Genomic DNA, 115,343 nt, shown 5'->3' with positions numbered 1-115,343 from the left:
AAATTGATTAAACAATTATGAGTTATTTAGAAACCACAAAAGACGTTTACAAAGAAGCTGCCTTAACACCCGATGTGGGCTTGTGCTGTACCACCAATCCTATTTGGGAATTGCCGGAATTGAAAATTCCTAAAATCATGCAAGAAATGAACTACGGCTGCGGGAGCACGGTACACCCAAGGGATTTAGCAAACAATCCTAAAATATTGTACGTAGGCGTTGGCGGAGGAATGGAATTATTGCAGTTCGCTTACTTTTCCAGACAAAAAGATGGTGTTATTGGCGTAGATGTGGTAGATGAAATGTTGGAGGCTTCCCGTAAAAATTTTCAGGAGGCCGAACTTCAAAATCCGTGGTTTAAAAGTGAGTTCGTAAACTTAAAAAAGGGGGATGCGTTGCACTTGCCTGTGGAAGATGAAAGCATAGACGTGGCCGCCCAAAATTGCCTGTTCAATATTTTTAAAACGGAAGAACTTAAAAAAGCGATTGCTGAAATGTACCGCGTACTAAAACCTCACGGTAGGTTGGTAATGAGCGACCCTACTTGCGAGCAGCACATGAATGATGAATTGCGAAATGATGAACAGCTTCGTGCGTTGTGCCTAAGTGGAAGTTTGCCCATAAAAGAGTACGTAAAAATGCTTACCGATGCGGGATTTGGCACTATTGAAATAAGAGCCCGAAAACCATACCGCATTCTAAGTCCAACCCATTATAATACCGATGAGTTAATTTATATAGAATCTATTGAAGTAGCGGCCATTAAAGATCCGATGCCCGAAGACGGACCTTGTGTTTTTACCGGGAAAACTGCCATTTATTATGGAACTGAAGATTATTTTGACGATAAAAAAGGGCACGTTTTATTGCAGAACCAACCTTTAGCAGTTTGCGACAAGACAGCCAACGCACTCAAAAATTTAAATAGAGAAGATATTTTTATTTCGGAATCCACTTGGCATTACGACGGTGACGGGTGCTGTTAAAAAATTACTGTCACTCCTGAGGATTCCAATGCTGAACTGGGCTTTAAAACCTTAATGTCACCCTGAGCCTGTCGAAGGGTATTTACGTTCACAAAAATGCTTCGACAGGCTCTGCACGACAACCGTTTTATTTTTGGCAAAATATATCGGTTAATTTGAATTGTTTACCAAAGTGTATGAACAAATATTTCAACATCATAAAAGAATCGTATTCGGGGTATTTTAATTACCTGCTGGACGAGATTACCCGATTTTATTGGGAGAATTATTTTTATGGGTTGCTTATTATTTCGTTTACGGTTTGGGGATTGGAAATCCTTTTTCCTTGGCGGAAAAATCAAAAGATTTTCAGAAAGGATTTTTGGCTCGATACGTTCTATTTGTTCTTTAATTTTTTTCTGCTGAATCTCATTGCGCTTATTGCACTTTCCAATACGGCGGAAGCAATTTTCAATGATTTTTTAGGCATTTTTAATTTGTCGGTAGCTGATTTTCAACTTTTTAATGCCTCGAAACTTCCTTGGTATTGGGGATTGTTAATATTCTTTTTTGTGGCTGATTTTATACAATGGGGTACGCATATTTTGTTGCACAGAGTTCCTTTTTTGTGGAATTTTCATAAAACACATCATTCCGTAAAGGAAATGGCTTTTGCCGCCCATTTTCGTTACCATTGGATGGAACCCATCGTGTATAAATCGATATTGTACATTCCTATTGCCATCATAGGTGGTTTTACAATTGAATCAGTGGCGATTGTTCATTTTTTCAACATTACTATTGGGCACTTAAACCATGCCAACATTGGCTGGGATTATGGTCCATTAAAATATATCTTCAATAATCCGAAAATGCATATTTGGCATCATAGCAAAAAAATGCCGAACAAATACGGAGTCAATTTCGGAATTACATTGAGCGTGTGGGATTATATTTTTAAAACGAATTACATTCCGCATGACGGAAGGGACATCGAATTAGGATTTGATGAGGATGAGAAATTTCCGAAGAAGTTTGTGAATCAGGAATTATATCCTTGGAACTCTAAAGCCGACTCAGAAAACTAAAAAAAATACACGAAACCGTTGGAGCATTCCAAATCTAACTTGGTGTATAAATCGAATTAAGTATATTTGAATAATAATTAAAAAAATTATGGCTAGTAATAAAATTCAAGATAAAATAGACAGTGCCTTATTGGAAGAACGTAAAGTTTTTCTTTGGGGGCAAGTAGATGATAAATCGGCAAAACACGTTATCGACCGACTTTTATATTTAGATTCTTTGAGTGATGAAGAAATTAAATTAATTATAAACAGTCCGGGTGGTTACGTTACTTCTGGTTTTGCCATTCACGATACCATGAAGTCGTTAAAAAGTCCGGTTTCTACCATTTGTACCGGTTTTGCGGCGTCTATGGGTTCTATCTTACTTTCTGCAGGAGAAAAAGGAAGACGTTTTGTGTATCCGTATGCAAGAGTGATGATTCATCAGCCGAGTGGAGGAGCTAGAGGACAAGCTTCCAACATAGAAATTCAAGCACGGGAAATTTTGAAAACCAAAGAAATCAGCGCTCAAATATTAGCTGATAACTGCGGACAGGATTTCGAGAAAATCATGAAAGATTTCAACCGTGATTATTGGATGGACGCCGAAGAATCTTTGGAATACGGAATCGTAGATGGGATTTTAAAATAACATCAAATATAAAATTGTATAGAAGCCAACTCCTTTGGGGTTGGCTTTTTTATGTAAATTCATCAATCATCTATTTTTTATATCTTTAGTTTTTTAAATTTAAACCAACCTAAAATACACTTCACTATGTTGAAAAAATGCTTTTTACTTTTTTGTCTGGCCAGCATCTTTAGTTGTTCAGAAAAGAAAGAAAATGAACAAACATCCGAAGAAAAAAAACGTCCCAACATTGTTTTTATCATGTCGGACGACCACGGATACCAAGCCATTAGCGCTTATTCCAACAAGCTAATTGAAACACCTAACATTGATAGGATTGCCAAAAAGGGAATGCTTTTTACCAATGCTTCCGTTACCAATTCCATTTGTGCTCCTTCGCGGGCTGTGATTCTTACCGGAAAACACAGTCACATTAATGGAAAGGTAGATAACCATTTTCCGTTTGATACTACCAATGTAACCTTTCCGCAGTTATTCCAAAACGCAGGCTACCAAACGGCCATGTTCGGGAAGCTTCACTTTGGAAATAACCCAAAAGGCGTTGATGAATTTGCCATTCTTCCAGGACAAGGACACTATATCAATCCGGATTTCATTACCAAAAAGGGTGACACTACCGTTACGGGCTATGCTACCGATATAATTACCGACTTTACACTGAATTGGCTGGAGAATAAAAGGGAGAAAGACAAGCCTTTTATGATGATGTATCTGCACAAGGCACCACACAGACCATGGTGGCCTAGTCCGGAAAAGTTTAAAGAATATTCGGAAAAGACATTTCCAGAGCCCGAAACGTTATTTGATGATTACAAGAACAGAGGTACGGCAGCCAAAACAGCAGAAATGAATCTGCTTTATCACATGCAATATGAGCACGATAGTAAAATTAGGCCCGAAACCCTTGCGGAAATGGGCGATGTCTCTCCGAAAGTAGAATCGTTTAAAAACGGATTTTACGGTCCGTACGGAAGAGCTAATGAAGCGCAAAAAGCATTGTACGATCCAATTTTAGATTCCATAAATGAAGACTTTAAGAAGAATTGGCCTAAAATGACGGATGAGGAAAAAATGAGGTGGAAGTATCAGCGTTACATGCAAGATTATTTGGGAAGTATTTCTTCGGTAGACGATAATGTAGGCAGGGTTTTAGATTATTTGGAGGAAAATGATTTAATGGAGAACACCATTATTATTTATACCTCCGATCAAGGTTTTTACCTTGGCGAACACGGTTGGTTTGATAAACGCTTTATTTATGAAGAATCCTTTAGAACGCCGCTGATGGTGAGTTGGCCAGCTGTTATAAAAGGCGGTACAGTAAACGATGATATGGTTCAGAATTTAGATTTTGCACCAACATTTTTGGATGCGGCGGGAATTTCCATCCCAAGCGATATGCAGGGGGAAAGTATGATGCCGTTGTTTGAAGGTAACAACAAGGATTGGGATCGCGAAGCTGCTTATTATCATTATTACGAATACCCATCAGTTCATATGGTGAAAAGGCATTACGGTATTGTGACCAAAGAGTATAAATTAATTCATTTTTATTACGATGTGGATGAGTGGGAACTTTACGATAGATTGAAAGATCCCAAAGAAATGAACAATGTTTACGATGATCCAGAATATGCCGATGTGGTAAAGAAACTTACTGAGGATCTTAAAGAATTACGTAAAAAATACAAAGATTCAACTGAATTAGACCAAAAGTATATTAAGACCTATTTGGAAGGTATGAATAGGAAATAATTTTCCAATGAGACTGAAACTACTGAACAAGGCTGCTTTTTTTAAGCGGCCTTTTCATTTTAAAAATCTCTCAGAAATAAGAAAAATCCCGCAATTTAAATTTAAAATCTTTCTAAACCAATAACTGCTGTTAAGTTTTTATCTTGCAGTACGACCTATTTTGCAAGCCCAAAGTAAACAATACAAAATTCAACAGATGAAACGAGCATTAAGAAATTTTAAAAATCGCTTTGCATAAAGTTAATATTTAAAATTTTTAATGCGAGAGCGTAGCGATTACATACGTTCTCAATTTTTGAAAATATTGTTTCAGATAGTTGGAAAAATTTAAACGTATGAAACACATCGCCATTATTGGAAATGGAATCGCGGGAATTACCGCTGCTAGGCATATACGAAAGCTTAGCGACTATAAAATCACGGTTATTTCGGCTGAGTCTGAATACTTTTTTTCTCGTACAGCGCTTATGTATGTGTATATGGGGCATATGAAGTTTGAGCACACGCAACCTTATGAAAATTGGTTTTGGGAGAAAAACAACATCCAACTGAAGCATGGGTTTGTAAAAGAGGTCAACACAGAAAACAAAAGACTTCTTTTTGAAGATGGGAGTGATTTAACTTACGACGACCTTATTATTGCCAGCGGGTCCAAACCCAATAAATTTGGGTGGCCCGGGGAGAATTTAAAAGGAGTCCAAGGCTTATATTCAAAACAAGATTTGGAGCTTTTGGAAGAAAATGCTCCAAATAACGAGGTTTGTAAGCGGGCTGTAATTGTGGGTGGTGGATTGATAGGAATTGAATTGGCAGAGATGTTGAGAACTCGAAATATTCCCGTGACCATGCTGGTGCGCGACCGTTATTTTTGGGGAAGTGTGCTTCCGGAAGGTGAAGCAAAACTAATAGGGAATCACATCAAAGACCATCATATTGAGCTAAAACTAAACACCCAATTGAAGGAAATTGTTTCCGATGAAAATGGAAGAGCGAGTGCCATTATTACTTCCGAAGGTGAAAAAATAGAATGTAATTTGGTAGGTCTTACTGCGGGAGTGCGTCCATCAATTGATTTTCTAAATGATAGCGGTATTGAACTTGGAAAAGGGGTGAAAGTAAATAAATACTTAGAAACCAATATTCCAAATGTTTATGCCATTGGTGATTGCGCCGAGCAACTGGAGCCAACCGGGTTTCGAAAGCCCGTGGAGGCAGTTTGGTATACTGGGCGCATGATGGGCGAGGCTGTTGCCCAAACTATTTGCGGTAATAAAATGGCTTACCGTCCCGGTGTTTGGTTTAATTCTGCTAAGTTTTTAGATATTGAATATCAAACCTACGGTTGGGTTTGGGCCAAACCGCAAGATTATGAGCAGCAGTTTTATTGGGAACATCCCGATGGCAAGAAATGCATCCGAATTTCCTTTCACAAAGAAAACCACGCTATTTTGGGGATAAACACTTTTGGAATTCGACTTTCGCATGAGAAATTCGACAAATGGATTTCCGAAGAGAAGAGTGTTGAATTTGTAATTGAAAACTTACACAAAGCACATTTCGACCCCGAGTTTTATAAAAAACACTATTCAGCAATAAAAAAATCATTTGATAACCAATTCCAATTGGCAAACTAGTTATGAATACTACAGTACAAAGAAATATGTCTTTATCGGGAGAACCGCCCGCGGCCTTAAGCGCTATTCAAAAATTTTCGGTTGTTTTAGGAATGTTTGGTTTAGGGGTGCTCCTTTTGGCGATGTTCAATATCGATTTCCCTAATAAAACAACTTGGCTGGCCATTTCCCTATCCGCGATTACTTTGGGAGTGGTTATATTTTCATACGGTGCATATGCCAACAAATCGGCTGGTATAAAAAATGATGGGGTTTATCAAAAATCAATTTCTTCCCGTGGCTTGCTAGGCTGGCTTTTGGGAATTGCGCTGACCGGTTTTTACGTTGTGCTCTATTTCTACCCACAATATTTGGGATTAAGAAACGAGGGTGACAACGTTGGGGTAATAGCACTTTTTGACCCACTAAGCAAATTTCTTAGCGGCAATCCCGCCAGTCAGTGGTTTGTGTATGGAACTTTATATACGATAGCCATTCTTGCCTTCGGAATTAAATTTCTTTGGAAATACCGCCATAATCGGTATGAAGTGTTACGTACGCTTAGTGTAATGTTTTTTCAAGCCTCATTTGCTTTTATTATTCCAGAGGTTATGGCTCGCTTGAATAATTCGGAAGCTTACAACATTCCGTATTACGACCTAAAAAATATATGGCCTCTCAATTATTATAATTTTGAACAATACCGCGTGGATGGTTTTATTAGTTCGGGAAATTTGGGCATATTTTTATTGCTCTTTGGCATTGTTTCCATTCTAGTTATAACCCCTATTCTAACTTATTTCTACGGAAAAAGATGGTATTGTTCGTGGGTTTGCGGCTGTGGCGGACTCGCAGAAACTTCTGGTGATGCGTTTAGGCAATTATCCGATAAAAGTTTGTTTGCATGGAGAGTAGAACGATGGGTGGTACACAGTGTATTGGTGTTTTCTGTTTTAATGACTACCGCCGTTATTCACAGTTACCTTAGCTATGATGCCGATAAATATTTGCTAAATAAAGACACTTTTTTAATTAGTGTAGCCGTTTTCCTTGGATTGTTGTTTGCCGTTATTTGGTATTTCAAAAAAGAAGAATTTAAAAAGGATGCACGTTATGGTGCTATTGGTTATTTGGCCATTACCTTAGGTTTAATTGGAATTCACTACATGAGTGGAAGCAGTGTTTTTATATTTAATCCGGAAACGTTGCGTTCTACGTATGCCTTTCTAATCGGTTCCATATTTTCCGGAGTGATTGGTACGGGCTTCTATCCCATTTTCGGTAATCGCGTTTGGTGCCGATTTGGTTGTCCAATGGCGGCTATTTTGGGATTGCAACAGCGTCTTTTTTCAAAATTCAGAATTACCACCAATGGTGGTCAGTGTATTTCCTGTGGAAATTGTTCCACATATTGCGAAATGGGAATCGATGTACGGGCCTATGCGCAAAAAGGTGAAAACATTATTCGTGCTTCCTGCGTTGGTTGTGGTATTTGCTCGGCTGTTTGTCCCCGGGGAGTGCTCAAACTGGAAAACGGTAGCACCAAAGGAAGGATTAATAGCGAGGCTGTTTTATTGGGAAATGATGTGGATTTACTGAATTTAATTCAAGAAAATAAGGCTTCTCATAAAGGATAAATTGGTTTTTACGACCAACTACATCCAAAGCTATATTATCATCAATAATCGAGCAAATGATAGTATCTTTGCGCAACTTTTTAAGGAAATAGGCAATGCCCAATATTAAAGTAATTATTCCCGCTTTTAACGAAGAAGCTTCCATCGGTTTGGTGATTAATGAAATACCAGAAATTGTAGATGAAGTAATTGTGGTAAGCAATAATTCAACCGATGCCACGGAAGAAGTTGCTAAAAAAGCAGGCGCAACTGTTTTAACTGAAAACCGAAAAGGATACGGTTATGCATGCTTAAAAGGGATGGAATATATTTCTGAAAGCGGAAACACTCCAGATATTATTGTTTTTCTAGACGGGGATTATTCTGATTATCCAGAAGAACTAACCAAAATTGTTTCCCCAATTTTAAATGATAATATGGATTTGGTTATTGGAGCAAGGAATAAATCCTTGCGGGAACCTAATTCCATGACACCCCAGCAAGTTTTTGGCAATTGGTTGGCAACATTTTTAATGAAACTGTTTTTTGGTGCCCGTTTTACGGATTTAGGTCCGTTTAGGGCTATAAAATACAACAAGCTTTTGACATTGGAAATGGAAGACAAAACCTACGGTTGGACGGTAGAAATGCAACTAAAGGCCATTAAAAAGAATTACAGCTATACAGAAATTCCCGTGCGTTACAAAAACAGGATTGGGGTTTCTAAAGTTTCTGGTACGGTGAAGGGCAGCATTATGGCAGGGATTAAAATTTTGGGTTGGATTTTTAAATATAGTTTTAAATGATTTCCGAGATTGTTACATACAGTATTCTAGCTATTTATATACTCTCGTTATTGCTTATTCTCTTTTATAGTTTAACGCAACTTAACTTGCTTGTAAATTACCTGAGACACAGAAAAAACCTCGCAAGCGGGCCCAAATTCAATTTTCTTGATGCGCGGGAAATACCAAAGGTTACTGTTCAACTTCCTATTTATAATGAAGAATATGTGGTAGATAGGTTGCTCGAGAACATCGTAAAATTGGAATACCCAAGCAACAAACTGGAAATTCAAGTGCTGGATGACTCTACCGATGGTTCTCTGGAACAGACTTCAGAAAAAATAAAAAAGTACCAGCAAAGTGGAATCAATATTTCACATATTACCCGGGAAAATAGGCAAGGTTTTAAAGCAGGAGCGTTAAAAGAAGGTTTGGAGAAAGCGACAGGGGAATTCATTGCCATTTTTGATGCGGACTTTCTTCCAGCTCCGGATTGGCTAAAAAAAACAGTTCCTTATTTTAAAGACCCAGAGATTGGTGTTGTGCAGACACGTTGGGGACACATCAATAGAGATTATTCCTTGCTTACCAAAATACAGGCTTTTGCGTTGGATGCGCATTTTACAATAGAACAAGTTGGGAGAAATGCAAAAGGTCATTTTATCAACTTTAACGGTACCGCGGGCGTTTGGAGAAAGGCTTGTATAATCGATGCTGGAAACTGGGAGGGCGACACCCTAACCGAGGATTTGGACTTATCCTACCGCGCCCAATTAAAAAATTGGAAATTTAAATACCTTGAAAACGTGGAAACCCCAGCGGAACTTCCGGTGGTGATTAGCGCCGCTAGAACACAGCAATTTCGATGGAACAAAGGAGGGGCGGAAAACTTCAGAAAAACAATAAAAAGTCTTTTAAATGCCAAAAATATTTCTTTAAAAACAAAATTTCATGGTTTTATTCATTTGTTAAATAGCTCCATGTTTTTGTGTGCATTTTTAATTGCTTTTTTGAGTGTCCCGATACTTTTTATTAAACAACAAAACATTATTCCAATTTGGGTTTTCGATTTAACCGGTATTTTTATCGCTAGTACGCTCATTTTATATTTTTGCTATTGGTTTACATATAAAAACATATTAGAAGAAGGTTGGCGGGGTTTTCTTTCCTACACGCAAATGTTTATTACTTTTTTTACGGTCATCCTCGGGTTTACACTTCACAACAGCTTTGCGGTAATAGAAGGGCACATGGGGAAGCGAAGTGAATTTGTTAGAACCCCAAAATTTAATATTAAAAATGTAACCGATAGCTGGAAAGGGAATAAATATCTAGTAAAATCGATTTCTGGAAATATTATTTTAGAAGCTCTGTTGATGCTTTATTTTTTCTTCGGAATGACGAGCGGTTTTGTGTTTAATGATTATTCCTTGTTTCCGTTTCATTTGATGCTTTTTATTGGTTTTGGTTTTGTATTTTTCCATTCCATAAAATCAAGAGGATAAAAAAGTTGAATGATAAGAATTTGGAAAACAAATAAGTACACGATACTTTTTTTAATTGCTTCACTTCTGTTTTACGGAAGTTTTGCTTACGATTTGGTCCGTACCGATTTTATAAAATTGCTATCTCTTTGCGTAGCGTTGTTTTTTTTTGCGTACAAGCTTATTCAATTTGAAAAGTCCAATCTTCGATTTTTATTGATATTCGGAATTTTAGCCAGACTTGTTTTCTTTGCAGCCACTCCAAATCTTTCGCAGGATTTTTACCGATTTATTTGGGATGGAAAACTACTTGTTGAAGGTGTAAATCCATATTTGCATACTCCAATGGAATTGATTGGAAGCGAAGGATTTTCAACTCAATTTTTGGAGACATTATTTGAGGGTATGGGCACATTAAGCGCTTCCAACCATAGCAATTACCCGCCTATTAATCAATTGTTCTTTTATCTTGGAAATGTAATTGGGGGTAAGAATATTTTAGTCAATATCATCGTCCTGCGCTTTTTTATAATCTTGGCAGACGTAGGAATCTTCTACTTCGGAAGTAAAATCCTTCAATTATTAAAACTTCCGAAGCAACAAATACATTGGTATTTTTTAAATCCGCTTATCATAATCGAGCTTACAGGAAACCTTCATTTTGAAGCAATAATGCTATTTTTCTTGGTAGCTGCATTGTATTTTATCCTTCAGAATAAATGGATTTTTGGAGCTGTTTTATTCTCATTTTCCATTTCAGTAAAGTTGTTGCCGCTTCTTTTATTACCCCTTTTTATAAGATGGTTTATTAAGGACACAGATAAAAGGAGCATGTTGAGGTTAGGCTCTTTCTACTTATTGGTCGGGTTGGTATTTTTGATTTCATTTTTACCATTTCTTTCCGCTGAAATGATAGAGCACTATTCAGAAACTGTTGGATTATGGTTTAAAAAGTTCGAATTCAATGCCAGTATTTACTATTTAGTTCGGGAAATTGGATTCTATCACAAAGGATTTAATATAATTTCCATAGCTGGAACGCGGCTCGCATTTTTAACGTTAGCGGCCATTTTGTTGCTTGCATTTTTCAGAAAAAACAATCAGCCAAAAACATTATTTGTTTCAATGTTAATGGCTGTATCTATTTATTTTTTCATGAGTACTACGGTTCATCCGTGGTATTTGGCAACGCCTGTTTTGCTGTGCGTGTTTACCCGTTATAAATTCCCGCTGATCTGGAGTTTGGCCGTTTTTTTAAGTTACTTCGCTTATTCCAATGAATTTTTTGTTGAAAATCCATGGATTATCACTACGGAATATTTAATTGTTTTTGGGTGCTTTTTAAAAGAAGTTTATTTAGAGAAACCTATTTTAAAAGGAATTTAGCCAATAAGCAACCTTCCTGAACAACCTGAAATAGGACTAAAGCATTTTTAAATTAATGACTTCTTGTTCTGTAAGATGGCGCCATGTTCCCCTAGGAATATCTTTTTTCGTGAGTCCATCGTAAGCAACACGGTCTATTTTGATAATTTCGTAGTCGAGTTCCTTAAAAATTTTGGTTACAATTTTATTTCGGTTGCTATAGATTTTTACGCCAACTTCATTTTTGTTTCCACCTTCAATAAAAGAAATTTCTTCCACTTTAACTTCTTTGTCATCAATTACTAAACCTTCGCGTACTTTATGAAGGTCTTCGTGTCTAAAGCTTTTGTCGAGGGTTACGTGGTAGATTTTTCTAAAGCCAGGTCCCTGTGTAAGTTTTTTAGAAAGTTCTAAGTCGTTCGTAAAAAGCATGAGTCCGGTAGAATTTCGTTCTAGAGAACCTACAGGTAGAATCCTTCCTTTGCTGGCATTTGCTACCAAATCCAATACGGTCTTCTTGCCCTTTTCTAATGATTTGGCGGTAACAAAGCCTTTGGGTTTATTAAGCAATACGTATGCTTTCTTTTCAGGATTAATAGTACGTCCATCAAATTTAACTTCATCCGAAAGTTGTACTTTGTATCCCATTTCTGTAACAACATTACCATTTACGGTAACATTTCCGGAGGCAATATAGATGTCGGCATCCCTTCTAGAGCACACACCGCTATTCGCAATGTATTTGTTTAGACGCATTTCATTGGGAGCCAATTGGCTTTTCTTGGAAGTATGTGTATTTTTTACAGGTGAATTTCCACGGGCAAAGCTCTTTCCTTTAGCGTTCCCTCCCTGTCTGCCAGAGAATTTTTTGCTACCTCCACCTTGTCTTCCATAACTTTTACCTTTCTTAGAATTATCTCCTCTGCTCATAAACAAATTTTTTACAAAGATAAATCATTTAAAAGGACAAAACCTAAGCTATTTATATAGTTAAAAATGTAACAATTAAGTGACATATTTCACCCCCTGTTTTAAATTTAAAATTTAACAATTTAATAACACTGAAAGTGATATTTGAGCATGAAAACCATAAGATTTTAACTTCTTTTTAACAAAACCAAGATTAAACAAACTTCGTATATACTATACTTTAGATGTAAGAATAAACCCAAAATCTTACATCTAATGAGCTAAAATAACAACTAAAAATTTTGAAAAAAAACCTCAAAAAAGGTTTTAATTTATTTTTCCCTCTCTACAACTACCCCTAAACACACACACGATTATTGGTATCCCCTAAATTTACGATTAACCAACGTAAACCACATATCAATGAAAAAATTTACTACTATCGCGAAGATGTGCTTTGGGATTATTTTCATGTTTCTGTTTAACAGTAGCGTCTTTTCCCAAACCAAAGTTTTCACCACTTCTATTGTAAGTGAAGACCACACCCAAAATGTTGACAATGCCAGGGATGGTGACCTAACCACTAAGGCAGATATTTTTGCCAGTGCCGGATTAGCACTCGGTATAGGAGCGTATTCTGGTCATATTGAACTACAATACCCGGCCATGGTTCCGGCAAATACCACTACCTATATTAAAATTGATACTGAAGCCAATCTTTTGCCAGCACTGTTGGGTGGTACCCTGGGCGGGCTTCTTTCTGATGTTTTAGGAATTGTTCTTATAGGAAATCAGGAATTCACAGTTGAGGCTCGTAATGGTGAAACACCTATTTTAACGGGACGCTCAGAAACTGATAACGATTTTTCCAGCGGAAGGTTAAGGATTGTTACCAATGCCAGCGGGGAATTTTTTATAGCGGTAACGCCAAGTCAAAATTATAACCGAATTCGTCTCACCAACCGCGTAGGTTCATTGGTGGGCTTGGGTAACACGAAAAGACTGGGACTTTACGGGGCTTATTACGTAACGAATAGCGCCGAATGTGCAAATGCTGCCTTCACCTCCTTTGATGGAACCGGAATTTCTTTGGATTTATTAAATCTTGGAGGCGCGGGCGTTGCTAATCCCAGAAATGCAATCGATGGGAATGTTAATAGTTTTTCAAGGTTAAACTTGGGGATATTAAGTGTAGCCGCCTCCATTCAACAGTCCATATATTTTGAAGGCTCTTCCAACGCTTCGGATAATTTTAATATCAGACTTCGACTCTCCCCTGGACTCTTGGCGGTGGGAGCGCTAAATGGAATAGACGTAATAGCCAGCAATAAAGGGGAAGTCGTGCAAACGGTGTCCTTCAATAGCTTGTTGACTGCCGATGTACTTTCGTTAATACAAATTCGGGCAAATCAAAATTTACCAACTACCATTCCGTATAGTCCGGGCGCGCCAATAGACAGGCTTACCATAAGGTACTCTTCTTTGCTGAATTTAGAAATTGCGCAAAGCTTAGATTTGTTTGGAGTAGTTAGAACACCTGCATTACCCACTTTGGATGCTTCAACAGTTGATAAAGCTGTTTGTATTGGAGAAACAGCCGACTTAATTGCTACCAGCAATCCTACTGATTTGGAAATAAGATGGTATGATGCAGCTGAAGGAGGAAATCTATTAACAACAGTAAGTTCTGGAGCTACGTTTACAACACCCGTTATTACTGCCAACAGCACTTTTTATGTAGCGGCGGCTAAAGCAGGATGCACAACAGAATCGGCAAGGGTTGCCGTAAATGTAACCGCATTGGATAGACCTTTGGCGGCAGACATTTCTGTAACAGGAGCCGAAAATAACTTTTGTGAGGGCAACACCATTACTTTAAATGCAACCAGCAGTATCGAAGGCTCATTTTCATGGTATTTTGACAACAATAAAACATCTCAAATTACCGATGGGCTTACCCAAGGAGGCGCTACTTACAGCATCGGCGTGGACGGCTCATTAACTATAACCGGTTTAACTGCAGCAGCCACACCCATTAATTTTTACACAAGCATTACCAGCAATGTTACTGGATGCGACAACATAGCGGGAGATTTAGCAGTTACCAATGTAACGGTACTGGAAAATGATTTGAATCCGACTATCGCTTTTAGCGGAAACATAGCAGGCGACAATATCATTAATATTGCCGAATCGCAAACCGACGTTACAATTTCAGGAACTGTTGCTGGTGATGCTGCCGTTGGCGACACAATAATACTAACCGTAAATGGAACAGATTACAATGCCACTGTTGCAGCAGGTCTAACTTTCAGTTTTGATATAGCGGGAAGTGAACTGGTAGCGGATGCAGATGCTACGATTGAAGCGACGGTTACTACCGATAACGGAACATGTAACGCAAGTGCTTCAGCAGCACTAGCATTTTCAGTAAATGTTACCGAGCCAACTACGCCAACAGTAGATGCGCAAACCACCAATGATACAACTCCTGTGCTGACAGGTACAGCCGATTCCGCAGATAGTATTTCTGTTGAAATAAATGGAATTACCTATTCCGAAGGCGACGGTAACCTGACCGATAACGGCGACGATACTTGGTCACTTCAAATTCCTGTTGGAAATGAACTTCCTGAAAATGTTTATGATGTAGTTGCAACAGCCACTGATACAGCTGGAAACACGGCCAATGATACTACAACGAACGAACTGGAAATTGACCTTACCGCTCCTGAAATTCCAACGGTTGTTCCTTTAACCACTAATAATAACACACCGAGTATTTCGGGAACAGCCACTTCGGAAGACCAGCTTACGGTTGAAGTAAATGGAATTACTTACACGGAAGGTGATGGAGACCTTACCGATAACGGAAATGATACATGGACATTGGAGATTCCAAATACCAATACCTTGCCGGACGGGACATACGACGTGGTGGCAACTGCAACAGATGATGCTGGAAATGTGGCTACGGACATAACCGTGGATGAGCTGACTATAAATGCTTCGGCTCCGAATACGCCGACGGTTGACTTTTTAACCACTACAGATACTACACCCACAATTACGGGAACAGCAGATTCGGTTAACGACCTAACCGTGGAAGTCAATGGAATTGTCTATACGGAAGGCGATGGAAATTTAACGGATAATGGAAATGATACTTGGACGTTACAAATTCCAACAGGAAGCGAACTGCCAGATGGCGTTTACGATGTAGAAGCAACGCTTACAAATGGTGCAATTAGTGCCAATGATGCAACGGTAAACGAACTCACTATTGATACTATACCGCCTAGCATTCCAACAGTGGATACTTTGGCGACAAACGATACTACACCGGAAATTACGGGAACATCAGATTCTGATGCTGATTTAACAGTATCCATAAATGGTGTAACATACTCAGAAGGCGATGGAAACTTAACTGATAATGGTGATGATACTTGGGCGCTTCAAATTCCGAATGGAGATGAATTGCCAGATGGCGTTTACGATGTAATTGCCACGGCTAATGATGCTGCTGGAAACTCCTCATCGGATGCTACGGTGGATGAAGTATCCATTAGTACAAGCTTGCCAAGTATTCCTTCAGTAAATACATTGATAACCGCCGATACAACTCCGATGATTACTGGAACGGCTACTTCCGCTAATGACTTAACGGTTGCAATCAACGGTATCACCTATTCAGAAGGTGATGGAAATTTAACCGATAACGGCGATGATACTTGGGCGCTTCAAATTCCGGATGGAAATGAACTGCCAGACAATATTTATGACGTTTCCGCAGTAGTGACTGATAGTTTTGGAAATATTAATAGCGACACAACTACTGATGAAGTGACCATTGACACTACTGCTCCTACAGTGCCTACTGTAAACGCTATGGTAACGAATGACACAACTCCCGAAATAACAGGGACGGCCGATTCCGCAGACGATTTAACGATTGTGGTTGATGGCGTTACCTATACCGAAGGTGATGGGAATTTAATGGATAACACCGATGATACTTGGAAACTTCAAATTCCAACCGGCAACGAATTGGCAGACGGAACGTACGATGTAGCCGTTACAGCTACCGATGCAGCAGGAAATACTTCCAATGATGCAACAGTTGATGAACTGACGATTAATTCGACACTTCCAAACAATCCTACTGTAGATGTATTGAACACGAATGATACAACTCCGTTGATTACAGGAACAGCAATGTCTCAAGACGATCTAACTGTTGCCATAAATAATGTTGTTTATTCGGAAGGCGAAGGAAATTTAACCGACAATGGAGACAATACATGGGCGTTGCAGATTCCAGCAGGCAACGAACTGCCAGACGGTACATATGATGTGGTAGCCACGGCAACGGATAATGCGAACAACACTTCCACGGATACTACCACGGATGAAGTTACCATTAGCACTAGCATGCCAACTGCGCCTACGGTAGAATTGTTGACTACTGCGGATACAACACCAGAAATTACGGGAACAGCCACTTCCAGTAACGACCTAACTGTTGAAGTAAATAATGTAGTTTATACGGAAGGTGACGGAAATTTAACTGACAATGTAGATGATACTTGGACGCTTCAGATACCCGATAATCAATCGCTGACTGATGGTTTCTACGATGTAAAAGCTGAAGTAACCGATAGTTTCGGAAATACAAATAACGATAGTACCCTCAACGAGCTTACTATTGATACCATGGCGCCTAATATGCCTACCGTAACTCCATTAGCAACTAACGATACTACTCCGACAATTACGGGTACTGCAGATTCAGTTGACGAATTAACGGTTGCTGTAAATGGCATTACTTATCAAGAAGGGGGTGTTCATCTTACAGATAATAACGATGATACATGGACATTGCAAATTCCAAATGCTGATGCACTTCCCGAAGGAACATACGACATAGTGGCGACCGCTACCGACCCAGCTGGAAATACAGCAACTGATAACACTACAGATGAGCTGACTATTGAAGCTGATTTACCAAACACTCCAACGGTTAATAAATTGGTTACAAGTGATGTTACACCTTATGTAACTGGAACAGCTGACTCTGAAGATATGCTAACCGTAGAAGTGAACGGAGTGGTTTACACGGAAGGAGACGGAGACCTGACCGACAATGAAGATAATACATGGGCATTGCAAATTCCAGATTCCGACGCACTGCCCGACGGAGAATATGATGTTATTGCAACGGTAACGGATGATGCAAACAATTCAGTGACCGATAATACCACAAACGAACTTATAATAGACGACGGTGTAAGAAGTGGGGATGATATTACGGTGCCAACCGTGATACCACTGGTGACTGACGATACTACGCCAACAATTATGGGAACAGCCGATTCGGTAAATGAATTAACAGTTGCCGTTAATGGAACGGTATATGCTGAAGGTGCAGGAAGTTTGGTAGACAATGGTGATAATACATGGTCGCTAACCATTCCAAGTATTCAAGCATTGCCAGAGGGCGTTTATAATGTAGTTGCAACGGCTATGAATACTGCGGGTGCTACCGTTACCGATGTAACGACAGATGAACTTAGGATTTTAATCATTCTAGACGACGCGCCGCCAGTAACGCCAACGGTAGCTGAAATCGTTACTCAAGACCCAACACCAGAAATTGTTGGTACTGCTACTTCTTCAGATGACCTTACCGTTGAGGTTGATGGAAACATATACACCGAAGGCGATGGTGATTTAACTGATAACGGCGATGATACTTGGACGTTGCAAATCCCAACCGCAAACGAACTTTCTGAAGGGGTTTATGATGTTGTGGTAACGGCTACTAACGGTCAAGGTAGTGCCAATGATAATACCACAGACGAATTGACTATTGAAAACATTCCAGTTTCTGATATTATCATTACAAAAACGGTAGACAACATAACCCCACTTGTTGGTGAGTTTATTGAATTCACGGTTACTGTAACTAATACGGGGGCAACTGAATTTACGGATGTAATTGTAGATGAGGTAATTGCTTCAGGATTTACATATCAGCAGCATACGGCTTCAACAGGAACTTATTTTGCCGCTAATGGGGTTTGGGACATAGATGCTTTAGGTGCCAGCCAAACCGCTACGCTAGTTATTCGTGTTCAGGTAAATCCAACTGGAACCCACACCAACGTGGCTACCATTAGCGCTACCACACCAATGGACGACAGCTTGGATAATAACACTGCGGAGGTAATTATTGAGCTTAGTTGCTTAACGGTTTTCAATGAGTTTACGCCAAACAATGATGGTTATAACGATTTCTTCAGAATAGAATGTATTGAAAAATACCCGAATAGCGTGCTAAAAGTGTTTAACCGCTACGGAAACAAGGTTTACGAAATGGTTGGATACCAAAACAATTGGACAGGTATTGCCAATGTAAGTGGTGCCGTAAACAGAGATCAAGAATTGCCCGCTGGGGTTTATTTCTACTCGCTAAAAATAGACGAGTTGGGCGAAGATAAATCGGGATGGTTATACATCGCAAAATAATGAAAATCATGTGTGTAAAATCCATCAAAAACAATCTCAATAATAGTATTCTTATGAAATGTCATTTAACAAATTTCGAATTCAACGATATGTTAATCATGACATTCCATCTGACCAATAGAAATAAAAAAAATAACCAGATGAAAACGATCACTCAATATAAAACAATCATCATACTTGCGCTTGGTTTCTTTGCCTTTCAAAATGCAAAAGCACAACAGCAACCTCAGTTTACGCAATATATGTACAATACGCTTACCCTAAATTCAGGGTATGCGGGGGCAAACCGGTTGGAAGTCGGCCTAATTCATCGATCTCAATGGGTTGGGATCGATGGTGCGCCCTCCACGCAGTCACTAACTATAGGTGGAAAAGTAGGGGAACGTATTGGCGTGGGACTTACCGCCATTAATGACAATATTGGACCATCCAACGCATTGGACATTAACGGGGTGTTTTCCTATAATATTCAATTAAATTACAACACCTACCTTTCCTTCGGAATGAATGCAGGGATAGATATTTTAAACGTAGATTGGTCTGAAGGTGAATATGCAGATACTGCGGACCCCATTCTTCAGAATAATGTAAACAACATCCGGCCAATAATTGGTGCTGGAACCTATTTGTACAGCGACCGTTGGTATGTAGGGCTTTCTACGCCAAACTTTATTAAAACCGAAACTTTTAACGACGAAGATGAGTTGGTGGTAGACCAAACCACACAATTTTATGCAATGGGTGGTTATGTGTTTCCTATTTCACCGAATTTTATGCTGAAACCTTCAACCTTGGTAAAGTATACTGAGGGAGCGCCCGTAACTGTAGATGTGTCCCTAAACGCATTGCTTCAGGAAAAGTTTACCGTGGGTGCAGCGTATCGGTTTAACGATGCCATGAGTTTTCTGTTAGGCTTTCAAATCTCACGAAACTTTTTCGCAGGGTATGCCTATGATTATGCCACAACAGAACTCAATAAATACAACGATGGTTCGCACGAAATTATACTTCGGTATTCCTTGCCAGACCTAAAAAGACGTGCAAAATCACCAAGATTCTTCTAACCTAAAACTACTCTAAAAATGAAAATACGAATATTAATACTGGCGATGCTCTCCGTTTCTTTTGGCTTGTATGCCCAAAAAAATACTTGGAAAGCAGATGAATTGTTTACTGAATATCACTTTGAAGAAGCCGCCAAGGAGTATGAGAAAAACATCGAAAAGGCGAAAAAAATGAATCCGGCAACGGTGGAAAGGGTGGCAGATTCCTACTTTAACATTAATGATTATAAAAATGCGTACGCTTGGTATGAAAAGCTGTACGACCTTGAAAAAAAGGATATAAAAGAAAGCACTTTTATAAAATACATCCAGTCCGCTAAATCGTGCAGGCACTATGAAAAAGCCAACGAATTGATAAAAGAGTTTTACGCAGACGATTACGAAAGACTGAGCGCCATTACCACGCAAAAACGTCATTTGGATGAATTAAAAGCATCTGATTCACTTTACAAAATCAGGAATGTATCGGTGAACACGCCGATGTCTGACTTCGCGCCGATGTATTATAAAGATTATCTAATTTTTTCTTCAGCGCGGGATACATCAGTTTCAAAAGACAAAATTTATCCGTGGAACAAGCAGCCTTATTTAGACTTTTATATTTCAGAAAGAAATAAAAGCAATGGGGAGCTAAAACCAGCGAAAAAGTTTGAATTGAGTGAAAAAACCAATTTTCACGATGCAACTATCGTATTCAGTAAAGATGATAAGTTTGTGTATTTTACCAGTAATTATACTACAAAAAACAAACTTAAAACCAATCGGGATGGGGTTTCTAATCTAGAACTTTTAAAGGGCTATGTAAACGGAGAAACCATTACCAATATTGAGCCGCTGGAATTTAACAGAATGCGCTATTCTTGTGGACATCCCGCTATTTCTGCAGATGGCAAATACTTGTATTTTGCCTCGGATATGCCTGGGGGTTACGGGGAATCTGATCTTTATGTGGCTGAAATTTATGAGGATGGCACCACCGGCGAACCGGTTAATTTAGGACCAAAAATTAATACGCCGGGTAGGGAGATGTTTCCGTTTGCCACAGATAGCATTTTGTATTTTTCTTCGGATGCCCATTACGGACTTGGAGGAATGGATGTTTTCCAAAGTAAAATTATATCCAAAACCAGTTATGAAACCCCTTTAAACATGGGGCCTACGCTTAACGGAAACATGGATGATTTCAGTTTTATTTACAATCCGAAAGACCGCACGGGTTATTTTGCCTCCAACCGAAGCATGGGGAAAGGCGACGACGATATTTATTACTTTAAAAAACGTGACCCGCTTATGCATCAATTGTTTTCGGGTTATGTTTATGACTCAAAAACTAAAGAGCCACTACCGGAGGCCAATATTGAAGTTCGGGACATACTTTTGGATTCGGTGACGCAAACTTTCCAAACCGATGAAGATGGGTATTATGAGGTGAAGCTTCCTTTTAAAAACGAACGCGAATTACACTTTTCAAAAACCAATTACACTTCCAAAACTCTTATTGCGCAAACTACGGAAAATCATTCTGAAGCACTTACAGGAAACGATGTGTATTTAACTTCCTTAGAAAGTTTAACCGTAAAAGAAGGGGATAAAGTGAAAATAGATGTTGACCCTATTTATTTTGAATTGGACAAAGCAGAAATTACCCCACAGGCGCAAGTTGCTTTGAAAAAAGTATTGTATGTAATGAAGGAATTCCCAACGCTTAACATCATGATAGAATCGCACACCGATTCCAGGGGATCTGATACTTATAATATGAAACTTTCTAACGCTCGGGCAGAAAACACCAAACGTTACTTGATTGCCAGCGGAATAGATTCCGGTAGAATTGAAGGAGCTAGAGGTTTCGGGGAAAGTAGATTACTAAACCACTGTTCTAACGGTGTTAACTGTGCGGAAGAAGAACATTCTTTAAATAGGCGATCTAATTTTATTATTGTTGAAGAGTGATGTTGGTTAACTCTTTCAACTATTCAAGTCCTCATGTGCACATGGGGACTTTTTTATTGTTGTTGAGGCGATGAGTTGTTTTTTATGAAGTAAAGAAGTTAACAAGGGAATGTGTGAAAGTTTTTTTGGTTGATTTGGTTACTGGTTGATTTAGTTAATTATGCTTTTTTTGGTTAAGGAGTCAAAAAGAGAATGAGTGAAAAAGGAAATGTTATTTCTTCGGTCCCCGGACTTCCGACTTCTAATATCCAACCTCTAGGCTCCAAAAATATACAGCTTTGGTGAAAATGTTAATATTTCGTTGATAGTATTCTTTCTTCATTCGATATAGAAAACAGATAATTTGGTAGATTTGGTAGGAGGAAGTATAACCGCATGTTGTGGTAATTTAGTTGTTACCACACATTTAAACCAACCAATATGACAGCAGAAGAATATCAAAGAATTATAGACAATCAAATAATTTTAGACAAAAAACTTGACGGAATAATAAACGAATTGAAAGTCATCAAAAAAGACGTAAATACTGCAATTAATAATCAACAATTGCTTGAAGAATATGAAATGGATATTACAGAAAGGTTAAAAAGGATTGAAAAGAAATAACCCAAAATTGGAAAAGAAAAAATCACACAAAGACTATTTAGATAAAACATTTCTTGAGGAACTGAACTATAAAATATGGTCGACTAAAGGAAGTCGTTTTAACGCTAATAAGAGACTTCTAAAAGTAGCCGACTTATCCAATTTATGTTTGAGTATGTTATCTGTGTACCTCATTGCTGTTGGACTTTTATCTGTTTACAACATCTATTCGACAGAAACATTTGATGAAAATTTAATTGCTTATTCAATTACTTGTCTTTCTATATTATTACTCGTTTTCGGACAAATAGAGAATGCTAAAGACTTTAGTACAAAAGCAAAACAATATCACAATTGCGGACTTGAACTCTCGAGTTTATATAACGAATTAAGGATATTTAAGACTTTAAACGACAAACCTAAACTAAATGAGAAAAGAGAATTTGCCGAAAAAATATCGAGTAAATACGAAAGAATTTTAGAAAGACACGAAAATCATCAGCCAATTGACCATAATATGTTTAAAGCTTCGAAAGCTGAATATCACGAATTGGACAAGCTTGATGTTTTCAAGATAAAAGCCGATTACTATTTAAAAACTGGATTTATTTATCACGCACTGATAATTTTGCCACCAATAATTATAATTGGACTTTTAATAAAAAGCGTGTGGTAACAAACAACTGAGTTAAAAAACAAACTATTTTAAGCTAATTTAGAAACAAAGTTTTCATCATAAGGCATTCCATTTCTCCCCTGCTAGCGCGAGCGTCACGCTCGTGACACTTACGAGTAAGAATAAAAAAGGAAATGATTTTCCAGTTTCCAACCTCCAGAATCCAGCATCTGGCACCCAGCACCCAGCAAACCCTACCATTTAGGTTCGGTAACGAAGATTTTAGGTCCGTTACCCAAATTTTTAGCCTCCGCACCTAAACGTTTAGGTTAAATAGCCAAACTTTTAGCCTCGACACCTAAAGTTTTGGGTATTGCGCTTAAATTTTTAGGTGGGTTCTTTAAAACTTTAGCGATGGAACCCAAAACTTTAACCATGACGGCTAAAATTTTGGTCAAAACACCTGAAAATTGGGTCTCGGAACCTAAATAACGCGTATTTCCACCTAAAAAATAGCCGACATAACCAGAAATGTTGATATTTTCGTTGATAGTATTCTTTCTTCATATTACATAGAAAACAGATAATTTGGTAGATTTGGGAGAGGAAGGATAACTGCATGGTGTGGTTATTCGGTAGTTGTGTGCAATTTGGCATAGTTACCAAGATTTGGTATATTCGAGTGAAAAATATATTTAAAATGGGGAAAAACACATCAATATCACTCGGAAGTCATTTTGAGGATTTTATCAGAGAAGAAGTAAATTCAGGTAGATACGGCTCGGTAAGTGAAGTTATTCGTTCTGCATTACGTTTGCTGGAACGGGAAGAAAAGAAAGAAAGAGAATTAATTAAAGCTCTCGAAGTCGGAGAGAATAGTGGTTTTGTTGAAGATTTTGACCCAAAACAAAACCTGACTGAATTACATCGCAAACATTTATGAGTAAAAATCAATATCGAATAAGTAAACAAGCGATTGATGATTTAAATAATATTTGGATTTATACTTTTCACAAATGGTCTAAAGAACAAGCCGACAGATATTACGACCTGATAATCGGAGAGATTGAATTTATAGCGGACAACTATCTGATTGGAAAATCAGCTGAACAAACTCGAAAAAACTATCGAGTAACGAAAATCAAATCGCATTTGATTTTTTACAGAAAAGGCGAGAATGAAATGGTCGAAATCGTTAGAATTTTACACCAGAGAATGGATACTAAAAAACGACTGAAATAAAAAAGCTGCAGACAGCAATGGATATAAATAATTGCTTTTTCTCACCTACTTCTTAAAATCCTCCCCCGCTAGCGTGAGCGTCCCGTTCGTGACAGTAACAATAAAAATAAAAAAGTAAAAAGTTATTTTACAACACCCAGCACCCAGCACCCAGCACCCAACACCCAACACCCAGCACCCAGCTAATTAAAGTGGAACCCCATAATCATGTTTAATTATCCCTATTACAAATGTGCTGTGGGCACTGCCTATGTTTTTTATAGACCCTAAATCATTTATTACAAAATCTTGATAATGCTTCATGTCTCTCACAACAATTTTTAGTCTAAAATCATGGTCTCCAGAAATATTATAGCATTCGCTTACGTATTTCAAAGACATTATTTCTTGAACAAACCGATTGCCTATTGCTTTGGTGTGCTCTTTTAGCGTGACATCGCAAAAAACAATAAGACCCTTGCCTACTTTTTCAGCTTCAATTAAGGCGACGTACTTTTTAATGATTCCATCCCTTTCCAATCGTCTGATTCTTTCATAAACAGGAGTTGGTGATAGATTAACCTGTTGTGCTATTTCTTTTGTGGTCAACTTGCCGTTTTCTTGAAGCAGTTCCAGTAGCTTCAAATCAATTTGATCTAAATCAGTCATAGATAAATTTTCTTTTTAGGTATTAAATCATTGCAAAGAAAAGGTATTTTATCTTTCAGTTAAAGAAATAAAGATAATATGTCTTAATTTAATTCTCATTGAAATATTTATATCTGTTATTTATAATTTTGACAGAAATTAAATCTTCTAAAACTATGAAATCGATCATACTGGAAGATTCAAAGACAAGCAAAATGAAAGACATTGAAAACACCCAGAATGCAATCAATTTTACATTCAAACTGAAAAGTATTCGTTTTGATGAAAACTATGTTCCGGCCAACAGCACACGTACAACCACCAACTTTGCCAACCTGGCAAGAGGGGAATCCAGAAAGCAAAATTTGCGCAATACGATCAACATGATCAACAATCGTTTTAATACTTTGGCAAACTGGGATAATCCAAATAGCGATCGCTATTCGGTTGAACTGGAAATTGTTTCTGTTGATATAGATTTGGATGGTAGCGGTGCAACATTCCCTGCAATCGAGGTTTTAAGAACACATATTATCGATCATAAAACAGGCAAACGTACCGAAGGCATTGTTGGCAATAACTTTTCTTCTTACGTGCGCGATTATGATTTTAGCGTATTGCTTTCGGAATATAACAAGGATGAGGACACTTATGGCATTCCGGATAATTTTGGTGAATTGCATGGCAACATATTTAAGGGTTTTGTGAATTCAGAAACCTACAAAGAGCATTTTTCCAAATCACCGGTTATATGTTTAAGTGTTTCAAATAACAAAACATATCATCGTACAGGAAACCACCACCCGATTTTAGGTTATGAATATGAAGTGAACGAGTCTTCCCTAACCGAGCAATACTTTAAAAAAATGGGCTTGCAGGTTCGTTATTTTATGCCTGCTGATAGTGTTGCACCGCTAACGTTTTACTTCTTTGGCGATTTGCTAGCGGATTATACCAACCTAGAATTAATCAGCACCATTAGTACTATGGAAACCTTTCAGAAGATTTATAGGCCTGAAATTTACAATGCCAATGCTGTGGCAGGACAATGCTACAAGCCAAGCCTGAATAACGAAGACCATTCTCTAACAAAAATTGTATACGACCGAGAGGAGCGTACCAGACTAGGAATTGAGCAAGGCAAATTTGCAGAAAAACATTTTATGAAGCCTTACAGAAATATCTTAGAACAATGGTCTGCTAATTTCGCCCATTAATTAATTCAATACACTAAACTTATATTTTTATGAAAAATATATTACCTACTTCTACTGTTGGAAGTTTGCCCAAGCCTGTATGGTTGGCACCACCCGAAAAACTTTGGTCTCCGTGGAAATTAGAAGGCGATCAGTTACTGGAAGGGAAACAAGATGCTTTGCGCGTATCCCTGCATGAACAACAAGTGGCAGGGATCGATATTATTAGTGATGGTGAGCAAACGCGCCAACATTTTGTAACCACTTTTATTGAGCATTTGAGTGGGGTGGACTTTGAAAATCGAAAAATTGTAAAAATTCGTGACCGCTACGATGCTAGTGTTCCCGTTGTTATGGGCGATGTTGCACGTGAAAAATCAGTGTTTGTGGAGGACGCTAAATTTTTACGTAAACAAACGAATAAGCCTATAAAATGGGCGTTGCCCGGACCGATGACCATGGTAGATACCCTATACGACGGGCATTACAAAAGCCGAGAAAAATTGGCATGGGAATTTGCGAAAGCGCTTAATGAAGAAGCAAGAGAACTGCAAGATGCCGGAGTAGATATCATCCAATTTGATGAACCCGCATTTAACGTGTTTTTTGAAGAGGTAAACGATTGGGGAATGGCAGCATTGGAAAGAGCCATTGAAGGTTTGCACTGCCAGACAGCCGTGCATATTTGCTACGGATATGGAATAAAAGCAAATACGGATTGGAAAAAGACGTTAGGTTCTGAGTGGCGCCAATACGAAGAAATTCTGCCGAGTGTTCAAAAATCGAATATTGATATTGTTTCGTTAGAATGTCATGGCTCCCGTGTTCCTTTTAATTTAATTGAACTCGTTCGGGGTAAAAAAGTCATGGTCGGCGCAATTGATGTGGCGACCAACACCATTGAAACACCCGAAGAAGTAGCCGCTACACTGCGTAAGGCACTTGAGTATGTAGATGCTGAAAATCTTTATCCTTGCACAAACTGTGGGATGGCTCCATTATCTCGAAATGTAGCAAGCGGTAAGTTAAGTGCTTTGAGTGCCGGCGCAGCAATTATACGCAAGGAACTCGCTGTTTAGCCCCAATGTATTATTTAATTTGAATATGCGTAATCCATCATATTGCACTGTCACCTCGAGCGCAGTCGAGAGGTCACTTGACTTAACAGATTTAAATAGGATCTCGACTGCGCTCGACCTGACATTTTCATCTTGATATGATGGATTACGCATATTCATATTTATTAAATGCTTTCTGTGTTTAAGGCTTTAGTTTACTAGTTATATTTCGTTAATTGGAGGCCTTGAAACAAGTAACCCAATCAAAATTTTAATTCACTTATGGATATATTTATTCTTTACTACCTCGCCGCTGGTACTCTCGCGGGCTTACTTGCCGGTTTATTTGGTATTGGCGGCGGGATGATAATTGTTCCCGCATTAATTTACATTTTTGCAGCGCAAGGCGTTCCAGAAGCGGCACTTACACATATTGGCGTTGGCACATCTCTTGCAACCATTGTGGTTACATCTATTAGTTCCCTTCGCACCCACCATAGTAAAGGAGCCGTAAATTGGAGTGTGTGGAAACGTATGGCACCAGGATTGGTCATCGGGTCCTTGGTTGGTGCGGGAGTTGCATCAATTATTCATGGCAATTCGCTTCAAGCAATTATTGGGGTAGGTGCGTTTTTGGTAGGATTAAAAATGCTGTTCATGAAAAATAAAGCCTTAGACGAAAACGACTTTAGCAAGCTACCATCGCCTGCTGGACAAACGGGTTTGGGAGGTTTTATCGGTATCGTTTCCGCTATTTTTGGTATTGGTGGCGGTACATTAACCGTTCCCATATTAAGTAATTACGGATTAAAAATTCAGCATGCCGTAGGAACATCGGCTGCTTGTGGCTTGCCCATCGCTGTTGCCGGTGCTATCGGATTTCTAGTCTTTGGGCAATTTATCGATCCCAGTGTAAAACAAGCCTTGCCCAAAGGTGTATTGGGCTTTCTGCACATCTATGCATTTGTTTGTGTTAGTTTCGCTAGTTTTTTTACCGCACGTATCGGAGCAAAACTTGCCCATAAATTACCAGCGGCAACATTAAAAAAAGCATTCGCTGTATTGTTGCTAGTAGTGGGGATTAAATTGGTTTTAGATTCCGATGTCTTAATCTTTTAAAGGTTTTAATTGTTTCTGAGGAAGGTTTTTTTTGGTTGATTATTTTTTTTAGGAGTTAAGAAGTTAAGAAGGGAATAAGAGAAATTTACTTCTTCCGTCTCCGGACTTTCGACTTCTGGCATCTAGCATCCAATCTCTAGTCTCCAAAATTAGATGGCTTTGGTGAAAGTGTTAATATGTCGTTGATAGATTATTTCTTCATTAGATATAGAAAACAGATAATTTGGTAGATTTGGAAGGAGGGGTGACTGTATGTTGGGATTGTATAGTTGTTGACTACAATTTAACAGAACAAGAAAATTTATGATTAAATATTTAACATTTGGAATTTCAATTTGCTTTATATCTTGGATTGTAGGAATGATTTTGAATAGTATTCTTTTGAAAACGGAATACTACAAAAAATTATCACACCTAAACTTTATTGTGAGCAAGAATCTGAATAAAAAAATCGGAATTGGATATTTTAAATGGATTGTAAAAAACACCTTTTTCAAGTTTTTTAATCAAAAAATAAAACTTGAAAACAAAAAAATAGAATTGACTGAAATACGGAAAGAAATGACTATCGCTGAAATAAGTCATCTGATTGGATTTATTTTCGTAACTGCTTTTGCAGTTTATAAAAGTTTTACTCATAACTTATTATTCGGACTTACAATAATGATTGCGAATATTTTAATGAATTTATACCCTTCATTGCTACAACAAGAAAACAAAAGAAGAATTGATAGGCTTATTAATAGACAAGTAAAAACTGTAGCCAAAAATGTATAAAACAATTACGTCGGATTCTTCTACAGCCGAATTCACTCGTAATTGCTAACGTCAGTACTAATCCGAAAAGTTGGGGTGTGAAAATCCGCTACTATTCTTAAACTAGACCATTAGCACCAATTAAATGGACGAACAGAACCTATACAATGTAATTTTTCAAACTTTAAAAAAAGAGGATTGTGAATTGGAAGAATTGACTAATAAAGGAATTTTCTATTCACCAGAACTTTACATTGCATTTTTACTTGGAAAAGCAATCAAACAAAATGAAAAAATAATTTTCAACAAAAAAAGTTGCTGGCTTAGAGAAACAGATTTCAACAAGATTGGACCGACAGATTTTGCTTTCAAAATTGACGAAACAATTTATGCTTTCGAGCTGAAACTTCGTTCAACAATTCATTCTTACAAGAAAGATATTGAAAAACTAAAAAGATTGGACGAAAATTATAAAAAATATTTTCTTGCTTTAGTTGACGTGTTCGACGCAAGCGAAGAAAACGATTTTCGAATACTGACCTTGGAGAAAGACCATCCCGAATTGGAAAGAGTTGCAGATTTCAAATCTTTTAAAACCAAACAAGACCGATATAAAAAATCAGTTTCCTGTATTATCGGACTTTGGAAAATCATTTAAACCGAAGAACATCCTAATGAACACAATCAGCCATAAGCATAAGAATATTTTGAAAAATACGAAGACAACCAAAACAACAAAGGATTAATAACTGGTCCCCACGCTAGCTCAAGCTTCACGCCAGTGACGAGTCTGAGTAAAAATAAGAAAAGCAGCCTCAAAACACTCAAAGCAGATTACTTGAGCACTGACCACTTCGGTCTCCTGTCTCCAGACTTCCAGCCTCCAGCAAAACATACCATTTAGGTTCGGTAACGAAGATTTTAGGTCCGTTACCCAAAGTTTTAGCCTCCGCACCTAAACGTTTAGGTTACATAGCCAAACTTTTAGCCTCGACACCTAAAATTTTAGGTTCAGGACCTAAAACTTTAGGTTAAAGACCTAAACTTTTGGGTATAGTGCTTAAATTTTTAGGTGCGTTCTTTAAAACTTTAGCGATGGCACCTAAAACTTTAACCATGATGACTAAAATTTTGTCCAAAACACCTAAAAATAGGGTCTCGGAACCTAAACGACGCGTGTTTGCACCTAAAAAACAGCCGACTTAACCCAAAATGTTAATACTTTCGTTAATAGAAATATTTCTTTATATGTCATAGAAAACTGACAATTTGTTAGATTTGGAAGGAGGAAGTGTAACTGTATTTTGCGGTTATGCTGAAGTTGGCGGTAATTTAAAAAACACTGTAAATAATTGAGAATTCTAATTGACACAAACATCTTAATTGAACTGGAAGACAATCGGGTTATAACGGATAATTTCGCTAAGTTTTACAGAATTGCAAACACCAACAATTGTGAAATACTTTATCATCCTAAAGCTATACCTGTTGATGTGAGTAGAGATAAGGATGCTAAGAGAAAAGAAATAATTATTTCAAAACTCAACAAATATCAACCTTTACAGGATTATGCAAAACCAACTGCTGAATTTAATTACCAATTAAAGAACCGGAAAATAAATGACGAAATTGACAATAAACAGCTTTATCAATTAAAAAAAAGTTTTGTTGATTATTTCGTTACACAAGATAAGGGAATTCACAAAAATGCTATAAAATTAAATTTAAGTAAGCAAGTCTTAACAATTGAACAAGCATTAAAACTTCTCGAAGAACAATTTACTTTCAAAATTCCTTCTCATCCAATTCTCAGAGAACATAGTATTCGGGAAATAGAAACAAAATTTAATAGTGCATTTTTTGATAGTTTAAGAGAAGATTATGGAGAAGAAGAATTCAATTCTTGGTTACAAAAATGTGCTACTAAAAACAGAAAATGTTATTCATTAATTGTTGAAGACAATTTACAAGCAATATTAATTTATAACATTGAAAAAGTAGAAGACCACCAATTACCAAAAATATTTGACAAAGCACTCAAGATTTGTACTTTAAAAGTAGATGACACTGCATTCGGAATAAAGTTAGGAGAACTTTTTCTAAACAAAATGTTTGAATTATGTATTAATACTAAGATTAAGTATCTATACCTAACAGTTTACGAAAAACAAATACATTTAATTAAGCTACTTGAAAAGTTCGGTTTTTATAGAAGTGAATTTAAGAATAGTCAAGGCTTGACTGAGATTAGAATGATAAAATGTTTAGATAAAACCAAGATCAGTATCAAAAAAAATACTATTTCAGCTCATCCGTTTTATTTAAATAGTTCAGAAGTTAAGAAGTATGTAATTCCAATTCGCCCAGATTTTTATGGTTCGTTATTTAAAGACGGCAAACTAAGACCGCCGACTCTATTTGATAAAGCACCTGATAGTATAAATGAAATTCAAGGAAATACAATAATTAAAGCTTATATATCCAATTCAAAAAATAGAAAACCTAATAAAGGAGATTTGTTGTTTTTCTACTCGTCTAAAACCAATCAAGTAATTGAGCCATTTGGTGTTTTGGAAAGTATTGAAATTATTAAGGATTTCGACAAGCTATGGAATACAGTTAGAAAAAAAACAGTATTCACAGAATTGGAATTGCGAAGTTGGTTAGAAGAGAAAAAAGAATTACACGTAATTACTTTTAGACTTATTACATATTTGAAAAAAAATATTAGCTTACAAAAAATTAAAACAATTGATAGCTTTAAAAATAAGCTACAAACTATAACAGAGTTAAAAGAAACTGATTACACCAAATTATATAATGAAGGATACTTTGACAAGCGTTATATTATCAATTAAGCCAATTTATGCGCACGCGATTATGTCAGGCACTAAAAAGGTTGAGTTTAGAAAAAAGATTTTTAAAAGACCAGTTGACAAAATCTTTGTCTACTCTTCATCACCAGAAAAGAAAATAATTGGTTTTTTTACGATAAAAGAAATAATAGAGAATAGCCCAGAAAAACTTTGGAGCGAATTTAATACAGTTGGCGGAATTGAAAAAGAAGACTTTTTTAATTATTATCGAGGTTCCGAAACTGGATTTTCAATTAAAGTTTCCAAAGTTGAAAAATTTGAAGATGGAATTGACCCAGCCGACTTTTTTGAGAATTTTTACGCACCTCAATCATATATTTATTTAGAAGAAAAAACCGCAATGTATATGGAAGGAAAATCTGCTGGAAACAAGATAAGTTGCTCATAGTAAATTATTTAACAAATCTAAGTTAATGCACATTTGCAAGTCCGCCAAATTTTTAGATTTGGCTTATTGATGACTATAATAAGAAAAATTTAAAAACTTAGCTTGTGTTAAACCGAATAGTAAGAGTCTATTTTCTGCCTTACTATTCTTACACGTTGCCGCTAAATATAGTTGACAAGATTAATGAACTGTAAAATAATAGCAAGTCAAGTATCACACTCTGTTTCATTAGGTAACGAACTAATTAAGGTCATGGTACCATTGGACCAAAACATAGAAAAAGAATTAATAATTGAGATAACTAAAAAGCTCGATAATAAAAGAGTCTTAATAGCAACTGAAGAATATTCAAGCGAAACCTTAAAGGAGTTAAGTACAATAAATTTCACAGAACTATTTGAAAAGAAAATTGAGATTAATAGTCATATCAAACAAAACGTATTTGACATTATCATTGTTGATAGAGTTCCTTACGGAAAATACGATGATTTTACTGCGCTTGAGGAGAGAAAAAAAGCAAGTACTTTAACTAATAGAATAAATTACATATACAAGTTATACGAGCTTCCGATTGTGTCAATAAGTAAAACTGATGTAAACTCAGAATTGAGAATAAATCATTTCAAAAAAAAATGTATACTTTAATACTTAACTGACGGTTATACCAACTGTTGTCTGCTATTAAAAATGACTAAAGAAGAAAAATTAAAAAAAATATCAGAAGTCGTAGTTCTTTTAAGAGAAAATGAAAATAAAGTCATTCATAATAACAATGATTTAGGGCATATTTATGGTGTTTTTGCTAGAAATTCCCCACGCTAGCACGAGCGTCACGCGCATGATGATTGAAAGTTAGATTAAATAAAACAAAGCCTATGGGACTTTTTCTATCGATGTCTGGAGTTATTGGAAAAACAAAAGAGGACGTTGAAAAATGCTTAAAAGAGTTTGCTAAAAAAAATGGAGGTGATCTATTAAAAGAGAATCTCGATAACGAGAATCCAAACTTTTGTGTTATAAACGAGAACAAAGGAAACGTCACCATCTTATATCCAAGTGGATTCGAGAAGTCCGAAGATGTATCGAAGTACTTATCTGAAAAACTTGATTGTCCTGTTTTCTTTTTTCACATCCATGATGGAGATTTATGGTTGTACTTTTTTTACAGCTCAGGAGAATTAGTTGACCAGTTTAATCCTATTCCCGATTATTGGGATGATAATTTATCAGAAACAGAAATTGACGAACAAAAAGGGAATCCTCAATTAGTTGCAGAATTAGTCCCTAATATAAAAAAGGAGAATATTGCGAATTATTATGTTCGTTGGGATTTGGAAGCAGAACCCATTAAAGCTTATCCTCAAGACGAATTCACAAACGAGGATTGGCAAGTGTTGGATTTTATGGATAAAATTGGGCTAAAATACCCAATTTCAGATAGCGGGACCGCTGTAGGAACCATTTATAAATTTTGGACCACTGAGCCAACTGAAAATGATAATAAGCGTTCCATTTCAAAAAAATGGTGGGAATTTTGGAATTAAAAAGCTTCTGTCCCCGCCACCACAAGCCTCACGCTCGTGACGAGTCTAAATAAAAAATAAGAAAAACAGCCTCAAAACCCTTAAAACAAACTATCTTACCTGACCACTGACCACTTAGGTCTTCCAGCCTCTAGCATCTAGCCTCCAGCGTCCACAGACTTACAAAATCCGGTTTAGCACCAAGTCAACATCAATCAAAAGGATACTAAAGACACCCGTTACAATTATCAATTTTAAAATGTTATGAAGTAGTAGATAGTGCATTTTTCGGTTGGACTTCCAAAGAAAAAATACGAATACCAGTAAAAGCAACATGCAGGCGTAGAAGAATAGATACATGTAGCCAACTTCGAAAGTGGTTACCAATAAAAAGGCGGGGATAAAAGTAAGTGCGATAAGTATGGTAATTAATATTTTAGAAGTGTTTTCGCCATACATCACAGGGATGGTTTGGTAATCTTGCGCAAGGTCGCCTTTTACATTCTCCAAATCCTTCACCATTTCCCGAACCAGAATGATTAAGAACAGGAATACAGCATGCACAAATATCACCGATTGAAAGTTTTTGTAATAAAGAAAAACCGCAAAGAAAGGCGTTATTGCCAGCGTTGCCGATACAAAATTGCCGAGAAATGGCAGTTTTTTCATTTTATGGGAATAAAACCAAATACCGAAAATGTAAAGGGAAAAGAAAACAACAGCTCTGAAAGAAACGTAACTGGCAAAAATTACGGAGATGAAATTAAGCACAAAATAGGCCGAAAGTTTAAACCGCTGACTTACCAGTCGGTCTAACATTGTTTTGGTGGGACGGTTAATTAAATCTTTTTCCGCATCGTAAAAGCTATTAATAAGATAACCGGATGCTATCGCAATGGCCGAAGCAGCAACAATGGCAAATAAATTACCATCAAACAAAATGGAAGTAACGGGAATTTCCGGCGCTAGAATATAAATGGCCGTTAAGTATTGGGCCAGCGCAATGACTAACAAGTTGTAACCGCGAACAACTGAAAAGAGACTCAGCAACTTTAAGAGTAAGTGCTTTTGCTTTCGCGTTAACATGATGTGAGGGGATTTTAGAAGTTATAAACTACTTCCAATTTATATCCATCCAATGCTTTCCTTGCTTTTTCAATATCTTGTGTAAACCCTAAAATATAGCCTCCACCACCAGACCCACAAAGCTTTAGGTAATAGTCGTTGGTGTCGATACCTTGCTTCCATAATTTATGAAATTGGGCAGGAATCATAGGTTTAAAATTGGTAAGTACCGTATTGGAAAGCTGTTTTATATTTTTGAAAAGTGATTTTACGTCTCCTTTTAAGAAATCGTCCACACAGGCATCAGTATGTTTTATAAATTGATCTTTCAACATATTTCGAAAGCCTTCCTGCTTCATGTTTTCCATAAAGATTTGAACCATCGGAGCGGTTTCACCAACCGTGCCGCTATCCAATAAGAAAACAGCGCCTTTGCCGTTTACGGCTTGCGATGGAATGCCAGCGGGTTCAATATTATCTTTTGAATTGATTAGGATGGGTAAGCTTAAATAACTGTTTAATGGGTCGAGACCAGAGGATTTTCCGTGGAAAAACGACTCCATTGCACCAAAAATAGCTTTTAGCTTTAATAGCTTATCGCGTGTAAGGTTTTCTAAAACCGTAATCTTATCATTGGCATATTTATCGTAAATGGCAGCTACCAAAGCACCGCTACTTCCAACGCCGTATCCTTGCGGAATGCTACTATCGAAATACATTCCGTTTTCAACATCTTCAGTAAGTTTTTCAATATCAAAAGACACTAGACTATCCGGTTCTTGCTGAAGTTCATCAAGATAAAGCGCAAACTTTTTTAAACTTTCATTGGAATTTTTTGCTTCCGAAGAAGGGTCGTCAGCCACTTTAAGCGCCCCGTTATAAAAATTATAAGGTATAGACAAGCCTTTGGAATCTTTTATGATGCCATACTCTCCGAAGAGTAAAATTTTTGAGTAGAATAAAGGTCCCTTCATCGGTTTATAAATATTACTTCTAAATTTGAATCGAACTCCGTAATTTAATTTCGAAAACAGGAGTTTCAGTTGATAATTAAGTTTACATCACATGTTCCTTTCTTTGCGCTATCAAGTATTATAAATATAAACAATTTCTATGGCGTACGCAAAGCTCTTCTCTTTGATGATATTCTTTTTCAAGAAATTATCAATTTTTAATCAATCCCGTCCTAAAATATTATATGTTCATTTTTTTCATTGATAAAAAAACGAACCAAAAAAATCTAGGCTTGCTATAAAAATATAAGAAAATGCTACGGAAACCCCAGCCACTGATAAAAATAACTCGCCCTTCCTATGGTCGGTCTCAAACAGATTTTTATCATTTATCCACACTGCTTCCTTGATTTTCAATATTTTTCTAGACAGGCCAAAAACAACCTCAGGCAGTTAAAAATTCGTCTAAACAACTATACATCATGCCTAAATGATGATTTTTCAAAAACATTTTGGACGCTATCAATTTTTAATTATCCATTATCAACTATCAACCAAATAAGCTCCAAATCCAATTTCGTCGCAAATATACCTTCCTTCTTTGCAAAATGCAACCAATTCGTTTTTAATAAATTGAAGCACTTCTTCTTTTTCTGCTTTTGGATAGAGTAGGTGAACATTGGCTCCTGCATCCAGTGTAAAGCAAAGATTATGTCCTGTTTCTTTTCTAAAAGCCCAAATCTTTTCGATGATGGCCAACGTATTAGGTTTCATCAAAAGAAAATACGGCTGGGAAGTCATCATCATTGCGTGCAGGGTAAGGGCTTCGCTCTCCACAACGGAAATAAAGGCTTCCAGATTACCCGAAATAAATATTTCTTTCAGCTTATCGATGTTTTCATGGGCTTGTGAAAATCTTCTTTCAGCAAAAGGATGGCCGTTCATGAGTCCGTGACCAACAGTGCTGCTCACTTTTTTCTCGCCAACATCAACCAGCAAAATGGTATCTTGATATTCTTGAAAACTCTCGTGTATTTCGCCTGTATATTTAGTGCCAATTAAATTAGAACTGTTGGCTATTGCTTTGTGTTCGCCCCAACTTACAAGAGGGCCTTCGATACTTCTACAAGCGCTACCCGAACCTAATCTTGCCAAAAAAGAAGCTTTTTCGTTAAAATGTTCTTCAGAAATGGATGGATTCATCGCTTTTTCCATGCTCATAAGACACAGTGCCAAGGCGCTCATTCCGCTTGCAGAAGAAGCAATCCCGCTGCTGTGCGGGAAAGAATTGTGTGTTTTAATGGTAAAATGGAAATCCTTTAAAAATGGCAAATATGCTTCCACACGCTTGAAAAACGTTTCAATTTTAGGAGCGAAATCAGGTTTTAAATCTCCATCTAAAAAAACCTCAAAGCTATAATTTCCTTCTGATTTTTTTTCTTTTTTGCTGAATTCCAACGTTGTTTTGGTAAAGCAATTGCTTAGTGTAAAACTAATGGAAGGATTGGCAGGAATCTGATTTTCCTTTTTTCCCCAATATTTCACCAAGGCAATATTGCTCGGCGATTGCCAAGTATAGTTTCCCGATTCCAATTGGTGTGTGTCCGGATTTGGTTTGAATTTCGCTTCGTTCATTGAGTGTTTAAACTTTAGGCAAATATAAATTAATCTCACTAGTTATTTGTTCTAGAGATATTTTTCCAGAAAGAATCACTTTTGTACAATTTGAAGTTGTTTTAAAAGCTTTTCCGTTGATTAAGGTTATTTTGGCCTGTCTATAGAAATATTGAAAATCAAGGAAGCAGTGGGGGCCTAAAAGATAAAAAGCTGTTTGAGCGTAGCGAGTTCTTTTTATCTGTGGAGGAGGGTTCCGTAGCATTTTCTTATATTTTTATAGCAAGCCTAGATTTTTTTGGTTCGTTTTTTTATCGATGGAAAAAATGAACATATACTATTGTGCGAGACAATTGCTTACCTGTTTAGGTTTGTAAAGCATGATTGTCTAAATTGAAATAAAAATTCTTATTTTAGTGAATAAAGCTTATTTCATGGAATTAAAGAAAGGGACACGCATTATTCTGTCGGTTGCTGTTTGCCTTTTGGTTGGGTTTCTCTCTGGGTATGCAACTGAAACTTCGGTAGATAGCTGGTACAGCACCTTACAGAAGCCGGTTTTTAATCCGCCCAATTGGATTTTTGCTCCTGTATGGACCGTTCTTTATGTTTTAATGGGAATATCAGCCGGAATAGTTTGGGCAAGGGGGTTTTATCATATTTGGGTGCAAACAGCTTTGTATCACTTTGCTTTTCAATTGGTTTTTAATGCCATGTGGAGCATTGTATTTTTTGGTTTTCAAAAACCTTTTTGGGCATTGCTAATCATTATTACGCTGTTCATTCTTATTCTTCTTACCATAAAGTGGTTTAAAGTAGTGAGTAAAATAGCAGCCTACTTGTTAATTCCTTATTTGTTGTGGGTAGCTTTTGCTATGATATTGAATTTTAGTATTTGGCAGTTGAATTAGATATCTAGTTTATGCAGTATTCTTTCATTTTTGTCTTGACACAAAAACGAAACAAAAAAGTCAAGACTGATTTAAAATGTATAAGAAAATGCTACGGAACCCTCCTCCACAGATAAAAAGAACTCGCTACGCTCAAACAGCTTTTTATCTTTTTAGGCCACCACTGCTTCCTTGATTTTCAATACTTTTTAAATAGGTCGGATTTACAATTTATTTTATAGTATTGAACTGCAGTTGTCTTTCATAACGTCTAAACCAGGTTATCAGACCCCATCGCATATGCGCAGGTAAAACCTTCAAACTCCAAAAATTCTATTTTGTATTTTTCAATTTTTCCGTGGTAAAAAATCCAACCAGTACCTTTCATTTCTTCTATTTCAAAAGGTATAACTTTCGTGTGTTGTTTAAAGCTCATTCCTTCCGTAGCAAACACTTTGTACAAGCTTTCTTTAATGCACCACACCACTGTAAGTCGGCGTACGTCGGCATCGGTTAAGAAGTTATATTCGTAATTGATGAATTTATGGGCAATCACACTTATTTTATCACGTTGCTTTTCAATATCTATACCTATTTTGGTTTTACTGCTGATAATGATTCCGGAGAAAATAAAAGAATGTGTAATGGAAATATAGTTGCCGTCTTTTAAATGTGGTTTTCCGGAGCCGTCGTAATACAAATCGGATGTTTTATAGCCAGCTGCCTTTAAAAGTTGACGAACACTTAAAAACCCCCTTTGGTGGATTTCCGATTTCATATGGCTAAGTCGTTCCCTGCAATTGTCGGTAAGCTCAATTCCAGAACGCATTTCGTCATAAGTTTCTTCAATCTTCCAAATCAGTACTTTAGTATCTTCAGAAGGCGTTATAGTTTTGTAAAGAGGCATGAATAATACAAGTTAATTATGTAACTTTGCAACGATTTTTCAGCAAAAAATTGCTATTTTAAAGAAGTTGCTATTGATTAACGAATGTAAAAATAAAAAGATAATATGAGTACGAAAACAATTCCTTACGTAGCCTATAAAGTAAAAGATATTTCTTTGGCAGAATGGGGGAGAAAAGAAATAGAATTGGCCGAAGCAGAAATGCCCGGACTAATGTCTTTAAGAGAAGAATATAAAAACGAACAGCCTCTTAAAGGTGCCCGAATTGCGGGATGTTTGCACATGACCGTACAAACGGCAGTTTTAATTGAAACTTTAATTTCTTTAGGAGCTGAGGTTACTTGGAGTTCTTGTAACATCTACTCGACGCAAGACGAAGCTGCTGCTGCAATCGCTGCTGCCGGTATTTCGGTATATGCATGGAAAGGGATGACAGAAGAGGAATTTGACTGGTGTATTGAGCAAACACTTTTCTTTGGTGAGGAAAGAAAGCCGTTGAACATGATTTTGGACGATGGTGGTGACCTTACCAATATGGTATTGGATAAATACCCAGAATTGGCTGCCGGTGTTAAAGGATTATCGGAAGAAACCACTACGGGTGTTCACCGTTTGTACGAGCGTATGAAAAACGGAACGCTTCCTATGCCAGCCATCAACGTAAACGATTCGGTAACGAAATCTAAATTCGACAATAAATACGGTTGTCGCGAAAGTGCTGTAGATGCCATTCGTCGTGCCACTGACGTTATGTTGGCAGGAAAACGCGTAGTAGTTTGTGGTTATGGAGATGTTGGTAAAGGTACTGCTGCTTCTTTTAGAGGTGCCGGTTCTATTGTTACGGTTACTGAAATTGACCCAATTTGTGCCTTGCAGGCTGCAATGGATGGGTACGAGGTTAAAAAACTGGAAACCGTGGTAGAAAAAGCAGACATTGTAATTACTACCACTGGAAACAAGGACATTGTAACCAGCAAGCATTTCGAGAAAATGAAAGACAAGACCATTGTTTGTAACATTGGGCACTTTGATAACGAAATAGATGTAGCTTGGTTAAATAAAAATTACGGAAACACGAAAGTTAACATCAAACCACAGGTAGATAAATACACTATCGATGGTAAGGATGTTATTTTGTTGGCACAAGGTAGGTTGGTAAATTTAGGTTGCGCAACGGGTCACCCAAGTTTTGTAATGAGTAATTCGTTTACTAATCAAACATTGGCGCAAATCGAACTTTGGAACCACACCGATAAATATCAAAATGAGGTGTATATGCTTCCAAAGCATTTAGATGAAAAAGTGGCTAAGCTTCATTTGGAAAAAATCGGAGTAGAGCTTACTGAGCTTAACGAAGAACAAGCAAAATACATTGGTGTTGAGGTTGAAGGACCATTCAAGCCAGAATACTACAGATATTAATATATCAACAATGTCAGCCTGAGCTTGTCGAAGGCCAACTGAAGATAATTCTAAATATACTTTGACAGGCTCAGCATGACATTTTATTTCTTTCTCAAATTTTTTTTAATTTGTTTCCTATTTTTTCTTGGGCAATTGCTGCGCACCAGGCTTTCCGCTATTAGTTTTGGCAAGCCATAAACGGAAGCTTGCCAAAAGCTAGCCGCTACAATCCTTATTGCAAAAAAACACTGCACAATAGCTGTTTGAATATCTTCTCATAATTTCATAGTTTGTAACTAGTTATGGCATACAATGAGGAAAGAATAAAAGTCCCGAGATTCAACGAAGAAAGCGGTTTTTACACTACAAAAAAGCGCTCAAGAATCATGTCTCGCATAAAAGGCAAAAACTCAAAGCCAGAAATGATTTTTAGGAAGGCATTGTGGGCCAAAGGCGTTCGGTATAGAGTAAACAATAAAAATCTTCCCGGCAAGCCAGATATTACCATTAAAAAATATAAGTTGGCCATTTTTATTGACGGAGAATTTTGGCATGGCTATAATTGGGACGAAAGGAAAGAAACCATAAAGAGTAACCGCGGTTTTTGGATTCCGAAAATTGAAAGGAATATACAGCGCGACAAAGAGGTAAACCAGCAATTAGCCCAAATGGGCTTCACAGTATTAAGATTTTGGCAAAGAGAAGTGAAAACCGACCTTAAAAAATGTATTAACGACGTGATGGTCTATTTACAAACAGGCTCGTTGGATTGGTGAATTCCTTAAAATTTATCGCAAAATATAAAAAGGTGGAGAGTAGAGCGGGGGCTACGACATATAGCTATAGCTTTCCAAAAGTTAAAAACTGCTGTAAAAACAACGAGAGTAATCTTTTTCTTTACTCGAACATTATTCAAAAAGAAGAATTGTAAACAGAAAAAAAGGCTTTGGGAAACCCCAAAGCCTTTTCTATTCGCTTACCTTTTATATTTCGGTCCAAAAGGACAACGTTTCAGCATATATTTTAATCCGGAGTGATAAGCATCAATTCCAATTCCAAATGGATGTCTGGATTCAGCGTAGATGTTATTCCCTTGATTATTGAAGATTTTTAAATCCAGTTTCACATCGTAAGTTGTTAATGAACTGGAACTAGTACTTGTAAAAACAGACCCTTTTGTTTCTTTTCTACTTCGGTCATCTTTGTCCTTCTCCTTGTATGTGGTTCCTGCGCTACCATAATTGGTAGTTCCTTTGTTTAGTACTTCTGCATTTCCGTATAAAACGTACTCTACACCAAGCATTTTCGCTAATTCAGCAGGTAGCATAGTTGCAACATTGTTTCTGTCGATGTTATTTCTAGCCAATAGCGCATTGGTGGTCATCGCATCCTGCACTTTTACGCCATGCACGGCTTCGTCCCTTAGAATATTGGCACAGTCGTTTTGCACTTGTACACTAAACATATCAGGTTGAATGGTATTGTCATTGGAAACAATAACAAACGGCAATATGGCTACTTTGTTTTTACTGTCTCCGGCAGCAGGGTTTACGGTTGTGATACCTGAATTTGTTGCGGCAGGAGCATTAAATTTCTCAATACGTCCACTTGAAAATTTAATTTGTTGAATATCACTTTTGGCAATATCGTACTCTAAATCTTCTCCTTGATGAACAAAAGAAATGGCATCAGAAGCAATGTGTGTTACTTTTCCTTCTTTAATGTCACCATTGGTCATAATCACCATGTCCACTTTTTCCTGTGCCCATGAAGACACGGCAGAAAATACCAGCAAAACGGTGAAAAACGCTTTTAAAAATGAATTTTTCATGATAGTATTTAATTTGTGGTGTAAAGGTACCCCGTTTTTGTTAAAAAACTCATAAACAGTGTTTTAAAAAAATGATAAAATATCAATCTGAGTGGAGTTAAATCCTAAAAATAAGTTGGATTTAGGCATGTGAAAACCTTCAAGTATATCTTTGAAAAAGCAAGTATAGTCGCTATTTCCACCGAAGACTCTCCATAATTTTACGGATGTCTTCCTCTAAATATTTAGCTGCTGGAAGTACCGAGTCGTAATTAGGCTTGCTATTGAAATACAAAGAACCTGTCAAAAAATGGTGGATACTATCGGTAACATAGAATTGAGAGGCCGAAGCGGCATTCCCTGTAACTTGATAGAACATTCCATAAACGCTATCTTCTGGATTTACAAAGGGTTGCTCTTGAATGTTGTCGGCTTTTGCCACATGTTCGTAAGTGAGTTTTTGCGCATCCCTAAGTAAAATATCTAAATCGTTAGCAACGGGTTTATAGGTGATGAATACACTTGCATTCATTTCAGGATATTGAAGTGTCATGGAGCAATCTTTTTGAATTGCAACTTCTGCTTTTATATTCTTTTGGAAGGTATAAGGACACTTATCTGAAATAGCGTTATACCTTGCTTCAGGAAATTCCAATCGTAACATTCCTTTCGGTTTAGGAATGGGGTCATTTCCGCAGGAATAAAATAAAATTGCAGAAATTAGTATGCTAAACAATATCTTTTTCTTCAACGAGCGTCACTTTAATTTGTTTAATCCTCTTCTTATCCATTGCTTCCACCACAAATTTAATATTGTTAAATAAAATTTCCTCTCCTTTTTTGGGGAAGCTTCCGGCGATTTCCAATACAAACCCTGCTATGGTTTCAGATTCTCCTTTGTTTTCTTCAAACAGGGATTCATCTTTTATATCGATAACCCTGTAGAAATCTTTTAAGGCTGTTTTGCCTTCAAATACGTAATTCTGTTCATCTAGTTTAGAATAAACAAGGTCTTCATCATCAAATTCATCACTAATATCACCAACGATTTCTTCAATGATGTCTTCCAAAGTAATCAAACCAGAAGTTCCTCCGTATTCATCTACTACAATAGCCAAATGGTTTTTCATTTCCTGAAATTCCTTCAATAGGTCGTCTAATTTTTTATTTTCAGGAACAAAATAAGGGTCACGTTTTAAAGAAACCCAATTGAATTCCGTTTTATCGATATACGGAAGTAAATCTTTTACGTACAAAACGCCGGTAACATTGTCCATATTATCCTTAAAAACCGGAATTCTGGAATAACCGTTCTTTATAATTTCCTTTACTACAGCCGCAAATGGCATCTCTTCATTTAATGCAAACACATCAATTCTTGGTTGCATCACCTGTCGGGTATCGGTATTTCCGAAGGATACAATTCCTTGTAAAATCTTCTGTTCTTCAATGGTAGTGTCTTCTTCCGAAGTTAATTCCAACGCATGTGAAAGCTGATCGATAGAAATATTTGCACGTTGCTTGCCCAATTTCTCCTGAAGAAAAATGGTAATGGAACGCATCGGCATGCTTAGTGGGTAGAAAACCTTGTCCAATACATTTAGCGGATATGCCATGAAATAAGCGAACTTCAGTTTATTCCTACTCGCATAAACTTTTGGTAAAATTTCTCCGAACAATAGAATTAAAAACGTTGCTACAACTACTTCTACAATAAACCTTACCTCTATAATGCCAAAAATTCTGCCTTCCAATGCTCCAAAAAACAAAGATCCCAGCGAGCTAAAAAGTAATACGATTGCAATATTTATAAAGTTATTGGCTACCAAAATGGTGGCTAACAGCTTTTTAGGTCTGTCCAGCAATTTTACTACAATATCTCCAACCGTTGTTTTGGAATCTTGAATACCATTTACATCGGTTTGGGAAAGGGAAAAGAAAGCTACTTCTGCTCCAGAAATAAGGGCAGAACAGCCAAGTAAAGCAACTAGCACTATTATCTTAATAATAGAAGCCGTATCTATAAATAATAAAATTGAAATTAAACTCGAGGGCTCCGGGTCCAATGGTTGTTGTTTTAGTTAAACTTGGTTAAAATGGCAAGTCGTCCTCCTCTTCTTCGTAGGAAGGTTTGGATTCTTGCGCTTGTGGTTTATTTTGAGTTTGTGTGTTCTGGCTCCTATCGTTTTGTGATGGTGCTTGATTGTATTGAGATCCACCTTGAGCGTCTCCTTTATTGGTTAAAAAGGTGAAATCAGTTACCTGTACTTCTGTGGTGTAACGCATATTTCCATCTTCTCCCTGCCATTGTCTCGTTTTTAAACGACCTTCAACATACACTTTATCTCCTTTGCTTAAATATTTTTCGCAAACTTCGGCCGCTTTATTTCGTACTACAATATTATGCCACTCGGTGTTAGATACACGCTCGCCTGTTTGGCGATTGGTGTATGTTTCATTGGTAGCTAAAGGAAAACGCCCAATGCAATTGCCTCCTTCAAAATAATTCATTTTCACATCGTCACCAAGGTGTCCAATAAGCATTACTTTGTTCAACGTTCCACTCATAATATTTTAGTCTTAATTTTTTGCGTTAGTCTATAAATGTATTAAAAAATTACCAACTTTTTTAGCGTAAGGATTGGTTATTTAAGCAATCGTTCCCTAAACACTATATGTTCATTTTTTTCATTGATAAAAAAACGAACCAAAAAAATCTAGGCTTGCCACAAAAATATAAGAAAATACTACGGAACCCTCAGCCACTGATAAAAATAACTCGTCCTTCCTACGGTCGGTCTCAAACAGATTTTTATCATTCACCCATGCTGCTTCCTTGATTTTCAATATTTTTCTGGACAGGCCCAAACAGAACTAATCTATACAGAAGTTATCGTAGCTATCCTTTGTGCCTTGCAAACGTCAGAAACTTTTTTTCATTTCATTATCAGTTCTAATATTTAGTAATGAACGGTTGAGGTTTGTCTGGATGAATTTCATTGCTAAAAACCAAAATCTTCCACGAAATTGGCAATTAAAACTGGCACGGGATAATTGCTTACCTTTTTATTTTCAATACCCTTTTCTAATTTATCCTGCAAAGTTACAATCCAAAATTGAGTATAGATGTGTTGATGCGATAATTTATGCACTTTTGGCTCTTCATTATACAAATACACTTCAAAAGGATGGTTTTTAAGCTGTTTTTGAAAGGAGGGATGCTGCTTCAGCGTGTCAATATTAATTTCTTCGGAAGTTTCTATTAAAGGAAATTCGTATAAATTTTGCCAAATATCCTTTTTAGTGCGCTGCTGAAGAATGGTTTTTTCATCATCTGAAATAATGATGTAATTAAAATACCGCTTTTTAATTTTTCCCTTTTTCAATTTAACGGGTAATTGTGAAACCTTTTTTTCAGCAAAAGCAACACAACTGATTTGAAGCGGACAAACACTGCAATCTGGCGATTGTGGCTTGCATTGCCGTGCGCCGAACTCCATTAATCCTTGATTGTAAGTTCCGCATTCTTCCAAGTCCATTAATTCTTCCGCTAGGGATTTAAAATATTTAATTCCTTCCGAAGTATTTATAGGAATATCAACACCAAAATAACGCGCCAAAACCCTGTAAACATTTCCGTCAACCACGGGAGTTGGTTGATTAAAACAAATGGAAGCAATGGCGCTGGCAGTATAATCGCCCACACCTTTTAGCTTTAATAGTTCTTTATATGTATCTGGAAATTCACCTTTAAGCTCAAGTGCCACTTTTTTCGCCGTGGCATGTAAATTACGCGCTCGGGAATAGTATCCAAGTCCCTGCCAAAGCTTTAAAACCTCTTCTTCGGAAGCATCCGCCAAATCAAAAACTGTGGGATAGGCTTCTGTAAAACGCTCATAATAAGGCAGTCCCTGTGCTACTCTTGTTTGTTGAAGCATAATTTCGGAAAGCCAAATATTATATGGATTTTTGGTGTTTCTCCATGGTAAATCACGCTTATGTTTCTTGTACCAAGCCTTGATTTCCCCTTTAAATTCTGCATGTTCCCCCATGGCATTCAAAAATAATAGCTTTATTTAGTTAAATTTTAATTATTTACACTTTATTTATTGCGTAATTAATTTATATATTTGCATCCCCTAAATTTATAACACTGTAAACAAATATATAAAAATGACTAAAGCAGATATTGTAGCTAAGATTTCAGAGAAACTTGGCATGGAAAAGGGAGATGTGCAGGCAACTGTTGAATCTTTTATGGAAGAGGTGAAAAATTCACTAGAAAGCGGTGATAATGTTTACTTAAGAGGTTTTGGTAGTTTCATTATTAAAACAAGAGCTGAGAAAACTGGAAGAAACATTTCCAAAAACACAACAATTAAAATTCCAGCACACAACATTCCAGCTTTTAAACCCGCCAAAGTATTTGTAGAGGGTGTTAAAACTAGCGTAGAGGTAAAATAATTATTAATATAAAACATTGAGTCAATGCCAAGTGGTAAAAAAAGAAAAAGACATAAGGTAGCTACGCATAAGCGTAAGAAAAGAAGAAGAGCTAACCGTCACAAGAAAAAGTAGTTAGATTAACTACTTTTTCTTTTTTAGATTATTGTATAGTTATATACAGAACGTTCATTGAAAAAGAAATTTATCCAAGTTTTATACTTGCGATTTAATTTCGTTGGGTTATAAGAGCTTATTTTGTTTTCCATCTATGTTGGAAAATAGAATTAGTTCAAAAAAAACCTGTAGTAAAAATTTATTTCACCGTAACTGGTGAAACAAATTTATTGTTTAATCCATCGGTTTTATTATTTTTTTTGAAGTAATAAGGCAGATAAAAATTCATTCAGAGTGAATAAAGAATTAATTGTAAGATCTAGTTCCTCTGACGTTGATTTTGCCATATTAAAGGATGGAAAACTTATTGAATTACACAAAGAAGAAGAAAGTAGCAATTTCTCTGTGGGTGATATCATGCTCGCCAAGGTACGAAAACCAGTAACTGGTTTAAACGCAGCCTTTGTAAATGTAGGATATGAAAAAGATGCATTTTTGCATTACCACGATTTAGGGCCGCAATTAAGCTCTTTGTTGAAATTCATTAAACGTGTAAGCACAGGTAAATTAAAAGATTTCTCTTTAAAAGACTTCCCATTTGAAAAAGATATAGACAAAAATGGTACTATAAACAACGTTTTAAAAGCCAACCAGTCTATATTAGTACAAATTGTAAAAGAGCCAATTTCAACCAAAGGGCCTAGAATAAGTTCCGAGCTTTCCATAGCCGGAAGATATTTGGTCTTGGTTCCATTTTCTGACCGTGTTTCTGTTTCTCAAAAAATAGAAAGTAAGGAAGAAAAAGACCGATTGAAAAGGCTAGTACTAAGCATCAAACCTAAAGGTTTTGGTGTAATTGTACGTACAGTGGCAGAAGGCAAAAAAGTCGCCGAACTAGACAAAGATTTAAACAACCTGTTAAAGAAATGGACAGGTTTGTGCAAAAAAATTTATAAAGCGAATTATCCTTCCAAAGTTTTAAGTGAAATGAATCGTGCCGCCTCTATTTTAAGAGATGTGTTCAACGATGATTTTACTGGAATTTATGTAGATGATGAAACGCTTTATTATCAAATTAAAGATTACTTGCACGAAATTGCGCCAGAGAAAGAATCTATTGTAAAATTGTATGGCTCGAATGTTCCTATTTTCGAAAAATATGGGATTGAGAGACAAATAAAAACTTCTTTTGGAAGAACAGTATCCTCTAGTAAAGGAGCCTATTTGGTTATAGAGCACACAGAAGCGTTACATGTTATAGACGTTAATAGTGGAAATCGTTCTAATAAAGCCAAATCACAAGAAGACACCGCTTTAGAAGTAAATTTGATTGCAGCTAGCGAAGTTGCTAGACAGTTAAGATTACGGGATATGGGTGGTATTATTGTAGTAGATTTCATCGATATGTCCAATGCAGACAATCGTAGAAAACTGTTCGACCATTTACGTGAAGAAATGCGAGACGATAGGGCCAAACATAAAATCCTTCCTCCAAGTAAGTTTGGTCTCATACAAATTACAAGGCAACGCGTAAGGCCAGAGATGAACATTAAAACCCGAGAGGAAAACCCGAACGGGAATGGAGGCGAAGTAGAAGCCCCCATTGTTTTAATCAATAAAATAACACTGGATCTGGAGCGCATTATTAAAAGCAAGAATGGCAATAACGGAATTGTATTAAATGCACACCCGTTTATTGCAGCATATTTAACAAAAGGATTTCCATCCGTACGTTCTAAATGGTTTTTAGAACATAAAAAATGGGTCAAGATTTTACCAAGAGATGCTTACACATACCTAGAATACCGTTTTAAAGATAAAAGCGGAAAAGTTTTGAAATAATTTATAGAAAGCCGTCTTATTAAATATAATAAGATGGCTTTTTTTATGCTGTTTTTCCTTCCATTCTTTAAAATCTCCATAGAAATAGTAGCTTTGCAAACGAATTATGTAGATGACCTAACAATGGATAAAAAAATAGCCATAACAGCACTTTCTTCAATTTCAGCACTTGGGAGCACTCCTGATGAAATTTGGCAAAACTATTTAAAGCCTTGTCATTTTTTAGTTGAAAAAGACTTCCAAAGCCATAAAGCATTGGTGGCTGCTATCGCTACTTCCGATTTAGAAAAAATTTCAGAAATAAAAAATTCTGATATAAAGTATAAAAATCTGGACAACACCGTTTTATATGCGATGTTATGCGCCCGAAAAGCTGTAAAGCAAGCCGCCTGGCGAGAGGGAGACGATTTTGGGATCAACATTGGTTCCTCTAGAGGTGCTACCGCCCTTTTTGAAAAATATCACCAAGAATATTTAGAAAATCAGCAGTCTAGTACATTAGCTTCCCCAACAACTACTTTGGGGAACATTTCTTCTTGGCTAGCACACGATTTACAAACGCAAGGCCCAGAACTTTCCCATTCCATTACCTGTTCTACTGCATTGCACGCGCTGACAAATGGGGTAGCTTGGTTGCAAAGCGGAATGAGCAACAAATTTTTGGTAGGAGGAAGCGAAGCGAGTTTAACACCTTTTACCATTGCGCAGATTAAGGCATTGAAAATTTATGCTGAAAATGCTTCGGAAGAGTATCCCTGCAAAGCTTTGGATTTATCTAAATCCAGAAATAGCATGGTGCTTGGCGAAGGAGCCGGTGTAATTTGCATGGAAACAAATCCGTCTAAAAAAGTACTGGCGTATGTAGAAGGAATAGGATATGCTACGGAAATTTTAAAACACAATATTTCTATTTCTGAAGATGCCGAGTGTTTTCAAAAGTCAATGAAAATGGCATTAAAAAACACTAATCCAGAAGATGTAGATGTAATTGTTATGCATGCTCCGGGAACTAAAAAAGGAGACAGTACAGAGATAAAAGCCATTGACAAAGTTTTCGGAACAGAAAAACCGGCTTTAACAACCAATAAATGGAAAATTGGGCACACCTTCGGAGCTTCAGGAATTTTAAGCTTGGAATTGGCAATTTTAATGATGCAGCACCAAAAGTTTATTGAAGTTCCTTTTGTGCAACATGATAAAAAACCAAAAAAAATAAACAAAGTGTTAGTAAACGCCGTTGGTTTTGGCGGAAATGCCGTAAGCGTTTTGCTCTCAACTTAAAGCAACAAACCAATTATTTTAGAGAAGTAGTAAGCTTAACCAATTGTAATTGTTATTTTTGAATTTATAAACTAGACTAACTAAGAAATTTAGTTTTTCGAATTTTACCTCTCGAAAAACCGTTTTAAACAAGAATATTGGGCGACCATCCCACAAATTTTGGCTGTATGAGTGAAATAAGACACAACTGGACGAAAGAAGAGATTTTAGAGATTTACAATAAGCCTTTAATGGAATTGTTGTACGAAGCAGCAACGGTACACAGAAAACATCACGATCCAAATACGGTTCAAGTTTCTACATTGCTATCCATTAAAACGGGTGGATGCCCAGAAGACTGTGGTTATTGTCCACAAGCAGCACGGTACCATACCGATATTGAAGGAAACGATTTAATGACCGTTCCTCACGTAAAGGCACAAGCATTACGCGCAAAAGCGGCGGGAAGTTCTAGAGTGTGTATGGGTGCAGCTTGGAGAAATGTAAAAGATGGACCAGAGTTCGACCAAGTTTTGGAGATGGTACGCACCATCAATAAACTGGATATGGAGGTTTGTTGTACGCTTGGAATGCTTACTGAAAACCAAGCACAACGTTTGGCAGAAGCCGGATTGTATGCCTACAACCATAATTTAGATACTTCAGAAGAATATTATAAAGAAGTGATTTCTACTCGCGGTTTTGAAGACCGCTTACAAACAATAGACAACGTTAGAAAAACGAATGTTACGGTTTGCAGCGGTGGAATTATCGGGATGGGAGAGAAAATAGAAGACCGTGCAGGTATGTTAGTGGCACTGTCTACTTTGAGTCCGCAACCGGAATCTGTTCCAATCAATGCTTTGGTTGCCGTAGATGGAACCCCTATGGAAGATGAAAAACCTGTAGAAATCTGGGAAATGATTCGAATGGTTGCTACTACAAGAATTGTAATGCCACAGACACAAGTAAGACTTTCCGCTGGCCGAACCCAAATGAGTAGAGAAGGGCAGGCGATGTGCTTCTTCGCTGGAGCTAACTCTATTTTTGCAGGAGATAAATTGCTTACCACGCCCAATCCGGATGTAAATGAGGACATGGAGATGTTCAAAATGCTGGGGTTAAATCCACAAAAACCGTTTGTAAAGAAAGCGAAACCTACATCGGTAGAGGCTACAGAATCTCAGTACAGCTCTTTGGGAGAAAAGCCTAAATGGTCAAGGCCCGGACATACTATTGAAAAAAATGAATTGGCCAAGGAGCAAGCAAAAAATGCAAAAACAGTTTAATCTTTGTCCGAAGGGTTTTCGTGTTCTTGATTTAGGAGTTAAAACCGGGACGATTAATTACATCTAAACTATTTTGTAACTTTGCAAGGTTTATTTTGAATGTACGTTAAATGAAATTAAACGAGATACCTCGCGTTAAAAATATAGCTAAAGCGGACTTTATAAACAACTACGTTAAGCCTCAAAAACCTGTTGTTGTAGAAGGAATTACGGAAGATTGGCCAGCCTTTAAAAAGTGGCATCTCGATTACATAAAAGAGGTGGCGGGTGATAAAATTGTGCCTCTCTACGATGATAGACCGGTTACGCATAAAGATGGTTTTAACGAGCCGCATGCTGAAATGGAAATGCGCGAATATGTGGAATTGCTGAAAAGCAAGCCAACGAACTATCGCATATTTCTCTATAACATAATGAAAGAGGTTCCTGTGCTTCAAAAGGACTTTAAATGGCCAGATATTGGATTGAAATTGGTGAAACAGTTGCCTATGCTGTTTTTTGGAGGTGAAAACAGCAAGGTGTTTATGCATTTCGATATTGATTACAGTAATATTTTACACTTTCATTTCCACGGGAAAAAACAATGTATACTGTTTCCGCCTAACCAAACAAAATACCTCTACAAAGTGCCCCATTCGCTCATTTCAAGGGAAGATATCGATTTTGATAATCCTGATTACGATAAGTGGCCAGCCTTGAGAAAAGCTGAAGGTTTTATCGCACATTTAAAGCATGGAGATATGTTGTATATGCCAGAAGGCTATTGGCATTATATGAAATACGAGACTGCAGGATTTTCTATGAGTTTGCGTTCCCTTCCGAAGAAACCGGCGCATTTTTTTAAAGCGGCGTACAACGTTTTTGTAATGCGAAATTTTGATAACTTAATGCGCAAGTGGAAAGGGCAAGCTTGGATTGATAAGAAAAATGAACGCGCCATAACCGAAACCCATGAAGCACTTGGGATTGAAAATGGCTAGTCAGCTTAAATGATAGTTTGGGTTTTTATAGCCAAAGGTTGAAGCCTTTTCGTTACATTTAATACATCTACACAATGAATTACTTTGCGTTAAAATATAAAGTAGCTGAAAACTATTTGGAAGAAAGAGCTAAATATAGAGCAGAACATCTACAGTTAGCAAAAGATTATCATGAAAAAGGAATATTGATTCTGGCCGGTGCTATGGAGAATCCGGCAGATGAAGCTTTATTGATTTTTAAATGTGATAGCGAAGCTGAAGTAAAATATTTTGTTGAGAATGATCCCTATGTTGAGAACAAGCTGGTTTTGGATTGGGAAATTCGAAAATGGAATGTGGTAATAGGGAATCAGTAGATTCTGCTACGTTTTTTCAGCATTGTCGGGGAGCTTTTGTCAAAAAATAAAATCAGTAGAAACCCTAAGAAATAAGCGATTAGATCTTTAAAATCGAAAGTTGTTCCCATTATTATTTTAACGTACGGATTTTCAATTTGAAAGTGTTTTTGAATTTCAAGAAGCTGAAGAACTTCAGTAAAAATCGCTATGATCAGTATATAAAAAGATAAATTACTTCCTTTGATTCTGATAAAGGATTTTACAAAAAAATACAATAATGGGATTACCAAAAAATCACCCAAAAATCCTCTTATGAATTGATTTTTTGAAAATAAAGCTATACCGACTTCGATACAGAGGAAGAAAATAAAAAGTATAAAATGTTTTGGTTTAAAATGCATCGTTTTTTGAATAAAAAAAGGTTTCTGATACCATATAACGGTATCAGAAACCAATAAAAGTTTACGCGTTCCAATCTATTTTCTTGGAAAAATACATAACAGCAGATAGAATGATGAACAATCCAACACTTCCGACTAGTAATGCGTAATCTTCCAATTGAATTATCACATAGATGAATGAGTAGATGCTAAATAGGGTGACCCCGATTAGCATGGAAAATTTGTTACTTCTAAAAATAGATTTAGAATAGATAGTTATTAGCGCCAAAACAGCAGCGGTTGAGATCATGTAGGCTTTTAAAAAGCTACTGTGTTCTGATATGGAAATTAAAAGGGTATAAAACATGATTAGACCTAAACCGACCATGATGTATTGAAAAGGATGAATGTAAATATTGCTTACAAGCTGAATTAGAAGAAAAACTAAAAGTGTAAGACCAATAACCAACATTCCGTATTTTGTAGTTCTCTCACTCTTTACATATTCGCTTACGGGAATAATAAGATCGGTTCCGAAGGAAAAAGGAGAAAGATCAGGCATGCGGCCATAGAAGACTTGTTCAAATTGTCTGTTAATTTGTAAAACTTTCCATGATGCTTCAAATCCGTCTTTGGTTATTTTTCTAGATCCATCTTCTGGTAAAAACATTCCCGTAAAACTAGGTGAAGCCCAATTTGAGCTCACTTTGGCAGTCGTCTTACTCCCAAGAGGAATGAATTTTAAGGATCTGCTTCCATTTATTTTGAGATCAAAATTGAAGTTTATTAGGTCGTTATCGATCAATTCACTTCCAAAAGGCTCACTTTCAATTGTTCTTAATCCATCGTTATTGTAAACTGGAGTCATGGACAATCTTTTTTCATTTACCACGATTTCTACGGTATTTCGAATCCCTTTTAAATTGGAGGTTTGAATCATGAACGTAGCTTTATCCCAAAGAATTTCTCCTTCAGGTAGGCTTTTATTAAGAATTTCCTGACTTGGGAACTGACCATCTGCTTTAATTTCCGTAGTAAACACTACCGACTTATAAATGCTTCGGTTTAATGGCTTTGTAGCTACTTCTCCGTTGATATTTAAGGTTTTTGGAAAAAAATAACTGTTTTCAATAGTTTCTTTTGATATTATTTCTTTTCTGCCTGTTTCTTCATTAAAGAGTTCCTTTTCGGTTACCTTTTTGTAAGGGATTTTTAAAATTGCTCCAGATAATATCACTTCTTCGCCCCATTTATTGTTAATTTCATTTATAACCTGTTCTTGTCGTAATTTTCGCTCCTGAATTAGATTGTCTACAAACGCCAAAGGAATTAACAATACAACAAACAATAGCCCGACAACAATCATTCTTGCTGTAATTGAACGCTTTATCCAAGCGTTGAATTTAGTTTCTTTTTTCTCCATATTACATTATTTAAAGTACTTTGAATTTCAAAGTAAATGATTAAAAAAATTTATTTGATTAATTTTTCGATGGCTTCGATATGTTTGGCAAATTCCATTTTGCCGAGTTTAGTAACTCCATATTTAGTATGTGGTTTTCTTCCAACGAAGGATTTTTCGATCCAGATGTATTCTGCTTTTTCCAATGCTTTTAGGTGACTGGCAAGATTTCCGTCGGTTACTTTCAACAAATCCTTTAAGCGGTTAAAATCGGCAAAATCATTAACAACCAACACAGACATAATTCCAAGTCTTACGCGATGGTCAAAAAGTTTATTTATGTTATCTATTATTCCCAAGGGCGATCTATCTTTCTTTAATCCACATTAAAGTTCCATAAATTATATGAAAAACTCCAAATCCAACAACCCAAAACCAAAAACCCAAACCAGGAAACATGGCGCAAAACAGTCCAGCAATAATTTCGGCATAACCTAAATATTTAATATTACCAATGGTGAATTTAGAAGCATTGACGAGGGATAAACCATAAAATATAAGCATTAAAGATGCGGTAAGTCCATATTGTTGACTGCTCAATTTTATCAATATATAAATTCCGCCAGTTACTAAGGGAATTAAAAAATTAATGAGTAATCTATAAGTAGTTACATCCCAAATTTTTTCATTATTCTTCTTGGCTTTTCTACTGGTAAGTAAGGATGCTGTAATAATACTTAGAACAGCCACCGCTAATAACAAGCCAATGATAGCTTTAAAATTCCAACTATGCAGATATAAGTTTTCTCCTGGTTCAGGAAAAATAAAAAAGTAGGCTATTAATGCGCCTGTAATGGCATAAATGCCAGCAAAAATTCCTGAAAGTCCACTCAAAGAAATGAATCTTGAAGAACGATTCATGATGTCTTTAATGTGGGATATGTCTTTTAAGTAATCCTTTTGTTTCATTTTAAAGTACTTTGAAAAACAAAGTAAGTTTAAAAAAATCATTTTTCAAAATAAAAAATGTCTTCTCAATAAAATTATTTGATTTTGGTAAAAATGCCAGCAATGGTTTAATTTCTGTTGGATATATAAAAGAGCTAGTTATATCAACTCATTCACTTTTTCATACACCAAACTGGATTCCCAGCCTCTGTACAGAAGGTAATCGGCAAGTTTTTTTTTCTTTTTAACAGGACTCTTCTCGGTGATTTGGTTTGCTCTTTTTTCAGCTAGATCATGAAAAGTAGCGAAGTATGCGTCATCAGGGATTTCTTTTAAGGCTGTTTGAATATTAAATCTAGAGATCCCTCTAATTTTCAATTCTCGAACAATTCTGTTTTTGCCCCATTTTTTTATGCGGAATTTACCTCTAGCAAAGCTTTTGGCAAACCGCTCTTCATTCAAAAAATTGTGTTCAATTAGATGTGCAACAATGGTATCGACGGCAAGTGGAATCATATTCATATTTTGAAGCTTGGTAACAACTTCTTGATGGCAACGGTCTTGATAAGCGCAATAACTTTCCAATTTCCGCTTTGCTTCTTCAACTGTATATGATTTTGCATGATTCACCTCGTAAAGAAACAAAATCTATAATAATTAATTAGAAATAAAGTGAAAACGTAAAGCTTATCCATGATATCAATCCTGTCCCAAATAATATATGTTCATTTTTTTCATTGATAAAAAAACGAACCAAACCTGCCTGCTCACCGCAGGTAGACAGGAAAATTTAGGCTTGCTATAAAAATATAAGAAAATGCTACGGAATTTCCAACTATTGATAAAAATAACTCAGCCTCTCTTCAGTCGGCCTCAAACAGATTTTTATCATTAGTCCTGCGCTGCTTCCTTGATTTTTAATATTTTTCTAGACAGGCCAAAATACTGTTCAACATAATAATTGTGCAATACTTGATTATAGCATTAAAGCAACAATTTCATTATACGTTTAAGGTAATTCTAAGAAATATTCCAAAAAGTGATTAAAAAAGGTTTGTGTAGATTTCTTTATATTTAACCAAAATAAATGAAACAACCGCCAAACGAATATGATTAAATTTACTTCCTTTTTTACACTGTTCCTACTTTTTAGTTTCAATATTTCATCGCAAAACGCTCCAAATGTCATCATTTTTATCGGAGATGATATTAGTTGGGATGATTTTGGATGCTACGGAAATCCTTACGTGCAAACCCCAAACATCGATAAACTTGCTTCAGAAGGAATTAAGTTCAATAATTTTTATTTGACTGCCAGTTCGTGCAGCCCGAGTAGAAATAGCATTATTACTGGTCGATATCCTCACAATACTGGTGCTGCTGAATTACATACTGAACCTCCTGTTTGGATGAAGTCTTTTCCTGAAATCTTAAACGAAAACGGTTACTATACCGCACAAGCTGGTAAATTTCACATGGGAGAATACGCCAAACGTGGTTTCAGCAAAGTGTCCTTAAAAGAGAATGGTGACGGAGGGGAGCGCAAATGGGTTGAGTTTATACAAGACCGACCAAAGGAAAAACCCTTTTTTATGTGGTTTGCTGCTTTCGATGCCCACCGTGGTTGGGGAGAAAATGAATTTTCGAATACCCACAATCCAAAAGATATCGAGCCTCCTTTTTATTTAGCCGATGAAGAAGCTACTAAAATAGACCTTGCCAAATATTACGATGAGATAAAGCGGTTCGATTACTATATTGGAAAGGTTGTTGACGAGCTAGAGAAGCAAAATGAGCTGGATAATACACTTATTATTGTCATGGCAGATAACGGTCGCCCGTTCCCACACAGTAAAACACGCGTAAACGATCGCGGGATGAAAACGCCTTTTGTTGTTTTTGGTCCTAAAAATTTAGTAAAACGAAACGCTGAATCCAATGCATTGGTAAGCGCCATCGATATAGCTCCTACTATTTTAAGCGCTGCGAATGTTACCATTGATGAACAATTTCAGGGTGTTAGTTTTGAAAAAGTTTTGAAGAAACCATCATCAGCATTTAGAAATCATGTTTTTGCTGAACATAATTGGCATGATTATGAAGCTTACGAGCGAATGGTACGGACAAAAGACTTTATGTATATTTTCAATGCACGTCCGAATTTTCCTCAATCTGGTCCTGCAGATGCCGTTGGGAGTCCGTCTTATAAAGATTTACTTCAATTGAAGGAAAACAGAGAGCTTTCCGCAATCCAAGCTGATATTTTTGTTACGCCAAGGCCTTCAGAAGAACTTTATGATATGAAATCAGATTCGCTTCAGTTACTAAATGTAGCGTCGGTTCCTTCCTATAAAAATGAATTGGAGAGAATGAAAACTACCTTAAAAACGTGGATGGAAACCACTGGCGACAATATTCCAAAAGACTTAACAAAGGATTGGTACGAGCGAAAACCTGATTATGTAAAAACACCTGATTTTGAAGTTCGTGGCGAAATGCCAGGAGAAGCCAAGAATGCCGTTAAAAACAACAACAAAGGAGCATTTTAAACAGACAATTATAAATTTTATACACCACCAACCTATGCCTTTATTAATTGTATTAATTGGGATTCTAATCCTTTTTTTCCTAGTTGCCAGAATTAAACTAAATGCTTTTGTTTCCTTTATAATAGTTGCGCTGTTTGTTGGAATTGCTGGTGGTATGGATTTAAATTCAGTCGTGGAATCCATTCAGCAAGGAATTGGAAATACATTGGGCTTTTTGGTGCTAATTCTTGGTCTTGGAGCCATGTTGGGGAAATTAGTAGCCGATAGTGGTGCTGCCCAGCAGATAACTTCTAAACTGATTGAAAAATTCGGTAAAAAATATATTCAATGGGCGGTAGTTTTAACCGGATTTATTGTGGGTATCCCCATGTTTTATTCGGTTGGCTTTGTAATTTTAATCCCGTTGGTTTTTACCGTTGCCGCGGCCAGTAATGTCCCTCTTTTATATGTGGGTTTGCCCATGCTTGCTTCGTTGTCGGTAACTCATGGTTATTTACCTCCACATCCGGCTCCTACAGCTATTGCCGATCAATTTAAAGCTGATTTGGGTAAAACTTTGTTATATGGAATCTTAATCGCGATACCCGCCATAATTGTTGCAGGTCCTTTGTTGGCGCGCACTAAACTGATAAAACGCGTACGTGCTAGTCCGTTAAAGGAATTCTACAACCCAATTATCATTGAAGAGAAGAATTTGCCGAGTATGGCTAACAGTATATTTACTGCCTTGCTTCCGGTTATTCTTATTGGCACTGCTACCATAGCCAATCAATTTTTATTAGAAGGGCATTGGGTGAAAAAGATTGTAAACTTTATAGGTAATCCCGTTATCGCCATGCTAGTTGCGGTTTTAATTGGGATTTATACCTTGGGCATCCGAAGAAATAAAAAGATGACAGAGGTTATGGAGTCGCTTTCCGCCTCTGTGTCTAGCATTACCATGGTGTTACTTATCATTGCAGGGGCAGGGGCTTTAAAGCAAATTTTAATAGATAGCGGGGTGAGTAATTATATTGCCGATTTAATTAAAGGCTCCGATCTGTCGCCTTTATTTCTCGCATGGTTTATCGCTACCATTATTCGGGTTTGTGTGGGTTCTGCAACGGTTGCTGGATTAACTACGGCAGGTATTGTAGGCTCTTTGGCGCAAATGGAAGGTGTAAATGCCGAACTTATGGTGTTGGCGATTGGTTCGGGAAGTTTAATGTTGTCTCATGTAAACGATAGCGGTTTTTGGCTTTTTAAGGAGTACTTTAATTTATCCGTAAAGGAAACTCTTTCTACATGGACAGTCATGGAAACCGCTGTGGGCGTTATGGGCCTTATCGGGTTACTGATTTTGAATTTGTTTGTTTAAAATGAAACCCACCTTCCTATTGTGAAATATCTCTAATCGCTCTATTTCACCCTTTCTGGAAAATCAGTGATAATCCCTTCTACACCAAAAGATTTTATTTTCGCAATGGCTTCTGGTTCATTCACCGTCCAAGTATAAACTTTAAAACCAAGACTTTGCATTTCGGCTACATTCTCCTTGGTAAGGATTTTATAATTGGGATGAATGGCTTCTGCATTTAAAAAATCGGCTTCTGGTATTGCATTTACTAAATCGTAACTGGTGAGCACACCAATGGGCATATCTATATCCAATTCTCGGGTAATACGCAATTCTTCCCAATTAAAGCTAGAAATAATAAAATCATCTTTTTTCCAGCCTTTTTCGGCAATGTATTCTTGTATGATTTTATGAACGGGATTGGCCGTTTTTTTTCCCTTTAGCTCAATATTAAGTCGAACTTTTTTATCTATAAGATCTAAAACTTGTTGCAAGGTCGGAATGGAAAAACCACCTTTCAATTCAATTTCATCCAGCTCTTTCTTCGTGTAATTTTCGATGCGACCATTTCCATTGGTAAGTCTTTCCAAAGTTTCATCGTGAAAAACAACCACAGTACCATCTGCAATGGTAAAAACATCAATTTCGATGGCATCAACACCTAAATCCATCGCTTTTTGTATGGACGGCAAACTGTTTTCCATTACATGCCCTTTGGCGCCGCGATGACCGATGGTTACTGGTTTTTTTATTTGGGCTTGCATAGAGGAAACAACGAGAACAGTTAGTGTTAAAAGATAATTGAGTTTCATTTATTTTTTACTTCATGTTATTGAAGCTCAAAAATAAACGATTGCAATGGCGCAAGTGTGATTTTTGCAAATCCTTTACCGTTTCTTAAAGTAAGTTCGCTTTCACTTCCGTAAAGCAAATCTTTCAAAGGATATTTTTCATTCTCTAAATTCCATTTGGTAATTATTCCTGATGGAATCTGAAGCTCAAACTCATGGGAAACATCGATGTCAAAATTGGAAACTACGATCAACTTTTCATTCTCAGTAAACCGAACAAACGAGAACACTCGATGATTGTAGTTTTCAGTATTTTTTTTATTGAAATAGTGTATTTCTTTGCTCTCACCCATAATAGCTTCGCTATGGGTGGCTACGTTTAATAGACGTTTGTAAAAATCACGTAGCTCTTTCTCTTCTTCGGAAAGTTGGCCGCCATCGAACTTACCATCGTTCATCCATCTTTGATGATGAGGTACGCCAATATAATCGAAAATAGAGGTTCTACTCGGGTCTCCAAAACCAGCATCTTCCGCGCCAGGCTCCCCAACTTCTTGTCCGAAATAAATCATCATCGGGGAAGTTCCTATGGTTGCCAAAACGGTCATGGCAGGCTTTGCGGTAGCCGCATTTCCCACAAATTCCGGACTCGCAATACGTTGCTCGTCATGGTTTTCAAGAAAATACATCATATGCGGCTCTATGTCTTCATATTTAGTGCGAACAACAGGAATATGGTCGGTCCAACCGTAGCCTTTCATTATGTGCTTTATGGAATCGTACATATCTACTTTATCGTACAGATAATCCATTTTGCCTTTGTGTAAGTAGGCTCGATACAAATCTGGATTATACACTTCAGCCATTAAAAAAGCATCAGGATTTTTCATTTTAATATGCGAGTTCATATAGCTCCAAAACTCCACAGGTACCATTTCAGCCATATCGTAACGGAAACCATCTACGCCAAAATCAATCCAGTACAAAGCAATATCCTTAAACTTCACCCAAGAATCGGGTACTTCTTTTCCTTGCCAGAAATCGAAGTGTTTTTTATAGGATTCATTTTCAAAATTTTCGGGAAGTGTATCGAAATCTTTATGTCCGTCTGGCGATACTCCGTAATTCACTTTAACGGTTTCATACCAATCATTTTGGTCGGGTTGCGATGCTCTCGCTCCGTTTCCCGTCCATTTTGCTGGATTTTCCTCAAACGTTCCATCAATCAAAGCATGCGCTTCGCCACCCAACGGTTTATAGTCATCGCGCCATTCCGGTAAGGTGAAGGCTTCGTTTGGATTGTAATAAAAGTTGTTGTCTTTTTTGTAAGTAACAGTTACGTCATCGGAAGCTCCAAAACTTTCTACCCCTTCTGGATTGGTAATTCCTTCATAATTACGCGCCACATGATTGGGAACAATGTCGATAATAACTTTAAGGTTTTTTCTGTGGGTACGTTCCACCAGTGCTTTAAATTCATCTAAGCGATTCGCAGGATTGTCCGCCAAGTCGGGATTTACATTGTAATAATCCTTCACAGCATAAGGCGATCCGGCACGACCTTTAACCACTTCTGGATCGTCATTGGAAATTCCGTAAGCGGTGTAATCATTTACCAGGGCGTGATGCGGAACGCCCGTGTACCAAATATGGGTTATTCCCAAATCTTTTATTTCCGAAAGAGCTTTATCCGTAAAATCCGAAAATTTACCAACACCATTCTCCTCAATAGTGCCCCAAGGCTTGTTGGTTGTATTTGTATTACCAAATAAACGTGTAAACACTTGGTAAATTACTATTTTGGAATTCTGCTCTTTTTTAATTTCTTTCTTCATCTCTTTGGTGTTGGAACAAGCGATAACTAAAGATAATAAGATTGCGGAGAATAGTATTTGTTTTGGGTTTATCATTTTATAAAACTTCAATTACATAACTCGTTTTGCCAGCGATTTTAAGTGTTCCGCTAAGTGATAGTTCTTTTTCTGAAATAACATCAACTCCTTTTTTGGCATTTTTAGTATTTTCTTGAAAACGACTTAAATCCAATGAACGCTCATCTTCGCTATTGTTGATAACCACCATTACCGATTCCTTTTCATTATGCCTAAAAAAAACATATACTTCTTCCTGCGGAATGTATTGCGTAGTTTTTCCTGAATGGATTACAGTTTTGTTTTTTCTCCAATTGAATAGTTTGGAGGTAAAATTGAAGTACTCATTTTGTTTCTTCGTTCTTTCTGATGCGTTGAAAGCGTTTATTTCATCACCTTCCCATCCGCCAGGGAAGTCTCGCCTAATATCGCCATCTCCTTTTCCTTTGTCGCCTGCCATTCCAATTTCTGAGCCATAATAGACCTGAGGAATACCCCGCACCGTGGCCATCAATGTCATTACCAGCTTGTAGTCCTCTATGTTTTTGTAAATCTCATTGATTCGACCTGTGTCGTGATTTTCGGCAAAAACCAAAATATTATCAATGTTTGGGTACAGAAAATCATTCACGAAGTTTTCATATAATTGAATAGTACCTTTGTCCCAAGAAGGATTTTTTTCATTGAAAACCGCCGTTACTGCGTCGTGTAAGGTAAAGTCCATAACACTCGGTAAATGCGAATTATAATTTTGGATAGCGCCAATTTTACTGTCTTTCTGCCAATAAGCGATTTGGGCTTGGTCGTGCATCCAAATTTCACCTACAATATTAAAATTTGGATATTCGTCCATTATCGATTTTGTCCATTCGGCAATTCCTTCTTTATCATTGTAAGAATAAGTATCTACTCTAAAACCATCCAAATCAGCATATTCTATCCACCAAATGGCATTTTGTATAAGGTAATTTAGCACTAACGGATTGGATTGATTTAAGTCGGGCATCGATTTTACAAACCATCCATCCATACACATTTTATAATCTATTGCAGAAGCATTTGGGTCCATTTGAGTGCTCATTCGGTAGTTGGTCTGGGCATATCCCGGAAATTGATGAATCCATTCGTATGTTGGTAAATCCTTTACCATCCAATGTTCGGCGCCCCAATGATTTACCACATAATCCATAATCAATTTCATGTCTCGCTTGTGCATTTCCGAAGCCAGTCTTTTATAATCTTCGTTGGTTCCGTAGCGTGCATCTACTTTATAAACATCGCTTTGTCCGTATGTATGATAAGAATATTCCGCATCGTTGTCTTCGCCCATGGGCGTACTCCAAATAGCGGTAGCACCTAAACTTTCAACATAGTCTAAGTGGTCGATAATTCCTTGGATGTCCCCGCCATGTCGTCCGCCTTGTTTGGTTCGGTCTGCTTTCTCGGTAAGTCCATCAACACTGTCATTGGATGGGTTTCCGTTTGCAAAACGATCCGGCATCAATAAATAAATCATATCGGAAGAATCGAAACCTTTTCTATTGGCTGAATTTTCTTTTCTCGATTTCAATTCATATTCGAAAGTTTCCTTAATTTTTCCATTTTCAGAAAAAGAAAGAGCATAATTTCCTGCGGAATGTCCTTCCGTTTCAATGGTAACAAATAAGTAATTCGGATTCTCCGTTTTCTTTACCTCTTTTATATTCAATTCTTCAATTGAAGGTTTGAGTGAAGAAATATTATCTCCATACACCATCAATTGAATTTCGCTTTTTTTCATTCCGCTCCACCAAAAAGGAGGCTCTATTTTTTTTATTTGTGCGGTAGCTGAAAGCTGAATCAGAAAGGCAACTACAAAAGGTAAAGCGTATTTCATTTTCATTGTTTTTGGTTTAAAAATAAATGCGGTTTAAGTTATTTCGAATCCCACAGGGTGAGAAATCATAACCTGAACTGGATTAGTTTATTGAGACATCTCCATTTGGTCGATATGATTTCTCAAGTCCCGCTACTTCTCCATAATACTAATGGCATAGCCACCACCGGGCGCAGAAGTTAATTTTAACTTCGATTTACTGGTCACCGTTTTTTTAGTTATGGTATAAGCTTGCGGATTGGTTTTATAATGAGCGTCTTTTGCATCTGCATAAATTATGGCTTCATATTTTTTCCCAGCATCCAGAAAGTCTAATGAAATTTTAGAAGTTCGCTTCTCCAAACCATTAGCATTTCCTACAAACCAGTTTCCAGTGTCTTTTGCTTTTCTGGCAACTGTTACATAATCTCCTGGTTCAGCCTCTAAATACTTACTGTCTTCCCAATCTACTGCTACGTCTTTAATAAACTGAAAAGCATCCAAAAATTGATTGTAATGTTCTGGTAAATCTGCTGCCATTTGCAACGGACTGTACATAGTAACATACAACGCCAATTGATTGGCAATGGTGGCATTTACGTGTGAATTGTTGTCAGGATTCAATTTTGAAACATCCATTTCAAAAATTCCCGGGGTATAATCCATCGGTCCGCCAATTAATCTTGTAAACGGCAATACGGTTACGTGATTTGCTTTGTTTCCTCCAAACGCTTGATATTCTGTTCCTCGAGCAGATTCATTTCCAATTAAATTGGGGTAAGTTCTTCTTATTCCTGTTGGGCGGACTGCCTCATGGGCATTTACCATAATTTTATGTTCTGCTGCTTTTTCTAAAGCATATTGATAGTGGTTAACCATCCATTGACCATAATGAAATTCGCCACGTGGGATAATATCGCCTACATAACCACTTTTTACGGATGTGTACCCATGGTCGTTCATAAACTGATATGCGTCTTCTAAATGGCGTTCATAATTACGCACCGAACCAGAAGTTTCATGGTGCATCATCATTTTAATTCCTTTTGATTTGGCGTAGTTGTGGATTTCTTCCACATCGAAATCAGGGTAGGGAGTTACAAAATCGAAAACATAATCTTTCGATTTTCCAAACCAATCTTCCCAGCCTACATTCCATCCTTCAACCAAAACAGCATCAAAACCGTGCTTAGCTGCAAAGTCAATGTATTCTTTTACATGTTCAGTATTTGCAGCATGGGTGCCATTGGGCGTGGCATTTTCAAAATCGGTTTCCCCAAGTTTTACAGAAGGGAAATCGTTGGTGTAGAACCAAGTGCTTTTTCCCGTAATCATTTCCCACCAAACACCGATATATTTAACGGGTTTTATCCATGAAGTATCTTCAATTTTATTCGGTTCGTTAAGGTTCAATGTTATATTCGAAGCCAATATATCTCGCGCATCATCGCTTGCAATAATCGTTCTCCATGGAGTGTTAAAAGGCGCTTGCAAATAACCTTTGTCGCCTCTTGCATCGGGTGTTAACCAAGATTCAAAAATTAAATTTTCATCATCTAGATTGAGGTGCATTGCAGGATAATCAATGAGTGCTGCTTCATGTAAATTGATGTAAATACCATCCGTAGATTTCATCATTAAAGCAGTTTGCACGCCCGTACCTCCCATGGGATGTTGAGAAGCGTTTGGCGTAATGGCCTCGTCCATTTTTCCACGAATCTCAGACAATTTAGATTCTACATAATCGTATTCCTGTGTATCATAATCCCCTGGAATCCAAAAAGCGGTATGGTCACCTGTCATGGCGAATTGGGTACGCTCTTCTTTAACCACGAAATAAATAAGGTTTTCCTGCTGAGGGAACTCATATCGAAATCCGAGTCCGTCGTCAAACAAACGAAAACGAACAATCATTTTTCTGTCCGTTTCATTTTGTTTTAAATGAACCGCCAATTCATTGTAATGATTTCGAATTTCAGCAACCTCACCCCATACTGGTTTCCAAGATTCATCAAAAGAGGTAGCTTTAGTGTCCTCAACAGAGAAATCCTTCAGTAGAGATTTCTCGTCATCTTTCAACTCAAACCCAAGTTTGCTTTCCTTGATGAGCGTTTTTTTCTTGTATTCTAATTTATAGGTAGGCGTTCCATCCTTCAGCAAAGAAAATTCCATGGAAAAGTCTCCGTTGGGGGATTTTAACTGCTGTGCATACGATAGTGATGAAACTACCATAAAGATGGTAAATAGTATTTTTTTCATTTATGTAATCTATATATTTTTAAATTTTCCTGCTTCCCCGGGTTTTGTAAACCTTTAGAAAAAGGGGCTTCAATCTACTCAAAATGTAACGGCAGACAGGCAAGCTCAGACTGACATGTATTGCGTGAAATTATGCGACAACAGAAGCTGGTTTTACCACAACTTCTTTTCCGTTAAGCTTTACCTTTAAATCGCGGTCTCCATCAATTGAAAAGGTTGTGTTTTCTTGGGTTACATTCACTTTTACAATGCTTCCCCTAAAGTTCACTTTAAAAGAAAAACCTTTCCATTGCTTAGGAATTCTAGGTTCAAAAGTTAATGTTCCATCTTTTACACGCATCCCACCAAAGCCTTCAACAATACTCATCCAAGTGCCGGCCATGGAGGTAATGTGCAGTCCTTCGTGAACTTCTTTGTTATAATCGTCTAAATCGAGTCGGGAGGTGCGCAAATAGAAAGTATACGCTTGCTCCATTCGGTTAAGAACGGCTGCCTGAATAGAGTGAACGCATGGCGAAAGCGAAGATTCATGGACTGTAAATGGTTCATAAAAATCGAAATGACGCTCTAATTCTTCTTTGCTAAAATGGTCCTCAAAGAAATAAAATCCTTGTAGCGTATCAGCCTGTTTTATGTAGGGCGAACGCAAAATTCTATCCCAAGACCATTTTTGGTTAATCGGACGCTGCTCTTTGGGCAAATTCGCAACCGTAATTAATTCTTTGTCTAAAAATCCATCTTGCTGAAGGAAAACATTGTGTTCTTCAGAATATGGGAAATACATATTGTTGGCAACCTCCATCCATTTTTCAATTTCTTCGGAAGAGAGGTTTGCTTTTTTAATAATACGACTGAAATCAGAAGCATATTCATTTTTTACTTTTTCAATGTTTTCCACTGCATATTTTATGCACCATTGTGCAATGTAGTTGGTGTACCAGTTGTTGTTTACGTTATTTTCGTATTCATTTGGGCCAGTAACGCCAAGGATTACATATTTGTTCTTAGCCGTTGAAAAATTAGCCCTTTGGTGCCAAAAACGTGCAATGGCTATCATAACTTCTAGTCCCATTTCTGGAATGTAACTGTAGTCCCCTGAGTAACGAACGTAATTGTAAATTGCATAAATCATGGCGCCGTTACGGTGAATTTCTTCAAAAGTGATTTCCCATTCGTTATGACTTTCCTCGCCGTTCATGGTTACCATTGGGTACAGCGCTGCTCCATTTTTAAAACCGAGTTTTTCCGCATTTTCAATGGCTTTACCAAGATGGTTGTAGCGATATTCTAAAAGGTTTCTCGCCACTTGGTCATCTTTTGTAGCCATGTAAAATGGAATACAATAAGCTTCGGTATCCCAATAGGTGCTTCCACCATATTTTTCTCCTGTAAATCCTTTCGGACCGATATTCAATCGGGCATCTTTCCCTAAATACGTTTGATTAAGATGAAAAATATTAAAACGGATTCCTTGTTGTGCCTTCACATCGCATTCTATGGTGATGTCTGCCATTTCCCAAATAGCAGCCCAAGCCTCTTTTTGGGTAGTTAACAGCGCTTCAAACCCTAAATCAGCTGCTTGGGTTAAAACTTCTTTTGAAGCTTCAACCAAGTTTTCTTGCTCGTGATTTAAAGAGGTGACATAACCTGCCATTTTTTCGATAGCGGCTGTTTGTCCCTGTTCCGTAGAAAGAGTGTAAGAAAAAGTAACTTTTAACTTTTCTATTTCTTTTTCTGAAGTGATTTCTTGTTTTTTATCATTTAAAAACACGGAGTTTATCATTCCCGTGCATACGTGATAATCCGTTTTGTTGGTACGAGAGGAAACGTATCCAAATTCATCTTTTGCATTCACTCCGTACACATTCCAAAAGGCGTCATCCCAGTTGGTATCTTCATTGGTGATACCACCATCAACATATGGTAAAAATGTAATTTCAGTGTTTTGATTGATTGGTTTTACTTCATACCTAATAGCACCAACTTCATCCATTCTCAAGCTTAAAAATCGGGTAGCGGTAACTTCTACTTCAACATCGTTTGGCAAAACCGCTGTAAAAGAACGTTTGTGCCAACCTTCTTTCATATTAAGTTCTCTACGGAAATTTTCAACCGACTTGCAAGTGTGCAAATCTAACATTTCCCCGTTTACTTTAACATTAATCCCTATCCAATTGGGTGCGTTCAGCACTTTGGCAAAATATTCTGGGTAACCGTTTTTCCACCAACCCACTTTGGTTTTATCAGGATAGTAAACTCCAGCAATATAACTTCCCTGAAAAGTAGGTCCGGAATAATACTCCTCAAAATTAGCTCGTTGTCCCATGGCACCGTTTCCAATGCTGAACAAACTCTCGGATGACTTTACTTTTTCTGCTTGAAATCCTTCTTCTATTAAAGACCATTCGTTTGGTACAATATAATCTTGATTCATGTGCTTATTTTTTTAAATGAGACATTCATTTATTCATGAATGTTTCATTTTATTTAGGTTGAAGTTGTTTTAAAAAATTGAATGTTATTTCGTTGAAGCTCGAAAAATTATAATCGGCCTCTTTTAGATTTTCAGGGTTTCCCAATCCTATGGAAATCATTTTTGCTTTGTTTGCTGCTTCGATACCTGCTTCGGCATCTTCAAAAACAATACAATTATGTGGTTGCACATGCATTTTTTCAGCAGCAATTAAAAAAACCTCTGGGTCTGGTTTTGCTTTGGAAACACTGTTTCCATCTACCAAGGCATCAAAAAATGGTGTTAGTCCAACTTTATCTAAAATTCTTGGCGCATTTTTACTTGCCGAGCCCAATGATATTGGATATCCCGCCGCTTTAATTTCTGTTAAAATTTCTTTTACGCCGGGCAAAATATCTGCTTCAGTCATTTTATCGACGTACGTTAGATAATCTGCGTTTTTATTGGCTGCCAACTCGTTGAATTTCTCTTGTGAAACTTCAGCATTGGCCCATTTAAGTATTTTCTTTAAGGAATCAACTCTGCTAACTCCTTTTAATTGTTCGTTTTGCGTATGTGTTAATTCGAAATCAAACTCCGCCGCCGCTTTTTTCCAAGCTAAAAAGTGAAATTTAGCCGTATCGACGATAACGCCATCCAAATCGAATATAAATCCTTTTTCCTTTTTCATTTTATTCTTTTATAATGAAATACACTTAGAAAACTTAATCTAAGGTATATGAAATCGCTTGTTTGTTTACGATAAGTAAGTTGGCAACTCCTGCCAAAATGAGGCAAATTCCTGCCACAATCATAGCATTAATAGTTTCCTCTCCAATTAGTTTATAGGCTAAATTAATTCCTCCTAGCGCAGCAATAATTTGGGGGATAACAATAAACATGTTAAAAAGTCCCATGTAAACCCCCATTTTTTTGGCGTCAATAGAGCTGGATAACATGGCATACGGCATGGAAAGAATACTTCCCCAGGCAATTCCAACTAGTACAAAGCTGAAATATAAATATTCAAGCGATGAAGCATAAAACATGGAAATAAAACCTATTCCTCCTAAAATTAAGGAAATCATGTGGGTATATTTACGATTCACCCTTTTTCTTGACGCATAAAAAGAAAGTAACAAGGCAAAAACCATGGATGAGAGTCCGTAAACTCCCATGGCTGAACCAACCCTATCAGAAGCGTCTTGATATTTTTTATTGGCCACATTAAAAGCGGTTTGCTGTTCTACAACTTGAAGGTCGAACGTAGTTTCTACGGGTGCAGGCGCATTAAAAACGTGCTCGGTAAGTGCAGGTGTTGCCAAACTCCACATTGTGAAGAAAGCGAACCAGCTAAAAAACTGAATCACGCCCAATTTTATCATCGTGGTTGGCATTTTTCCGATATTTTCAATGATGTCTGTGACGAAACTCCCTTTGGTTTCCGCTTTCATTTTTTTGAAAGCTTCCATATCCTCCGGTGGATATTCATCCGTAGTAAAAATAGTGTATAAAATACTGGTGATAAAGACAAAAGCGCCTATCCCAAAGGCTACTTTAACAGACATGGGAACCACGCCGGGTGCTGCTTCATTGCTCACTCCAAGGGTGTTAACCATCCAAGGGAGGTTGCTGGCTACCCAAGTCCCGATTCCTATAATCAAGGTTTGTACTACAAATCCGTACGAGCGCTGCGATTCATGCAGTTTATCAGCCACTAAAGCCCGAAAAGGTTCCATACTTACATTTATGGAGGCATCTAACACCCAAAGTAGCCCGGCAGCCACCCATAAAGCAGGTGAATGCGGAACAACAAATAAGGCCAGTGAACTTAAAATAGCTCCGATTAAAAAATAAGGACGGCGACGCCCTAGTTTTGGGTGCCACGTTTTATCGCTTAGATAACCAATAATGGGTTGAATTATTAAACCAGTAAGAGGTGCTGCAATCCAAAGAAGTGGAATTTCATCCTTTTCGGCCCCGAGGGTCTGAAAAATTCTGGACATAAATCCGCCTTGAAGGGCAAAACCAAATTGAATTCCCAAGAAACCGAAACTCATATTCCAAATTTCCCAGAAACCTAATATACGCTTTTTCATTATCGTAAAATGTTTGTTCGCAATACGATAAGCGCTAAGACTTATCAAAACTTAAATCAAGTGAGAAGTAAAAATATAAGTTTTGATGGGGCTAAAGTATAAAAAAATGATAATAAACTAATTATGTTGATGTTAAAGTTTTTTCCGAAAGGCAATAGGCATAATTAATTTAATTAAATAGGCTTGGTGGATTCCCGCTGCAAAATGGAAGTTTTGATTACTTCTGTGCGGTAACTGGAGTCATCGTCTCCTTTTTCCAAACGGTCGATAAGCATTTTAGCGGCTTTTTCGCCCATTTCAAATCCGTGTTGGATAACGGTGGTGAGCGTAGGATAGGCGTATTTAGATAAAATACCGTCGCTAAAACCAATGAAACTCATTTCCTGTGGAATTTTAAATCCGCGATTATGCGCTTCTCGCATGGCAACTACTGCATATAATTCATTTACGCCAAAAACCGCGTCAAATTGCTGATTATCAAAAAGGTCTTTAATCTTATTCTCCAGTTCGTCGTCTTTATCAATCTTAACGATTAGGTCTTCATCCAAAGGAATCCCAGCATCATACAATGCATTTACATACCCCTGTGTTCTTAATTTTCCGATGGAAATGTAATCTTCCGTAGTAATTAAAGCGATGCGCTGGCATCCTGAATAAATTAAATGCTGAATGGCATTGTAAGAAGCCCTAGCGTCATCAATAATAACTTTATCGCAATAAATTTCATCAGTAGTTCTATCAAACATTACCAATGGCATTCCCTGATTGATAACTTCTCGAAGGTGATGAAAATCTTTCTTAAGCAAAGTGTCTTTAGAAAGTGATAATAAAAACCCATCGATGCTTCCATTGGCCATGGTTTCCATGTTTATCACCTCTTTATCAAAAGATTCATTAGACAAACAAACAATTACGTTATATCCTAATTCATTGGCTTTGTGTTCAATCCCACTAATAATCATTGTAAAGAAATGATGCACAATTTCTGGAATAAGCACCGCTATATTTTTGGTTTTTTTATTCTTTAGACTTAGCGCAATATTATTGGGTTTGTAATTGTAAAGCTTTGCAAAAGCTTGCACTTTATCAATGGTATCTTGACTAATTTCTGAGCTATTACTCATTGCTTTTGATACCGTCGAAATAGAGACATCCAGTTCTCGTGCAATCTCTTTTATGGTCATTTTTTTCTTCATAGGGAACGTTCAAAATTCAATCTTTCAAAACAGTGCAAATTTAGGCTTTTTCGTACAAAATTAACATATTTACATTAGCCAGTCATTTAACTCTTGTTTGAATTATCCTCAATTATTGATTTACTTTTTTGTGAATGCTAAAATTAAAGCTTCCCTATCTGTCTTTCTGTTAAAAAAAAGAAAGTTCTCAACACTAAAACGTTTTCGCAGCCTCTGGAATTTACTCCAACGTTTTCTTTACTCAAAATTTACATAGTTTTAACACCGAGAAGTAAAAATATAAGCAAACACAAGTCTAACTATTCTAACAATTTTTATGAAAGTATTTAATAAAATACCCTTGCTATTTTTCTTGTTGCCGCTTGGCATTTTTGCACAGCAACAAGTTAGTGGGGTAGTAACAGATGCTTCAACAAACACCCCTATTCCGGGCGTGAATGTTGTAATAAAAGGAACGACCTCTGGTACCACTACCGATTTTGATGGAAATTACACCATTAATGCTGAAGATGGTACTGTATTGCAATTTAGCTACATTGGTTTTTCCCCAATTGAAAAAACGGTAAACGGCGCCAGTTTAAATGTAACCCTTTCGGAAGACACCCAACAGCTTGATGAAGTGGTGGTAATTGGTTATGGTACAGTTAAAAAGAAGGATGCAACCGGAGCTGTGGACCAAGTAACCAGTAAGGACTTTAACAAAGGTCCTATTGTAAGTGCTGGGCAGTTAATTACCGGTAAAGTGGCGGGTGTAAATGTAACCTCTGGCGGAGGTGCTCCCGGCGAAGGTCAAAACATCACCATTCGTGGACAAGGTTCTTTGTCGTTGACCTCTTCACCTTTATATGTTGTGGATGGGGTTCCTATTGCTGATGGTGGTATTGGAGGATCAAGAAACCCCTTAAATTTCTTGAACCCTAACGACATTGAGAGCATGACGGTTTTAAAAGATGCTTCTGCGACCTCTATTTATGGGGCAAGAGCCGCCAACGGGGTAATTATGATTACTACCAAAAAAGGAACCGGACAAGAATTTAAGTTCAATTATTCTGGAATTACCACCCTATACACACCTACGAATTATGTAGACGTGATGGATGGAGATGAATTTAGAACCTTGGTAAATGCAAATGGTAGTCAAACCGCTATCGGCAGGTTAGGTACTAATAATACTGACTGGCAAGACGAAATTTACGGGGATGCGTTTGGTATAGAACACAACCTTACCACAACTGGAAATATAAAAGGAGTGTTACCTATTAGGGCTTCTTTGGGATATACCGACCAAGGTGGTATTCTTAAGGGCGATAACTTTAAAAGAACTTCTGGAGCACTAAATATACGTCCGTCTTTCTTTGATAATCACTTGAAATTGGAATTAAATGCGAGAGGGGTTTATACTGAAAACGACTTCGGAAACAGAGATGCGATTGGTTCTTCCGTAGATTTTGATCCTACACAACCTATTTTTGATCCAAACTCTCCATTTGGAGGATATTTTACTTGGTTAAACGCTGATAACGTACAAAACAATTTGGCGCCTACTAACCCAGTGGCCCAAATCAATTTAAAAGATGATTCTTCCATTGTGAGAAGATTCCTTGGTAATGCTAAAGTGGATTACAAGCTTCATTTCTTCCCAGATATTACAGCAACTGTAAATGTAGGATTGGATAAAAGTACTAGTAATGGTGGTACTGTAGTTTCTGAAGAAATGCCTTCCTCTCAATTGGATTGGAATGGTTCTTTCAGTAATTATGATAACGAACAGACCAATAAACTTTTTGATGCGTATGCAACTTATTCAAAAGAAATAGACAAGCATTCCATTAATGCGGTAGCGGGTTACTCCTACCAAAGCTTCGAGTACGACGATTACAGTTTCGATAGCGAAGCAGAGGAAGAAGGAAACGATCCTATTACCATCAATAAAAGTAGAAACGTCTTACTTTCTTACTTCGGAAGATTTAACTATGGCTTCGACGACCGTTATTTAGTAACGGCTACATTACGCGCAGATGCCTCTTCAAAATTGAATCCGAATGATCGCTGGGGGTATTTCCCATCAATTGCATTAGCATGGAACATCAACAACGAAAGTTTCTTGGAAAATGCAGAGGCTATAGATCAATTAAAACTTAGAGTTGGTTACGGTGAAATTGGAAACGTGAACGGATTAGGGGATTATAAATTCCTTACCAATTACACAGGAAGTAGAACGAATGCCAATTACCAAATCGGAAATGGGTTCATACAAACCTACCGTCCAGAAGCTTATAACGAAGATTTGCGTTGGGAAGTAGGTAACACCATTAACGTAGGTTTAGACTATAGCTTATTCAACAGACGTGTTTTTGGTACATTAAACGGTTATATCAAAAAAACCGAAGATTTAATCAGCTTTGTTACTATTGATCCTTTTACCAATTTTTCCAATGCGATTGAGAAAAACATTGGGGATATGGTAAACAAAGGGGTTGAATTTGAGCTGAATTTAGTTCCGGTAAGAACAGAAGATTTCACTTGGAGCATTGGTTATAACATTGCTGTAAACGATAATGAAATTACCAGTTTACCTGATGAAGTTGAAGTAGGTGGAATTAACGGTGGTACTGGAAACAATATTCAACTTCACCGTGAAGGAAGCACTCCATTTAGCTATTTTGTTTACAAACAAGTATATGATGAAAACAACAAGCCTATTGAAGGCGCTTACGTAGATAGAAATGCAGACGGACAAATAAACGATTCGGACAGGTATTTGTATAAAAGTCCGTACGCAGATGTGCTTATGGGGCTAAACACCAACTTAAATTATAAGAATTGGGATTTAGCGGTCGTAACACGTGCCAGTTTGGGCAACTATGCCTACAATAACATGGCATCCAGCAAAAGTTACTTGTTAAGAGCTACAGAAAACAACATCCTTACCAATTTACACAGGGATTATTTCAATACAGGCTTCCGAAGCATTACGGAAACTAACCTGCAAAGTGACTACTATGTACAGGATGCATCTTTCTTTAAAATAGACAATATTGTATTGGGCTATACCCTAAGAGATGTGTTTAATGGTTCGAACATGCGCTTCTATGGAGCGGTAACCAATGTGGCTATTTTTACCGATTATGACGGATTGGATCCTGAAATTGGAGGTGGTATAGATAACAATTTCTATCCAAGACCAAGATCATTCGCTTTTGGAGTAAACCTTGATTTTTAAAAAGAAGACAAATGAAAAAGACATATAAATTTCTAATCATTTTAGCAGCTGCAGGATCAGTTTTGGTTTCTTGTCATGACGATTTAGACCAATCCCCCATTGATCCTGATAGCTTTACAGAAGAAAATGTATACGCCAATGCCGACGAAGCCAAGAGTGCTTTGGCAAAACTATATGCTAGTTTAGCGCTTACTGGTCAACAAGGACCTGCTGGGCAAGCCGATATTACTGGTATTGACGAAGGAACTTCGCAATATTCAAGAATGTTGTTTAGTTTAAATGAATTGACTACTGATAACGCCGTAGTAGGATGGGGAGACCCAGGATTGCCCAACTTACACGCTATGAATTGGGGAGCGAGCAACGATTTTACCTCAGCCATGTATTACCGTTTGGCGCAAGAAGCTTCTTTCTGTAATTCTTTTATAGACAAAGCATCGGCATTATCCGAAGATTCAGAAATACCATTTTTTATTGCTGAAGCTCGATTTTTAAGAGCTTTTGCGTATTACAATCTTATCGATTTGTATGCAAATGTTCCATTGGTAACCGAAATTTCAACGGACTTACCAGAACAGAACACCAGAGCAGATCTTTTCGCTTTCGTAGAATCTGAATTATTGGCGATTGAAACCGAGCTGAAAGAAAGCGGCGCCAACGAATACGGTCGGGTTGATCGTGCAGCGGCATGGGCTTTATTAGCCAAATTGTATTTGAATGCTGAAGTATGGATTGGCGAACCAAAATATACAGAAGCCGTTACTTACGCACAAAAGGCAATTGGCTCTTCCTACGCTTTGAACACAAATGATGCTAATGGAAATGGATCGGCATACGATGAACTTTTCTTAGCAGATAACGACTCCAACGGTGCGCAGAATGAATTCATATTCGCAATCAACTTCGACGGAAACCAGTCCCGTACTTTTGGGGGGACTACATTTTTGGTTCACGCAGCCATCGGTGGTGATATGGATCCAGCAGCTTTTGGTGTAAACGGCGGATGGTCTGGTCTTAGAACCACAAGTGCGCTTGTAGATAAATTCAGTGCTTCCATTACAAATAACGATGAAGACGGTTTTCCAATAGAGTGGTCGGATTCCCGTGCTATGTTCTTTACGGAAGGACAGAATTACGAGATTAATGTGATTGCTAATACTTTTACTGATGGATACGCAGTTACCAAATTTAAAAACATCGATTCTCAAGGAAATCCAGGAGTAGATGAAGGTGGAGACTTCGTAGACACCGACTTGCCATTAATTCGTTTAGCAGAAATGCATTTAACGTACGCTGAGGCAGTGCTAAGAGGTGGTTCTGGTGGCGATTTAGCTACCGCAACTTCATATATCAATGCGCTAAGAACACGTGCCAATGCCAGTAGCATTGCGCAAAGCGAACTTGATTTAAATTTTGTTTTAGACGAAAGAGCACGAGAACTTTATTGGGAAGGGCAACGAAGATCCGATTTGGTAAGATACGGTTTGTTTACCACAGGCACCTATCTATGGCCATTTAAAGGAGGTTCTAAAAACGGTACTTCCGTAGAAGGTTTTAGAAACCTTTTCCCTCTACCAAGCAATATCATTTTAATAAACACTAATCTAACCCAGAATCCTGGCTACTAAAAAATCATACAGATGAAAAAATTATCCATTTTATTATTTGCATTTGCAGCCATTATAAGTTTTAATGCCTGTTCAGATGATGACGAATTCACTTTTGTCGCTAAACCAGACCCAGAAGGAATTGCTTTTGAAAATACCCCACTAGCTTCCTACGATTTAGAAGCTGAAAACGAAAACAATCTTGCAGAGCGTTTTGTTTGGAATGCAGTTGACTTTGATGCGCCAACGCCCGTAAAGTATGAATTGCAAGCAGCAAGCGACAATACGTTTGAACCTATGACGGTTTTGGCGGCTGATATTTCGGAGACCAATTACGGCGTAACCGTAAAAAACATGATTACACTAGCAGAAGATGCCGGATTGGACAGCGATCCAGATACCGAAGCGCCAAATACCGGAAATCTTTTCTTTAGAGTTAGAGCTTATGTAGGTGATAAAACTTCAAATTTGGTAGAGCAATTGTCGGATACACTTTCTTTAAATGTTGTTTTGGTGGAGCCGAAAGAGGATAGTGAGCCTATCGACCTTAAACCGCAACTTTTCCTTGTAGGAGATGCTACTGCCGCAGGATGGGATAACAATAAAAATAACACGCCTTTGTTTAGAGATGGCGAAAATGAAAACGTATTCTATTTTACAGGACGTTTTGCTGGTGCAGCAGATAAAGAAGGCTTTAAATTATTGGAGAACAAAGGTGTATGGCAGCCACAATGGGGACTTGATGCCGGTGCTTTAACCAGTAGCGATCTTCTCGGGGGCGATCCATCAGCGTTTAAAGCAGAAAGCGATGCATATTACAACTTAACAATAGATAAAGAGAATCTTACTTATACTTGGGAAACGTTTGATGCTTCAGCCTCTCCAGTATACGGCAGCATTGGTATTATTGGGGATTCTACACCTGATGGATGGGATGCCGATCAAGATCTTACACAATCAACTTTCGACCCGCATATCTGGTTTATAGAAGGAATAGAGCTGATTGATGGCGAAGCCAAATTTAGAGTAGATGATGCTTGGGACATAAGTTGGGGCGCTAGTACTACGTTAAGTGGTCAAGGATTCAATAACAACGATCCAAACATTCCAGTAACAGCAGGTACTTATAATGTTTGGTTCAATGATCTTGATGGTAGATACTTGTTTATCCGTCAAGTTTCAGAAGAATAATCTTAAACATATTTAATTATGAACAAGGCGAAATACTCATTTATATGTTGATTTCGCCTTGTTTGCTTAATTACAAAACTAAAAATCATGAAAACAAAATATATCTTCGGAACACTTTTAGCTACGGCGTTGCTGTGGTCCTGTTCCAATGACGACGACGAAGCAAATATTACTCCAGAACAACCCGAAAATCCTTCCGCAGAAATCATTCCTATTGAATTGTCAAATTACGATAATGGCAGTAGGGTCATGATGCAAACCTTTTATTGGGATGTGGAGCCACGTGGCGATTGGTGGAATATTTTAAGCGAAAAGGTAGCAGTATGGTCAGAAGCGGGTGTAAATCGTTTATGGCTTCCAGTAGCTACCAAAGGTCAGTCTGGAGGTTATTCCATGGGTTACGACCCATCCGATTATTTCGATTTTGGGGAATACGAGCAGCACGGTACGGTAGAAACCCGTTTTGGAAGTCGCTCTGAATTAGAAAATCTTATCGATAAAGCGCATGCGGAAGACTTGGAGGTTATCGCCGATATCGTTATCAACCATAACTCCGGGGGTGGGGAAGAATTCAATCCGTATCGGGATAAAAATACCTATACTCTTTTTAATGAAGAAAACGGAAATGCTTCCGGGATGTTCAATAGAAATTACGAGAATTTTTATCCGAACAGTACCAGTGATTATGATGATGGCAGTTTGTTTTATCCTGAACAAAACCTTGATCATAATCAAGAATACGTTCAAAATTGGTTGTGGAAACAGGATAATTCCGTAGCAAAATACTATAAGAATACTATGGGATTCGACGGCTGGAGGTTTGATTATGTACTTGGTTTTGAGCCATGGGTAGTAAAAGCTTGGCTGGATGAAGTTGGTGGTTTTTCCGTAAGCGAATTATGGGACGGCAGATTAGAGGTTTTAGAAGCCTACATAGAGGAAACAGGAAGTGGTGTATTCGACTTTTCAACTTTCTATAAATTAGACGAAGCCTTCGATCGTTTAAATGATCTTTCCCATTTAGAGAGTAAAATGCTATGGCAGACCTACCCAGAGAAAGCAGTCACTTTTACGGCAAATCACGATACGGAGAAAGACGCCAATGAAGATAATTTTATTTCTGAAGGGAATAAACTGAAAGCCTATGCCTATATATTAACGCATCCAGGTTACCCCACTATATTTTATTCTGATTATGAAAATGAAGCTTTTCAAGTTGAAATTCAGAAACTGATCAAAATCCATAACAGTATAGCGACAGGTGATGTAGAAATTCTTTACTCAGATAATGATGAGTACATTATGAAAAGAAATGGTGAAGGTGAAAATCCAGGATTAATTCTTTACATTAATACTTCTGATAATACAAAGCGAAGAACCCTTAAAACCAATTGGACAGACGCATTTTTGTTGGATTATACAGAAAACAGCAAATTTGTTTCACAAGCTGATGAAAATGGTGAAGCAAGTATTGAAGCTCCCGGAAATGGGTATGCCGTATGGTCCATTGCAACTACAGGGACGGAGTAACCTGCACAATTTCAAAAACTTATTTAAAAGGAGCTGTTATTACAGCTCCTTTTTGTTTAATTGAATTTTCGTTTATAGTAGAATTCACTTTTATTATTATAACAAAATTGACACCTAAAAATTCTGAAAATCTTGTTTTAAGTCTTGACATTTTTATATATTCACACTTTATTACGATAATTTAACATTGCTTTGTGGATTTTGGCACAACATCAAGCTAACTAAACGTTGAACAAAACTGCAATATTAAGTGATGTTAATTAGCTAACTATTTGAACTTAAAATTTAATTGTATGAAGAACAACTTCTTGAAAGGCTTAGCCTTTGTTGGAGCACTTTTGTGTTTTAGCATGGTGCAAGCCCAGACTGTTAGTGGAACAGTCTCTGACGCAACCGGGCCTCTTCCTGGGGCAAATGTTCTGGTGAAAGGAACAACAAACGGTACTCAAACAGATTTTGACGGTAATTATTCCCTAGACAATGTAGACGCCAATGCAACTTTGGTATTTAGCTACGTAGGCTTCTCTTCAAAGGAAATTCCCGTTAACGGACAATCAACGATTAATGCAACCTTAACGGAAGATGCGCAAGCATTGGATGAAGTGGTTGTTATTGGTTACGGAACAACCACAAAACAAGATGCAACAGGAGCTGTTGATGTGGTAAGTTCTGAAGATTTTAACCAAGGTGTAATTGCTTCGCCTGAACAATTAATCCAAGGTAGAACTGCGGGTGTACAGGTATCACAAACAAGTGGTGAGCCTGGAGCTGGCGTACAAGTTAGAATTAGAGGTACAGCTTCTGTTCGATCCAACAACAACCCGCTCTTTGTAGTAGATGGTGTTCCACTCTCTGGAGGTGATACCTCAGCTGGTGGATCTCAAGACCTAGGTGCTGGTGTTAGTTCCGCTAAAAATCCGCTTAACTTTTTAAATCCAAATGACATAGAAAGCATGACTATTTTGAAGGATGCTTCCGCTACGGCTATTTATGGATCTCGAGCCGCAAATGGTGTTATCATAATTACTACAAAATCCGGTAAGGCTGGACAAGGTGGTAAATTCGAGTTTAACTCTAGCACCAGCGTTTCGAAGGCAGCAAAAACGTTTGACTTATTAGACAGAGATCAGTTTTTAGGTGCAATCGATCAGTATGGTGGTGATTCAAGCGCTTTAGATTTTGGTAACAACACCGATTGGCAAGATTATATTTTAAGAACTGCCTTTTCCAATGACCAAAATTTATCATATTCTAACAATTACGGATCTGGATTTGTAAGAGGATCTTTCAGTTATTCTGATCAAAATGGAGTTTTGGAAAATTCTTCACAGCAAAGAATTACTGGAAGAATTAATTTATCGCAACGCTTTCTTGATGATAAATTAAAAATTGACTTTAATGGAACTATTTCTAATGTGGATAACGAAGCTCCTTTTATTAGTAATAATTCAGGTTCTTTAGGAGATTTATTAGGATCAACTTATTTTGCAAACCCCACTTGGCCAACGGATCCTACTTTTTCTACTGGTAGCAATTTAATTCCTTCTCAAGCTTTAAACTACTTTAAAGATATTACGGACACAAATAGATATTTAGCAAACATCTCTGCAGAGTACGAAATAGTAGAAGGTCTTAAAGCTAAGGTAAATCTCGGTTACGACGAATCTTCAGCAGAAAGGAATCAAGCTTTATCTGGAAATATTACAGGATTGGGTAATGGAGCACCTGTCAATGGTCGGGGAGTACTTTTCAATACTTATACTAAAAATGAGCTTTTGGATGCTACCTTAAATTACCAGAAAGATTTTGGAAACTCTAAATTGGAAGCCTTGGTAGGTTATTCTTACCAAAGTTTTAAAAGTGCGGGAAGCACCGTTCAAGGGTTTGGATACACCTCTCAGAACATGGACATTATGTTTGATGAACTTCAAAACGCTTCAAGAATTATTGAAAACTCTATAGCTGGTTCTTATCAACAGTATGGCTACGATCCAGATGGATTATTTGTAAATAGATTGTTCCCTGATATTTCTGGTAATGAAGTTTTACCTACACCCACGGGTATAGACTTGACATCTGTAGCGGCCGACAATTATAACAATACCGATTATTTGCAATCTTTCTTTACAAGATTGAATTATACATTAATGGATAAGTATATATTCACTTTTACTCTAAGAGCAGACGGATCTTCACGATTTGGGCCAGATAATGCTTACGGTTACTTCCCATCCGGAGCATTCGCCTGGAGAATGGATCAAGAAGATTTCGTTGGAGAAAGTTTTTCAACTTTAAAGCTAAGATTAGGCTACGGAATAACAGGAAACCAAGAAGGTCTTGGGTATGGTAACTTTACATTTAGACAACGTTTTGGAGGAATAGGAATAGCAAATAACGGAGATATCAACCCTCCTGCTATTAATTTAGTTGCTTTCCCTAACAGCGATTTGAAGTGGGAGGAAACAGCACAGGCCAATATAGGTTTAGATTTTGGTTTTATGAATGACCGTTTAAACGGAAGTGTAGATCTGTACCATAAAACGACTAATGATTTAATACTAAGACAAGAGGCCGCACAACCATCTCCTCAACCATTTTATTTTGGAAACGTTGATGCCGATGTAATTAACAAGGGTGTTGAGTTTGCTATTAATTATGACATTATTCAAAACGAAGACTTTAACTGGAATATGGGTTTCAACATAGCTTATAACCATAACATGGTTGAAAATTTTGATGGTCAGATTCAAACTGGAGAAATTAATGGTAATGGTCTCACAGGGGCCTTTGCACAACTGCTAGCCGGTGGACAGCCATTGTTCTCTTATTATTTAAGGGAGTTTGGTGGATTTGATGAGAATGGCATTTCTATTTATCCAAATGGGGATGTTCAAGAATTTGTTGATAAAAGTGCATTACCAAAAGTAACTAGTGGTTTATCAACCTCTTTTTCTTACAAAAACTGGAGTCTAAATGCGTTTTTCGCTGGACAGTTTGGGCAATACATTTATAATAATACTCAAAACGCATTCTTTACTGCGGGTATTATTAATAGTGGGCAAAACGTAACAGAAGACGTTTTAACAAATGGTGAGTCCCCTGCAAACGCTCCAGATGTTTCTACTAGATTTTTGGAAAAAGGAGATTTCGTAAGGTTGCAAAATGCATCTATAGGATATAATGTTCCTATAGGAGAAGATTGGTTTCTTGATATGTTAAAATTCACAGTCACCGGTCAAAATCTTTTTGTAATTACTGGTTACTCAGGTTTAGATCCAGAAGTTAATACACCAAAGCCTTTAAATGACATTCCGTCTTTAGGAATTGACTACACGAGTTTTCCAAGACCAAGAACCGTTACCTTTGGAATTAATGCATCATTTTAAAAATTGAATCATGAAAAGATATAAAATATATAACTTAATATTATCAGCATTGCTCTTAGGAGCAGTCGGTTGTACCGATCTAGAGATAGAAGAAACGGATTCACGTTTTCCAAATCTTTCTGGGGAATTCACCGGGGTAGATGCTGGTGAAAATTTAGAAAACCTGTATAACGCCGTGAGAGGACAGGTGGAAAATCAAGAAAATCTTTATGGGATGATTGAAGTCTCATCAGATGAGTTTTTGGTTCCCACACGAGGAACGGATTGGGGGGATAATGGACTATGGAGAACGTTACACACCCATACTTGGAGTACTACTCACAAATTTATACGTATTGTTTGGAATGAGCAAAATTCTAATATTTATAACGCTACCACTATTATTGATCCTCTTAGCAATCCTACTCCTCAACAAGCTGCAGAGGCTAAATTTTTGAGGGCTTATAGTATGTTTTGGATTATTGATCTATATGGCCAAGTTCCCTTTAGAAATCCTGAAGATGGTCCAGATGTTATCCCAAGTGTTATGACTAGGGCAGAAGCTTTTGATTTTGCTGTTAAAGACCTAAATGAAGCCATTGCAGATTTGCCTAGCACTGCACCTGGCAGCGGTCTTAACAAGGCATCCAAAGCTTCAGCTCAATATTTGTTGGCCAAATATTTGCTTAATAAACATATCTATCTAGGAACAGGCACACCTGAAGCTGCTGATATGACAAGAGTTGTTGAATTGGTAGATGCCATTCAGAGCCAAGGCTTTGCGCTTCAACAAGGTTATTTCGAACTTTTCACTGATGACATCGATACTGAAACAATATTGTTTACAACTTCAAGTGTGGGGAATAGAATTTGGAACGGAATGCATTACAACCAAGGAGCTCCAGACAATACTGGAGGTGGTTGGAATGGATTTACAACTTTAGCTGAATTTTATGATTTATTTGAAGGTGATCCAACTAGCAACTATCCTGGTTCTGGCCAAGAGGAAAGAAGAGGATACGTGCCAACAGAAGGGATTGCCGCAACTGGAGATGCCAATGACATTGATAACGACGGAATTGAAGATGGTACCAATATTGGTTTTGGCTTTCTAATTGGGCAGCAGTACGGCCCTAAAGGACAAGAGCTTAAAGATAGACCTGGTGGTCCATTATCTTATACAAAAGACTTACCCGGACTATTAGGAAATAATGAAGTTACAGGTATTCGGTTACTTAAATACAGTCCTAGAAATGGCTCGTTTGCCAACCATTTAGTTTTATTTAGATATGCGGATGCTCATTTAATGAAAGCTGAGGCTATTTTAAGAGGTGGAACTTCTAGTGAAGAGGCACTTACACTTGTTAATGAGTTAAGAACCTTAAGAGATGCCCAACCTTTAAATTCTTTAACCGAAGATGATCTCATTGACGAAAGAGGGAGGGAATTATATGGTGAATACTGGAGAAGAAATGACCTTATTCGTTTTGGTAGATTTAATGAAACATGGGAATTTAAAGACAATACGGAGAGTTTTAGAGTATTGTTTCCAATTCCAGCAAATGCTATCATTACTAACCCGAATTTAATTCAAAATGAAGGTTACTAATTACAAATGGTAATTTATAAATCATTTAAAAACGCCTCCTTGTGGGGCGTTTTTCTTTTGTTGATAGTTGAATTACAGCCTTCAGCAATTATTCTTCAATTTTAAAAAGAAATCCTTTGTTATGAATGTTGTCAATTGAAATGTGAGGGTCCTTACTTAAATATTTACGTAGATGAGAAACAAATACATTTAAACTTTTTCGGTTAAAGTAGTTGCTTTCTCCCCAAATGCTGGTAAGAATTTCCTTATGGGAAGCCAAAATATTCTTTCTATTATACAAATACAACAACAACTCGCTTTCTCTCGAGGTTAAAGTTGTTTCTTCATCATATGAAATAAGTTTTTGAAGTTGGGGGTCAAATGTATAAAGCCCTATTTTTATTGCATTAGTAGATTGGTTTTCATTTTTTTCAGGTGGATTTAACCGTGACAATAAAGCTTCAATGCGTACCACCAATTCTTCTTCATCGATTGGTTTTTTTAAATAATCAACGGCCCCTAGGGCAAAGCCTTTTAAAACATCGATTTTTAAGGATCGAGCTGAAAGAAATATAAACGGCATCGCAGGGTAAAGATCGCGTACTTTTTCCGCGAGCGTAAATCCATCCATCTTCGGCATCATTACATCCATCACTATGAGGTTGAAATCTTCCTTTTCCAATACGCTTAAGGCTTCCTCTCCATTTTGAGCCCACACCATTTGAAATTGTTTCATTTTAAGATATTCCGTCAACAAATATCCTAAACTGGTATCATCTTCAACCAATAATATTTTTTTCATCTTATTGTTCTTTTAATGGTAATGTGATCGTTACTTTGGTTCCTTTGCCTATATCGCTTATTAAATTTATTTTCCCCCTGTGCCTTGAAATCACTTCTTTTACGTAACTAAGTCCTAAACCATATCCTTTAACGGGATGTAGATCGCCGGTATCTACTCTAAAATATTTTTTAAAAACTTCTTTTTGCTGTTTTTTCCCTATACCTATTCCATTATCGGATATTTGAATGATCAAGTTAGTATTTTCTTTGAATGCTTTAAGTTCAATATGGGGATCGGTTTTTGTATATTTCTTTGCGTTATCCAATAAGTTATTGATTGCGTTTTCAAGGTGAGTTGCATCAAATAAAATGTAGTATGGAGGTTCTTCCAAGGAATAATCGAAATTTACTTGTTCCAGTTTAGAGATTTCTTGGAATGACGTTGCTATTTTTTTCAATTCAGGATAAAAATCACCTTTTGTAAGCGTTATTAACTTTTTGGTGTTTTCTAGGCCGGCTAAATCCAATACCTTATCAATGTGTGTTTTTAATTTGGCATTTTGTTCGCGGATAATTTTTAAGACAGGTTTTTGGGAATCGGTCGCCTTTTCCTCTAATAATTTTGTGGCTAAACCAATTGAAAAAACCGGAGTCTTTAGTTCATGTGTCAAATTATTTATAAAACTATTAGTCTTGGTAATAATATTTTGCTGCCAGTAAAAAGACCGCAAAACCCATATCACCACTAAAATTATTGCTATGATAAATATCAAACTCGGAATTGTGAGTCCGTTTAACTGTGAAAGAAAATACCTGTTGATATCTTCAAATTGAATTTCCAAGATCAACCGCTTTTGAGTTCTCTCAGGTAGGTATCCAGAAAGTACGATGGGATAGGTTAGGGATTTATTTTCTGAAACAACATAATTTGGAGAGGTCAAGTAAACGATACTGTCATTTTTAAAGAGTCGGTAACTAAATTCCGTTTTTACGCCTTGTTCCAAAAAGCGATCTATCAAAAAATCATTTAAAAAATGCTTGGAAGCATCTTGAATACTATCGACGCTTAGAGAAAAATACTGGTCGTTGCCTGTAATTGCTTGCTCCATTAAAAAAGTAAGCTCATTTTGAGTGCTCAAGTCTTTTTTTACAGTCTGTAAAGCATCGCCAACTTTGGTGTTAAATTGGACTTTAGCCAAGTTCAATCCAATTTTTAAGTATTGATATTGTATAACGGCTAAACCAATTACCGAAACAATGAAAACAACGATATAAACTTTTCTAAAATTCAACATTTGCACCTCAAATAACCAAACTTTTCAAGCAAAAATCTATTGCTTAATTAATGCTTAACCTTATTAACTTTTCATTAATCTTTTTCATCTCCCATTAATCTAAATATATGCTAAAACTTACTATTTTAGCACCGTTCAATTAGTTATACAATTTCATACAATACGATAAAAAGCTAGCTTCCAAGTTAGCTTTTTTTGTTTAAAATCATAATAGATTTATCAACTTAAAGCCAAAGCCAGTTTAGGAAAGGTGCTTTAAACTTACATGCAAAAGATATTTATTTACATACCAATTGCTGTCCTTCTACTATCCTGCAACAAGGAGCAGAAACTTTTTACCCTTCAATCACCTTCAGAAACCAATATTTATTTTAAAAATCAACTTACCAGTACTCCAGAATTAAATATTCTTACCTATCTCTATTTTTATAATGGAGCTGGGGTGGCTGCTGGGGATTTTAATAATGATGGTTGGTTGGACCTTTACTTTACAGCTAATCAAACCGAAGACAAACTCTATATTAATTCTAAAAACCTTCAATTTAGAGATGTTACCCAGCTTTCTAATATAAAAAATGATACTGGTTGGACTACAGGTGTTACAACCGTGGATATTAACAATGATGGTTTGTTGGATATTTATGTGTGTAAAGTAGGTGCGCTTTCGCCCAGTGGACATAACTTACTGTTTGTGAACCAAGGGAATGATGATAAAGGTATTCCTATTTTTAATGAAGAGGCAAAAAACTACGGACTCGATATTGCTACTTACGCTACACAAAGTGCTTTTTTTGATTATGATAAGGATGGCGATTTGGATATGTATTTACTGAATCATTCCACACATCCTAACCGGATGTACGGAATGGGACAAAAAAGAAATTCGGTAGATAGTTTATATGGAGATCGGTTTTATAGGAATGATGGAGGACGTTTCGTAGATGTTTCTAAAGAGGTAAGGATTCACCAAGGCGGAATTGGTTACGGTCTGGGCTTGGCTGTTAGTGATGTAAATAATGACGATTACCCCGACATTTATGTTGGGAATGATTTCTTTGAGAATGATTATCTCTACATTAATCAGGGCAATGGCCAGTTTATTGATGTGTCTGAAACAGATGAAACCATTCTTGGGCACACCACTCATTATTCCATGGGAAATGACATAGCTGATATTAACAACGACGGTAATTTTGATATTGTTTCTGTTGACATGTTGCCTGAAAATTTGGAAAGTTATAAAACGTCAGGTACCGAATACAACTTTCAAACGTATAGCAGTTACCTTAAAAACGGTTACCATCCGCAATACATGCAAAACACACTTCACCTTAATAGCGGGGAAATGAAGTTTCAGGAAATAGCGCATATTAGCGGGATTGCGGCTACTGAATGGTCTTGGGCGCCTTTACTGGCAGATTTTGATAATGATGGAAAAAAGGACTTGTACATTACCAACGGCATTTTGGGAGCTACAAATGATATGGATTTCATCAATTTTATAGCGAATGAAAATATTCAGAAACGATTGGGACAGAATATGAAGGAGGAAGACATGGCATTCATCAAGGAAATTCCTGAAAAGCACGTGCCCAATTATTTCTTCAAAAATGAAAACAACGCAAATTTTGTAGATGCTACTGAAGATTGGTTTGAGAGAAGACTTTCTTATAGCAATGGGGCGGTTTATGCCGACCTTGACAACGATGGTGATTTAGACTTGGTAGTAAATAACGTTAATGAAGAAGCTTTTGTGTTGAAAAATAACAACAGGGAAAAGCAGAAAAGCAATAACTACCTAAAAATTAATTTTAAAGGTCCTGAAAAAAATAAACTGGGTATAGGTACGAAAGTTAATATGTATCTGGATTCGATTACACTTTCTGCTGAAAATTATGTTACCCGAGGATTTATGTCGGCTGTGGCTCCAGAATTGCATTTCGGGTTGGGCAACTTTGCTGTTATTGATTCCTTGGAAGTTATTTGGCCTGATGGGAAAACGGAAACCATAAAAAATCCGAGTGTCAACGGAAAAATAATTGTAAAGTACGCCAATGCCGAAAGGAAATCTACTAAAGGGGTTCAAAAAAACACTTCGTATTTAGAAAATGTAGATTCCTTAATTTCTTTTAAACACAAAGATTTCACTTCAGTTGAATTTAACCGCGACCCCTTAATTCCGTACGCCAATACCAATCAGGGTCCAAAGGTAGCTGTTGGTGACGTTAATGGCGACGGATTGGAAGACGTGTTTATTGGCGGGGCAAAGATGCAGGCTTCTGCGCTTTTTCTTCAGCAAAAAGAAGGTGATTTTTATTTGAGTCAGCCCGAATTATTCGAACCAGACGCCAAAAATGAAGATGTTGATAATTGCTTTTTTGATGCTGACAATGATGGCGATTTGGATTTAATGGTAGTGAGCGGAGGTAATGAATTTACAACAGGAGCACCATTGCAACCAAGACTTTACAGAAATGAGAGTGGAATTTTGGTAAAAGATACTCTTCAATTCAGAAACATTTTCTTAAATACTTCTAGTGTAAAGGCTGTAGATATAGACAACGATGATGATTTAGATTTGTGCATTACTTCCAACGGTGCTCCAAGAAGTTTTGCTGAAAATTCTTCGCAATTTATTTTTGAAAATGACGGCAGCGGTAATTTTAAAGATATTACTGAAGAATTTGCCATTGATTTTCAAAAAATAGGTAACGTAGAATCTGTAGCTTGGGCAGATTTAAATGACGATGGCTTGCTCGACCTGATTGCTGTAGGAAAGTGGATGCCTATTTCTATGTTCATTAACGACGGAAAAGCATTAAAACTTCAGAATAATCATTTAGAAAATACATCTGGTTGGTGGAATTGCATTGAAACAGGCGATTTCGATAAAGATGGAGATATAGATATTGTAGTAGGAAATTTCGGGAACAACACCCGACTTAAAGCAACTCAAAATACTCCTATTACACTTTATAAGAATGATTTTGACGATAACGGAAGTGCAGAACCTATTGTTACTTATTTCTACAAAGGCGAAGAAACCCTATTTTCATCTAAGGACGAATTGGTAAAACAAATGCCTTTCCTGAATAAAAAGTTTCTTTCCTATAACGATTTTGCCAAAGCTTCCTTTAAAGAATTGCTTCCGAAGGAAAAAATAGAGACTGCCGAGGTAAAAAAAGTGTACGAATTGAAATCACTTTATCTTGAAAACCTTGGAGGTGGCGAGTTTAAAACACATATTCTGCCACAGGAAGCACAACTTTCGGCAATCTATGCAATTGAAAAAAGCGACTTTAACAACGACGGTTTTGAAGACCTCTTATTGGTAGGAAACAATTACGAGATAAGTACGCAACTTGGAAGACAGGATGCATTCCATGGACTACTCCTTCTCAACGATCAAAAAGGATTTTTTGTTTCTGCTGCAAATCAAAACTTTAATGTTTCCGGCCCAGCCAGGGATATAAAGCAAATTAGAATTAAGGATAAAACCTATTATATAATTACCATAAATAATAATAAGCCTGTTATTTTACTAAAGAAATTACCATGAGAAGCATCATTTTTTTATTCATAACATCCCTAATCGTTTCTTGTAATCAAAAAGTACAGGAAAATACAGAGAAAGAACCTGAAAAGGAAACACTCTTTTCTTTACTTCCAACAGAAGAAAACGGTATTGATTTCATAAATGAGATTGAAAATCAGAAAGACTTTAATATTTTCAAATACCGAAACTTTTATAACGGGGGTGGTGTTGCTATTGGCGATATTAATAATGATAGCCTGCCAGACATTTATCTTACCGCCAATATGGGCAAGAATAAACTGTTCTTAAATAAAGGGAATTTGCAATTTGAAGACATCACCGACAAAGCTGGTGTTGGAGGGGACAAGCCTTGGTCTACTGGAGTAACGATGGTTGACATAAACGGTGACGGCTTACTGGATATTTACGTTTGTAACGCCGGAAACATGGAGGGGAACAATCATGATAATGATCTTTACATTAATAATGGTGACCTCACTTTTACAGAAAAAGCAGAAGAGTACAATTTGGCCAAGTCAGGTTTTACAACCCATGCCGCTTTTTTTGATTACGATAAAGATGGAGATCTTGATGCTTATATTTTAAATAACAGTAATATCCCAGTTAGTAGCCTCGGTTATGCGGCTCAAAGACAAGTTCGCGCTCAGGATTGGGAAGGGGTGCCAGATATTTTTAAGGGGGTTGGTGATATGCTGCTCCGCAATGATAATGGCAAATTTGTAGATGTAAGTGAAGAGGCAGGCATATACGGAAGTCTAATTGGTTTCGGCTTAGGAGTTATGATAAGCGATATAAACCAAGATAACTATCCGGACATCTATATTTCCAATGATTTTTACGAACGGGATTACCTTTACATCAATAATCAAGATGGAACATTTAGAGAGGAAATTAAGAAATGGACTTCACACTTAAGTTTATCGTCAATGGGCGTAGATATGTCTGATATTAATAATGATGGTCTAGCAGATATTTTTATTACAGATATGCTTCCGGAAGGAGATGAGAGAACTAAAACAGTGACGGAATATGAAGGGTATGATATTTTTAAGCTGAAACAAAGCAAGGATTTCTATCAACAATACATGCAAAACACCTTGCAAGTAAACAATGGAAATGAAAGTTTTTCAGAAATTGCTTACTTCAGTGGCGTAGCTAAGACCGATTGGAGCTGGGGCGGTGTTTTATTCGATATGGATAATGACGGTTACCGAGATATTTATGTGGCAAATGGGATCAACCACGACTTAACAGACATTGACTTTGTTAACTTCTTCGCCAATGAAATTATTCAAAAAATGGCATTAACAGGGAAAAAGCAAGCTATTGATTCTATTATTGATAAAATGCCTGTAAAACCAATTCCTAATTATGCTTTTAAAAACAATCATGACCTTACATTTAAAGATGAAACCGAAGAATGGGGGCTTTATAAACCAAGCATGTCTAATGGTGTTGCTTATGGTGATTTGGATAATGATGGTGATTTAGATTTAGTGGTAAATAACGTTAATATGCAATCCTTTTTGTATAGAAATAATAGTGAAAAGATGACTGAAAACAATTTCATCAAATTGAAATTAGTTGGGGAGGATGCCAATACATTTGCTATTGGTTCTGCTGTTAGACTTTATACTGGGGATAAAACGTTATTGTATGAGCATATCCCGTTTAGAGGCTTTCAATCTTCCATGGATTATACAATGACAATTGGAACTGGAAATAACAAAACAATCGACTCTATCGAAGTGATTTGGCCAAACGACCTGACCACTAAACTCAAGAACGTAAAGACGAACCAAACGGTGACGCTTCGACAGAAAGAGGCCCAAACTTCTTATGTAAAGACTCAGGCAGTGAAAAATGAAACGTTGTTTTCAGAAGTTTCCACTACTACCATCGATGCACATATTGAAAACAATTTCGTGGATTTTGATTATGAAGGTCTTATTTCTAAAATGACATCCCAAGAAGGACCAGCAATTGCCATCGGAGATATTGATAATGATGGAAATGAGGATTTCTACATTGGCGGCGCAAAAAATAAGGGAGGAAATATTTATTTGAACAAAGGAAACGGTAATATCATTAAAACAAAGCAACCGGCATTCTCTTCAGAAATAATTTTTGAAGACACCGCTGCATCTTTTATCGATGTTGATAACGACAACGACTTGGATTTGATTGTTGGCTCCGGAGGAAATGAAGAACATGAGTCAAAAAATTACAAAACAAGAATTTACCTGAATGATGGAAAAGGCTTATTTTCTAAAAGTCCAATTGAAATTCCGTTTACAAAACACAACATTTCTGTAATAGCACCCTACGACTTCGACGATGATGGTGATATCGATATTTTCATTGGCTCAAGAAGTGTTCCAGGGCTTTATGGTATTAATCCGAAACATTTATTTCTTGAAAACCAAGGTGATGGTTCATTCAAGAACGTTACAGAGAGTAGGGCATACGACCTAAGGAATATTGGGATGATTACTGATGCACAATGGATAGACTATGATGATGATAATAAGAAAGATCTCATTATTGTAGGTGATTGGTCGGCTCCAAAAATTCTAAAGAATAATGGGAGAAGATTAAGTCTAAAATCAACTACTTTGGATAATTACAGTGGCTGGTGGAACACCATTGAAGAAATAGATGTAAACGAAGATGGAAAAATGGATTTAGTTTTGGGTAACCAAGGCTCCAATTTTGCTTATGAAGCAGATCAAGAGGCACCGATGAAAATGTTTATAAACGATTATGACAATAACGGTACTATAGAGCAAATCGTTACTAGAACTATTAAAGGCAAAGATATGCCTATACACATGAAAAAAGAGTTAACCAATCAGCTTACCTCTCTTAAGAAACAAAATTTAAAGGCATCAGAATATTCCAAAAAATCTATTCAAGAGCTTTTTCCAAAGGAAATTTTTGATAAATCCATTGTAAAAGAAGTCAATACAACCGAAACAATCATTGCTTTGAACAAAGGAAATGGTGAATTCGAAATTAAAAACCTTCCCAGTCAGGTGCAGTTCTCTTGTGTTTGTGACATTACTTGTAAAGACATAAATAAAGACGGAAATATAGATCTTATCATGGCGGGCAATAACTATGAGTTTAAACCCCAATTTTCCCGATTGGACGCTAATTATGGTAGCGTTTTACTGGGTAACGGAAAAGGTGATTTTGAATGGCAGGATTATAGCAAATCTGGTTTCTTTGTAAAAGGGGAAGTGAAGAAATTAGCTCAATTCAGTGATAAATCGGGAGAAACTTACATTCTTGTTGCTATAAACAACGAAAAACCCAAAATTTTTAAGGTAAATGACTAAAATATTCAGCTACATACTATGTTTCTTAATGGTGGTTTCCTGTAAAAAGGAAGGAGAATTATTTAGTAATCCATCTGCTGAAGATACTGGCATTACTTTTACAAATACCATCACAGAAACCAACGAACTCAATATTTTGGATTATCTCTATTTTTATAATGGAGGTGGGCTTGCCGTTGGTGATATTAATAATGATAATTTGCCTGATATTTTCCTTTCCGGAAACCAAGTTAAGAACAAATTATATCTCAACAAGGGGAATCTCCAGTTTGAAGATATCTCTGTTTCTGCTGGAGTTGAAGGAAACAGTACTTGGAATACAGGTGCGGTAATGGGAGACGTAAATGGAGATGGATTTCTCGATATCTACGTATGTGCAGTTGTGGGAATTAACGGTTTTAGAGGCTACAACGAACTTTACATTAACAATGGCGATAATACTTTTACGGAAAGTGCCGAAAAATACGGATTGGATTTCGATTCGTTTAGTTCTTCAGCCGCTTTTTTAGATTATGATTTGGATGGTGATTTAGACATTTACTTACTTAATCATGCCGTGCACACGCAAGATTCATTTGGAAAAGCTTCGCTTAGAAACGAACGCAATTATGCTACAGGAGATAAATTATTAAGAAATGATGGCGATAGGTTTACAGACGTAAGTGAGGAAGCTGGAATATTTGGAGGTGTTAACGGTTACGGACTAGGCGTTGCGGTTTCCGATTTTAATCAGGATGGTTTCCCCGATATTTATGTAGGAAACGATTTTCATGAAGACGATTATTATTACTTAAATAACGGCGACGGTACTTTTACGGAAAGCCTAAAAACACATTTCGGTCACATTAGCCGATTCTCCATGGGGAACGATGTGGCAGACATCAACCATGATGGTTTTCCAGATATTCTTTCGTTAGATATGCTTCCAGAAGAAGAAACTGTTTTAAAATCTTCGGCTGGTGATGAAAATGTGCAAATGCTCGAAATGCGTACCGAACGCTTGGGCTATCACTACCAATATACCCGAAATATGCTTCAAATAAACAATCAAGGCGAGAATTATGCTGAAACCGCACTTTATAGCGGTATTGCCGCATCAGATTGGAGTTGGAGCGCTTTGTTTGCTGATTATAACCAAGATGGGGAACAGGATGTTTTTATCTCAAACGGGATCCCGAAGCGACCTAACGATTTGGATTTTATAAAATTTACATCCAACGAACAAATTAGAAAAAAACTTGATAACACCAAATTGGTCGACCAAAAAGCATTGGATTTAATGCCTTCGGGAGCCTATCATAATTACATTTTTGAAGGAAAAGAAGCACTTCAGTTTAAAGATCAATCTGAAAAATGGATCACAAAAGATACCCTTATTTCTGGAGCTACTGCTATGGCAGATTTTGACAATGATGGCGATGTGGACCTAATTACCAATAACATTAATCAACCAGCAACGCTTTACATCAACAAAACAGATGGGAAAGGAAACTATTTAAAGATTAAACTTAACTACAAAAAACCAAATCCGTTTGGTATTGGGAGCAAGGTTTTTTCCTATCAAAATGGAGTGTTGCAATACCGAGAACTTTTTACGGTACGAGGTTTTCAAGCATCTTCAGAGCCTTTTATTCATTTTGGGTATCCTGAAAATACTCCTATAGATTCTTTGGTTGTTGTATGGCCAGACAATACCTATCAAACAATCAAAAATGTGCAACCAAACCAAATGCTAACGGTTGCTAAAAAGGAAAATAGCGCCCTTTTTAATTATTCGACATTGTTCACTAAAAAAGCACCGCTTTTTACCAAGGTGGAGAAAAATTACGGATTGGATTTTGTGCACGAAGAGGACAATTATGTAGATTTCAACCGGCAGAAACTTATTCCCTATAAAATATCAGATAAAGGTCCGGCAACAGCCGTTGGAGACTTAAATGGCGATGGAAAAGATGATATTTTCTTCGGAAATTCAAAATTTAAACCTGCTAGGATTTATTACCAAACTGACACCTCCTTCGTTGAAAAAACGCCAGTAACAGTTAAAAACGATTCTATAACGGAAAATGTCGATGCTTTTATTGCCGATTTCAATGGTGATAAAATGAACGACCTTTTCGTAGTGAATGGCGGTGGTGATTTTTACGGAAAGATGAAACCTCTAAATGATGTTCTCTACTCTAATAAAGACTCGGTATTTGTAAAAACGACTTTAGATGCTTATTTTGAAAATGCTTCCGTAGTAAAACCGTATGATTTTGATGGTGATGGTGATATGGATGTTTTTATTGGTAGCGATGCCGTGTCTTACGATTTTGGTGCCCTTCCCAATTCTTATCTATTCAAAAATGAAAACGGTTCTTTTACACCTGTAAAAAACGAAGCCCTTCAAAATATCGGGATGGTTACCGATGCTATTTGGAGCGATTTTGACAACGACGGTACCAAAGATTTAATCGTGGTAGGCGAATGGATGGCGCCGCAGTTTTTCAGCAATAAAAACAGTGTTTTGGAAAAAGTAATGCCTTCCGAAGAAAAATTAAACGGATTGTGGCAAAGCATTGTTGAATTTGATATGGACGGCGATGGGGATAAAGATTATCTGCTGGGCAATTGGGGACTTAACAGTAAATTTAAAGCTTCTAAAGACGCCCCAATGAAAATGTTTTATGCCGATTTTGATGATAATAAACGAACTGAAACCATCATAGCTACGGAAAAAGATGGCCGTTATTTTACGATCGCTAATTTTGACGAACTATCAGAACAGTTGGTTTCGCTTATGCGGAAGAAATTTGCCAATTACAAAGATTTTGCTGGTAAACCCATTGAAGAAATTTTTGATGAATCCATATTGGAAAAAGCAACCGTGCGATATGTTCATACCTTAAGCTCTGGTTGGCTCGAGAACAAAGATGGTAAATTTAGTTTCCATGAGTTTGATTCTAAGCTGCAATTGGCTCCAATAAATACTTTTTTAACGTACGATTTTAATCAAGATGGAAAAAAAGATATTTTAGCAGCGGGTAATTATTTTGGAGTAAAACCTTATCATAGTAGGTTTGACGCTTTTACAGGAGCTGTAATTTATAATGCCAAAGACATACAGCTAACGGATAAGGTTGGTTTGAATTTAAGCGGAAAAGCTGTACAAAAATTAAATATTGTAAAAATTAAAAATCAAGATTACCTCTTGGTAACCATAAATGATAACAGTGTAGAGCTGTATAAACTAAAAAACAACTAAAATGAAACGTATTTTATTAAGCTTGAGTGTTTGCTTTTTACTTTTTGCTTCTTGCCAAAAGGAGGAAAAGCCCATAGAAGTAACATCAGAAAATTTGCATGAGGCCATCGATCAGGTGGTTGGGATTATGATTCATGATATTTTTTCGCCTCCTGTGGCTAGTAGAATTTTTGCATACGCAGATATTGCTGCTTACGAAATTATGGCCCAACATGATCCCAATTACAATTCCTTGGCAGGGGTAGTTACGGATTTAAAGCCTATTCCCGTGGCCACGGAAACCGATAATATAAATTATCAAGTGGCGGCACTCATTGCCCACATGGAAGTAAGTAAAAGCTTGATTTTTTCTGAAGACAGAATGGAAAAGTATCAAGATAGTCTTTACACCGAGTGGAAAAATATCAACGAAACAGAGTTCACCGCTTCCAAGGATTATGCCATGCAGGTAGTAGCGCATATGAAGGAATGGATGGATAAAGATAATTACAAGCAGACCCGAACTATGCCGAAGTTTACGGTAAACACAGATGATCCAGCCCGCTGGCAACCAACGCCGCCTGCTTACATCGACGGGATTGAGCCACACTGGATGAAAATTAGAACTTTGGCCATCGATTCTGCTTCGCAATTCAAGCCGCTGCCACCTCCAGAGTTTTCACTGGAAGAAGATAGCCCATTTTTTAAAGAGGTAATGGAAGTGTATAATGTTCGAAACGACATGACAGAAAAAGGTGATGCTTCTGAAGAAATTGCGATTGCCAAGTTCTGGGATTGTAATCCGTATGTGTCAGTGACCAAAGGACATTTAATGTTTGCGACCAAAAAAATCACACCGGGTGCGCATTGGATTGGGATCACTAAAATTGCTGCGAGAAAAGTAAATGCTGATTTTAATGAAACACTATTCGCTTACACCAAAACGGCTATTGCTATTTTCGACGGTTTTATAAGCTGTTGGGATGAAAAATACAGAAGTAATTTAATTCGCCCAGAAACGGTTATTAATCAGTATATCGACGAAAACTGGAAGCCAGTACTGCAAACACCGCCATTTCCGGAATATACTAGCGGGCATTCGGTGGTATCGGGAGCTGCGGCTAAAACATTGACCTCTATTTTTGGGGATGACTTTTCTTTTGATGATGATACGGAAGTTCCTTACGGTTTACCTGTTCGCTCTTTTCCTTCGTTTAACAAAGCCGCCGATGAAGCAGCCATGAGTAGAATGTACGGCGGAATACATTACCGTGCAGCCATTGAAGTGGGTGTTAAGCAAGGTAGGGACTTAGCGGATGTGGTTATCGCCAAACTTGATAAAATGACAAACGAAAAAATAGCTTTCAACAAATAAAATCCTGAATTAAAAGTCCCATCTAGCAGGGTGGGACTTTCTAAATTTGTGCAAGTGAAAAAAATTAAAATTGTTATATCCCTTCTAACTGTTGGGATAATGATCTGGTATTTCTTCATTAAAAAAAGTGATTACATCTATCAATTTAAAGTACCAGCAAGTACAGGGACTATTTTTAATGGTATAATCAATTGGCAGAAAACCAATGATTCCATAAAAACGACTACGATTGATAGTACGCTTTACTCGCAAATTACACAAGAAGTAAGTTACAAAGGAGATGTTTACAAAGTTTTCTGGGATATTGAAATCTTAAATGATTCCATTTCTGAAATTAGCGCTGGCGTAAAACAAGCCGGAAATAGTTTTCAGAATAGAATTTTAGCTCCTTTTACGGAAACGGAATTTACGGAGAACACGAAAAGTTTCTTAATTGATTTCAAAAAGACTTTAGATAGGAATAGATCTACGTTTAGACTATCCCAAATAATTGATACCGTATCACCAGCTAAAAAATGTGCTTGTGTAAATGCTAAAACTACTCCTGAAGGAAAGGCAGAGCAGATGATGCGTAACTACAATTATATCAGCGGTTACATTGCGGATAATAACATTGAATTAGACGGAAGACCACTGGTTTCAATTATTTCATTTAATAAAAAGGAAAATAGCATTGATATGGACTTTTGCTTTCCTATCAAAAATGTAAACAAGCTTCCTGGTAGACCTGGCGACATATTTTTTAAGGAACTCAAAGCGGAGAGCGCTTTAAAATTGGTATTTAACGGCAATTATATGTATTCACATAATGCTTGGTTCCAACTATACGATTATGCACAAAACCATTCTCTAACTTTAGAAAACAAAATTATCGAGCAATTCCATAATAACCCTAACCTTGGTGGTGATGCTTTGCGTTGGAAGACCGAAGTTTATATTCCGAAAAAATAATTCAAAAAATTAGAGAGTAGATTCCCTTTTTACCAAACTGGATTTTATAATCTCGGTCTCATAAGGGCGCGATTCAAAATCTTCTTCCTCCAAGCGTTTAATGAGGAGGTCGGCTGCCCTTTCTCCTATTTCTTCACCATGCTGACTAACAGTGGTTAGGGACGGACTGCTACTTACTGAGATGATTCCGTCGGTAAAGCCGATAAAAGAAATGTCATTGGGCGCTGTTTTACCCATTTTTTGCGCTATTTTCATGGCAGAAACCGCAAAAAATTCCGTTACGCCAAAAACAGCATCTACTTCATGGTTTTTTAATAATTGTTCTACAGGTTCAAATCCGCTGTAAAAGTCTTCTATTTTAACAATTAGGTTCTCATCTACTTCCAAACCAGCATCGGTAAGAGCTTTTTTGTAGCCTTCGGTACGCAGTTTACCCACACTCATATAATCTGGCATGGTCAAGAGCGCTATTTTTTTTCTTCCACTTTCAATTAAATATGAAACAGCACTGTAGGCTCCGTGAAAGTCATCAATAATAACCTTGTCACAATTTACTTGATCGGTAACGCGGTCTATCATCACAACTGGCATCCCTTGGTTAATCACTTCATTTATATGATGAAAATCTTGCTTCTTTTCTGTATCCTTCGACAATGACATTATAAAACCATCAATACTTCCGTTGGCCAACATTTGCATATTGATTACTTCTTTGTCGAAAGACTCATTGGAAATACAAACAATTACATTGTATCCTTTTTCTGAAGCTAATCTCTCAACTCCCGTAATTACGGAAGAGAAAAAGTAATGAACAATTTCCGGTAGAATAATGCCAATATTCTTTGTTTTCTGGTTTTTTAAACTCAGCGCAATGTTATTGGGTTTGTAGTGGTGTTCTTTGGCAAAAGCTTGAATAATTTCTTTTGTTTTCTCACTAATTTCTGGGCTATCCTTTAATGCTTTGGAAACCGTAGAAATAGATACGTTGAACCTTCTGGAAATCTCTTTAAGCGTTATTTTTTGCTTCATTTTATTAACCTTTGCGTGGATGGTATTTCAAAAGTAAGCTTTTTCTAAGAAAAACAATTTCAATTTATACCAGTTCTTGTTTAAAATTACTGAAAAAGAAAACGAATATTTTTTTCTTTATATGAAGAAGAAAACTAAGACATAGCCCTAGCTACGTTTTCTTTTTATTCTAAAATAGAAAGGAAAAAAGAGCGTTTTATGGCAGTCATTTCAAATATGAAATGGTATTTGCCAAGTAACCTAAAATATGGCACTATCAACGGTGCTTAGCCGTTATTTTTTGCCAATTTGCATCAGCGTTTTTACGAAGAGCTTCGGCACCTTCTTCTTCCCAAAGTTCCAACGTATTGTTTCCCCAGCTATTATAAAAAAGATATAATTTGTCTTCCCTAATTTCAAAGGTATTTGGATTCACTTTTACCTTTTTACCATCGGCCATGGCATACGCACAATACCCTCCGTATTGCGGAATGTATTTCTTCGGATTATTTTTAAAAGCCTTTAAATTTTCTTCTGAAGAAAATCTAAACTCTGCATCGGCATAGGTTACTTTTAATGCTGAGGTGCCTTTTTTCGGTTTCCCTTGAAAATATGAAACAACATCAAATCCTTCAGCAACGGCTCCTTTTTGTTCATTGAATTGTGCTTTTGAAGAGAAAACAAAAAACAATAAAATGTATGTAAGTCTAATTTTCATGAAACTATTTTTGTATAGTTAGTTGCATTTAAGCTACCAACATTACTTTAATGTACATCATTTTCTCTTCAAAAGCATAATAAACTATTATTTATGGTAATTGAGCAGGATACAAGGTGTTGTAATCTGCTGCTTTCAGTCTTGGTAAAACGGCATCAAAACTATTTTCTATCGCTTCTAAAAAGTTATTTGCCAAATAAGCGTAACCACGAGCGGTTGGATGAACTCCATCCAAAGAAAATGCCCCTCCAAACACCAAATCGCCATTCAGCACAAACTCATCAAATGAAGCCCCGCCATTTACCACTTCATCTAAAATAGCGTTGGCGTCTACTAGTGCTAATCCGTTTTGCTCTGCCACGGCTTCTATGGTGCTATTAAAAGCAATAACCGCATCTGTCGATGCTTTTTGTTCGCTTGGGAGTAGTACAGCACCGTCCTGCAGTGGATAAGTGACACCAACATTATTGAAAGGTGCTGGGACACCAGCCTGTTCAGTTCCGATTAGGGATGAAGTAGGTAAGGTAATTAGGTCCATTTCTGTAGCATGTCTCGCCTGTCCATACAACATGGCCATTAAGCCAGCTTGCTGAGCTGGAATTCCTGCCTGTTGCAGTGCGCCGTTGAGTTGGGCAGAAAGGTCTTGAAGGTCTTCATCTTTAATCATTAAGGGGTTGTTTGCGCCAGCTTCCAGTAAAACCAATCGATCTCCTGCGCCCAAGGCTGTTAATATTTGCTTTACAGGGCCAATTAATTGCATGTTTAATTGATTGGCAGTCGCTTCATCTAAAGGTACTGGATTAAATGGAACAGTAGTGAAATATGGAATAGACGTTACATTTGGAATATTAGCCACAGCACCCTTTGCGCCATTGGCGGTTAATTGCGCCACGATTCCGCTATAAACTTGGGCGAAAACATTAGGATCAGTAATGTCGTTGCTGGCGTAGGTGCTTGGATCTAAATTTCCTTTTTGGTCGACTCCAGTTCCTCCAGAAGTAGCGTATCCCAATACGTCGTTATTTCCTATCCAAAGCGTAAAGAAAGTTGGATTTTGACTAACGGCATCGGCAATTATAGAGGTGCTTGGGTTAGAGGCAAAACGAACGAAATACGGATTCGCTTGACCGCTTTGCACACCTGCAATGTTTCCATATCCATTTGCCAGAAGATGATAACTTAACGCTCCTGGAACGCCCATGTTGTTAAAGTTTCCTGACAGTGTTTGGGAAATTTCCGTAGTCGGGTTTCCAGGCAAACGGGCTGGTCCTGAGCCGTTGAAAAATAAACGGTTTTCTAGGATTACGTTGCCTCCAAGGGTAGCTCCCCCAAGATTATCATTCATTAAGGGTTGGGAAAATTCTCCTCCTCCAACTAACGAGAACTGTTGCGCTAACAAATTCGGCATAGAGTTTTGCTGACTAGCCTGAAAAAGTGCGCCATCAGTATATCCAGCGGTTAATGAATTCCCTACGGAAACGTAATTTGAAAAATCGGCTGTACCGGCAGAATATATTACTTCAGGATCTGTTCCTTCTGAGCTATCATCATCGGAACTACAGCTTATGAGCCCGATTAAAAAAAACGTAAGTATAGCGATATATTTTGTGTTCATTGTTTGTAGTATTTTGATTTTAGAAATTGTTGATGGTCCAAGACACATAGAATTGCGACCCAATTAAACCGGTTCCATAGGCAGTAAAATATTCTTCAGCACCGATATTGGTAGCTCCGACCTTAAAGGTTGATTTGATGGAAGTAATTCCGTAACTAAGCTGCGCATCAAAAACGTTAAAAGAAGGTACATTTCCGTCTCCAAAAGAAGCTTGCCAGAAAAACGCATCACTCCATCGGTAGTTAATATTAAAGCCAAAATTTTCTACCAGGTTGGTGTGGCCAAAAGATGCTTTTACTTTATGTTTCGGGGTGTTGAATCCAGGTCTAAAATCTGGATCGTCCTGTTCAAAATCTGCAAATGTATAATTTGCTGACAAATCAAAACCGTTTAGCACTTTCGTGGCCACCGCAACGGCTGCACCATAAGATTGCACGCCGGATTCTGCATTGGTATAGGTTTGAAATATACGTGTATCCCCACTTTGCAATGCGGCTAGCGATTGACTGTTATCGCCAACTTGACCGTATAATGGAACAATAACGTTTTCATTCGCTATAAAGTCTTCATAATCGGTGTAGTAACCGCTCAAATCTATACTGAATTTGCCTAGCTGGGCTCTATAACCAACTTCGTAAGCAATTGCTTTTTCAGGTTCAACGATATCAACATCGGCTAATTCTGGAGTGCCCGCTTGAACTGAACTAACGGAAAATGAGTTTTCATAAGCATCTCGTCCGCTAATGGTTGCAGTGTTTTGCCCTCCGTTGGCAGCTGCATTATTTACGTTATATGTTCGTACATATCTGTCTAAATTATCTTCCGCAGAACCTACCAAGACAGCGCGACCTACATCTAACCCAATATACAAATCTTGAGTTGTCGGGTTTCTAAAAGCCGTTTGTATAGATGCCCTGAAGTTATGGTTCTTTTCTTCGCCGGCAGTATATCCAATTGAAAAACGTGGAGTTACTTGTCCATCAAATAATTCTGACTTATCATAACGGAAAGAAGCAGTTAATTTTAAACGTTCGTCCATTAATTGTTTCTGAATTTGGGTATAAAGTCCCAACTCGTTGTAGCTAATAGGACCGTCGAAATCCGTAAAAATAGTTCCGAAGGAATTCAAGCGATACGTTCTGAAAGATCCACCAACTTGAATATCTGCAAAATCAATAAGGTCTGAAAAATTATAGTTTGCATCGGCATGATACAATTGGGAGGCATCCCTAAATTGCGATCCTGAAGCCAAGTCAGGGTCATTGGTAACGGTGTCAAAAGCATTTTGAAATTCTGGTGTACCCGGCAGTAGCCTACCCGTATCGGCAGTTTGTCTAGCTAATTGATGTGCCTGCTCGCTGGAAGCTCCCCCGAGGGTTGCTTGCACATAAGCACCAGCATACTCTCCAAACCAAGCTCTATCATCCTTCCAAAAGCGATTAATATTGATACCGGTGAAGCGCATATCGTAAGAGTCTCCAGCATCTTCATCTGTCATATATCCACGAACGAAAAAGTTTTTATCACGTACTTCTATTTTATGCTGTTGAAGGAAGAAATTTCTTAAGGAGTAACGGTTTGCACCTTGATAAATAGTGGCTCCTTTTCCTACTTTAGCTTGGTAGATAATTTCAAAGTCATCTGCAAAAGGTCGGTAATGGAGGGCAGCATCAAACTTTATACTCTCCGCCTCATAATTGGTGAGGTTGCTTTCCAAATAACCCGTTCTACTAACGGTTTCGTTTGGAAGTAAATTTACAGCACCTGAAGGGATTAATCCTTGGCTCGCCAAAGCTTGTCCAACGCCACGAATATTTGTGCTCACTTCATCACCATACACATTTAGGCCGTCATAGTTAGGAGCCTCTCGACCGACGCCTGGATTTAAAACATTTTCTTGACTTACCGCATACCAGTCGGTTCCTTTTAGATATGAAAAGTTTGCTTTAGCGGCAAATTTATCCGAAAATTTCTTAGCTGCCCTGATACCTAAATCCCAATAAACATTATCTCCTGCAGCTTCTTGGGATGTCATTCCGGTTTTTACATACGCGCTAATTCCATCATCATCAAACGGATTTTTACTGCGCATAAATAGAATACCATTAAACGCATTGGCACCATAAAGGGCAGAGGAAGCTCCTGGAAGTAACTCAACACTTTGTACGTCGATTTCTGTCATCCCCAGTAAATTTCCCAATGGAAAGTTTAGGGCAGGAGCGGAGTTGTCCATTCCGTCCACTAATTGCACAAAGCGAGTATTTGCAAAGGCTGCAAATCCACGTGTGTTAATAGATTTAAACGTTAAACTGTTCGTGTTGATGTCAACACCTTTTAAATTCTCCAATCCGCCATAAAAATCGATTGAAGCAGTATTTTTAATTTCCTTTAAACCAAATCGCTCCACGGTCACGGGCGATTCAAAAATCCGTTCCGGGGTTCGTGAGGCAGAAATTACAATTTCCCCCAGATTAGTAGTTTGTTCCGCCAATTGAACAGAAATCGATTCGCTGGAAGATAACGCAATCGTTTGCGAAGTAAATCCAATACTTGAAACTGTAATGGAGATTGGGAAAGATTGTTCTACAGAAAGGGTGAAATTTCCGTCGAAATCAGTTACTGTTCCAACAGAGGTGCCACTTACAATAACATTGGCACTTGGGATGGGCTGTCCTTGCTCATCGGTAACGTTACCTGAAATGGTAGTTTGGGCAGAAATAATCCCAGCAGACATAAAAATGAATGCAAAAAAAATTGTTCTCATCATAATTTAGTTAGTTTTAGACAAGAACAATATACATATTTTTTTAATTCCGCAATCATTTATGTTAATAATTGCGGAATTAATAATCTGCTATTCCACAGTAACTGATTTTGCTAGGTTTCTCGGCTGATCGACATTACAACCACGCATTACAGCAATGTGATAAGAAAGTAATTGAAGCGGAATTGTCGTTAACAAGGGTGTTAAGCCTTCGATAGTTTCGGGAACTTCAATAACATAATCTGCCATTGATTTAACCTCCGTATCACCTTTTGTAACAATACCTATAATTTTTCCTTTTCTGGATTTTATCTCCTGAATATTACTTACCACTTTTTCATAATGGCCTTTTTTTGTAGCAATAACCACTACAGGCATTTGCTCATCAATCAAGGCGATTGGGCCATGCTTCATTTCAGCAGCAGGGTAACCTTCAGCATGGATATAAGAAATTTCTTTTAGTTTCAGAGCTCCTTCCAATGCTACAGGGAAATTGTATCCACGACCTAAATAAAGGAAGTTTGGTGAATCCTTGTAAACGGAAGAAATATATTTAATGTGGTCATCCACTTTTAAACTTTCTTCAACTTTGGCAGGAATGGCTTCCATTTCAGCTAAATACTTATGGAAGTCAGTTTTGGAAATCATTCCTTTAGACTGCGCCAATTTTAAAGCAATTAAAGTAAGTACGGTAATTTGTGTAGTGAAAGCTTTGGTAGAAGCTACCCCAATCTCTGGACCGGCATGTGTGTAAGCACCTGCATGGGATTCTCTCGCTATGGAAGAACCAACTACATTACAAACACCAAATACAAAGGCTCCGTGTTGTTTTGCCAGTTTAATAGCTGCCAATGTATCTGCAGTTTCTCCGGATTGAGAAATGGCGATTACTACATCTTCGGAAGTAATCACTGGATTACGGTACCTAAATTCAGAAGCATATTCTACTTCTACAGGAATTCTAACCAAGTCTTCAAAGATATATTCGGCAACCAATCCTGCGTGCCAAGAAGTTCCGCAGGCAACAATAATTATTCTTTTCGCTTTTAAGATTTTCTCTAGGTTATCTTCAATCCCAGCCATTTTAATGATTCCTTCGTTAATACGAAGTCGGCCACGGTAAGTATCTTTAATGGCCTCTGGTTGTTCATGAATTTCCTTCAGCATAAAATGGTCGTAACCATTCTTTTCGATCTGCTCCAAATTTAATTGTAGCTCATGTACAAAAGGAGCTACAGGCTTATCATTCTTGATTTCACGAATCTTAACGTCTCGTCCTAATTTGATGATTGCCATTTGTTCGTCTTCCAAATAAATAGCATTATTGGTGAATTCGATAAATGGTGAGGCATCAGAAGCAATAAAAAACTCATCTTCGCCAATACCAATTGCCAACGGACTACCTAATTTGGCAGCAACGATTTCGTCTGGTTTGGTCCGGTCGAAAACGGCAATAGCATAGGCTCCGATTACTTGATTTAAAGCAATTTGAACTGCTTTACCTAATTTTACTTCCTCTTTATTTTTTATGTATTCAATGAGATTTACCAATACTTCGGTGTCGGTATCAGATTGAAAAGTGTATCCTCTTTTTTCAAGAGCAGTTTTTATGGAGCCGTAATTTTCTATAATTCCGTTGTGGATGATAACCAGATCACCAGAATTAGAATAATGCGGATGCGCATTCACATCGTTAGGAACCCCGTGTGTTGCCCATCGGGTATGGCCTAAGCCAATATTTCCTTTGGTGATATTTTCATTTTCGGCTTTTGCCTTTAAATCGGCTACTTTTCCTTTGGTTTTACAAAGTTGTGCATTTTTACCATCGTATAAAACAATTCCTGCACTGTCATAACCTCGGTATTCTAGACGTTCCAGTCCTTTTACAACAATTGGATAGGCTTCTCTAGGGCCTATGTAACCTACAATCCCACACATTCGTTTAAATTTTTAGTTAGTTATTACCCGTAGCACTTGGCTCGGTGTAATAAATTTCGAGTTTTAATCTTTTTTCATCATTGTCTGGAACATTGTTTCCTTTTAAAACGGTTCCATACATATTAGTGATAGAAGCTTGAGGGACTGTAACTTCTTCTGCGTTTTGAAATGCAGAAACATTTACAGAATTAAAAATATTGCTTGAGGTAGATAAGCCCAATCTAGTGTTGGTAGAATCATTACGAATTATATTATTGATATAATCTGTAACTCTGAATTTATATTGTAATCCTGAATCGTTATTTTTATCTAACCTACCTCCATAATTATTAAAAGTTGTGGAATCAACCCCTGTTCCTCCGGCTAAATCCAAATTATAATCGATTAACGCCCGATTATTGTTCAAATCATATAGATATAAACGTTGTGGGAGCGTAAGATCTGTTTGTTCAGGAAGGGAAGATTCGTCTACGTAAAAGACTAAATTAGCTTCGTTAATCAACCATCCTTTTTCTATCGCTTCTTGAAACGCTATTTCTGTGTTACCAGTTCCTGCCAAAACATCTATTTCCACGTAGCTTCCAGCACCTCCGTAAGGATAGAGTTTAGATGCATTGGCATTATTAAACTCATTGGTTATATCCATTGGGTAAGCAGCATTCTCAATATAATTAACCTTGTTTCCTCCCGTTAAATTTAATTTAAAGGATTTGCTCTTTATGGTGTCTTTTTCATCTACCACTGCATCGTAATCGTATTCTATCTCTACATTCCCTCCATTTGCATTAAGAAGCATCGCTAAATCTTCGTTAGGCATATCGGCAGAGATATAAAGTCCGCGAAGGAAATCTTTAAAGTTATTCTGGCTAGTTAATACACTTTGCCCTTCATTATCCAATATTTTCTGCTGAAAAAAGTCTTTATTCAGTTCTACGCGTATTCCAGGTCTAATTCTTTCTTTCGGAACTTTAGACTCATCAACATCATCGGTATCTGGGTCGTCTTCCGCCTCTGGGTCTGAAATAACAATTTCCTCAAAACTTAACTTATATGTATTTTCGTAAAGAACGGTCGTTGCGAAAGGAAGCGGGTCTTCATTTGAAAAATATTCCTGAGCTTCCTGGAAATTACTGTCCGGGTCCAAATCACGTAAAAACTTAGTGAATTCCTGTACTTTTAAGTTGAAGGCAGCTTCTCTATTTCCGAAAATGGAATCTACCCGAAAAGGTTTGGGTTCGTCCTCATCCAAATCGGTTGTGTCAGCCAATTCGGTGCTGAAAAAAGGAATGTTTAGATACACAGCTGTGATTCTTTCGTTTTCTGAACCTTCACTGTTTTCTTCACTTTGAGATTTATCACCAAAAGATGGATTTGTGGTAGCTAACTGTAGTTGACTCGCAAATGAGGTTGTGCTTACCCCGTAAATAGCATGATTTAAATCACCTAATTGATAACCGGGGAGCCCATTGGTACGAACGCTTTGCAATTTTCTGTTGAACGCAGAAACGTCAAAAGATTTGTTATTGGTGGTTATCTGTCCATTATCCACCAAATCAACCCCAACAGTATTGTAATCTTTCTCGCAGGCTATAAAAAAAATAACACTACTTAAAACAAGCAGTGTTGTTAACACTTTCCCTCCTTTAAAACTCCTCTTCATTTGTATTTTAATTAGCTTAATACTTTTGTTTCGTAAAATTTGTGGTAAGCCTCTTCAAATTCATAAATTGAAACGAATGGCTGCACGGGCTTATCCAAACCGTCGATGTGTTGTTTTAAATCATCCGGCAATTCTTCCGAAGCTACTACAACAGCATCGGAATGGTCTACCGCTACTTTTAGCACGTTGCTATACGTTGGTTCTGCCAAAGAGCTTATTGCTTCTTCTTCAATTCCATCAAATTTCACTTTGTTCAACATCTCTTTGTCTAACGTGCCTTCAAAACCTTTGTTGTACACAGAAGTAACTATTTTACTTTCGGCAAATAGCGGTTCATCTGCATAGTATTTTTTCAAATACAAAGGCAACAAGGATGCCATCCAACCATGGACGTGAATGATATCTGGATTCCAATTAAGTTTTTTTACTGTTTCCACAACTCCTTTGGCAAAGAAAATGGCGCGCTCGTCATTATCAGGGAACAAGTTGCCGTCTTCATCGGTGAATGTAGCTTTTCTCTTAAAATACTCTTCGTTATCTATAAAGTAAACCTGAATTCTTTCTTTTGGGATGGAAGCAACTTTAATAATCAATGGCATATCCATGTCGTTTACCACTAAATTCATCCCAGAGAGCCTAATTACTTCGTGCAGTTGATGCCTTCTCTCATTAATATTTCCAAAACGAGGCATAAAGATTCGTATTTGCCCTCCTCTATCGTTCACCATTCTTGGACTTTCGTAAGCCATTGAAGACACTTCGTTTTCCGGTAAGTAAGGAACCATTTCAGAAGCGACAAATAATACTCTTTTGTCTGTCATAAATTCAATTTATTTCTTTGGACTAAGGTTTAAAGCATGCAAAAATACAAAAAATATGCCTAATTAGTTAATTTTATATAGCTTTGCACGCTGTTAATTTTTTTCAAAATGCAAATTTTTCATAAAAAAGAAGCATTGATTGAATTCCTTCAGAAGGAAAAAAATGTGCCTCAAACCATAGGGCTGGTCCCCACCATGGGCGCCTTGCACAAAGGTCACCTTTCACTGGTAGAAAATGCGCTACAGAATAACACCCTTGTGGTGGTAAGCATATTTGTAAACCCTACTCAGTTCGATAATAAAAGCGATTTGGAAAAATATCCAAAGAGTTTGGAAAACGACTTGGAGAAGCTAAAATCCTTGTCCGATAACCTAATCATTTTTGCGCCTTCTGCGGAAGATATTTACGACGATAATATTACCTCGGAAGCCTTCGATTTTGACGGACTAGAAAATGAAATGGAAGGTAAATTTAGAAGCGGTCATTTTGACGGAGTTGGAACCATTGTGAAAAAGTTATTTTCTATCGTAACGCCAAATAACGCTTATTTTGGCGAAAAAGACTTCCAGCAGCTCCAAATCATCAAAAAAATGGTTGAAAAAAACCAGCTTCCTGTCAATATTGTTGGATGTCCCATAAGTAGGGAAGAGAACGGACTCGCCATGAGTTCCCGCAACGAACGCCTCCCGAAGGAGGTTCGCGAAAAAGCATCCTTCATCTACGAAACCATTCTAAAAGCAAAAGAAAAGTTTGGCACAGAAAGTGCAATAGACACCGTGAATTGGATAGAAAAGCAATTCAGCTCAAATGCCAATTTTAAATTGGAATATGCTGAAATTGCTAATGAAAAAACGTTAAAACCTGTTAAAACAAAAAAAGATAACGAACACTACAGACTTTTTGTTGCTGTATATGCAAATGACATAAGACTGATAGATAATGTGGCGTTAAATTAATACCTTTGTATCATGCAAATTGAAGTAGTAAAGTCTAAGATTCACAGAGTTACGGTTACTGGTGCCGACCTAAATTACATAGGAAGCATTACCATAGACGAAGCACTTATGGAGGCTTCTAATATTATTGAAGGGGAAAAAGTACAGATAGTTAATATCAATAACGGAGAACGACTGGAAACCTACGCCATAAAAGGCGCTAAAAATAGTGGCGAAATCACTTTAAATGGGCCCGCAGCCAGAAGAGTTCAAAAAGGGGACGTAATAATTATTATCTCTTACGGAATAATGGACTTTGAAGAAGCTAAAAGCTTTAAACCCTCATTGATTTTCCCTAATGAAAAGGATAATACCTTGACATAATGTGAAAACATCCTTTAAAAATATACTTAAAAAAACACTCCCACTTTTGTTGGGAGTTTTTTTAATTTGGTACTCTTATTCCCATACCACGCCTGAAGACCGAAAAAGTATATTTGAAGCTGTGAAAAATGCAGATTATTTCTGGGTAATTGCCTCTTTATTTCTCGGTTTTTTAAGTCATTTTACCAGAGCACTCCGGTGGAACCTTTTACTAGAACCCATAGGTTATAAGCCTAAAATAATGAATAATCTCATGGCTATATTTGTGGGGTATCTAGCTAATTTAGGTATTCCTAGGTCGGGGGAAGTGCTTCGGGCGACCACCTTAACGACTTACGAAAAAGTTCCCTTTCAAAAAACATTTGGCACCATTATCGCCGAAAGGGTAATCGATGTGGTTTTGTTATTGACTATAGTGGCTGTGACTGCCATTCTTCAAACTGAAGTAATTGCTGATTACTTCGCCAATAAAAACGTCAACTTTTTAAAATTAAGTTTATTTGGCGTAGCCTTGCTTGTGGCAGGCATTGCATTTTTATTACTTATAAAAAGAGCAAAGAGTGGTTTTCTTTTGAAAGTAAAGAATTTTGTTTTCGAGCTTATCGAAGGCGTTATGAGTATTTTTAAAATGAAAAGAAAATGGCTTTTTATAATCTACACCTTGCTTATTTGGGTTTTATATATTGCTATGTTCTGGCTAATTAAATACAGTATTCCGGAAACTGCCTCGCTTTCCCTAAATGCTATTTTAGCTGCTTTTGTAGCCGGAGCTTTTGCTATGAGCGCTACAAACGGCGGTATCGGGCTTTACCCAATAGCTGTAAGTAAAATTTTATTAGTGTACGGTATTTCCAAGGCTTCCGGGGATGCATTTGGATGGATTATGTGGACTTCACAAACGCTTATGGTCGTTGTTTTTGGAGCTTTGGCGTTTCTTTTTTTACCATTCTACAATAGAAACAAATAATTTTTTATCTTTCGTCCACCAAATCTAAAGACCATGAAAAAGACTACATTTATTTGTACCGCACTCTTTTTGTGTGCATTAACAATGAGTTCTCAGGTAACTTCTACCACCCTAGAATCGTATAAATTAGCTGAAAAAAGGGATATTCAACTTTATGTTCCTGAAGATTATTCCGCAGAAAAATCGTATCCACTTATTGTTGTACTAGATGCCGATTACCTTTTTGATATTGTTGTGGCCAATAGTAAGTTTTATGCGTATAAAGATGAAATGCCCAAAAGTATTATTGTAGGTGTTAATCAAGAAAAAACGCGTTATGAAGACTGTTTTTATAGTGATGAAAACGGTTTTCCAGATAAAAAAGGAAATGCTTTCTTTGAGTTTATCGGGATGGAACTCATCCCTATGGTTGCAAAAAATTATAACCTAGCACAGTTTAAAGCGATAGTTGGACACGGAACTACGGCTAATTTTGGTAACTACTATCTTTTTAAAGGAAATTCTTTATTTAATGCGTACATCAATTTGTCCCCTACTTTTGCGCCAACGCTGGAAAGAAATACTCCTGAAAGATTAGGAGGTTTGGAGGAAATGCTTTTTTATTATATCGCTACCGGTGAAAATGATGAAAGAGAAAATTTAGAAAGAATCAGGGTGTTCCAGAATACTATGAAGGGTATTACTAATGATAATATCCACTATTATTTTGATGAGTTTGAGCATGCCGACCATTACTCAGTTGCTTCCTACGGAATTCCGAAAGCGTTGGACAAAATTTTTCAAATGTACAAACCCATTAGTGTTGAGGAATACAAAAAAGATGTTTTGGCGTATGAAGGTCCAGTAGTTGGCTATCTTACCGAAAAGTACAACACCATTGAAACATTATTTGGTTTTAAAAAACAAGTAAGTCTTAATGATATGATGGCGATTTATGCTGCCACCAAGAAGAAGGAGGATTTGGAGTCGCTAAATGAACTGAGCAAAATTGCAAAAAAAGAATATCCGGATACAATGCTTGGATTTTTCTGGGAAGCAGAATATTTTGAACAAATGGGAGAGCCTAAAAAGGCAATGCGCACTTACGAGAAAGCTTTCGGAATGCCAGAAATTGACTTTGCCACAAAGGATCTTGCTTTAGAGCGAATCGATGCTTTAAAAGCCGATTTTGGTTGGTAGACGATGAATAGAATTTTATTGACTGACTTTTTTGCTTCGAAGCAAGTCAACAAGTCAAATGTTAAAATAAAAAAAGGCTCCTAAAAAGGAGCCTTTTTTGTTCTTATTAGCCAGATGGACTATTCGAAATCCTTATCTGTAAAACTTGGATTTATTTTCACATCAATAAGTTTGCTTTCTATGGGTTGTCCGCCCAAAGAAGCTTTTTTAACTGATGGAAATAAAATTCCGTCGTAATCTTTATAGTCGCTTACCAACGCTTCTTGGTTCTGCGTTTGTCCGTTCATGCTTACCACAGAAGCTTCTTTTACTTTTAGCCCAGTTTCAGCATCATAAAAATACGCTTGCTGAATAACATCCCCGGGAACTTCAATTTTATAAGCATCTTTGCCTTCTACTTTTTCAATGCCCGCTAATTTTGCCGAATCATTATTTAGCATAGCAAGCTCTGGAAAAGTTCCAATGGCACTTTTCATGTCCTTAAGCATATTTGGAGGAAGCGGTATTTTATTTCCTGCTTGTTTCATATAAACTTCCTCGCTATTGGCAATTACGGCCATCATCGGGCTTCCATTCATGTAGGTGGTTTGCGCGTATTTGTCGGCAGTTCTTTTTTCCTCGGATTTTACCGTGGCACCGTTAAAACTTCCTTCGTAAGAAAGTGTGAGCGATGAAATACTTTCTACTTTATCTTTCCCTCCAATAGCTTTAAGGTAATTAGACAAAACACTTTTTGCATCAACACCTTCTGGAACAGTGACATTGTAGTTTGGCTTTTCTACTTTTTCGGCTTTTTTATTGTAATAATTCATTGGATAGTCGAGAGCCTCTAATTTTTCGGCAATTTCACTTCCTTTTCCAGCTACAATAATTCGGGCTTTGTTCGGCTTAAAGTATTTTTTGGCTACGCGTTGTACATCCGCTACGGTAACGGCATTTATTTTTTTCAAATAATTTAAATAAAAATCCTCAGGAAGGTTTCTGGTTTTAATGTTAAGCGCATAGCGAGCAATGGTTTTCGGATCTTCTAAAGCGATTACAAAGTTTCCAACATATTTTGCTTTTGCGTTTACCAAATCTTCGTTACTTACGGGTTCTTCAGTAATTCTTTTTATCTCTTTCATGAATTCAACCACAGCGCTATCCGTAACAGCATTTCTTACGCTGGCGTTCGCTTCAAATTGAGAAGCATTGTATTCATCTACGTCTATGTAAGATCTTGCTCCATAGGTATATCCATGCGCTTCACGTAAGTTCATGTTTAAGTAACTGGAAAAACTTCCTCCTAAAATATGGTTTGCAATAAGTGCAGCATGATAATCTTCATCGGCCATTTTTATGTCTGCCATATTTTCTACTTGAATTTCCGACTGCACTGCATTTGGCATGTCTACAAAATCAATTTGCGTGTACTGAACATCTCTAGGTGCAGAATAAGTGACTTGGGGTGCGGTGTCTTTTTTCCATGCTGAAAAATTATCTTTCACCAACTTTTTAACCTCATTGGCCTTTACGTCGCCAACAATAACCAAATAGGCTTTTGCGGGCTTAAAGTACGTATTGTAAAAGTTTTTTACATCTGCCAACGTTAGGTTGTTGATGCTTTCCTCGGTCATAAATTCTCCGTAAGGGTGATCTTTTCCGTAGGATAATGCGTTAGAAACCCTTGAGGCAATTCTAGAAACGTCGTTTTCAGAAGATTTTATGCTTTCTATAAGTTGTTTCTTCTTTTTATCAAATTCTTCTTCGGGAAAAACAGGATTTATCGCTCCATCGGCCATCAAGGCTAGTATTTCAGGAAAGTATTTCGATAAAGCTCCTGCGAAGGCTCCTTGTGCTCCATAGTTTACTGAAGCTCCTAGATAATCAATCTTTTCATTAAACTCATCTTTGGATAGGGAAGTAGTTCCGCTTCCCAACATACTTCCGGTAAGGGAAGAAATACCCGCTTTGTTTCCTTCGGCAATGGGTGCATTGTCAATAGTCAATGTCATGGAAACCCTAGGTAATTTATGGTTTTCCACCACCATAACGGTTAGTCCGTTTTTCAAGGTGAAAGTCTCCGGTTCAGAAAGATTTATTTCCGGGGCTGGCCCTGGCTTGGGCTGCTTGGTTCGGTCTATTTGAGCAAAAGTAAAACCAATGCTCAGTAAAAATATAATGGATAGTATTTTAGTCTTCATAAGAATTTCTATTTTTCTTCAGTAGATTTTGGTAAGTATTCAACGCGTAAACGTTGATTCTTGTTTAGGTATTTGTTTGCCACTCTTTTGATGTCTTCCCGACTGATATTTCTGTAAATTTCGATTTCAGAATTTATCAGGTTAGTGTCGCCATACAACATATAGTATCTAGCTAAAGAATTGGCAATACCTTCGATGCTTGCATTGGAGTTAACAAAATCGTTTTCCATTTTATTCTGAAGTTTTTGGTAATCTTTATCAGAAATTAAAGTGGTTTGAAGCTTTTTGATTTCTTCATCTATCTCTGTTTCCAATTGTTGAAGCGGAACATCGCCCAATGGAAG

General features: G+C 37.2%; 88 protein-coding genes (2 of these 88 cut by a window edge). 53 read left to right on the top strand and 35 right to left on the bottom strand.

What is annotated here, in order from left to right; translation table 11 throughout:
* From NDQ75_RS03235 to mptB, 10 genes are all read left to right on the top strand, one after another.
* Positions 1-21, top strand: the 3' portion of a protein-coding gene (locus tag NDQ75_RS03235) for a purine-nucleoside phosphorylase (RefSeq protein ID WP_202027940.1). 795 nt of this gene lie to the left of the window's left edge; the window shows 21 of its 816 coding nt (coding positions 796-816); its start codon lies beyond the left edge, outside the window; the stop codon is at positions 19-21.
* Positions 18-986 carry an arsenosugar biosynthesis arsenite methyltransferase ArsM gene (gene arsM, locus NDQ75_RS03230; RefSeq protein ID WP_202027939.1) on the top strand — a complete coding sequence of 323 codons (969 nt, stop codon included), beginning with the start codon at positions 18-20 and terminating at the stop codon, positions 984-986. The genes NDQ75_RS03235 and arsM overlap by 4 nt, the downstream gene beginning before the upstream one ends.
* Positions 987-1,162: 176 nt before the next feature.
* The gene (locus tag NDQ75_RS03225) at positions 1,163-2,053 is read left to right on the top strand and encodes a sterol desaturase family protein (protein WP_202027938.1); all 891 of its coding nucleotides are present in this window, start codon (positions 1,163-1,165) and stop codon (positions 2,051-2,053) included.
* A gap of 88 nt (positions 2,054-2,141) precedes the next feature.
* On the top strand, positions 2,142-2,684 hold the full coding sequence (locus tag NDQ75_RS03220; RefSeq protein ID WP_202027937.1) for a ClpP family protease: 543 nt from the start codon (positions 2,142-2,144) through the stop codon (positions 2,682-2,684).
* Positions 2,685-2,810: 126 nt separating this feature from the next.
* The gene (locus NDQ75_RS03215) at positions 2,811-4,439 is read left to right on the top strand and encodes a sulfatase family protein (RefSeq protein WP_202027936.1); all 1,629 of its coding nucleotides are present in this window, start codon (positions 2,811-2,813) and stop codon (positions 4,437-4,439) included.
* 335 nt (positions 4,440-4,774) lie between these two features.
* Positions 4,775-6,073 carry an NAD(P)/FAD-dependent oxidoreductase gene (locus tag NDQ75_RS03210; protein ID WP_202027935.1) on the top strand — a complete coding sequence of 433 codons (1,299 nt, stop codon included), beginning with the start codon at positions 4,775-4,777 and terminating at the stop codon, positions 6,071-6,073.
* A gap of 2 nt (positions 6,074-6,075) precedes the next feature.
* Entirely contained in the window at positions 6,076-7,689 is a 1,614-nt protein-coding gene (locus tag NDQ75_RS03205) for a 4Fe-4S binding protein (protein ID WP_202027934.1), read from the top strand.
* A 95-nt stretch (positions 7,690-7,784) separates the two neighbouring features.
* A complete protein-coding gene (locus NDQ75_RS03200) occupies positions 7,785-8,474 on the top strand; it encodes a glycosyltransferase family 2 protein (RefSeq protein WP_202027933.1) in 690 nt (229 codons plus the stop codon).
* Positions 8,471-9,958: a cellulose synthase family protein gene (locus tag NDQ75_RS03195; protein ID WP_207190428.1), complete on the top strand. Its 1,488-nt coding sequence runs from the start codon at positions 8,471-8,473 to the stop codon at positions 9,956-9,958. The genes NDQ75_RS03200 and NDQ75_RS03195 overlap by 4 nt, the downstream gene beginning before the upstream one ends.
* A gap of 9 nt (positions 9,959-9,967) precedes the next feature.
* Positions 9,968-11,323 carry a polyprenol phosphomannose-dependent alpha 1,6 mannosyltransferase MptB gene (mptB, locus tag NDQ75_RS03190; RefSeq protein ID WP_202027932.1) on the top strand — a complete coding sequence of 452 codons (1,356 nt, stop codon included), beginning with the start codon at positions 9,968-9,970 and terminating at the stop codon, positions 11,321-11,323.
* Positions 11,324-11,359: 36 nt separating this feature from the next.
* Here mptB and NDQ75_RS03185 read toward each other — a convergent pair whose 3' ends face one another.
* On the bottom strand, positions 11,360-12,232 hold the full coding sequence (locus NDQ75_RS03185) for a pseudouridine synthase (RefSeq protein WP_202027931.1): 873 nt from the start codon (positions 12,230-12,232) through the stop codon (positions 11,360-11,362).
* A gap of 402 nt (positions 12,233-12,634) precedes the next feature.
* Here NDQ75_RS03185 and NDQ75_RS03180 point away from each other — a divergent pair, with 402 nt between their 5' ends.
* From NDQ75_RS03180 to NDQ75_RS03150, 7 genes are all read left to right on the top strand, one after another.
* Positions 12,635-18,742 carry an Ig-like domain-containing protein gene (locus NDQ75_RS03180; protein ID WP_202027930.1) on the top strand — a complete coding sequence of 2,036 codons (6,108 nt, stop codon included), beginning with the start codon at positions 12,635-12,637 and terminating at the stop codon, positions 18,740-18,742.
* A 140-nt stretch (positions 18,743-18,882) separates the two neighbouring features.
* The gene (locus NDQ75_RS03175; protein WP_202027929.1) at positions 18,883-19,806 is read left to right on the top strand and encodes a PorP/SprF family type IX secretion system membrane protein; all 924 of its coding nucleotides are present in this window, start codon (positions 18,883-18,885) and stop codon (positions 19,804-19,806) included.
* A gap of 18 nt (positions 19,807-19,824) precedes the next feature.
* Positions 19,825-21,759: an OmpA family protein gene (locus NDQ75_RS03170; protein ID WP_202027928.1), complete on the top strand. Its 1,935-nt coding sequence runs from the start codon at positions 19,825-19,827 to the stop codon at positions 21,757-21,759.
* Between the two features lie 420 nt (positions 21,760-22,179).
* Positions 22,180-22,365 (top strand): hypothetical protein, encoded by a 186-nt coding sequence (locus NDQ75_RS03165; RefSeq protein WP_202027927.1) that lies wholly within the window; start codon positions 22,180-22,182, stop codon positions 22,363-22,365.
* A 7-nt stretch (positions 22,366-22,372) separates the two neighbouring features.
* On the top strand, positions 22,373-23,020 hold the full coding sequence (locus tag NDQ75_RS03160) for an SLATT domain-containing protein (RefSeq protein ID WP_202027926.1): 648 nt from the start codon (positions 22,373-22,375) through the stop codon (positions 23,018-23,020).
* A gap of 640 nt (positions 23,021-23,660) precedes the next feature.
* Positions 23,661-23,903 (top strand): type II toxin-antitoxin system ParD family antitoxin, encoded by a 243-nt coding sequence (locus NDQ75_RS03155; RefSeq protein WP_202027925.1) that lies wholly within the window; start codon positions 23,661-23,663, stop codon positions 23,901-23,903.
* Positions 23,900-24,202, top strand: a complete 303-nt coding sequence (locus NDQ75_RS03150) for a type II toxin-antitoxin system RelE/ParE family toxin (protein ID WP_202027924.1) — start codon at positions 23,900-23,902, stop codon at positions 24,200-24,202. Before NDQ75_RS03155 ends, NDQ75_RS03150 begins: the two co-directional genes overlap by 4 nt.
* A gap of 186 nt (positions 24,203-24,388) precedes the next feature.
* Here the strand turns inward: NDQ75_RS03150 and NDQ75_RS03145 are convergent, their stop codons facing one another.
* Positions 24,389-24,850 carry an Lrp/AsnC family transcriptional regulator gene (locus NDQ75_RS03145; RefSeq protein WP_202027923.1) on the bottom strand — a complete coding sequence of 154 codons (462 nt, stop codon included), beginning with the start codon at positions 24,848-24,850 and terminating at the stop codon, positions 24,389-24,391.
* A 155-nt stretch (positions 24,851-25,005) separates the two neighbouring features.
* Here NDQ75_RS03145 and NDQ75_RS03140 point away from each other — a divergent pair, with 155 nt between their 5' ends.
* The 10 genes from NDQ75_RS03140 (at position 25,006) to NDQ75_RS03100 (ending at position 33,766) form a co-directional block, all read left to right on the top strand.
* Positions 25,006-26,046: a DUF1852 domain-containing protein gene (locus NDQ75_RS03140; RefSeq protein ID WP_202027922.1), complete on the top strand. Its 1,041-nt coding sequence runs from the start codon at positions 25,006-25,008 to the stop codon at positions 26,044-26,046.
* Between the two features lie 29 nt (positions 26,047-26,075).
* Positions 26,076-27,104: a methionine synthase gene (locus tag NDQ75_RS03135; protein ID WP_202027921.1), complete on the top strand. Its 1,029-nt coding sequence runs from the start codon at positions 26,076-26,078 to the stop codon at positions 27,102-27,104.
* Between the two features lie 261 nt (positions 27,105-27,365).
* The gene (locus NDQ75_RS03130) at positions 27,366-28,202 is read left to right on the top strand and encodes a sulfite exporter TauE/SafE family protein (protein ID WP_202027920.1); all 837 of its coding nucleotides are present in this window, start codon (positions 27,366-27,368) and stop codon (positions 28,200-28,202) included.
* Between the two features lie 303 nt (positions 28,203-28,505).
* Positions 28,506-28,979 (top strand): glycosyl-4,4'-diaponeurosporenoate acyltransferase CrtO family protein, encoded by a 474-nt coding sequence (locus NDQ75_RS03125; protein WP_202027919.1) that lies wholly within the window; start codon positions 28,506-28,508, stop codon positions 28,977-28,979.
* A 124-nt stretch (positions 28,980-29,103) separates the two neighbouring features.
* Positions 29,104-29,616, top strand: coding sequence for a hypothetical protein (locus NDQ75_RS03120; protein ID WP_202027918.1), 513 nt, complete (start codon positions 29,104-29,106; stop codon positions 29,614-29,616).
* Between the two features lie 694 nt (positions 29,617-30,310).
* Positions 30,311-31,816, top strand: coding sequence for a PIN domain-containing protein (locus NDQ75_RS03115; protein WP_202027917.1), 1,506 nt, complete (start codon positions 30,311-30,313; stop codon positions 31,814-31,816).
* Positions 31,779-32,222, top strand: a complete 444-nt coding sequence (locus NDQ75_RS03110) for a hypothetical protein (RefSeq protein WP_202027916.1) — start codon at positions 31,779-31,781, stop codon at positions 32,220-32,222. The genes NDQ75_RS03115 and NDQ75_RS03110 overlap by 38 nt, the downstream gene beginning before the upstream one ends.
* Before the next feature lie 183 nt (positions 32,223-32,405).
* A complete protein-coding gene (locus NDQ75_RS03105; RefSeq protein WP_202027915.1) occupies positions 32,406-32,867 on the top strand; it encodes a hypothetical protein in 462 nt (153 codons plus the stop codon).
* A 42-nt stretch (positions 32,868-32,909) separates the two neighbouring features.
* Positions 32,910-33,044 (top strand): hypothetical protein, encoded by a 135-nt coding sequence (locus NDQ75_RS15895; protein WP_262895538.1) that lies wholly within the window; start codon positions 32,910-32,912, stop codon positions 33,042-33,044.
* 53 nt (positions 33,045-33,097) lie between these two features.
* On the top strand, positions 33,098-33,766 hold the full coding sequence (locus NDQ75_RS03100; protein WP_202027914.1) for a hypothetical protein: 669 nt from the start codon (positions 33,098-33,100) through the stop codon (positions 33,764-33,766).
* 159 nt (positions 33,767-33,925) lie between these two features.
* Here the strand turns inward: NDQ75_RS03100 and NDQ75_RS03095 are convergent, their stop codons facing one another.
* The 3 genes from NDQ75_RS03095 to NDQ75_RS03085 form a co-directional block, all read right to left on the bottom strand.
* Entirely contained in the window at positions 33,926-34,831 is a 906-nt protein-coding gene (locus tag NDQ75_RS03095) for a geranylgeranylglycerol-phosphate geranylgeranyltransferase (RefSeq protein ID WP_202027913.1), read from the bottom strand.
* 14 nt (positions 34,832-34,845) lie between these two features.
* Positions 34,846-35,784: a mevalonate kinase family protein gene (locus tag NDQ75_RS03090; protein ID WP_202027912.1), complete on the bottom strand. Its 939-nt coding sequence runs from the start codon at positions 35,782-35,784 to the stop codon at positions 34,846-34,848.
* A gap of 522 nt (positions 35,785-36,306) precedes the next feature.
* Positions 36,307-37,398 carry a diphosphomevalonate/mevalonate 3,5-bisphosphate decarboxylase family protein gene (locus tag NDQ75_RS03085; protein WP_202027911.1) on the bottom strand — a complete coding sequence of 364 codons (1,092 nt, stop codon included), beginning with the start codon at positions 37,396-37,398 and terminating at the stop codon, positions 36,307-36,309.
* Positions 37,399-37,811: 413 nt separating this feature from the next.
* Here NDQ75_RS03085 and NDQ75_RS03080 point away from each other — a divergent pair, with 413 nt between their 5' ends.
* Positions 37,812-38,288, top strand: coding sequence for a TspO/MBR family protein (locus NDQ75_RS03080; RefSeq protein WP_202027910.1), 477 nt, complete (start codon positions 37,812-37,814; stop codon positions 38,286-38,288).
* A 250-nt stretch (positions 38,289-38,538) separates the two neighbouring features.
* Here NDQ75_RS03080 and NDQ75_RS03075 read toward each other — a convergent pair whose 3' ends face one another.
* A complete protein-coding gene (locus NDQ75_RS03075; RefSeq protein ID WP_202027909.1) occupies positions 38,539-39,174 on the bottom strand; it encodes a 4'-phosphopantetheinyl transferase superfamily protein in 636 nt (211 codons plus the stop codon).
* A gap of 105 nt (positions 39,175-39,279) precedes the next feature.
* On the opposite strand from NDQ75_RS03075, the gene ahcY reads away from it, so the two are divergent.
* Positions 39,280-40,596 (top strand): adenosylhomocysteinase, encoded by a 1,317-nt coding sequence (gene ahcY / locus NDQ75_RS03070; protein WP_202027908.1) that lies wholly within the window; start codon positions 39,280-39,282, stop codon positions 40,594-40,596.
* A 284-nt stretch (positions 40,597-40,880) separates the two neighbouring features.
* A complete protein-coding gene (locus NDQ75_RS03065; RefSeq protein WP_202027907.1) occupies positions 40,881-41,354 on the top strand; it encodes a very short patch repair endonuclease in 474 nt (157 codons plus the stop codon).
* Between the two features lie 200 nt (positions 41,355-41,554).
* Here NDQ75_RS03065 and NDQ75_RS03060 read toward each other — a convergent pair whose 3' ends face one another.
* From NDQ75_RS03060 to mutY, 5 genes are all read right to left on the bottom strand, one after another.
* The gene (locus tag NDQ75_RS03060) at positions 41,555-42,409 is read right to left on the bottom strand and encodes a hypothetical protein (RefSeq protein ID WP_202027906.1); all 855 of its coding nucleotides are present in this window, start codon (positions 42,407-42,409) and stop codon (positions 41,555-41,557) included.
* Between the two features lie 172 nt (positions 42,410-42,581).
* Complete coding sequence (gene gldD / locus NDQ75_RS03055; protein ID WP_202027905.1) at positions 42,582-43,139, bottom strand: gliding motility lipoprotein GldD; 558 nt, start codon at positions 43,137-43,139, stop codon at positions 42,582-42,584.
* Positions 43,117-44,454 (bottom strand): gliding motility-associated protein GldE, encoded by a 1,338-nt coding sequence (locus NDQ75_RS03050; RefSeq protein WP_202027904.1) that lies wholly within the window; start codon positions 44,452-44,454, stop codon positions 43,117-43,119. Before NDQ75_RS03050 ends, gldD begins: the two co-directional genes overlap by 23 nt.
* Before the next feature lie 25 nt (positions 44,455-44,479).
* Entirely contained in the window at positions 44,480-44,956 is a 477-nt protein-coding gene (locus NDQ75_RS03045) for a single-stranded DNA-binding protein (protein ID WP_202027903.1), read from the bottom strand.
* Positions 44,957-45,390: 434 nt separating this feature from the next.
* Positions 45,391-46,440, bottom strand: coding sequence for an A/G-specific adenine glycosylase (mutY, locus tag NDQ75_RS03040; RefSeq protein WP_202027902.1), 1,050 nt, complete (start codon positions 46,438-46,440; stop codon positions 45,391-45,393).
* 115 nt (positions 46,441-46,555) lie between these two features.
* Between mutY and NDQ75_RS03035 the strand changes: the two genes are divergently transcribed.
* The 6 genes from NDQ75_RS03035 to NDQ75_RS03010 all read left to right on the top strand — a co-directional run bounded on the left by NDQ75_RS03035 (position 46,556) and on the right by NDQ75_RS03010 (position 52,675).
* Complete coding sequence (locus tag NDQ75_RS03035; protein WP_317191286.1) at positions 46,556-46,852, top strand: HU family DNA-binding protein; 297 nt, start codon at positions 46,556-46,558, stop codon at positions 46,850-46,852.
* 390 nt (positions 46,853-47,242) lie between these two features.
* Positions 47,243-48,790, top strand: coding sequence for an Rne/Rng family ribonuclease (locus tag NDQ75_RS03030; protein ID WP_202027901.1), 1,548 nt, complete (start codon positions 47,243-47,245; stop codon positions 48,788-48,790).
* Positions 48,791-48,913: 123 nt separating this feature from the next.
* Complete coding sequence (locus tag NDQ75_RS03025) at positions 48,914-50,071, top strand: beta-ketoacyl synthase N-terminal-like domain-containing protein (RefSeq protein WP_202028673.1); 1,158 nt, start codon at positions 48,914-48,916, stop codon at positions 50,069-50,071.
* A 167-nt stretch (positions 50,072-50,238) separates the two neighbouring features.
* A complete protein-coding gene (gene bioB / locus NDQ75_RS03020; RefSeq protein ID WP_202027900.1) occupies positions 50,239-51,339 on the top strand; it encodes a biotin synthase BioB in 1,101 nt (366 codons plus the stop codon).
* Positions 51,340-51,449: 110 nt separating this feature from the next.
* Positions 51,450-52,319: a cupin-like domain-containing protein gene (locus NDQ75_RS03015; protein WP_202027899.1), complete on the top strand. Its 870-nt coding sequence runs from the start codon at positions 51,450-51,452 to the stop codon at positions 52,317-52,319.
* Positions 52,320-52,393: 74 nt separating this feature from the next.
* Positions 52,394-52,675, top strand: a complete 282-nt coding sequence (locus NDQ75_RS03010) for a YciI-like protein (RefSeq protein ID WP_202027898.1) — start codon at positions 52,394-52,396, stop codon at positions 52,673-52,675.
* On the opposite strand, the gene NDQ75_RS15990 is transcribed toward NDQ75_RS03010, so the two are convergent.
* From NDQ75_RS15990 to NDQ75_RS02990, 5 genes are all read right to left on the bottom strand, one after another.
* Entirely contained in the window at positions 52,669-53,058 is a 390-nt protein-coding gene (locus NDQ75_RS15990) for a ribosomal maturation YjgA family protein (RefSeq protein WP_202027897.1), read from the bottom strand. The genes NDQ75_RS03010 and NDQ75_RS15990 overlap by 7 nt on opposite strands.
* A 61-nt stretch (positions 53,059-53,119) precedes the next feature.
* The gene (gene creD / locus NDQ75_RS03005; protein WP_202027896.1) at positions 53,120-54,460 is read right to left on the bottom strand and encodes a cell envelope integrity protein CreD; all 1,341 of its coding nucleotides are present in this window, start codon (positions 54,458-54,460) and stop codon (positions 53,120-53,122) included.
* 50 nt (positions 54,461-54,510) lie between these two features.
* Complete coding sequence (locus NDQ75_RS03000) at positions 54,511-54,798, bottom strand: winged helix-turn-helix domain-containing protein (RefSeq protein WP_202027895.1); 288 nt, start codon at positions 54,796-54,798, stop codon at positions 54,511-54,513.
* Positions 54,799-54,805: 7 nt separating this feature from the next.
* Entirely contained in the window at positions 54,806-55,408 is a 603-nt protein-coding gene (locus tag NDQ75_RS02995) for a hypothetical protein (RefSeq protein ID WP_202027894.1), read from the bottom strand.
* Positions 55,409-55,546: 138 nt separating this feature from the next.
* Positions 55,547-56,032 (bottom strand): regulatory protein RecX, encoded by a 486-nt coding sequence (locus tag NDQ75_RS02990; protein WP_207190427.1) that lies wholly within the window; start codon positions 56,030-56,032, stop codon positions 55,547-55,549.
* A 464-nt stretch (positions 56,033-56,496) separates the two neighbouring features.
* Between NDQ75_RS02990 and NDQ75_RS02985 the strand changes: the two genes are divergently transcribed.
* Entirely contained in the window at positions 56,497-57,936 is a 1,440-nt protein-coding gene (locus NDQ75_RS02985) for a sulfatase family protein (RefSeq protein ID WP_207190426.1), read from the top strand.
* Between the two features lie 34 nt (positions 57,937-57,970).
* On the top strand, positions 57,971-59,293 hold the full coding sequence (locus tag NDQ75_RS02980) for a gluconate:H+ symporter (protein WP_202027893.1): 1,323 nt from the start codon (positions 57,971-57,973) through the stop codon (positions 59,291-59,293).
* Between the two features lie 41 nt (positions 59,294-59,334).
* Here the strand turns inward: NDQ75_RS02980 and NDQ75_RS02975 are convergent, their stop codons facing one another.
* The 8 genes from NDQ75_RS02975 to NDQ75_RS02940 all read right to left on the bottom strand — a co-directional run bounded on the left by NDQ75_RS02975 (position 59,335) and on the right by NDQ75_RS02940 (position 71,795).
* Positions 59,335-60,084 (bottom strand): glycerophosphodiester phosphodiesterase, encoded by a 750-nt coding sequence (locus tag NDQ75_RS02975; RefSeq protein WP_202027892.1) that lies wholly within the window; start codon positions 60,082-60,084, stop codon positions 59,335-59,337.
* A gap of 17 nt (positions 60,085-60,101) precedes the next feature.
* Complete coding sequence (locus NDQ75_RS02970; RefSeq protein ID WP_242513650.1) at positions 60,102-61,898, bottom strand: alpha-amylase family protein; 1,797 nt, start codon at positions 61,896-61,898, stop codon at positions 60,102-60,104.
* Between the two features lie 76 nt (positions 61,899-61,974).
* Positions 61,975-63,816 carry a glycoside hydrolase family 13 protein gene (locus NDQ75_RS02965; protein WP_202027891.1) on the bottom strand — a complete coding sequence of 614 codons (1,842 nt, stop codon included), beginning with the start codon at positions 63,814-63,816 and terminating at the stop codon, positions 61,975-61,977.
* A 126-nt stretch (positions 63,817-63,942) separates the two neighbouring features.
* Entirely contained in the window at positions 63,943-66,048 is a 2,106-nt protein-coding gene (locus tag NDQ75_RS02960) for a glycoside hydrolase family 97 protein (protein ID WP_202027890.1), read from the bottom strand.
* Between the two features lie 130 nt (positions 66,049-66,178).
* The gene (locus tag NDQ75_RS02955) at positions 66,179-68,482 is read right to left on the bottom strand and encodes a glycoside hydrolase family 65 protein (protein WP_202027889.1); all 2,304 of its coding nucleotides are present in this window, start codon (positions 68,480-68,482) and stop codon (positions 66,179-66,181) included.
* 49 nt (positions 68,483-68,531) lie between these two features.
* Entirely contained in the window at positions 68,532-69,191 is a 660-nt protein-coding gene (pgmB, locus tag NDQ75_RS02950) for a beta-phosphoglucomutase (protein ID WP_202027888.1), read from the bottom strand.
* Positions 69,192-69,225: 34 nt separating this feature from the next.
* Positions 69,226-70,599 carry an MFS transporter gene (locus NDQ75_RS02945; protein ID WP_202027887.1) on the bottom strand — a complete coding sequence of 458 codons (1,374 nt, stop codon included), beginning with the start codon at positions 70,597-70,599 and terminating at the stop codon, positions 69,226-69,228.
* 173 nt (positions 70,600-70,772) lie between these two features.
* Entirely contained in the window at positions 70,773-71,795 is a 1,023-nt protein-coding gene (locus NDQ75_RS02940; protein ID WP_202027886.1) for a LacI family DNA-binding transcriptional regulator, read from the bottom strand.
* A gap of 316 nt (positions 71,796-72,111) precedes the next feature.
* Here NDQ75_RS02940 and NDQ75_RS02935 point away from each other — a divergent pair, with 316 nt between their 5' ends.
* The 6 genes from NDQ75_RS02935 (at position 72,112) to NDQ75_RS02910 (ending at position 84,320) form a co-directional block, all read left to right on the top strand.
* A complete protein-coding gene (locus NDQ75_RS02935; protein ID WP_202027885.1) occupies positions 72,112-75,018 on the top strand; it encodes a SusC/RagA family TonB-linked outer membrane protein in 2,907 nt (968 codons plus the stop codon).
* An 11-nt stretch (positions 75,019-75,029) separates the two neighbouring features.
* Complete coding sequence (locus NDQ75_RS02930; RefSeq protein ID WP_202027884.1) at positions 75,030-76,646, top strand: RagB/SusD family nutrient uptake outer membrane protein; 1,617 nt, start codon at positions 75,030-75,032, stop codon at positions 76,644-76,646.
* 12 nt (positions 76,647-76,658) lie between these two features.
* Entirely contained in the window at positions 76,659-77,816 is a 1,158-nt protein-coding gene (locus tag NDQ75_RS02925) for a SusF/SusE family outer membrane protein (RefSeq protein WP_202027883.1), read from the top strand.
* Positions 77,817-77,903: 87 nt separating this feature from the next.
* Complete coding sequence (locus tag NDQ75_RS02920) at positions 77,904-79,346, top strand: alpha-amylase (RefSeq protein ID WP_202027882.1); 1,443 nt, start codon at positions 77,904-77,906, stop codon at positions 79,344-79,346.
* Positions 79,347-79,639: 293 nt separating this feature from the next.
* Positions 79,640-82,732 carry a SusC/RagA family TonB-linked outer membrane protein gene (locus tag NDQ75_RS02915; protein ID WP_202027881.1) on the top strand — a complete coding sequence of 1,031 codons (3,093 nt, stop codon included), beginning with the start codon at positions 79,640-79,642 and terminating at the stop codon, positions 82,730-82,732.
* Between the two features lie 10 nt (positions 82,733-82,742).
* On the top strand, positions 82,743-84,320 hold the full coding sequence (locus NDQ75_RS02910; protein ID WP_202027880.1) for a RagB/SusD family nutrient uptake outer membrane protein: 1,578 nt from the start codon (positions 82,743-82,745) through the stop codon (positions 84,318-84,320).
* Positions 84,321-84,408: 88 nt separating this feature from the next.
* On the opposite strand, the gene NDQ75_RS02905 is transcribed toward NDQ75_RS02910, so the two are convergent.
* Both NDQ75_RS02905 and NDQ75_RS02900 read right to left on the bottom strand, forming a co-directional pair.
* The gene (locus NDQ75_RS02905) at positions 84,409-85,101 is read right to left on the bottom strand and encodes a response regulator transcription factor (RefSeq protein ID WP_202027879.1); all 693 of its coding nucleotides are present in this window, start codon (positions 85,099-85,101) and stop codon (positions 84,409-84,411) included.
* Between the two features lies 1 nt (position 85,102).
* Entirely contained in the window at positions 85,103-86,377 is a 1,275-nt protein-coding gene (locus tag NDQ75_RS02900) for a sensor histidine kinase (RefSeq protein ID WP_202027878.1), read from the bottom strand.
* Positions 86,378-86,642: 265 nt separating this feature from the next.
* Here NDQ75_RS02900 and NDQ75_RS02895 point away from each other — a divergent pair, with 265 nt between their 5' ends.
* Genes NDQ75_RS02895 through NDQ75_RS02875 form a run of 5 tightly spaced genes read left to right on the top strand, consistent with a single transcriptional unit; the run spans position 86,643 to position 98,826 of the window.
* Complete coding sequence (locus NDQ75_RS02895) at positions 86,643-89,936, top strand: VCBS repeat-containing protein (protein ID WP_202027877.1); 3,294 nt, start codon at positions 86,643-86,645, stop codon at positions 89,934-89,936.
* On the top strand, positions 89,933-93,274 hold the full coding sequence (locus NDQ75_RS02890) for a VCBS repeat-containing protein (RefSeq protein WP_202027876.1): 3,342 nt from the start codon (positions 89,933-89,935) through the stop codon (positions 93,272-93,274). The genes NDQ75_RS02895 and NDQ75_RS02890 overlap by 4 nt, the downstream gene beginning before the upstream one ends.
* Positions 93,267-96,521, top strand: a complete 3,255-nt coding sequence (locus NDQ75_RS02885) for a VCBS repeat-containing protein (protein ID WP_202027875.1) — start codon at positions 93,267-93,269, stop codon at positions 96,519-96,521. Before NDQ75_RS02890 ends, NDQ75_RS02885 begins: the two co-directional genes overlap by 8 nt.
* Before the next feature lies 1 nt (position 96,522).
* The gene (locus NDQ75_RS02880; protein ID WP_202027874.1) at positions 96,523-97,875 is read left to right on the top strand and encodes a vanadium-dependent haloperoxidase; all 1,353 of its coding nucleotides are present in this window, start codon (positions 96,523-96,525) and stop codon (positions 97,873-97,875) included.
* Between the two features lie 54 nt (positions 97,876-97,929).
* Positions 97,930-98,826, top strand: coding sequence for a GyrI-like domain-containing protein (locus NDQ75_RS02875; protein ID WP_202027873.1), 897 nt, complete (start codon positions 97,930-97,932; stop codon positions 98,824-98,826).
* Between the two features lie 9 nt (positions 98,827-98,835).
* On the opposite strand, the gene NDQ75_RS02870 is transcribed toward NDQ75_RS02875, so the two are convergent.
* The 7 genes from NDQ75_RS02870 to NDQ75_RS02840 all read right to left on the bottom strand — a co-directional run bounded on the left by NDQ75_RS02870 (position 98,836) and on the right by NDQ75_RS02840 (position 109,350).
* Complete coding sequence (locus NDQ75_RS02870) at positions 98,836-99,855, bottom strand: LacI family DNA-binding transcriptional regulator (RefSeq protein WP_202027872.1); 1,020 nt, start codon at positions 99,853-99,855, stop codon at positions 98,836-98,838.
* A 256-nt stretch (positions 99,856-100,111) separates the two neighbouring features.
* The gene (locus NDQ75_RS02865) at positions 100,112-100,552 is read right to left on the bottom strand and encodes a YHS domain-containing (seleno)protein (protein WP_202027871.1); all 441 of its coding nucleotides are present in this window, start codon (positions 100,550-100,552) and stop codon (positions 100,112-100,114) included.
* Positions 100,553-100,643: 91 nt separating this feature from the next.
* Positions 100,644-102,167 (bottom strand): SGNH/GDSL hydrolase family protein, encoded by a 1,524-nt coding sequence (locus NDQ75_RS02860; RefSeq protein WP_202027870.1) that lies wholly within the window; start codon positions 102,165-102,167, stop codon positions 100,644-100,646.
* A 19-nt stretch (positions 102,168-102,186) separates the two neighbouring features.
* Complete coding sequence (locus NDQ75_RS02855; RefSeq protein ID WP_202027869.1) at positions 102,187-104,934, bottom strand: TonB-dependent receptor; 2,748 nt, start codon at positions 104,932-104,934, stop codon at positions 102,187-102,189.
* Positions 104,935-105,021: 87 nt separating this feature from the next.
* The gene (gene glmS, locus NDQ75_RS02850) at positions 105,022-106,869 is read right to left on the bottom strand and encodes a glutamine--fructose-6-phosphate transaminase (isomerizing) (RefSeq protein WP_202027868.1); all 1,848 of its coding nucleotides are present in this window, start codon (positions 106,867-106,869) and stop codon (positions 105,022-105,024) included.
* 16 nt (positions 106,870-106,885) lie between these two features.
* Positions 106,886-108,529: a DUF4270 domain-containing protein gene (locus NDQ75_RS02845; RefSeq protein ID WP_202027867.1), complete on the bottom strand. Its 1,644-nt coding sequence runs from the start codon at positions 108,527-108,529 to the stop codon at positions 106,886-106,888.
* Between the two features lie 11 nt (positions 108,530-108,540).
* Complete coding sequence (locus tag NDQ75_RS02840) at positions 108,541-109,350, bottom strand: glycogen/starch synthase (protein ID WP_202027866.1); 810 nt, start codon at positions 109,348-109,350, stop codon at positions 108,541-108,543.
* Positions 109,351-109,458: 108 nt separating this feature from the next.
* Between NDQ75_RS02840 and panC the strand changes: the two genes are divergently transcribed.
* The 4 genes from panC to NDQ75_RS02820 are packed head-to-tail and all read left to right on the top strand — an operon-like array spanning position 109,459 to position 112,816.
* Positions 109,459-110,307 (top strand): pantoate--beta-alanine ligase, encoded by an 849-nt coding sequence (panC, locus tag NDQ75_RS02835; protein ID WP_202027865.1) that lies wholly within the window; start codon positions 109,459-109,461, stop codon positions 110,305-110,307.
* Between the two features lie 12 nt (positions 110,308-110,319).
* Entirely contained in the window at positions 110,320-110,670 is a 351-nt protein-coding gene (gene panD / locus NDQ75_RS02830) for an aspartate 1-decarboxylase (RefSeq protein WP_202027864.1), read from the top strand.
* A gap of 1 nt (position 110,671) precedes the next feature.
* Positions 110,672-111,637, top strand: a complete 966-nt coding sequence (locus NDQ75_RS02825; RefSeq protein ID WP_202027863.1) for a lysylphosphatidylglycerol synthase transmembrane domain-containing protein — start codon at positions 110,672-110,674, stop codon at positions 111,635-111,637.
* Between the two features lie 33 nt (positions 111,638-111,670).
* Positions 111,671-112,816, top strand: a complete 1,146-nt coding sequence (locus tag NDQ75_RS02820) for an alpha/beta hydrolase (protein WP_202027862.1) — start codon at positions 111,671-111,673, stop codon at positions 112,814-112,816.
* A 119-nt stretch (positions 112,817-112,935) separates the two neighbouring features.
* Here the strand turns inward: NDQ75_RS02820 and NDQ75_RS02815 are convergent, their stop codons facing one another.
* Positions 112,936-114,999, bottom strand: a complete 2,064-nt coding sequence (locus tag NDQ75_RS02815) for a M16 family metallopeptidase (RefSeq protein WP_202027861.1) — start codon at positions 114,997-114,999, stop codon at positions 112,936-112,938.
* 8 nt (positions 115,000-115,007) lie between these two features.
* Positions 115,008-115,343: the 3' end of a M16 family metallopeptidase gene (locus NDQ75_RS02810; RefSeq protein ID WP_202028669.1), read on the bottom strand. 993 nt of this gene lie beyond the right edge of the window; 336 of the gene's 1,329 nt are visible here — the last part of the coding sequence; the start codon falls outside the window, past its right edge — the gene reads right to left on this strand; its stop codon occupies positions 115,008-115,010.

This window comes from Galbibacter mesophilus (assembly GCF_023721415.1).
Classification (GTDB): domain Bacteria; phylum Bacteroidota; class Bacteroidia; order Flavobacteriales; family Flavobacteriaceae; genus Galbibacter; species Galbibacter mesophilus.
Note: the sequence above shows the minus strand (reverse complement) of the source record. Positions and strands in the feature narration are given on the sequence as shown.

Coding starts and splice junctions, on each gene's coding strand:
- NDQ75_RS03135 (WP_202027921.1), top strand. CDS start 26,076: ATGAAAAATATATTACCTACTTCTACTGTTGGAAGTTTGCCCAAGCCT.
- NDQ75_RS02930 (WP_202027884.1), top strand. CDS start 75,030: ATGAAAAAGACATATAAATTTCTAATCATTTTAGCAGCTGCAGGATCA.
- NDQ75_RS02935 (WP_202027885.1), top strand. CDS start 72,112: ATGAAAGTATTTAATAAAATACCCTTGCTATTTTTCTTGTTGCCGCTT.
- NDQ75_RS03010 (WP_202027898.1), top strand. CDS start 52,394: ATGAATTACTTTGCGTTAAAATATAAAGTAGCTGAAAACTATTTGGAA.
- panC (WP_202027865.1), top strand. CDS start 109,459: ATGCAAATTTTTCATAAAAAAGAAGCATTGATTGAATTCCTTCAGAAG.
- NDQ75_RS02960 (WP_202027890.1), bottom strand. CDS start 66,048: ATGAAAAAAATACTATTTACCATCTTTATGGTAGTTTCATCACTATCG.
- NDQ75_RS03085 (WP_202027911.1), bottom strand. CDS start 37,398: ATGAACGAAGCGAAATTCAAACCAAATCCGGACACACACCAATTGGAA.
- NDQ75_RS02985 (WP_207190426.1), top strand. CDS start 56,497: ATGATTAAATTTACTTCCTTTTTTACACTGTTCCTACTTTTTAGTTTC.
- NDQ75_RS03150 (WP_202027924.1), top strand. CDS start 23,900: ATGAGTAAAAATCAATATCGAATAAGTAAACAAGCGATTGATGATTTA.
- pgmB (WP_202027888.1), bottom strand. CDS start 69,191: ATGAAAAAGGAAAAAGGATTTATATTCGATTTGGATGGCGTTATCGTC.
- NDQ75_RS03065 (WP_202027907.1), top strand. CDS start 40,881: ATGGCATACAATGAGGAAAGAATAAAAGTCCCGAGATTCAACGAAGAA.
- NDQ75_RS15990 (WP_202027897.1), bottom strand. CDS start 53,058: ATGCATTTTAAACCAAAACATTTTATACTTTTTATTTTCTTCCTCTGT.
- arsM (WP_202027939.1), top strand. CDS start 18: ATGAGTTATTTAGAAACCACAAAAGACGTTTACAAAGAAGCTGCCTTA.
- NDQ75_RS03155 (WP_202027925.1), top strand. CDS start 23,661: ATGGGGAAAAACACATCAATATCACTCGGAAGTCATTTTGAGGATTTT.
- NDQ75_RS02865 (WP_202027871.1), bottom strand. CDS start 100,552: ATGAAAATTAGACTTACATACATTTTATTGTTTTTTGTTTTCTCTTCA.
- NDQ75_RS03095 (WP_202027913.1), bottom strand. CDS start 34,831: ATGTTAACGCGAAAGCAAAAGCACTTACTCTTAAAGTTGCTGAGTCTC.
- NDQ75_RS03195 (WP_207190428.1), top strand. CDS start 8,471: ATGATTTCCGAGATTGTTACATACAGTATTCTAGCTATTTATATACTC.
- NDQ75_RS03215 (WP_202027936.1), top strand. CDS start 2,811: ATGTTGAAAAAATGCTTTTTACTTTTTTGTCTGGCCAGCATCTTTAGT.
- creD (WP_202027896.1), bottom strand. CDS start 54,460: ATGGAGAAAAAAGAAACTAAATTCAACGCTTGGATAAAGCGTTCAATT.
- NDQ75_RS03015 (WP_202027899.1), top strand. CDS start 51,450: ATGAAATTAAACGAGATACCTCGCGTTAAAAATATAGCTAAAGCGGAC.
- NDQ75_RS03110 (WP_202027916.1), top strand. CDS start 31,779: ATGAAGGATACTTTGACAAGCGTTATATTATCAATTAAGCCAATTTAT.
- NDQ75_RS02820 (WP_202027862.1), top strand. CDS start 111,671: ATGAAAAAGACTACATTTATTTGTACCGCACTCTTTTTGTGTGCATTA.
- mptB (WP_202027932.1), top strand. CDS start 9,968: ATGATAAGAATTTGGAAAACAAATAAGTACACGATACTTTTTTTAATT.
- NDQ75_RS02965 (WP_202027891.1), bottom strand. CDS start 63,816: ATGAAAATGAAATACGCTTTACCTTTTGTAGTTGCCTTTCTGATTCAG.
- NDQ75_RS02840 (WP_202027866.1), bottom strand. CDS start 109,350: ATGACAGACAAAAGAGTATTATTTGTCGCTTCTGAAATGGTTCCTTAC.
- NDQ75_RS02925 (WP_202027883.1), top strand. CDS start 76,659: ATGAAAAAATTATCCATTTTATTATTTGCATTTGCAGCCATTATAAGT.
- NDQ75_RS03225 (WP_202027938.1), top strand. CDS start 1,163: ATGAACAAATATTTCAACATCATAAAAGAATCGTATTCGGGGTATTTT.
- NDQ75_RS02905 (WP_202027879.1), bottom strand. CDS start 85,101: ATGAAAAAAATATTATTGGTTGAAGATGATACCAGTTTAGGATATTTG.
- NDQ75_RS02895 (WP_202027877.1), top strand. CDS start 86,643: ATGCAAAAGATATTTATTTACATACCAATTGCTGTCCTTCTACTATCC.
- NDQ75_RS15895 (WP_262895538.1), top strand. CDS start 32,910: ATGACTAAAGAAGAAAAATTAAAAAAAATATCAGAAGTCGTAGTTCTT.
- ahcY (WP_202027908.1), top strand. CDS start 39,280: ATGAGTACGAAAACAATTCCTTACGTAGCCTATAAAGTAAAAGATATT.
- NDQ75_RS02995 (WP_202027894.1), bottom strand. CDS start 55,408: ATGAAACAAAAGGATTACTTAAAAGACATATCCCACATTAAAGACATC.
- NDQ75_RS02890 (WP_202027876.1), top strand. CDS start 89,933: ATGAGAAGCATCATTTTTTTATTCATAACATCCCTAATCGTTTCTTGT.
- NDQ75_RS03075 (WP_202027909.1), bottom strand. CDS start 39,174: ATGCCTCTTTACAAAACTATAACGCCTTCTGAAGATACTAAAGTACTG.
- NDQ75_RS03100 (WP_202027914.1), top strand. CDS start 33,098: ATGGGACTTTTTCTATCGATGTCTGGAGTTATTGGAAAAACAAAAGAG.
- NDQ75_RS02870 (WP_202027872.1), bottom strand. CDS start 99,855: ATGAAGCAAAAAATAACGCTTAAAGAGATTTCCAGAAGGTTCAACGTA.
- NDQ75_RS02940 (WP_202027886.1), bottom strand. CDS start 71,795: ATGAAGAAAAAAATGACCATAAAAGAGATTGCACGAGAACTGGATGTC.
- NDQ75_RS03130 (WP_202027920.1), top strand. CDS start 27,366: ATGGATATATTTATTCTTTACTACCTCGCCGCTGGTACTCTCGCGGGC.
- NDQ75_RS02845 (WP_202027867.1), bottom strand. CDS start 108,529: ATGAAGAGGAGTTTTAAAGGAGGGAAAGTGTTAACAACACTGCTTGTT.
- NDQ75_RS02880 (WP_202027874.1), top strand. CDS start 96,523: ATGAAACGTATTTTATTAAGCTTGAGTGTTTGCTTTTTACTTTTTGCT.
- bioB (WP_202027900.1), top strand. CDS start 50,239: ATGAGTGAAATAAGACACAACTGGACGAAAGAAGAGATTTTAGAGATT.
- NDQ75_RS02885 (WP_202027875.1), top strand. CDS start 93,267: ATGACTAAAATATTCAGCTACATACTATGTTTCTTAATGGTGGTTTCC.
- NDQ75_RS03045 (WP_202027903.1), bottom strand. CDS start 44,956: ATGAGTGGAACGTTGAACAAAGTAATGCTTATTGGACACCTTGGTGAC.
- NDQ75_RS03060 (WP_202027906.1), bottom strand. CDS start 42,409: ATGAAAAATTCATTTTTAAAAGCGTTTTTCACCGTTTTGCTGGTATTT.
- NDQ75_RS02915 (WP_202027881.1), top strand. CDS start 79,640: ATGAAGAACAACTTCTTGAAAGGCTTAGCCTTTGTTGGAGCACTTTTG.
- NDQ75_RS02945 (WP_202027887.1), bottom strand. CDS start 70,599: ATGAAAAAGCGTATATTAGGTTTCTGGGAAATTTGGAATATGAGTTTC.
- NDQ75_RS03025 (WP_202028673.1), top strand. CDS start 48,914: ATGGATAAAAAAATAGCCATAACAGCACTTTCTTCAATTTCAGCACTT.
- NDQ75_RS03145 (WP_202027923.1), bottom strand. CDS start 24,850: ATGACTGATTTAGATCAAATTGATTTGAAGCTACTGGAACTGCTTCAA.
- NDQ75_RS02955 (WP_202027889.1), bottom strand. CDS start 68,482: ATGAATCAAGATTATATTGTACCAAACGAATGGTCTTTAATAGAAGAA.
- NDQ75_RS03080 (WP_202027910.1), top strand. CDS start 37,812: ATGGAATTAAAGAAAGGGACACGCATTATTCTGTCGGTTGCTGTTTGC.
- NDQ75_RS03140 (WP_202027922.1), top strand. CDS start 25,006: ATGAAATCGATCATACTGGAAGATTCAAAGACAAGCAAAATGAAAGAC.
- NDQ75_RS03165 (WP_202027927.1), top strand. CDS start 22,180: ATGACAGCAGAAGAATATCAAAGAATTATAGACAATCAAATAATTTTA.
- NDQ75_RS02900 (WP_202027878.1), bottom strand. CDS start 86,377: ATGTTGAATTTTAGAAAAGTTTATATCGTTGTTTTCATTGTTTCGGTA.
- NDQ75_RS02980 (WP_202027893.1), top strand. CDS start 57,971: ATGCCTTTATTAATTGTATTAATTGGGATTCTAATCCTTTTTTTCCTA.
- NDQ75_RS03105 (WP_202027915.1), top strand. CDS start 32,406: ATGAACTGTAAAATAATAGCAAGTCAAGTATCACACTCTGTTTCATTA.
- NDQ75_RS02975 (WP_202027892.1), bottom strand. CDS start 60,084: ATGAAACTCAATTATCTTTTAACACTAACTGTTCTCGTTGTTTCCTCT.
- NDQ75_RS02920 (WP_202027882.1), top strand. CDS start 77,904: ATGAAAACAAAATATATCTTCGGAACACTTTTAGCTACGGCGTTGCTG.
- NDQ75_RS02970 (WP_242513650.1), bottom strand. CDS start 61,898: ATGAAGAAAGAAATTAAAAAAGAGCAGAATTCCAAAATAGTAATTTAC.
- NDQ75_RS03090 (WP_202027912.1), bottom strand. CDS start 35,784: ATGAAGGGACCTTTATTCTACTCAAAAATTTTACTCTTCGGAGAGTAT.
- NDQ75_RS02910 (WP_202027880.1), top strand. CDS start 82,743: ATGAAAAGATATAAAATATATAACTTAATATTATCAGCATTGCTCTTA.
- NDQ75_RS03220 (WP_202027937.1), top strand. CDS start 2,142: ATGGCTAGTAATAAAATTCAAGATAAAATAGACAGTGCCTTATTGGAA.
- NDQ75_RS03120 (WP_202027918.1), top strand. CDS start 29,104: ATGGACGAACAGAACCTATACAATGTAATTTTTCAAACTTTAAAAAAA.
- mutY (WP_202027902.1), bottom strand. CDS start 46,440: ATGGGGGAACATGCAGAATTTAAAGGGGAAATCAAGGCTTGGTACAAG.
- NDQ75_RS02860 (WP_202027870.1), bottom strand. CDS start 102,167: ATGAACACAAAATATATCGCTATACTTACGTTTTTTTTAATCGGGCTC.
- glmS (WP_202027868.1), bottom strand. CDS start 106,869: ATGTGTGGGATTGTAGGTTACATAGGCCCTAGAGAAGCCTATCCAATT.
- NDQ75_RS03205 (WP_202027934.1), top strand. CDS start 6,076: ATGAATACTACAGTACAAAGAAATATGTCTTTATCGGGAGAACCGCCC.
- NDQ75_RS03200 (WP_202027933.1), top strand. CDS start 7,785: ATGCCCAATATTAAAGTAATTATTCCCGCTTTTAACGAAGAAGCTTCC.
- NDQ75_RS02815 (WP_202027861.1), bottom strand. CDS start 114,999: ATGAAGACTAAAATACTATCCATTATATTTTTACTGAGCATTGGTTTT.
- NDQ75_RS03210 (WP_202027935.1), top strand. CDS start 4,775: ATGAAACACATCGCCATTATTGGAAATGGAATCGCGGGAATTACCGCT.
- NDQ75_RS03125 (WP_202027919.1), top strand. CDS start 28,506: ATGATTAAATATTTAACATTTGGAATTTCAATTTGCTTTATATCTTGG.
- NDQ75_RS03180 (WP_202027930.1), top strand. CDS start 12,635: ATGAAAAAATTTACTACTATCGCGAAGATGTGCTTTGGGATTATTTTC.
- NDQ75_RS03170 (WP_202027928.1), top strand. CDS start 19,825: ATGAAAATACGAATATTAATACTGGCGATGCTCTCCGTTTCTTTTGGC.
- NDQ75_RS03185 (WP_202027931.1), bottom strand. CDS start 12,232: ATGAGCAGAGGAGATAATTCTAAGAAAGGTAAAAGTTATGGAAGACAA.
- NDQ75_RS02855 (WP_202027869.1), bottom strand. CDS start 104,934: ATGATGAGAACAATTTTTTTTGCATTCATTTTTATGTCTGCTGGGATT.
- panD (WP_202027864.1), top strand. CDS start 110,320: ATGCAAATTGAAGTAGTAAAGTCTAAGATTCACAGAGTTACGGTTACT.
- NDQ75_RS03175 (WP_202027929.1), top strand. CDS start 18,883: ATGAAAACGATCACTCAATATAAAACAATCATCATACTTGCGCTTGGT.